The sequence below is a fragment of the Streptomyces sp. NPDC055025 genome (genome assembly GCF_053608565.1).
This window is the reverse complement of sequence record NZ_JBSGVS010000013.1, coordinates 57,672-147,148: the sequence shown is the minus strand read 5'-3', so window position 1 is coordinate 147,148 and position 89,477 is coordinate 57,672. Positions and strand designations below refer to the sequence as shown.

The window sequence follows — 89,477 nt, the reverse complement described above, 5'->3', positions numbered from 1 at the left end:
CCGGGCCCCGACGGCGCGGTGCGGGTCAGCAGCACACCACTGACGATCAGCAGCGCTCCCGCCACGGTGTTCCATCCCAGCGACTCGTCGAGGAAGAACACCCCGACGATCGCCGCCCACAGCGGGGTCAGATACGCGACCGTGGAGGCGACCGTCGAACCGACAGCACGGATGACCGACAGGTTCCACATGTACGCGAGCCCCGTGCCCACGGCGCCGAGCACCACCATGGCGGCCATCGGGCCCACTCCGCCCCAGTGCGGCGCACCGCCCAGCAGCGGTGCGAACAGGGCGAGTTCGACGGCACCCCAGCTGACCTGGATGGCGGTGAGGGTGATCGCGGGTATGTCTCCGCCGGACAGGAACCTGCGGGTGTAGGTGTAGCCGAGCCCGTACGAGGCGGTGGCGACCAGACAGATCAGACTCCCCTTCATCAGCGAGTCCTGGCCGCCGGACCACACGCCGAGCACCACCAGAGCGCCGCACAGGCCGGTGCCGATGCCGATCAGCCGGCGGAGGGTCGGCTTCTCGTCCGGGAGCATGACCAGCACCCAGACGAGTGTGAACAGGGGGATGGTGGAGTTCCACACTCCGGCCGTGACCGAGCTGATGTGCTGCTCGCCCCAGGCGAACAGGGTGAAGGGCAGGGCGTTGAGCACCGTACCCACCACCAGGGCGTGGCCCCAGACGCGCCGGTCGCGCGGCACCGCGAGGCGTCGTACCAGCACCAGGGCCCACAGCACCAGGGCCCCGAAGAAGCAGCGCCAGAAGGCGACCCAGCCGGGTTCGATCCCGGCTTCGACACCGATCTTGATGAGCGCGAAGCCGGACCCCCAGATCATGGAACAGATGAGGAACTGGGGTACCCACGCCTTGGCCGGCGTGGTGGTCAACGCGTCTACGGAGTTTGCCACTCTGGGTCCTTTCGGGTTTCCGGGTGTGCCGAGGGGCGGAACTGGGCCCCCGCTCAGGACACTTCGGCGCGGTGCCCCGCCGCGGCCGCGGCGAAGGCGCGCACCAGGGCATGGGGGCGGGAGGTGTCGTCGGCCAGTTCGGGCTGGAACAGTGTGGACAGAAAGAACCGGTGCCCCGGCAGTTCGGCCATCCGGGGGTGGCCGTCGTCGTCATGACCGGTGAAGCGCAGTCCGTGGGCGCTCAGGACGCCCGCGTACCGCGGGTCCGGGGCGTGGGTGCACTGGTAGCGCTCCACGGTGGTACGGGCGCCGAGCGCCGTCTCGGCCAGTGAGCCGGGCTCGACATGGACGATCGCCTCGTGGCCCGCGAGATCGTGCGGCAGCGGGACGATCAGCGGGAGCCCGCCGCCGGGGGAGTTCTCCTCGTGCGACGCGTCGTCCATCGCGCACACATGGCGGGCGAACTCCAGGAGGACATGCGGGAATCCGCCGCAGGTCGCCAGCAGCGGGATGTTCCGTTCACGCGCGGTGCGCACCGCGGTCAGCGCTCCCGCCTCGCTCCGGTACGGGCTGCCAGGCACCAGCCAGATTCCGTCGAACCCGGCCAGTTCCCGGGGGCCGCCGACCTGCGCGGTCGACACCCAGTAGGCATCCACCAGCAGCCGTTCACGGCGCCAGAGCGCTTCGAGCACGGGCGCGTAACGGGTGTGCGCGGGCACCCCCATGGACCGCTCGCCGACGAGCGCGATCCGGGCGGGCCGTACACCCGACGGGTGTGTGCCCGAGGGGTCGGGGACGGCGTGAGGAGGCGGGGCGATGGTGGTGGGCACGCCGAAATCGTCCAGTGGATGCGAGAAAAGCGCAAACGATCGCTTCTTATTCCCTGATAAGCGATGCTGATGTGGTGGATCCGCGACTGCTCCAGACGTTCTCGTCCGTCATCACGCACGGCTCCTTCTCCGGCGCCGCCCGGGAGCTGGGCTATACGCAGTCCGCGGTGTCCCAGCAGATAGCCGCGCTGGAAGGGGAGTTGGGCGTCGAGCTGGTCCGCCGGCGGCCGGTCGGCCCGACCGAGGCGGGTGCGCGGCTGCTGGAACACACCGCCCCGATCCTGCTGCGCATCAACGCGGCCCGCGCGGAGGTCCAGCGCATGAAGGGCGGCCCCACCGGTCGACTGACCGTCGGCGTATGCCCGTTGGCGGCCACGGCGGACGCGCTGCGGATCGTCGGCGAGGCGGCACGGCGGGCCGGGGTGTACGAGTTCACCGTGCGTACGCTGCACCGGCGGGCGGTCGCCGAGGGCGTCGCCACCGGCATGCTGGACCTGGGTCTGGCCGACGGCTTCGCCCTGCCCGACGACCCGCTGCGACTGCCCCGGGTGGCCGGGCTGCGCGCCGTACCGGTCCACCGCGAGGAGGTGGTCGTGGCCCTGCCGCCCTCCCACCCGCTGGCACACCGAACGGGTCTGCGGCTGGCGGATCTGGTGGAGGCCCGCTGGATCGACGCACCGGGTGTGAGCGCCCCCCTGCCGGACCTCCGCGCCGCGGTCGGCGACGGGCCGCTGCTGCGGGTGGCCCTGCGCTACGACGGCCTCGACGTACGCACGTACACCGAACTCCTCGCCGGCGGCCAGGGTCTGGGCCTGCTCCCCCGCTTCGCCCTCACCGGCCGCCAGGACCTGGTCGGAGTCCCCCTGACGGCCCCGGAACTCTCCCACCGCGTCGAAGCCCTACGCCTCGCGGGCGGCCCCCCGGTGGTGGACGACCTGGTGGCCTCGCTCACGGAGGGGTCGGGGGCGGCGGGGCGGTAGAGCCAGGCTGTTCCGGCGCAGACAACCCGCGGCGCGGCGGAAACCTGTTTCCGTGCCCATCAGTTCAGGTGCCGGGAACGCGGTCCGGCACCGGCTGCCCTGGAGCAGGGCACCGGCCCTCCCTCTCCACTGCCCGCCGTGCCTCGGCCACCACTTCGGGATCAGTGACGAAGTGGGTGTCCTGCTCGGCCGACGCGCCCCCCGTGCCGAGCGGTACCCAGCGGCCTCCCCGCGGGGTCAGCGCCCTGGTCTTGGCGGAGAGGTGGACGGCGCGGGCTCCGGCCGAGGCCAGGGCCGGGATGTCGGTGGGGCGGACCCCGCCGCCGGCCATCACCTGCACCCCGGGTGCGGCGGCGGCCATCGCGGCGATCGTCCCCCGCCCCTCGGCCGCGGTGGGGGCGCCGCCCGAGGTGAGGACCCGGGTAAGGCCGAGCGACGGCAGCAGTGCGGCGGTGGCCACCGGGTCGGCGGACTGGTCGATGGCGCGGTGCAGTGTGATGTCCACCGGGCGGCCCGAGGCGCGGGCCGCTTCGACGAGCCGGGCGACCGCCGCGGTGTCCAGGGCTCCGTCGGCGGTCAGGGCGCCGATCACCACGCCGCGGGCGCCGGAGGCGATGACGGACCGCACCTCGGCGGCCATCAGCGTGATTTCCTCCGCGGTGTGGACGAAGTCGCCGGGTCGGCACCTGACCAGCACGTGCACCGGCAGCCCCTCCCGGGCAACCGCCTCCACCAGGGCTGCCGACGGGGTCAGGCCGCCCAGCTCCAGGGCGGCACAGAGTTCGACCCGGTCGGCGCCGTTCTCCCGGGCGGTGCGGGCGCCGGCCGGTGAGGTGACGGCGATCTCCAGGGCGGGTCGCGCGGTCATTCGTCGTCCCCGCCGAGGGGCTGGTCCGAGGCGGGGATGAGGCGGGCCGACAGGTCCGGATCGGTCATCTCGCGGTCGAAGGGGAACATCGGGCGGCGGATGCGGTGGTGCCCCAGGCGCACCAGATCCTGGTCCACACCGCCGGGGGTGAGCGCCATTTTCCAGCCGACCGACATGTCGAAGAGCTCGGGCTCCAGGTAGCCGATCTTCACGATCACGATGTCGGCGCCGCGCGGGTCGAGGTCCAGATCGGTGAAGTCGTGCTCGTGGTGGTAGGGCTTGCGGAGCTTGGTGAGGATCACGTACACACTGCCGACACGGATGACGACCTCGGTCCCGGCGTCGCGGTCGCCGTGCCGGACGGCGTGCACCACACCGGTCAGGGTGACCGGGCCCGCGTGCCGGTCGTCCACCTCGGCACCGGCGGTGACCGTGACGGTGGCGCCGACACCGGCGGCGACGGCGGTCGCGACGGCGGCCGGTCCTGGCACCGAGGCGTAGATGACGGTCGGGCCGTCGTCCTTGCGGAACTCCGGGCGGGCCAGCAGCCGGGTCAGGCCCCAGGTCACGTCACCGGCGCCGCCGGCGGTCGGATTGTCCCCGGTGTCGCTGATGAAGTACGGGCGCGGGTCACCGGCCAGGGCCTCGTCCAGAATGCCGTCGAAGGTGCCGGTGGGGGCGACGAAGTCGAAGTCGTCGCGGGCCTTCCAGAAGCCCTGGGCCAGGCGTTCGGCACCGGCCGACACGGCGGCCCGGTCGGTGCCGGTCACCACCACCGCGGCGCGGTTGCGCGGTTCGTCGGCCCAGGCGTAGCCGACCCATATCGCGGCGTCGATCACGCCGTCCACGGCCTCGGTCCCGGCCACGGCCGCGTACACGCTCCTGGCCGGCTCGATCCGGGTGGAGGTCTGCTCGCCGGCCAGCAGCACCGGCACCGGCACCCAGGCCTTGACCGGGCGGGGCGCGCCGGAGACCAGCAGGTCCACCAGGTTGCGGGCGGCCCGCTCCTTGGTCTCCATGTGGTCCTCGTGCGGGGCCATCCGGTAGCAGGTGATCAGGTCGCTGCCGTGGACGAGTTCGCGGGAGACGTTGCCGTGCAGGTCCATCGAGGTGGAGATGATCACGTCGGGGCCCACGGTGGCGCGGATACGTGCCAGGAGCACCGCCTCGGCGTCGTCGATGCCCTCCACGGTCATGGCGCCGTGGATGTCGTACCAGAGGCCGTCCGGCTCGGGCAGCGCGGCGAGCCGCTCGATCAGCTCGTCGGTCAGCTCGGTCCAGGCGTCGGCGGTGACGGTGCCGCCCGGCAGCGACTTGCCGACCAGGGCGCCGTGCCAGTCGGCTGCCTCGCGCAGTTCCTCGCCGGGGGCCAGGAAGGGGTAGCGGTCCAGCACGTCGGCGCCGCGCGAGGGGTGGAAGGCGGGGGCCAGGGTGCGAGCGGGAGAGAAGGTGGACGACTCGATGCCGAGTCCGGCGATGGCGATGACCGGGCGGGCCGCGGCGGTGCGGGATTGCGGCATGGCTCCTCGTAGCTGGTAGGGGGTGGGGCTTCGGACGTCGGGCGTCAGGAGCGTCAGGTGTCAGGGGCGTCGGGCGTCAGGGCGTCAGCCGTGGCGGGGCGCGGGGGCGCGGAACCGGTCGGTGGCCGGTTCGGCGCCGCCGACCCCGCGCAGGGCATGGGCCATGGCGCGTTGCAGGGCGAACTGTCCGGCGCCGACCAGTCCCGCGTCGGCGCCCAGGCTGGCCCGCTCGATGGTCAGGTGTTCGGTGACCAGCGGGTGGCAGCTCTCGTAGAGCTGGCTGCGCACAGCGGCGACGAACGGCTCCAGGGTGGAGAGGATGCCGCCGAGGTAGACGGCGTCCGGGTTGAAGAAGTTGACGTTGGCCGCGAGCACCTGGCCGAGGTAGTCGCCGGCCCTGCGAACCGCGCGCGTGGCCTCCGGGTCGGCGTCGACGGCCAGCCGCACCACGTCCTCCGGGCGGCTGACGTCGACCCCGCGCTCGCGCAGGATGCGGACCAGTGCGGCGCCGGACGCCACGGTTTCCAGGCAGCCGGTGTTGCCGCAGGAGCAGGGGATGTCGCCGCCGCCGCCGATCCGGATGTGGGTGATGTCACCGGCCGCGCCGGTGGCGCCCCGGTAGAGATGTCCGTCGACCATGACACCGGCGCCGATGGCGGAGCCGATCTTCACCATGATCGTCTTGCGGTACTGGGCAGGCCGTACGGTGTGCTCGCCGACCGCCATGCAGTTGGCGTCGTTGTCCACGGCGGCCGGGACGCCGAAGCGTTCCTCCAGCCAGGCGGTGACGGGGAACCGGTTCCAGCCCGGCATCCGGGACGGCATGACGGCGGAGCCCGACACGATGTCCACCGGTCCGGGCAGCGAGAGCCCGACCCCGCGCAGCCGGTCCCGTCCGCGCTGCTCGGCCAGCGCCTCCAGGGTCTCGGCGAGCCGGGGCAGGGCCGCCTCGGGACCGTCGGCGATCAGGAAGGGGACGGTCGAGACATCGGTCAGACCGCCGCCGGGCAGCACGACACCGATCCTCGCGTGCCGGCCGCCGAGGTCGGCGGCGACGGCGAACTCGTCGTTGCTTCCCAGTCTCAGCGCTTTGCGAGGGCGCCCGCCGGTGGAGGACTGGGTGCCCTCCTCGGCGATCAGCCCGCGCTCCACCAACTGGGCCACGCTGAGGGAGATGGTGGAGGCGGAGACGCCGAGGAGTCCGGCGAGTTCGGCGCGCGACGAGGCCTGGCCCGACGCGACGAGTTCCAGGACTCGCGCGGCGAGAGCCGAGGTGCCTTTCGCGGCCTTGCCGTCCCAAGCACTTATTCCAGTCATGTAAGAAGTAACTTCCGCAACGGTGTGTATGGCGACGACAGTATGCCCGCGCTTCATGCAAGGGAAGAGTCCGGTGAAGAAAGTGAACCGTCCACGAAATCGCTCAAATCAATCCAAATACACCCACAAAAGAGGGCCGATCGAGGCGCGAAGACTTTCTTCGAACCCGCAGTAACTTACTTGTTACTAATTCTTGCTTTGTTTCTCAGGTGTGTCCGGCGTTAGCTGTCGTGAACGCAGTGCCGGTCCTGCGGCACCCGCCCCGGTCTCTGGAACGCATGCGGGCCCTTTCACTCTGAGGAGAATCATGTTCCCTGGTCACACGGCGAACAGCCGCCGCTGGGCCCTCGTCGCGGGCGCCGCTGCCACTGCGTGCGCTCTGCTGACCGGCTGTTCCGGCGGCGGTACCTCGTCGTCCGGCTCCGGCTCGTCGGACACCATCAACTACGCGCTGCCGGCGAACTTCACGCCGAATTGGATACTCCCGGTCGGCACTGCCGCGCACCTGAACACCAACAACTCCTCCATATCCCAGTCCCTTTGGGAGCCGCTGATCGCCTATGACGGCTCCACCGGCACGGTCGGCTGGAACAAGAAGAACTCGCTGGCCACCGCCGCCGAATTCGCCGAGGACAGCAAGAGCGTCAGCATCACGCTCGGCGACCGGCACTGGAGCGACGGCAAGCAGATCACTTCCCGGGACATGGAGTTCTGGTTCAACCTCGTCAAGGCCAACAAGGCCGAATGGGCCAGCTACAGCCCTGGCAAGGCGCCGGACAACTGGACCTCGCTGAAGGTCGTCGACCCGACGCACTTCACGATCACCTTCGACCAGGCGTACAACCAGCAGTGGATGCTCGCCAACCAGCTCAGCATGATCCGGGTGATGCCTCAGCACGTCTGGGACAAGACCAGCGACTCGGGCACCGTGTCGGACCTCGACCGCACCCCCGCGGGCGCCAAGAAGGTCTGGACGTATCTGAACGACTCCGCCAAGAAGATCTCCGGCTACGCGACCGACCCGCTCTGGAAGACGGTCAGCGGCCCGTACACCATCAAGTCGTTCTCCACGGCCGGCAAGGTCGTGCTGACCGCCAACGCCAAATACGACGGCGGCGGCAAGGCCGCCATCAAGAACGTGAACCTGCTGCCGTTCACCACCACGGACGCCGAGGAGAACGCGCTCCGGGCGGGCACGGTCGACTACGGCTACATCAACGCCACCAACCTCAGCCAGAAGTCGTCGTTCGCCGCCAGGGGCTACACGGTGAAGCCGTGGTCCGGCTGGGCCATCACGTACATGCCCTACAACTTCAACAACCCCACCATGGGCCCGGTCTTCAAGCAGCTCTACGCCCGCCAGGCGATCCAGATGTCGGTGGATCAGGCCACGCTCTCCAAGGTCGTCTTCAACGGCACCGCGGTCCCGACCTACGGTCCGATCCCGCAGGGCCAGAGCTCGTCCTTCGTCTCGCCGGAGCAGAAGAACAACCCGTACCCCTTCTCCACCGCCAAGGCGCAGCAGCTTCTGAGCGACCACGGCTGGACCGAGCAGGACGGCACCATGGTGTGCACCGCGCCGGGCACCGGCGACAACCAGTGCGGCGCCGGCGTGGACAAGGGCACGAAGTTCCAGATGCAGGTGCTCTCGCAGTCCGGTTCGACCGTGACCGACAACATGATGAGTGCCCTGCAGTCGTCGTTCGCCAAGAGCGGCATCGGCTTCACCATCAAGACCGCCCCGGTCAACTCGGTCCTCGCGCAGTCCGGCCAGTGCGAGCCCGACGACGCGGGCTGCAAGTGGCAGCTGTCGTTCTTCGGCACCGCCGGCAGCTGGTACTTCCCCGCCTACCCGAGCGGTGACGCGCTCTTCGCCACCGGCGGCGGCTCCAACTTCGGCAACTACTCCAACCCCGCGGTGGACAAGCTGATCACCGAGACCACCACCTCCGCCTCCGACGAGGCGGTGCAGAAGTACAGCGCGGCCCTGGCAGAGGACCTCCCGGTCATCTGGCTGCCGGAGCCGGACTACCAGGTCTCCGTGGTCAGGAACGGCCTGGACGGCTTCGCCCAGGACTCGCTCGCCAACTTCCACCCGGCCATGTGGAAGTGGACCACCAAGTGAGCCCGGCCTGTGACCACGCGCAGCACTGAGCCGAAGCGACCGGAAAGCACATGACCACTTCCACGTACCTGATTCGACGGGCCCTCCAGGCCGTCGCGGTGATCGTCATCGTGACGATCGTGGTCTTCTGTCTGCTGCACGCCCTGCCCGGGGGTCCCGCTCGCGGGATCCTCGGCCCGCAGGCCACAGCGCAGCAGATCGCGTCCTTCAACCACGAGCAGGGCCTCGACAAACCACTGCCCGTGCAGTACCTCTACTACCTCGGCCAACTGCTGCACGGCGACCTGGGAACCTCGTACACCCTCAATGAGCCGGTCTCCCAGCTCATCACCGAGCGGTTGCCCAAGACCCTGGTGCTCACCGCCCTGTCGGCGGTGGTCGGCCTCCTGCTGGCGATCCCGCTGGGCATGTGGCAGGCCGTCCGGCGCAACAGGCCGGTCGACTACGTCATCACCACGCTGAGCTTCATCGCCTACTCCACACCCGTGTACTTCCTCGGGCTGATCCTGGTGCTGGTGTTCAGCCAGGTGCTGCCGTGGTTCCCGTCGCAGGCCCCGCAGGGGGACACGCTCGCCCAGGTGTTCGCCGACCCGCAGGCGCTGGTGCTGCCGGTCGTCGCCGGTGCGGCCTCGATGATCGCGGTGTTCAGCCGCTACATGCGGGCGGCCACCCTGGAGAACCTGTCCGAGGACTACGTCAGGACGGCGCGGGCCGGCGGCTCCCGCTCCCGCGCCATCCTGTGGCGGCATGTGTTCCGCAACTCGCTGACGCCGGTGATCGCCATGCTCGGCTATTACGTGCCGGTGCTGTTCGGCGGCGCCCTGGTGGTCGAACAGCTCTTCAACTACCCCGGCATGGGCCTGCTCTTCTGGACCGCCGCGCAGTCCTCCGACTACCCGGTGCTGCTGGGCTGTGTGCTGGTCATCGCGATCGCCACCGTGGTCGGCACACTGCTCGCCGACATCGTCCAGCGGCTCATCGACCCCCGAGTGAAGGCAGGCCGGGCATGAGCGCCCTCATCCAGCCGGACCAGATGCCCGGCAGGGCCACCGCCGCCACCGCGGCGTCCGGCTCCCGGCTCGCCGTCCGGCGCTTCCTGCGCAACCGGCTCGCCGTGGTCGGGCTCGGCGTCGTGGTCTTCTTCTTCCTGTTCTGCTTCGCCGGTCCGCTGGTGTACTCCACCGACCAGACCCACACGGTGCTCGAACAGGTCAACCTCGCCCCCAGCGGCTCGCACTGGCTCGGCACCGACGCGGTCGGCCACGACGAGTTGGGCCGGCTGATGTACGGCGGCAAGGTGTCGCTGATCGTCGGCCTCGCCGCGGGCATCCTGGCCACCGTGATCGGCACCCTGTGGGGCGCCGCCGCCGGCTACGCGGGCGGCTGGATCGACGCGGTCATGATGCGGATCGTGGACGCGGGGATCGCCATCCCGGCGCTCTTCATCCTTCTGGTGGTCTCCGCCATCACCACCCCGGGTCCGACCGGACTGATTGTCATCCTGGGCGTTGTCTCCTGGCTGATGCCGTCCCGGCTGATCAGGGCCGAGACGCTCACCCTGAAGAACCGCGACTACGTCCTGACCCTGCGGGCCATCGGCGGAACGCACGCCCGAGCGATCACCCGGCACATCCTGCCGAACTCGGTCTCGACCATCATCGTCGCGGCCACCTTCCAGATCGCCGACGCCATCCTGCTCGTCGCGTACGTCTCCTACCTGGGCCTGGGCGTCCAGCCACCGGCCACCGACTGGGGCGGCATGCTCTCGGCCGGTCTCACCGCCGCCTACTCCGGCTACTGGTGGCTCATCCTGCCGCCGGGCCTGGCCATCATCCTGGTGGTGTGGGCGTTCAACGCGATCGGGGACGGACTCCGCGACGCATTCGACGTGAGGGGACGCGGATGACCGCCACCCAGGGTTCCGCCGCCCCGCAGGCCGGGCCCATTCTCGAACTCGACGACCTCGGGGTCGTCTTCACCACCGAGACCGGCGACGTACCGGCCGTCCGGGGCGTCTCCCTGCGTGTCCGCCCCGGCGAGACGCTCGCCCTGGTCGGCGAGTCGGGTTCCGGCAAGTCCACGATCGCGCTGGCCGCGATGGGCCTGCTGGACGGCAACGCCCGTGCCACCGGCAGTGCCACCATCGCCGGCCATCAGATGGTCGGTGCCCGTGAGGCCGACCTGGCCGCGCTGCGCGGCCGGACCGTCACCATGGTGTTCCAGGAGCCGGCCACCGCGCTGGACCCGCTGACCCGGATCGGCAAGCAGATCGCCGAGGTGATCCGCAACCACCGTGAGGTGTCCGGCAAGGACGCCGCCGCCGAGGCCGTCGGACTCCTCCGCAAGGTCGGCATCCCCGAGCCGGAGAAGCGGGCCGACGCCTACCCCTTCCAGCTCTCCGGCGGACAGCGCCAGCGCGTGGTCATCGCCATGGCCATCGCGAATGACCCCACCCTGCTGATCGCCGACGAGCCGACCACCGCGCTGGACGTCACGGTGCAGGCCGAGATCCTCGACCTGCTGCGCCGCCTCGCCGTCGAGACCGGCACCGGCGTCCTGCTGGTCACCCACAACATGGGTGTGGTCGCGGACTTCGCCGACCGGGTCGCCGTGATGTACGACGGCGAGATCGTGGAGACCGGTCCGGTCGAGGACGTGCTGCTCCGCCCGTCCCACGACTACACCAGGCGGCTGCTGGCCGCGGTGCCCCGGCTGTCGGTCGCCGAGGCGGGCCCGCCGGTACCGGCGCCCGCCGCCACCCGCCCGGACACCGAGCCGGTCGTCGAACTCCGCGACGTCTCGGTGGTGTTCGGCCGTGGCAAGGGCGCCGTACGGGCTCTGGACGAGGTGTCGCTCACCGTCCACGCCGGGGAGACCCTGGGCCTGGTGGGCGAGTCGGGCTCCGGCAAGTCCACCGCCTCCCGGGTCGCGCTCGGTCTGATCCGGCCGGACTCCGGCGCCGCCTCGCTGTTCGGCACCGACCTGGCGCGCACCCGGTCCCGGGCCCGACGGGCGCTGCGGGCCGGTATCGGCGTGGTACTCCAGGACCCGGTGGCCTCGCTGGATGCCCGTATGACGGTCGGCGAGTGCATCGCCGAGCCGCTCAGGGTGCACGACCGCGGGCTCTCCGCCAAGGACCGCCAGGCCAAGGTCGCCGCCGTCCTCGAACGGGTCCGGCTGTCGCGTGATCTCGCCCGGCGTGCCCCCCGGGAGCTGTCCGGCGGTCAGCGCCAACGGGTCAGCCTGGCCCGCGCCCTGGTCCTGGAGCCCCGGCTGCTGGTCGCCGACGAGCCCACCAGCGCGCTCGACGTGAGCGTGCAGGAGGCGGTGCTCGAAGTGATCTCCGAACTCCAGGACGAGCTGGGCTTCGCCTGTCTCTTCGTCTCCCACGACCTCGCCGTCGTACAGCACTTCGCCCAGCGCGTCGTGGTGATGCGGGCCGGCAGGATCGAGGAACAGGGCGCCACGGGCGCGACCCTGCTGCACCCGGAGACCGACTACACCCGCCGGTTGCTGGCCGCCGTGCCGGTACCCGACCCGGTGATCCAACGCGGCCGCAGAGCCGAACGCCTGGCCGCCTTCGCGGCCGACCGGACGGAGGCCCAGGGGTGAGTTCCCACGACCGTACGCTCTTCGCCGGAGTGGACATCGGCGGCACCACCACCCAAGTGGTGCTCTGCGGCGCCGACTTGACCGTGCTGGACCGCGCCGAGGTGGCGACCCCGGCGACCGACGGCGGCCAGGCCATGATCGGCGCGGCCATGGGCGCGCTGGCCCCGCTGCTGAAGCGCACCCCCGGCCGCCTCGCCGGCTGCGGGGTCGGCGCGGCCGGCGTGGTGGACTCCGCCACCGGCCGCATCCTGGTGGCCAGCGACTCCTTCACCGGCTGGGCCGACTTCGCGGTGACGGACGCCGTCGAGAAGGCCCTGGGCGTCCCGGCCTTCCTGGACAACGACGTCAACGCCTTCCTCTACGGGGAGGTGTCCGGCGGCGCCGTACGCGGCGAGTCGGACGTCCTCGGGATGACACTGGGCACCGGGGTCGGCGGCGCGCTGTGGACCGGCGGCGCCCTGTTCACCGGGCCGCACGGCGCGGCCGGCGAGATCGGGCACATCCCCGGCTTCGGCGATCTGCTCTGCTCGTGCGGCGGCCGGGGCCACCTGGAGACCCTGGCCTCCGGCCGCTCCATCACCGCTCGTTACGCGGACCGCACCGGCCGCCGGCTGACCGCCCGCGAGATCGCCGAGGCCGCCGGCCACGGTGACCAGGACGCCCTCGCGGTGTACCGGGCCGCCGGAGCCGGGATCGCTCGGGCGATAGTCATGACGGCGGGCATCGTGGACATCACCACGGTGGTGGTCGGCGGCGGGGTCAGCCGCGCCTGGCCCCTGCTGGAACCCCTCATCATGGCATCGCTGGCCGCCGACCCGCCGATCAGCGGCCACCCGGTCCGGCTGGTCAGGGCAACCCTGGCCACCGACGCGGTACCGGTCGGCGCCGCGGCCCGAGCCCGGCGGGAGCTGACGGCGAACGTCGGGATCTGAGGAAGCCGCCCCGCCTCCCGACGACATCGTCCCGTTCGCCTCCCCAGCTCGGCGCTCATGCGGCTTTGCTGTTCGTGATGGCTGCTGCGAGGTGTGGTTCGCCTTGTTCGCCCACGGGGCGCCGGCGTGCGCGGTGTTCGTTGTCGATGCCGGTTGGCCGGCCCCGGGGCCTGCGGTACCGGGTTTCGGTGCGCCGGCCGGCCGCGGGGTCTTTCCGTGGGGGCGGCGAAATCCTCGGCGGACACGTGCGGGTGCGAGGCGCCCTTGGCGTGCGGGCCGTTCCCAGGGTTCGCGGAGGTCTTCTGTGCGGGGCCGGGCAGGACGGGATCACCAACGCCGTCCGCGCGCCCCCATCGCCCTCGCAGTCCAGCCCGCGCCCCCGGGCTGGTCCCCAAGAAACACGGAAAGGCGGTACCGGATTTCTCCGATACCGCCTGTGACCTGCGTAAACAGTCGTAAACGCTGGTCGGGACGACAGGATTTGAACCTGCGACCCCTTGACCCCCAGTCAAGTGCGCTACCAAGCTGCGCCACGTCCCGGTGCGGGTCTGACCTGGGGTTTCCCCTGGCCGAACGCGCATGAGAACAATACCGCACTCGGCACGGTGGTCACGAACCGCTTTCCCCGGGGGCCGTCGGGATCTGGCGGCGGCCGAGGGCCTGGGCACGACCGCCCCGCACCGGGCGCGCTGACCCGGCGCGTACGGGGCACCCTGGACTGGACATACGCCCGTCCGCCGGGGTCCGCTCCCGGCCGTATCCTCCGGAGCCTGCCATGACCGCCAGCGGTGATCTGCTCGTCGACGCCTTCGGCCGTATCCGTGAGACCGTCCACGAGGTGGTCGACGGCCTCTCCCCCGACGAGCTGGCGCTCCGGCTGGACGACGGGGCCAATTCGATCGCCTGGCTCGTCTGGCATCTCACCCGGATCCAGGACGACCATGTCGCCGACGCCGCAGGCCTGGACGAGGTGTGGATCGCGCAAGACTGGTCGGCGCGGTTCGAGCTGCCGTTCTCGCGGGGAGCGACCGGTTACGGCCACTCCCCCAAGGACGTGGCCGCGCTCGGCGGGGTCTCGGCGGAGCTGCTCGCGGGGTACCACGACGCCGTCCACGATCAGACGGTGGCGTTCGTCCGTACGGTCAAGGACGCGGATCTCAGGCGGGTCGTCGACGACGCGTGGGTCCCGCCCGTCACGCTCGGTGTCCGGCTGGTCAGCGTGATCTCCGACGATCTCCAGCATGCCGGGCAGGCCGCCTTCATCAGGGGCTGGCTGGAGCGGCCGTAGCCGCCGTCGTGGCCGCCGGACCCGCCGTGGCCGCGGGGACGGGTACCGGGGCGGCGTCCGGCGCGCGGCAGGAGTCCGGCGCGGGACCGCTGTCCGGCGCCGGGCGTGACGCGGCGGGCGACAGATACGCCAGCAGCTGCCGGGCGGCCGGGCCGGTGCGCTGATCGTCGGGGAGCGCGGCCGAGACCTCCCAGAGGTGCTCCCCGGCGTCGGCCAGCGGCACCGTGCACAGAGCGGCGGCCTGTTCCTTACGGGCGATCGGGCGGGGCACCACCGCGATCCCCAGGCCATGGCCGACCAGCTCGATCAGGCTGTGCACATCGTTGACCTCCAGCGCCACACGCCGTTCGGTACGGGCGGCGGCGAAGGCCCGGTCGGTGAGACCGCGGGCGCCCCAGTCCTGGTGGAAGTCCACGAACACCTCGTCGCCCAGCTCCGCCCAGTCCGCCTCGGCCGCTCCCGCCAGCGGGTGGCCGGGGTGGCAGAGCAGCACCATGGGCTCGCTGGCCAGCGGTACCAGCCGGACGCCCTCGGGAACGGTCCCGGACAGCGCGACGAAAGCCAGATCGAGCCGCCCGGCCGCCACGTCCTCGACGAGCGAGGCGGATCCGGCCTGTCGCAGCCGTACCTCCACCTCGGGGTGCTCGGCTCTGAACCGTGCGAGCAGCCCGGGGACATGCACCCCGGTGACACACTGCTCGGTACCCACCGACAGTGTGCCGCGCAGCAGTCCCTGGACCGCCGCGACGGCCTCCTTGCCCGCCCGCACACTGGCCAGCGCGCGCGACGCCTCCACCAGCAGGGCCTGACCGGCTCCGGTCAGTTCGACCCTGCGGGTGGAGCGTACGAAGAGCCGGGCGCCCAGTTCGCGTTCCAGGGCCCGTACGGACGCGGAGAGGCCCGACTGCGAGACCATGAGGCGCTGGGCCGCTCTGGTGAAGTGGCGCTCCTCCGCGACGGCGACGAAATATTCGAGGTGGCGCAGTTCCATGAGGACCCAGCCTAATTGAGAACCCCGGTCGCTCAATGCGTTCGTTTTCTTCTATTGGACGGCCCGAGGGACAGCGGCAAAGCTGGAGGTACCCCCCGCCGGACCCGGCGGGTCCGCAGCAGGAAGGGTGCACTCCACCATGAAGACTCGCCGCATCGGAACCGTCGAGGTCAGCGCGATCGGTCTGGGCGGTATGCCGATGTCGATCGAGGGACGGCCCGACGAGGCCCGTTCCCTCGCCACCATCCACGCGGCACTGGACGCCGGCGTGACACTGATCGACACGGCGGACGCATATCACCTCCACGCCGACGAGGTAGGCCACAACGAGTCCCTGATCGCCAAGGCACTGGCGTCCCACGAGCGTGGCTCCGAGGTACTGGTGGCCACCAAGGGCGGCCATCTGCGTCCCGGTGACGGATCCTGGACGCTGGACGGCTCTCCCGAGCACCTGAGGGCGGCGTGCGAGGCGTCGCTCGGACGTCTCGGCGTGGAGGCGATCGGGCTGTACCAGTTCCACCGTCCCGACCCGAAGGTGCCGTACGAGGAGTCCGTCGGCGCCCTGCGCGACCTCCTCGACGAGGGCAAGATCCAGCAGGCCGGCATCTCCAACGCGAACCCCGGGCAGATCCGCTCGGCGCAGGAGATCCTCGGGGGCCGGCTGGTCTCCGTACAGAACCAGTTCTCGCCGGCCTTCCGTTCCAGCGAGCCGGAGCTGGAGGTGTGTACGGAGCTGGGTATCGCGTTCCTGCCGTGGAGCCCGTTCGGCGGGATCAAGCGCGCCGGTGAACTGGGCTCCTCGTACGACGCGTTCGCACGCGTCGCGCAGGCGCACGGGGTGAGCCCGCAGCAGGTGTGTCTGGCCTGGATGCTGGCCAAGTCCCCCGTGGTGGTGCCGATCCCCGGCTCCAGCCGTCCGGAGACCATCCGTGACTCGGTCGGCGCGGCCGGCCTCGTGCTGGACGCCGCCGAGGTGGCGGAGCTGGACGCGGCCTGACCGTCGCCCCGGGGCACCCACCCCGGGGCACTAGGGCCTCCCGTCCGCACCGTCCGACCCATCCGACCCATCCGACCCATCCGGGCCCATCGCCCGGACGGGTCGCTCGCGTTCCCGTCCGAAATCCCGCCCCCGGCGGTCATCCCCCCAGCCCCCTCCAGCCCCGCCGGCGGCGCCCCGGCCTCAGCCGCCGCCCACACCCGGCCCAGCCGACGGCCCCGCCCCGGCCCCGCCCTCCAAGTGGCGGGCCGCAGAGGGCTCTTCCGACCCATTGACCCCCTGTGACACCGGCCCCTACGCTGTGTGACGCAATCCAGAAAGCGCTTTCTAAACCCGCAGCCGGCCCTACCAGCACCGGGAGCGCCCATGAGAACGCCCACCAGAACGTCCTCACCCTTCCTTGTGATCACCGCGTTGCTGGCGCTCGTCCTCGGACTCGGGATGGCCTCGCCGCCCCGCGCCGACGCGGCGCCGTTCCGCGTTCTGGTCTTCTCCAAGGTCACCAACTTCGAGCACGACTCGATCCCGGCGGGGGTCGAGGCCGTCGAACAGCTCGGCAGCGAGAACGGATTCGACGTCGAGGCCACCAGTGATGCCACGGCCTTCACCGAGGACAATCTCGCCCGCTTCCAGGCGATCGTCTTCAACAACACCAACTCCACCCCGGAGAGCGGCGATCTGCTCGACGCCGCACAGCGCGCCGCGCTCCAGGCGTTCGTCCGCGGGGGCGGCGGCTGGGTCGGTCTGCACGCCGCCTCCGCCAGCGAGCGCGACTGGGGCTGGTACGAGGGGCTCGTCGGCGCCATCTTCGACAAGCACCCCGCCGTCCAGACGGGCCGGGTGAAGGTGCTGGATCAGGCGCACCCCTCCACCAAGGGCCTGCCACAGCTCTGGGAGCGTTCGGAGGAGTGGTACAACTGGCGCGTCAATCCGACCGGCAAGGTCCACACACTCGCCCAGATCAAGGTGAACGACGGAGTCGACGGCCTCGACGAAGGTGTCGACCATCCGTGGTCCTGGTGCCAGAACTACGACGGCGGACGGTCCTGGTTCACCGCCGGCGGGCACGCCGCGTCCGCCTTCCAGGAGGACGCCTTCCGCAAGCATCTGCTCGGCGGTATCCAGTGGGCCGCGGGCAACAAGCCCGGTGACTGCACCGCCACCAAGACGGGCTCCTTCCAGCGCACCGCGCTGGCCACCAGCGATCTCGCGGACCCCTTCGAGCTGGCCGTCGCCCCGGACCGCCGTGTCTTCTTCATCCAGCGCACCGGCAAGCTCAAGGTGATCGACCAGCAGACCCTCCAGGTCTCGACCGCGCTGGACTTCGCGTACACGCCGGAGATGACGAGCCAGTCCGACGGACTGCTCGGGCTCACCCTCGACCCGGACTTCGCGCGGAACAACTGGCTCTATCTGCTGCACTCCGACAAGACCGAGAAACGGCTCAACCTCTCGCGCTTCACGGTCACCGGGAACACCGTCGACCCGGCCTCGGAGAAGCGGCTGCTGACCGTGCCGACGCTGCGCGGCGAGGGCCGGGCCAACTCGCACATGGCGGGTTCGATCACCTTCGACAAGAACGGTGATCTCTATGTCGCGACCGGTGACAACACCGATCCCTTCGCCTCCGACGGCTTCACACCGATCGACGAGCGCGAGGGGCGCCGTGCCTGGGACGCCCAGACCACGGCGGGCAACACGAACGACCTGCGCGGCAAGGTACTGCGTATCACTCCCGAGGACGACGGCACCTACTCCGTTCCCGAGGGCAATCTCTTCGCGCCGGGCACGGAGAAGACCCGTCCCGAGATCTACGCGATGGGCATGCGCAACCCGTTCCGTATCACCACCGATCCGCTGAGCGGCGCGCTGCTGGTGGGCGACTACGGGCCCGACGCACGGGAGGCGGTCGCCAACCGCGGTCCCGAGGGCACGGTCGAGTACAACCGCATCACGGAGCCGGGCAACTACGGCTGGCCGTACTGCACGGGCGACAACACCCCGTTCAACGACTACGACTTCGCCACCGGGACCCCGGGCGCGAAGTTCGACTGCGCCGCGCTGGTCAACGACTCGCCGAACAACACCGGTCTGCGGGAGCTGCCCGCGGCCAAGCCCGCGACGGTCTGGTACGCCTACTCCGCCTCGCCCCAGTTCCCCGAGCTGGGCACGGGCGGCGGCGGGCCGATGGGCGGTCCCGTCTACGACTACGACCCCGCGAACACCTATGCGTCGAAGTTCCCCGAGTACTTCGACGGGAAGTGGTTCAACTACGAGCTGACGAGGACATGGTTCAAGACGTTCTCGTTCCACGACCAGGACCAGACCTTCACGGACCCGCGCTTCGAGCCGGTCCAGGCGGGCGATCTCCAGTCCATCAACGGTGTCTTCGGCGACATGAGCTGGAACCAGCCCTTCGACGCGGACTTCGGCCCTGACGGGGCCCTGTACGTCATCGACTTCGGGCTCGGCAGCGGTACGGGCCGCGGTGGCACCAACGAGGGCTCGGGCATCTACCGGATCGACTACGTCGGGGACGGCCGGCTGCCCGACGCCCGGACTGCGGCGAGCCCGGACAGCGGACCCGCACCGCTGACGGTGGCCTTCTCCAGCGAGGGTTCGGGGCTGCCCGACGGCAGGCCGGTCTCCTACGCCTGGGACTTCGACGGCGACGGGACCACCGACTCGACCGAGGCCAGTCCCTCCCATGTCTACCGCGACAAGGGCCGGTTCACGGCCCGGCTGACCGTCACGGGACCCGGCGGACTGACCGCGCTCTCCGTCCGCGAGATCACGGTCGGCAACTCCCGGCCGGTGGTGACCATCCAGCAGCCGCCGAACGGCGGGATCTTCAGCTTCGGCGACACCATCCCGTTCACCGTGAAGGTGAAGGACCGCGAGGACGGCAAGACGGGCGAGGGCGGGACGATCGACTGCTCACGGGTGGTCGTCCAGTCCCAGCTCGGCCATGACAGCCATCTCCATCCGCTGGACAACTACACGGGCTGCGCCGGGGAGATCGTCACCGACGCCGGGGACAGCCACGGTCCCGGGCAGAACCTGTACTACGGCATCACCGCGCAGTACGAGGACAAGGGCGCCACGGGCGTGCCCGCCCTGACGGGCTCGTCCTCGCTGACGCTGCGGAGCGCCTTCCGGGAGGCCGAGCACCGTACCACCACCGGTGGCGCGCACGACGGCGCCGTGACCGGCGACCGCGCCGACGCCTCCGGCGGCAAGCGGCTCACGGAGATCGAGGACGGCGACTGGATCTCGTTCGACCCGGTCAATCTCAAGGGGATCTCCTCCGTCACGGTCGGCGCGGCCTCGGGCGGTCTCGGCGGGGACGTCGAGTTCCGCAGCGGCTCTCCGACCGGACCGCTGCTGGGCAAGGCGACGATCCCGAACACCGGCGGCTGGGGCAATGTCGTCTCCCCCACCGTCACGCTGAAGAGTCCGGGCGCTTCGGTGAAGCTGTACGCGGTCTTCACCAACCCCGCCTGGTCGGCGGAGAAGCCGGATCTCTTCGCGCTCGACTGGCTGCACTTCAACGGCCGCGGCGTCGAGAAGAAACCGGTCACCAAGGTGAAGGTCGACGCGGAGCCCGCCTCGGGAGGCGTACCGCTGGCGGTGGAGCTGAGCAGCAGGGTGTCGCCCGTGTCCGGGCGCACGATCGCCTCGTACCACTGGGACTTCGGCGACAACGTCAGGGGCTCGGGTACGGAGGGGCCGACCGCGACGCATACGTACGCCAGGCCGGGCACGTACACGGCGCATCTGACCGTCACCGACGACAAGGGTGATACGACCACCGGCGCGGTCCAAATCGACGCGGGCCCCGCGGCCTGAGAGGAGAACGACCATGAGCAGTACCCGAAGAGCGTTCCTGGGCAAGGCCGTCGGACTGGCGGCGCTGGGCGTGGGTACGGCGGTGGCCTCGGCGACCTCCGCCAGTGCCGCCACCTCCGCCACCGCCATGGCCGCGGGCCGCTGCCGGAGGCGGCGCATACCGCCGTCCGGGATCGGTATGCACCTCTACACCATGCGCACCCCGCTCGCGACGGACTTCAGGGGGACGCTGGAGCGGCTGGCGGAGATCGGTTACGCGACGGTCGGTGTCAGCGGCAGACATGGCCACAGCGCGGCCGACATCCGGCGGATGCTGGACGAGACCCGGCTCAAGGCCGTGCTCGAACATGTCGCCTACACCACGGTCACGGGCAGCGGACTGCCCCAGGCGATCGAGGACGTCCGTACGCTGGGCGGCAAGTGGGTGGTGGTGCCGAGTCTGCCGGAGGGAATGCACTCACCGGCCGGATACCGGGAAGCGGCACGGCAGTTCAACGCGGCGGGGCGTATCGCCCGGGAGTCCGGGCTCAAGGTGCTCTTCCACAACCACGACGGCGACCACAGTGTGATCGACGGCGAGAGTCTGTACGGCATCCTGCTCAAGGAGACCGATCCCGAACTGGTGGGCTTCGAGCTGGATCTGTACTGGGCGGCGAAGGGCGGGGACGATCCGCGCCGGCTCTTCGTCGAACACCGCGACCGGTTCCCGGCGCTGCATGTGAAGGACATGGCGCCGAACGGTGGCTTCGAGGATGTCGGCTCGGGGGTGCTGGACTTCCCCGCGATGTTCGACACGGCGCGCAGCGGTGGTGTGCGGCAGTGGCTGGTGGAGCACGACGCGCCGGCCGATCCGTTCGCGTCCGCGCTGAACAGCTACCGGTATCTGTCGCGGCTGCGGTACTGAGCCGGATCTCCACGGGGGCTTACGGTGCCGGTCCCGGCCACTGTCACACGGCGGCCGGGACCGGTCCGGGGTGGCCGCTGTCACAGGGCGGCCGGGACCGGCCCGGGGTCCTTGGCCGGAACCGGTCCGAGGTCCTTGTAGAGGAAGGTGGTCGGACGGAGCGTCCCGCCCGGGTCGGCGGCATGGCCGGGGACCACCCCGATCTCGGTCCAGCCCGCGGACCGGTAGAGCGTCTCGGCCGGGCTGCCGGTCTCGGTGTCGAGCAGCAGCAGCGTCACACCCGCCCCGGCCGCCGCCTCCTCCGCCGCGGTGAGCAGCGTACGGCCGAGCCCCTTCCCCCGTGCGTCGCGGTGCACCATCAGCTTGACGATCTCGGCGCGATGGCGGGCGTTGGGCTTGTCGGCGAACGCCACACCGACCGTCCCGGTGATCCGTCCACCGTCCCGGACGACACGTACGGACAGCCGTCCCTCCCGTACCGCGGGGGCCTGCGCCCGCCACCAGCGCGCCGCCGTCGTCCGGTCCAGCGGATGAAGAAAGCCGATGGAGGCGCCGCCGGCCACCGTGTCGACCATCAGATCGGCCAACGCGTCGGCGGCGTCGAGCAGTTCACCGGCGGAGAGCCGTATCACCTCGGGAACGTACGCGAGCCCGGCGCTCATGGCCGGACCACCACCACGGCGTAGCGGACCGGATCCGGCCCCGGGCAGCGCAAGCGGGTGGGACCCCAGAGCCGTGTCCGCAGACAGTCGCCCGCGTTCAGGGTGTGCAGATCGCGCCCGGACGTGAACTCGACCGACCCTTCGAGCACCCAGATGTGCTGCTCCATACCCTGGACCGGGGGCCGTTCGTACGACACGTCCGCGCCCGGCCGCAGGGTCCCCTCGACGACTTCCGCGCGGAGCCCCGCCTGCGGCGGCGAGACGGAGCGGCGGACGAAGCCGGAGGCGGTGTCCTTCCATACGGTCTGGTCGGCGGCCCTGACGAGCCGCGCCGGTTCCGTCTCCACCTCGCTGAGCAGCTGCGACATCGTCCGCCCGTACACCGCGCACAGCCGGCCGAGCGTCGATGCCGTGGGGCTGATCTCACCGCGCTCGGCGCGTGACAGCGTCGAGCGGCTCACCCCGCTGCGCCGCGCCAGCTCGTCGAGCGACCAGCCGTGCTCGCCCCGCAGTTCGGCGAGGCGAGCGGCGAGCAGCTCGTCCACGGGGTCGGCGCCGGAGGCGGCATCGGGGCCGGCGCCGGAAGCACCACCAAGGACAGCGCCGGGGACAACGCCGGGGACAGCGCCGGGAGCGTTCCCTCCCGTCTCATTCTCTCTCACATACGAAACGATATCCCATATCCGGGATGCGCCCGGTGAGAGGCCCGCCCCGGCTCCGCGCCCCCGGACCAGTCGGACTCAGTCCTGGGCCGAGGCGGCGCCCAGCAGCCCCCGGATATGTCCGGCCGCCTCGCGGAACTCGGGCCGTCCCAGCGTCTCCGTGTAGTCGCGCTCGGGCGGCAGCCCGACATCGATGATCTCGGTGATCGTGCCGGGGCGCGGGCTCATCACCACCACCCGGTCGGCGAGATAGACGGCTTCCGAGATGGAGTGGGTGACCAGCAGCACGGTGGTGCCGGTCTCGCGCCAGATGCGGTTCAGCTCCATGTTCATCTGCTCGCGCGTCAGGGCGTCGAGCGCGCCGAACGGCTCGTCCATCAGCAGCACGGGCGGCTCGTGCAGCAGCGCGCGGCAGAGCGCGACCCGCTGCTGCATACCGCCGGACAGCTCGTGCGGATACGCGTCCTCGAAGCCGGAGAGCCCGGTCATCGCGATCAGTTCGTCCGCGCGCGCACGGGCCCGGTCGCCCGGCATCCGGCGCATCTCCCCCTGGAGCAGGATATTGCGCCTGGCGGTGCGCCACTCCAGCAGCGCGGCCCGCTGGAAGACATAGCCGATGTCGTGCCGTGGCCCGTCGACCCGGTCACCGTGCAGCCGTACGGCGCCCGCGGATGCCCGGAGCAGACCCGCGACCAGTTTGAGCAGGGTCGACTTGCCACAGCCCGAGGGGCCGACGATGGCGACGAACTCCCCGGCCGCCACATCGAGGGAGACCTCGTGCAGGGCGGTCACATCGCGCTTCTTCGTACGGAAGCGGACGGCCACGTCCTCAAGACCGACGGCCGCCACCGCTCCCCCTTCAGCCGCCGCACCCGACGTGCCCGCCGTGCCCGCCTGCGCCGTACGCGCCGTGCCCGCCGCGCCCGGTGTGCTGTCCTCGGGCGGTCCGGCCGCCTTCCGCAGCGTGATGTCCCTGGCCATCGTCATCCCTTCAGCGCCGTGCCGCTGTCCCAGTACTCCGCGACCGGCTTCGGGTTCTTCACCAGATCGGCCTCGGTGAAGACATCGATGGTCTGCTGCCAGTCGCTCTCGGTGTTGACGCCGGGTGCCTTGCCCCGTGTCGCGTCGGTGTGCAGCAGGGTGAGCGTCGTCCTGAACTGCTCCGAGAGCACACTCTCGGGCGGCAGTTGCTCCGACGCGCCCTCCATCGCCGCGACAGCCGGCCCCGGCGCCTTCTCCGCCGCGGCCCAGGACTCACTGACGGCTCGCACCATGCGCCCGGCCAGTTCGCTCCTGCCGGAGAGGATCTCCCGGCCCGCGATCAGACCGTTGGAGTAGAAGTTGAGACCGTGCTCCGAGAAACGCAGATACGAGACCTGCTTCTTGGCCTTGTCCTGCATGGTCGGGCCCTGGTCACTGGCGTAGCCGAGCAGCGCGTCCGTCTTTCCCGAGATCACCGCGGCGATCTTGCCCGCCGGGTCGGTGTTCTGGATCCTGACGTCCGACTCCTTGAGGTTGTTCTTCTCCAGGAAGATCGGGAAGGTCTTGCTCAGCGCGTCGCCGGCCGTGCCCGCGACCGTCTTGCCCTTGAGATCGGCGGGGGTCCGGACGTTCTGGCTCTCGAAGAACTGCACGGAGGACGGTGTGGTCTGGAGGAAGACACCGAGGCTCTTCACCGCGATGCCCTGGTCCACTCCGCTGAGCACGGCGGGCGTGTCGGCCCAGCCGAAGTCGGTCTGCCCCGCGCCGGTCGCCTGCACGGTCTTCTGCGAGCCCTGCCCCGCGCGGATCGTCAGATCGATTCCGTGCTTCTCGAAGATCTTCCGCTGCTGGCCGTAGTAGAACGGCGCGTGTTCGCCGTACGGATACCAGTTGAGTGTCAGCGTCACCTTGTCGAGCTTCTTGCCCGATTCGCTGGTGCTGGTGTCCGGGCCGTCCTCACCGCAGGCGGTGGCGACCAGGAGCAGCGGTACGAGGCCGATCAGGAGTCTGCGCGCATGCATGGCTGGCCCTTCCCGGAACGGGGTCGAGTCGAGACGAGACGAGTGGTTGACGCCGAGCCGGCCGGCGCCCCGGTCAGCGGACATCGGTAGGTGTCGTTGGGCGTCAGAAGGCAGTGGTGACGTTGCTGTCGCGACGGCTGGCGTGCCAGGGCAGCAGCAGCTTCTCGGCGATCTCCACCAGGACGAAGAGGACGACACCGATCAGCGACATGACGAGCAGCCCCGCGAAGAGCATCGGGGTGTCGAGATTGCCGTTCGCCTGGAGGATCACATAGCCGAGCCCCTCGTTCGCGCCCACGAACTCCCCGACGACCGCACCGGTCACCGCGAGCGTCACGGCGACCTTCAGCCCGGAGAAGAGATGCGGCAGCGAGGCGGGAAAGCGGATCCTGGCGAAGGTCTGCCAGGGCTTGGCGCCCATGGTCGCGGAGAGCTGGAGCATTTCCGGATCGACCGCCTTCAGCCCGGTGACCATCGAGATCACCACGGGGAAGAAGGCGATGAGCACCGCGATCAGGATCTTCGGGGTGATACCGAAGCCGAGCCACACCACGAACAGCGGGGCGATGGCGATCTTCGGCACGACCTGGGCGAAGAGCAGGATCGGATAGAGCGTCTTCTCGACGGTCGAGGAGTAGACCATCACCACGGCCGCGAGCACCCCGACCGCGACGGCGATCACGAAGCCGAGCAGCGTCTCGTAGGTGGTCACCCAGGTGTGCTGCCAGAGATACCCCGCCTTGCCCGTGAGCACATCGAGCGTCTCGCCGGGCGAGGGGACGAGATACGGCTCCACCAGCTCGGCCGCGGCGATGATCCACCACACGGCGAAACAGGCGCCCAGCAGCACGACGGGCCGCCAGCCCGCCTCCGCCGCGCGGGCGAGCCGCTCGCCCGTGCCCGGTCTGCCGCGTTCCGCGACCCCCGCCACGTCCTCGGCCGGTGCCGGTGCCGCGGCTGATGTCGGTGTCGGTGTCGGTACGACGCTCTGGCTCACAGTGAACTCCTCGGGAAATCCGGGTAGTTACAAGAGCGGTGCTCCCCGACAAGCGCTTTCAGAAAGCGCTTTCTGGTAGGGTGATCGCCACGCTAATGACTGCCCGTCCGTACGGTCAATAGGTCGTCCCGAAGTTTCGGGGGCCGCCCGGGGCCCCGCCGCCGCCACCGCCACCGCGACCTGGGGGTCGAGTTGAGTGAGTTGAGTGAACGGGAAGCACAGACCCATGTGACGCTGGACGCCGTGGCCCGCCGCGCGGGTGTCTCGCTGGCGACCGCGTCCCGAGCGCTGAACGGCACGGCGCGTGTCCGTGAGGAGCTGCGGCAGCGGGTGCGCGTCGCGGCCGATGTGCTCGGCTATATCCCCAACGCCCATGCCCAGGCCCTCGCCAGCTCCTCCAGCAACACCGTCGGTGTCATCTGCCACGATGTGGGCGACCCCTACTTCGCCGCGATCGCGGGCGGGGTGATGCGGGCCGCCGCCGAGCAGGACGTCCTGGTCATGCTCGCCAGCACCTTCCGTGAACCGGCCAAGGAGATCGCGTATGTCTCCATGCTCCGCGCCCAGCGCGCCCGCGCCATCCTGCTGATCGGCTCAGGCTTCCAGGACCCTTCCTGGGAGCGGAGACTGGGCACCGAACTGGCCCCCTACATCCGCGCGGGCGGCCGGGTCGCCGTCGTCAGCCGCCATCGCAGTCTGCGTACCGACGCCGTGCTGCCCGAGAACCGCGCCGGGGCGGCCGATCTCGCCCGCGCCCTGCTGGGTCTGGGGCACCGGGAGTTCGCCGTACTGAGCGGGCCGCGTGAACTCACCACGGTCGCCGACCGGTTGGCCGGATTCCGGGAAGGGCTCATGGAGGCCGGGATCACCCTCGGCGCGGGATCCGTGGTGCACGGCGCCTTCACCCGTGAGGGCGGCTACACGGCCGCGCGGGAACTGCTCGTACGGTCCGGCCCCGCCGCCCGCCCCACGTGTGTCTTCGCGGTGACCGATGTGATGGCGGTCGGCGCGCTGGCCGCGTTCCGGGAGGCGGGGATACGGGTCCCCGAGGACCTCTCCCTGGCCGGCTTCGACGACATCCCCCTCGTACGGGAGCTGACTCCCCCGCTCACGACCGTCGCCCTGCCGCTCACCGCGATGGGCGAGAGCGTGATCTCGCTCGCGCTGCGCGAACCACGCGGCACACGCTCACGGGTGCTGCGGGTCGGCGGCGAGGTGATCCTGCGCGCGAGTACGGCGCCCCCGCCGTCCCGTACCGTCTCCCCCTACTGGGAGAGCTGCTGACGACATCAGAGCAGCCCGTCCTCCCTGCGGTGGATCCGTATCATCAGTTCCGCGGCATAGGACTTGATGGTGTCCAGGCCCGAACGGCCCCAGCGCCGGGGCTCGGTGTCGGCCACACAGACGGTGCCCAGGGCCAGCCCCGTACGGTCGATGAGCGGCGCCCCCAGATAGGAGCGGACACCGATCTCGTCGACCAGCGCGTTCGCGGCGAACCGGGGGAAGTCCCGCACATCCTCCAGCACGAGCGCCTTGCGCCGCACCACCACATACGGGCAGTAGCCGAGGTCCCTGCCCATGAACCGGCCCTCACCCGCGCCGGGCGGCGCGTGCAGCCCGGCGAAGAACTGGCGTTCCTCGCCGACAAAGTTGACCATCGCGTACGGAGCGCCGGTCAGCTGCCCCAGTTCCCGGGCGAAGGCGTCGAAGACCGGCTCGGGACGCTCCCCGAGCCCGAGCTCGCGCAGCCGCGCCATACGTTCGGGCGCGTCCCCGTCGACGGGAGTGAGAAGCAGACGTCCGATCGGGTCGTACTTCATACCCGTACTCCTGGTGTCCGTGTCATTCGACCGGAGCCGGTGACAGAGCCGGGGCCAGAGCCGCTGACGGGACCGGAGCCGCTGCCGATGGCGACGACAGTGACGATGACGACAACAGTGACGGCGACGGCGACGCGGTGAGGAGATGCTGAACCAGTGTGACCAGGGTCTGGATACCGGAGCTGGCGATACGGGCGTCACAGAGCACGATCGGCACCTCCGGCCTGAGGTCCATGGCGGCCCGTACCTCCTCCGCCCCATAGCGGTAGGAGCCGTCGAACTCGTTGACGGCGACGACGAATCCGATCCCCCGCTGCTCGAAGAAGTCCACCGCGGAGAACGAGTAGTCCAGCCGCCGGGTGTCGGCCAGCACGATCGCGCCGAGCGCGCCCCGCGACAGTTCGTCCCACATGAACCAGAAGCGCTCCTGGCCGGGTGTGCCGAAGAGATAGAGCACATGGCGCTCGTCCAGCGTCATCCGGCCGAAGTCCATGGCGACCGTGGTGGCCGTCTTGGTCTCGACGCCCGTCAGATCGTCGGTCTCCGCGCCGACCTGGGTCAGGAGTTCCTCCGTACTCAGCGGCGCGATCTCGCTGACCGCCCCCACGAAGGTCGTCTTGCCGACCCCGAAACCGCCGGCGACAAGGATCTTCAGCGCGGTGGGAAAGGGCCGGGGAGAGGATTCGGGGAGGGCTTCAGAGCTGTCGTCGTAGACCATCGAGCACTGCCTCCAGCAGGAAACGGTCGGTGGGGTGGTCAAAACTGTCGGGGGGTCGTGCGGTGATCGCCCCGCAGTCCACCAGATCGGAGAGCAGGATTTTGGTGACCGTCGCGGGAAGCCCGAGATGGGCCGCGACCTCCGCCACCGAGGTCGGCCCCCCGCAGAGGCCGACAGCCTGGGCATGCTCGGGGCCCAGATCCGGCGGGGGCACCAGCCCCGTGGCCCTCACCAGTGTCAGCAGATCGAGTGATGTCGTGGGCCGGGTACGGCCCCCGCTGACGGCGTACGGGCGGATGAGCCGGCCGGCCGCGCCGTCGAGCAGGGGACCTTCCTTCGGGACCGGCACCGTCAGCGCCCCGGTGCGCCCGGGGTGGAGCCGGCCGTCTGTCTCAGCGGAGTGGCCAGATACGGCCGTACGCTCTTGACCAGCATGGCCATCTCGTAGCCCAGCACCGCGGCATCCGCCTCACGTCCGGCCAGTACGGCGAGGCAGGTGCCCGAACCCGCCGTGGAGACGAAGAGCAGGGTGGAGTCGAGTTCCACCACGACCTGACGGACCTCGCCGCCATCCCCGAAGCGCACGCCCGCGCTACGGCCCAGGGAGTACAGACCGGAGGCGAGGGCGGCCATGTGGTCGGCACTGTCACAGTCCATGCCGTGCATGGATCTCACCAGACCGTCGGAGGAGAGCAGCACCGCGCTGCGGGTGTACGGGACACGCTGGACCAGACCGCTCAACAGCCAGTCGAGGTCCGAGACATGGCCGGTCGGCACTTCGCTCGCCATGGTGCATCTACTCCTTGGGGGTGGTGTCGTGGCACGGCGGTTCCGGCTGTTCCGCGGAGCGCGCCACGGGCTGGGACTCGGCGAGGCCGATGCCCCGCCGGAAGGCGGCCATCAGCCCGGGGTCATGGAGCGTGGGCTCCGCCGCGGGCGGGGGCGGGGGCCCGTCCCGCAGCTGTGGGACGAGATGCTCCTGGCCCCGGCGCTTGGGCAGTTGGGGCCTGCTCCTGGTGGCGCGGATCGTGCCGTCGCCGGCGGGTTCGGCCGAAGGGACGGCGAGGTCGGGCGACGACGGGACGGCGGACGAGGCCGGGACTGCGGGCGGGGTGGCGGGCGGGGTGGCGGGCGCCACCGGGGCGACGGGACGTCCGCGGTGGCCGTGGCGGGCGCCGGGGCGCGCGGCGGCGGGCGTGGGGCGGTCGGTCTGCGCGCCGCGTACGGGCAGAGGGACCGGTCCGACGGGCGCGGAGGGCACGGTGGGCGCGGTCTCAACGCCCGGCACGTCCGGTGCGACGGCGGGCCCCGGCGGTGCCTCGTACACCGGCTGCGGCGGCTGGGGCTGATGGTGCTGCGGCTGCGGTGGCTGGGGTGGTAGAGGCTGCGGTGGCAGGGGCTGCGGTGGCGCCGACGCGTACTGCCGCGGTACGGGCACGACCGTGGTCCCGGGCGTGGGCGCGGCCCCGGATGTGGGCGCGGGCATCGGCGCGGGCGCGGGCGGCTGACCGTCCGGTACCGGCGCGTAACCGTCCGGTTCCGTCCGCTCCGAGCCGAGGAGCGCCCGCGGCAGCACCAGCACCGCCTGGACACCACCGTAGATATTGGACTGGAGCCGTACCGCGATCCCGTGTCTGCGCGCCAGCGCCGAGACCACGAAGAGCCCGATCCGCCCGTCCTGGAGGAGATGCGCCACATTCACCTGATCGGGACGGGCGAGCAGGGCGTTCATCCTCTGCTGCTCGCCGGGCGGCATGCCGAGACCCCGGTCCTCCACCTCGATGGCCAGCCCGGCCGTCACATACTGGGCCCGCAGCAGCACTTGGGTGTGCGGGGACGAGAACAGCGTGGCGTTCTCGACCAGTTCGGCCAGGAGATGGATGACATCGGCGACGGCATGGCCGCGCAGGGTGCCGTCGATCGGCGGTACCAGCTTGATCCGTGGATACTGCTCCACCTCGGCGACGGCCGAGCGCAGCACCTCGGTCATGATGACCGGCTTGCTCCACTGGCGCCGGGAGACGGCCCCGCCGAGGACGGCGAGATTCTCGGCGTGCCGGCGGATCCGGGTGGCGAGATGGTCGACGTGGAAGATGCCTTTCAGCAGTTCGGGGTCCTCGACCTGGTTCTCCAGTTCATCGATGAGCTGGATCTCACGGTGGACCAGCGACTGGAGCCGGCGGGCAAGATTGACGAAGACCTCGACCTTCTGTTCATTGCCGACGCTGCTGGAGAGTCTGGACGCCTGTACGACGGCGGTGACGGCCGCTTCGTGCGAGCGGCCCAACTCCTCCGCCAGCAGGTCGAGTTCATCCCCGGTGGGGGTCTCGGCCGGGGGCGGTGGCGGCGTACGGCGCTCGGGAAGGCGCTCGCCGCGTCTGAGCTGCTCGACGACCGTACGGAGATCCGCCTGCCCGCGCGCGCTGGACCGGCGCAGCGCCTCGCAGCGGTCGACGATGGACTTGGCGGTGCGCTCCGCCCCCAGCGCCGCCGCGCCGATGGCGGCGAAGGCGACCAGCGCCGTGCCGACCAGGGCCGTCCAGATCTCGGCGGTCGGCTCGGCCGCGGCGGAGCGGAGCACGACCACCACGGCGGCGGCACCGCTCAGCGCGGCGACTATCGCGGGAAGGACGGCGGTACGCAGCAGCTGAGGGCGCATACGGACATCGGGGGGCGGCGGCGGGGTCCGCCTGGCCGCCGCGGACAGCGAGCGGGCGCCCGGCCTGCCGTGCCGCCCGCCCTCGCGGCGCTCCGGCCGCGCGGCGGGTGCGCGAAGTTGAGACATCAGTGTCCTCGGTACGTGGGGCCCCGGGAATCGGCGTCGTGCTGATTGCTGGTGGTCGTGCTGACGGGCGTCCTGCTGGGCGTGCTGGTGAGCGTGCTGGTGTTCCGGACGGTGGGCGAAGGCGGGACCCGCGCGTACCGCGGGAGCCCTCCGTTGATCACCGAGCACACACGGTAGTCGCCGAACGTTCATCCACGGTGGACAGTTGACGAACTTGCCCACAGAGCATCCCGCTCCGGTATGAGTCCTCGCACATCAGCGCGAAATACAGCAATCGGCCCGGCGTGGAACGCCGGGCCGAACTCCCCACGGGGACAGATACGGATATGTGGATATGCAGATGTGCGGATACTTGGATGTATCGGATGTACCAGATAAGTAGATACATCGAGATGACGGGCGGTGGATGACGGGCGGTCAGCGACTCATGAGGAAGGAAGAATCACGGAACGGGTGAGATGGCGCGGGCTGTCCGGGTCGAGGCCGCGTCTGTCCGCGAGGGCGAGCGCGAGCCGCTGGATCCGTACCAGTTCGGCCAGCGGGTCGAGCCGGCCCGCCACCCACAGCCCACCGGTCGCCCGTACCTGTTCCGCCAGTCCTTCGGGGACGGGACCGAGCGACCAGGTCGCCGTTCCGGTGGTCGTGACGCTGATCGGACCGTGGCGGTACTCCATCGCCGGATACGCCTCGGTCCAGGCGAGGGACGCCTCCCGCATCTTCAGCGCGCCCTCCTCCGCGAGCCCGACCGACCAGCCCCGGCCGAGGAACGTGAACTGCGCACAGTCGGTGACACCCTCGGGGAGCGGGTCCTTGAGAGCCGTCTCCGCGTCCGCGACCACGGCGTCGGAGTGCAGACCGAGATGGGCCCGGAGGAGGGTGAGGGCCGTGGTGGCGAAGCGCGTCTGGACGACGGACCGTTCGTCGGCGAAGTCGAGGACGACCAGTTCGTCGGCCGCCGAGCGCACCGGGGTGGCGGGATCCGCCGTGACCGCGGTCGTACGGGCCGTACCGCGCACCTCGGCGAGCAGCCGCAGCACCTCGGTCGTGGTGCCGGAACGGGTCAGCGCCACGATCCGGTCGTAACGACGGCGGGCGGGGAACTCGGAGGCGGCGAAGGCGTCGGTCTCGCCCAGTCCCGCCTCCTCGCGGAGCGAGGCGTAGGCACGGGCCATGAACAGCGAGGTGCCGCAGCCGACCACGGCCGTACGCTCACCGGGCGCGGGCAGCCGCTCGCGCACCTCGTCCACGAGCGCCGCGGCCCGGCGCCAGCATTCGGGCTGGGTGGCCAGTTCCGTCTGCACATGCGTCATGCGCGTCTCCACTCCCCTGCGTCGGACACCTGATTGATTCCGCATGCTAGGAGATACTTACGAGCAGCAACAAGCAAGGATCGCGCACGTTACGATCAGCACGGTCACGGCGCCCAGGGGCCGGGGTCCGGCCCGGCGGCCGCGTCCGGGGACCGGTGACGAAGGGAGCGCGGTGCATCGCCACGAGCGGCACATGGCCTTGCTGGAGCTGCTGACCGAACGGCGTCAGCTGGAGGTCGACGCCGTCGCCGCCGAGCTGGGGGTGTCCGTGGCGACCGTCCGCCGTGATCTCGACCATCTCGCCGAGCAGCGGCTGCTGACGCGGACCCGGGGCGGTGCGGTCGCGCACTCCGTCTCGTACGGCCTGCCCCTGCGGTACAAGGCGGTACGGCACGCCGCGGAGAAGGAGCGCATCGCGCGGGCGGCCGCGGCGATGGCCCGGCGCGGCATGGTGATCGGGCTGAACGGCGGCACGACGACCTCGGAGGTGGCCAGGGCCATCGCCACACGCGCGGATCTCACGGGCACCCCCGACGACCCCGCGATCACCATCGTCACCAATGCCCTGAACATCGCCCATGAGCTGGCGGTACGCCCTCATATCAAGATCGTCACCACGGGCGGGGTCGCGATGCCCCAGTCGTATGAACTGGTCGGCCCACTGGCGCGGCACATCCTGGGCGAGATCAGTCTGGACATCGCCTTCATCGGGGTGGACGCCGTCGACGCGGAATCGGGCGCCGGTGCGCGCGACGAGCACGAAGCGAGCATCAACGCGCTGCTCGCCGAGCGGGCGGCGCGACTGGTCGTCGTGGCGGACAGCTCGAAGCTGGGCGCGCGGGCCTTCGCCCGGATCTGTCCGGTGGAGGACATCGGGACGCTGATCACGGACGCGGGCGCACCGGAGCGGATCGCGCGGTTCGAGGAGCGCGGGGTGCCTGTGGTCCAGGTCTGACGACCCGGACCACAGGACCGGACTACAGCGCCGTTACGCGGAGGGCGCCTTCTCGGCCGTCCCCCCGCTCTTTCCCGTACCCGCCGCGGTGACGGTGTCCTCTCCCGCGACCTCCGTGGAGATCACCGGCCAGCCGTCCTCGGGGACGACCGCCACGGACCGCCACCAGGGCGCGGTGGGAATGTCCTGGCCGGTGGGCTCGAAGGGCTCACCGGGGCGCGGCAGCGCGATTCCCGCGCCCGCCTCGGCCGCTGCCGAGATCGTGCCCTCACCGGGCTCGGCCCACGGGTGCGGGGCGAGATTGAAAGTCCCCCAGTGGATCGGGAGCATGACGCCGGTGGGACGGCCGCCCTGGAGATCGAGATGGGCGCGCATGCCCTCGGCCGGGGTCATATGGATGTCCGGCCAGTAGTCGCTGTAGGCACCGATCTGGATCATGGTGGCGTCGAACGGGCCGTGCTCGGCGCCGATGTCCTGGAAACCGGCGAAGTAGCCGGTGTCCCCACTGTGGTAGACGCGGTGCTCTGGCCCGGTCACGGCCCAGGACGCCCAGAGTGTGTGCTGCTGGTTACGCAGACCACGACCGCAGAAGTGCCGCGCCGGAGTGGCGGTGAGCCGGATGCCCGCGACCTCCGTGGACTCGTTCCAGTCGAGTTCGCGCAGCCGGGACGCGGGCACCCCCCAGCGTTCCAGATGGGCGCCGACACCGAGCGGTACGGCGAAGACCGCGTCCGTGGCCGCCAGGGCCCGGATCGTGGGCAGATCAAGATGGTCGTAGTGGTCGTGGGAGATCACGACCACATCGAGGGGACCGAGCGAGGAGAGCGGTACGGGCACCGGGTGCAGCCGCTTGGGGCCCACGAAGGCGAAGGGCGAACACCGGTCGCCCCACACGGGATCGAAGAGCACGCGCCGGCCGTCGATTTCGGCGAACACGCTCGAATGGCCCATCCAGGTGAGCCGCAGCCCGGAGGCCGGGGGCACGGCCAGGTCCGCGAGAGTCGTGGCGTGCACCGGAATGGTGCCGCTCGGAGCCCGCCGGGCCCGCGCTTCCTTCTGGAAGTAGACCTTCGCGAACTCCAGACCCGAGCCCGAGGGTCTGGTCCTGGCACCCACCGGGTTCTGGAACACCCCGTCGGCGAAGTTGGGCGAGCGGTGGATCCGCTCGAGCCTCGCTCCTGCCGAGTCGGCCCCGAAGGCCGCGGGTCGCAGCGAGCGCAGCCGGGAGCGCAATGAAGGGGTGGAACCAGCGGCTGTCACAGCACCTCCTGGAGGTTCGGTGTTGTCCCATTATGTCTGGGCGGGTATCTCTGTGCGGGGCGAACGGACCGGACCGTCCTCCGCCCCGGCGCACGGCCCTACAACGACGCCGGTGCCCCCAGGATTCCCGTACACGCTTACGAAGTCGGCCCGATCCGGGGCGATCCCGGGCCATACCACGGGACGGGCACTTTGACAGGGGCGATCACCGTCTCGATACTGACTGGCGATTCAGTTGCGCGTTCGATCACCGCGCGCCGTCCGGGGGCGGCTCCGAGCCCACGCCGTTCGCCGCCGCCACCGTGGTCGCTCCTGTCACCGTGATCGCCGTCCCCGAGGAGACCGTCCGATGAATCCGTCCGCCTCCGCGACTCTATCCGCCTCCCCGGCGGTCCCGGCCCCTCCGGCATCCCCGGCGGCCCCGCTGATCTCCCTCACCTGGACGGACCAGGTGACCGGCCGACAGGGGTATCTGGTCGTGGACCGGCTGGTACGCGGGGTCGCCAGTGGCGGGCTGCGGATGCGCGCGGGGTGCTCACTGGAGGAAGTGACCGGACTGGCCCGGGGGATGACCATGAAGGAGGCCCTGCACTTCGACGCGGACGACCCGACGGCGCGTTATGTGCCTCTGGGCGGCGCCAAGGGCGGTATCGACTGCGATCCGCGCGACCCCGAGGCGTACGGTCTGCTGGTCCGCTATCTGCGCGCCACCCGGCCGTACATAGAGAGCTTCTGGACCACCGGCGAGGATCTGGGCCTGACCCAGGAGACCGTGGACCGGGCCGCCGCCGAGGCCGGTCTCGTCTCCACCGTCCAGGCGGTCCACCCGCTGCTCGACGACGAGCGGGCGGCGCGGCGGCGGCTTGCCGACGCCTTCGCGACAGAGGTCGACGGCATCGGTCTGGACGCCCTTGTCGGCGGCTGCGGGGTCGCCGAGTCGGTGCTCACCGCCCTCGACCGGGCGGGCGTCGCCCCTGAGGGGACGCGCGTCGCTGTCCAGGGGCTCGGCACCATGGGCGGGGCGACGGCACGCTTTCTGTCCCGGGCGGGGCTGCGGATCGTGGCCGTGGCCGACGTCAAGGGGACCATCGCCCACCCGGACGGCCTGGACGTCGAGGCGCTCCTCGCCGCCAGGGACGCGTACGGCACGGTCGACCGCGCCGCGCTGCGCCCCGGGGACCAGGAGCTGCCGGGCGACGCCTGGCTCCGCGCCGACGCGGAGGTGCTGGTGCCCGCGGCTGTCTCGTACGCCGTCGACACCGGCAACCAGGCCGCGGTCAAGGCCCGTTGGATCGTGGAGGCGGCCAATATGCCCGTAACTCCCGAGGCGGAGGAACTGCTGGCCCGGCGCGGTGTCATGGTGCTGCCCGATGTCGTGGTCAACTCCGCCACGAACGCCTGGTGGTGGTGGACCCTCTTCGGTGACATCGGTCCCGGCGCGGACGAGTCGTTCGCCCATACCCGGCGGGCGATGCGCGCTCTGGCCGGCCGAACGCTGGCGCGCGCCGAGACCGACGGCACCACCCCGCGTGCCGCGGCGCACGCCATGGCCGCCGAACGGCTGCCGGTCATCGCGGAGCGGTACGGGTGGTACCGGTGAGCCGCATGACGGCCTCTCGGCTCGATAGGGTGACGGCGTGGCGAGAGTACGGCTGAGTGTGCCGGAGCGGCGCGAGGAACTGCTCCGTGCCGCCGTCGGGCAGATCGAGGCCCGGGGCGTGGCGGCGTTGCGGATCTCCGATGTCGCCGCCGTGCTCGGTGTCAGCAGCGCGCTGGTGCTCTACCACTTCTCGACGAAGGAGAAGCTGGTCGCGGCGGCCTTCGCCCATGCCGCACAGGACGATCTGGCGCGGCTGCGCGCGCTGCTCGGCCGTCGCGCCACCGCCCTGGAGCGACTGCACGACGCGGTCCGCTGGTACGCGCCGACGGGCGAGGCCAAGGGCTGGCGGCTGTGGATCGAGGGATGGGCGGCGGCGCTGCGCGAGCCCGCGCTGCGTGAGCCGGCCCGCGCTCTCGACCAGCAGTGGAAGGCGGCTCTCGCCGAGGTCGTCGCCGAGGGAACGGCTGCGGGCGAATTCGTCTGCGCGGACCCGGTGTCGGCGGCCGGGCGGCTGACCGCCATGCTGGACGGACTGGCGGTTCAGATGACGTCGTACGCGGGTTCACTGCCGCGCGCCACCATGCTGGAGTGGGCGGACGAGGCACTCGCCCGCGAACTGGGCGTCGACCGCGCGGCACTCGGCGGGCGTGGAAAGTAGCACGGCGGCCACACCGGGGCCGCCGGACATCCGGAACCGGACAGGAAGACGGAAGACTGTGGCAGAGCAGCAGACCGATCCGACCGATCAGCTCGGTCACGATGTGCTGGTCGTCGGGGGCAGTGGGGTGGACACCGTCGTCCGGGTCGACTCGCTGCCGGTTCCGCTGGCCGATTCGGTCGGGGTCGGACCGATCCTCGAATGGCCGGGGCACACCGGCGGCAATGTGGCCCTCGGCTGCCGGGCGCTCGGTCTGGACGTCAAATTCCTCGACTTCATCGGGGACGACTGGACAGGCGGTCAGGTCCGTGCGCGGCTCGCGGAGGGCGGAGTCGATTTCGAGGCGCTGATCTCCCCGGCCGGCACCCGGCGCGCGGTCAATCTCGTGGAGCGTACGGGCCGCCGGATGTCGTTCTACGACGGCCGGGATCCCGCCGGTCTCCGTATGCCGCGTGACTTCTATCTGCCTCACCTCCGGCGCGCCCGTCATGTCCATCTCGCGATCACCGACTTCGCCCGCTTCCTCTACGACGACATCGAGGCGCTCGGTGTCCCCGTCTCGACCGATCTGCACGACTGGGACGGACTCGCCGACCACCACAGGGAGTTCGCCCTCCGCTCCGATCTGGTCTTCCTGAGCGCGGCCGGAGCCGGGGAGCGGATCGCCTCGCTGATGCGGGAGATCCTCCGCGAGGGCCGGGCCGAGGCCGTGATCGCGACGGCGGGCGCGGGCGGTTCGTATCTGATGACCCGTGAGGGAAGCCGCACCCCCCGGCCCGTCCCGGCGACCCTGCCGCCCGCGCCGGTGGTGGACTCCAACGGTGCGGGTGACGCGTACGTCTGCGGTTTCCTCTACGGCCGGCTGGCCGGGCTGGACCTCGAAGCCTGCGCCCGGCTCGGCGCGGTGGCGGGTGCTTACGCCTGTACGGGCGGGGGCAACGCGGCGCTGATCGGCCCCGACGCGCTCGTCGCCGACCGGCTCCGCCCCGCCACGAACTGAGCGACACCACTCGGGGACGCGGCTGAAGGACACCGCTGAGAGACACCGTTCAGGGGTACTCAGGGGGACTTCGGAGCTGAGCGGTCCAGGGGCCCGTCCCCGCCCCCGCCGTTCAGGTCTGGCGTATCGGTTCGTACTCCGCCGCTTCGAGCCCGAAGGTCCAGGCGACCCCTTGCTTCGCGGTCCTGGTGGTGGGCGGTACCCGCAGCCAGTACGTCCGGCGTGTGCCGTCCGGCTCCGGCGTGGAGTTGACCACCTCGACCATCGCGACGTCCTCGTCCTGCCGCAGCGAGATCCGCCAGAGCACACCGCTCTCGTCGCGGTGGACGGGCTCCGCCCCCGACTCGTTCAGATAGCGGTCGTAGCCGTAGTGCTCCAGCATCACCCGGCGCAGCTCGGCGTTGGCCTCGTCGCGTATCCGGTCGGGAGTCAGGGACGCCAGCTCGCCGAGGAACGCGGCGGGGACCGGCATTCCGCGCCACGCGTACAGCGCGAAGCCGTCGGGGTAGGCGAGCGCGGGGCCGTCGCCGCGGTCGAGCCGGCCCGCCTCGTCCCGGTGGAGTTCGCAGGGGCGCTCGCAGATCACCACGGCGCGTTCGTACGGCCACCACCAGCCCGCGTGCAGCGCCACCTCGGCCAGTCCCGCGAGGCGTTCGCTGCGGCCGTCGAAGGCCGCGAGCCAGGCCGCGTCATGCTGCCCGAGCACCGCGTCGAGCAGCACCGCGCGGATCCGGGCCGCCTCGGCGGGCTTCCCCGCGAGCGCCTCCACCACCCCGGTCCTGATCCGGTCGGCGAGCGCCCGGCCGGTGTCCCAGAGCCGGGCGCCGGTGGCGCTCCAGTGCTCGGCCCAGCCGGCCGGTCCCAACGCGTCATGCACCCTGCGCCGTTCCTCGGCCCAGGGGTAGGTGCGCACCTCGTCCCGCACGGACCGGCCCGCGTCCAGCGCCCGCGCCAGCTCCACCCCCGCCAGCGGCGATCCGGCCCAGATGATCCGCTCCGGCTCCGCCAGCCCCGCCCCGCGGTAGGCGAGCCGCACTCCGCTCTCGGCGGCCGACCGGTCCGACTCGCCCGTCGCCGCCGCGACGGCCCGCCACTTGTCCATGTCGCTCATGTCTGAAGCCCCGTCCCCTGTCATACCTGTCCAGTGTTCTTCCGTGCCCATGCCCGTGCCCGTGCCCGTGCCGTGTCGGTGCCCGAGCCCGCGCAGGTGCTCGTGCCCGTTGCCATGGCCCGAGCTCGCGTCCGTCGCGGCCCCGGCGCCCGTACGCCCATCCGCTCGTCCGGCGCGTCCGGCGCGTCCGCTCAGTCCGCGACGATCCGCACCGCGCCCGGCAGGTACTCGCGCTGACGCACCACGCGGAACCACCCCTTGGGCAGCGGTATCGCCGCGTGTTCCTCGTGCACCACCCGCCCGCCGTCCGGGAGATGGAGATACATCGGCCCGGCCGTGTCGGCCGCTTCACGGATCAGCCGGCCCGGTCCGGTGACCGCGTGGGCATGGCCGGTGACCTCGCCGAGCGCCAGGACCAGCCGGCCCCGCGCGTCCCTCGGCTCACCGGACACGCCTGCCGCGTCCACGAGATACGACGGCACCGTCTCCTCTTCGACGGGCACGATGAGCACGTCTCCCTGCCGGTACATGGCTCTCCCCTCCACCGGCGGCGCCGAGTGCGCCGAACCTGTGAAAGACGCTAGACGGGGGGTCTGACAATCCGCCCCGGCGACCGGCCGACCGGCCCCGGGAGGGGTGTTGTCAGTGGTGCTTGGTAGAACTGCTCCACATCAGCCGATCCGCGCCACCGCTGTCTGGAGCATCCCCATGACCATTTCGGGCCACTTGCAGGAGCTGCACGGCCTGCCCGCGTTCGACTTCCCCGCCGCCGACGCGAAGGCGGAGCTCCCGGCTCCCGGCTCCGTGGCCTGGCGGATCTCGGTCGACGCGTACGAGGCCGAGGAGCAGTGGGAGGCGGCGTTCGCCCGCTTCACCGAGGCCGTGGACACCACGCGGGTAGGGGCGTTGATCGTCGGCTCCTGGAGCGATGCCTACGAGTCGGGTCCGGAGCCGGTGATCGAGGCCCTGGTGGCGGCGCGGGACCGGCTGCCCGCGCTGCGCGCGCTGTTCCTCGCCGACATCGTGGGCGAGGAGTGCGAGATCTCCTGGATCAATCAAGGTCTGGTGACCCCGCTGCTCGACGCCTTCCCCGAGTTGGTCGAATTCGGCGTCCGCGGCGGCCAGGAGCTGCGCTTCCCCGCCGTCCGGCACGAGCGGCTGCGTTCGCTGACCATCGAGACCGGCGGTCTGAAGGCCGATGTGGTGCGGGGAGTCGGCGCGAGCGAGCTGCCCGCGCTGGAGCATCTCGATCTCTGGCTCGGCGTCAGTGAGTACGGCGCGACGACCGAGGTGGCCGATCTGGCGCCGATCCTGGCCGGTTCGCGCTTCCCCCGGCTGCGCCATCTCGCCGTGCGCAACAGCGAGATCCAGGACGAGATAGCGATCGCGCTGGCCGGCGCCCCGGTCGTCGCCGCTCTGGAGATCCTCGATCTCTCGATGGGCACCCTCGGGGACGTGGGGGCGGAGGCCCTGCTCTCCGGCCAGCCGCTCACCCATCTCAAGAAGCTCGATCTGCACCACAACTACATGAGCGGAGCGTTGCGCGAGCGCGTTCTCGCCACGCTCGGCGCGGCCGGGGTGGAGGTCGATCTCGAAGAGAGCGAGGACATGGACGACGACGAGGGCTTCCGCTACACCGCCGTCTCGGAGTGATCCGATGCCGCCGTCACCACGTCTCGCGGTCGTCGGGAATCCCGGCAACCGCCGTATAAGCCTGTTCCAGGACGCCGTCCGGGCCGCCGGGCTGCCCGCGGCCCGGGTGGTGCCCTGGCTCGACGTGCTGCGCGGCGACGCCCGGTTCGAGGCCGGGGAGACCGTACGGATCGACTCCCCCGGCGAGGATCCCGAGGTGGAGCGGCTGCTGCGCGGCACGGACGATCCCACCAGGGTCGAGGGGACCGCCCGCTGGTACGCCGGGTTCACGGCCGCGGCCGCCGAGCTGGGCCGGACCGCCTCCGCCGCCGGGGCCGGTCTGCTCGACGCCCCGGACGAGCTGGCGGTCCTCTTCGACAAGCGCCTCTGCCATGAGGTGCTGGACAAGGCGGGCGTACGGGTTCCGGCGTCGCCGACCTCGGGCCCCGGCGTCCCGGCCGTCTCCGGCTGGGACGACGTCCGGTCCCTGATGGCGGCGGCGGGGCTGCGCCGGGCGTTCGTCAAGCTCGCCCACGGATCGTCGGCGTCCGGGGTGCTGGCCGTCGAGACGGCGGGCCCGGGGCGGGTGCGCGCCACCACCTCCGTCGAGCGGGACAGCGCGGGCCGGCTGTTCAACTCGCTGCGGGTGCGGCGCTATACGACCGAGCGCGAGGTCGCCGCGATCGTGGACACCCTCGCGCCCGACGGGCTGCATATCGAGCAGTGGGTGCCCAAGGCGGTGCAGGACGGCCGGTCGGCCGATCTGCGCGTGGTGGTCGTCGCCGGCCGCGCCACCCACGCGGTCCTGCGGACGAGCACCTCCCCCATGACCAATCTCCATCTCGGCGGGCTCAGAGGGGATCTCGACGCGGCGCGTGCCGCGATCGAGGCGGCGGGCGGAAGCTGGTCCGCGGCACTCACGGTCTGTGAACGGGCCGCCGACTGTTTCCCGGACACCCACTGTGTGGGCGTCGATCTGCTGCCCACCCGGAGCTGGCGCGGATTCGCCGTCTGCGAGGTCAACGCCTTCGGCGATCTGCTGCCCGGTCTCACGGGCCTGCCCGGCCGGGGCGCCGAGGGTCTGGACACCTACGCGGCCCAGCTCGCCGCCCTGCCGGGGCGTGCGACCCGCCGGACGGACGACCGAGGAGACACCGTGCCGACACCGGAGACGCGCCTGAGATGCCCGCGATGACCATGACGGCACCCGATATGAACGAGGTGGTCGGGCGGGACGATCTGCTGCTCGTCACCCTCGACACCCTGCGCTTCGACGTCGCCGAGGAGCTCGCCGCCGCGGGCCGTATCCCCCATCTCGCCCGCCATCTCCCCGGCGGGCGCTGGGAGAAGCGGCACGCACCCGGCAGCTTCACCTATGCCTCGCACCAGGCGATCTTCGCCGGTTTTCTGCCCACTCCCGCCGTGCCCGGCTCCCATCCACGGCTGTTCGCCGCCCGCTTCGGGGGCAGTGAGACCACCGCCGGCCGGACATTCGTCTTCGACACCCCCGATCTGGTCTCGGGACTCGCGGCGGCGGGATATCACACGGTGTGCGTCGGCGGGGTCGGCTTCTTCAACCGGCGGGGCGCGCTCGGCTCCGTGCTGCCAGGGCTCTTCCAGGAGAGCCACTGGGAGCCCGAGTTCGGTGTGGCGTCCCCGGCCTCCTTCGAGGCCCAGATCGCCCGCGCGGAGAAGTCCGTCGCCGGTCTCGACCGCGACCGGCGGCTCTTCCTCTTCGTCAATGTGGCCGCGCTGCACCAGCCCAACTGGTTCCATCTGCCCGGTGCCACCCGGGAGGCGGGCGACTCACGGGCCACGCACGCCGCCGCTCTCGAATATGTCGACCGGCACATCGGCCGGCTCTTCGCCGCCGCGAGCAGCCGCCGTCGCTGCTTCACGATCGTCTGTTCCGACCATGGCACCACCTATGGCGACGACGGCTGGACCGGACACCGGCTGGGCCATGAGGCCGTCTGGACCGTGCCGTACGCCCATTTCTTCCTGGACCACGGGGGCCCGCGATGAGCACCACCAGCGCCACCACCACGGCCGGCACCACCACGGCCGCCACAGCCGCCTCGGCGGACACGGCCCTCGCCGTCACCACCGGCGCCGCCGCACCGCGCCCGTACGAGAGTTACGTCTACGCCTATCCGCACAAGACGGCCTACCGCCCCCTGCCCGGCCGCCCGGCGCTGCGCGAGCTGTGGGCCGGTGAACGCAAGGACGCCCTCTCCCTCTATCTGCACATCCCGTTCTGCGAGGTCCGCTGCGGCTTCTGCAATCTCTTCACCCGTATCGGCGCCCCCGACGAGCTCACGACGCGCTATCTCGACGCGCTCGACCGGCAGGCGACCGCCGTACGCGACGCCCTCACCGGGCCGGGTCAGGAGGGCACCGACGCGATACGGTTCGCCGCCGCGGCCTTCGGCGGCGGTACGCCCACCTTCCTCGACGCCGGTGAGCTGGAGCGGTTGTGCGACATCGCCGAGCGGCGGATGGGTGCCGATCTGCGGGCCGTCCCGCTCTCCGTGGAGACCTCCCCGGCGACGGCGACCGCCGACCGGCTGGCCGTGCTCGCCGACCGCGGCGCCACGCGGCTGAGCATCGGTGTCCAGAGCTTCGTCGACGCGGAGGTGAGGGCCGCCGTACGCCCGCAGCGCCGCGCCGATGTCGAGGCCGCGCTCGGCCGTATCCGTGACGCCCGGATCCCGGTCCTCAATATCGATCTGATCTACGGAATCGACGGCCAGACGGAGCGCACATGGGGCCACTCCCTGGACGCCGCGCTCGCCTGGCGGCCCGAGGAGCTCTATCTCTATCCCCTCTACATACGGCCGCTCACCGGTCTCGGCAGGCTGGGCGCGGGCAGCGACGCCGTCTGGGACGCCCAGCGGCTGCGGCTCTACCGGCAGGGCCGGGACCGGCTTCTCGCCGAGGGGTACGAGCAGGTGTCCATGCGGATGTTCCGCCTCCCCGGCAGCGGCACCGGCGCCCCGTCACAGGGCGCGGACGACTACGCGTGCCAGACCGACGGCATGATCGGGCTCGGCTGCGGAGCCCGCTCGTACACCTCGCGGCTCCACTACTCCTTCGACTACGCGGTCGACATGCGCGAGATACGGACCATCATCGACACCTATACGGCCACGGAGGACTTCTCCCGCGCGGAGGTCGGCCGCCGGGTGGACGAGGACGAGGCGCGCCGCCGCCATCTCCTCCAGTCGCTCCTCCAGGCCCAGGGCATGGAGGTGGCGGGCTACCGCGAGCGGTTCGGCTCGGTACCGGCCGAGGACTTCCCGGCCGAGCTGGACCGGTTCGCGGAGCTCGGCTGGCTGGACACGGGCACGGACCCCGGGCTGCTGCGTCTCTCGCCCGAGGGGCTCGCGTACTCGGACGCGCTGGGTCCGGCGCTCTTCTCCCCCGCCGTACGGGCCGCGATGGCCGCCTACGAGGTGAAGTGAGTCCCGTGGACCTGACGATCCTCTACCGCGGTCCGCTCGCCTCCTGCGACTACGACTGTCCGTACTGCCCCTTCGCCAAGCGGCGCGACAGCCGTGAGCAGCTCCGCGCCGACAGGGACGCGCTGGAGCGGTTCGCGGCCTGGGTGTCGGCGCGGCGCGACGACCGGCTGTCGGTGCTGTTCACGCCCTGGGGCGAAGGGCTGGTCCGCTCCTGGTACCGGCGGACCCTCAGCGAGCTCTCGCACCTGCCGCATGTCCGGCGGGTGGCCATCCAGACGAATCTGAGCTGCCGTACCGACTGGCTGGCCGGCGCCGACCCGGAGAAGCTGGCGCTGTGGTGCACCTACCACCCGGGGCAGACGCCGTACGACCGGTTCCTCGCCAAGTGCCATGACCTCGCGGACCGCTCCGTCCGCTTCAGTGTGGGCGTCGTCGGTCTCGACGAACACCTTGAGCACGCGCGCAGGCTGCGCGCCGAACTGCCCGCGCACATCTATCTCTGGATCAACGCGGCCGAGGGGCGCGGCTATACGGACGAGGAGGCCGCCCGCTGGACGGAGCTCGATCCCCTCTTCCCGTACAGCCGCAGGCCCCACAGCTCGGCGGGGCTGCCCTGCCGGACCGGTGAGTCGGTGATCTCGGTGGACGGCGAGGGGACCGTACGGCGCTGCCACTTCGTCCGCGCCGAGCTGGGCAATCTCTACGACGGTTCGTACCGGAAGGCACTCGCTCCCCGGGCGTGCCCACTGGCGGTGTGCGACTGCCATATCGGCTATGTGCATCTGGAGACGCTGCCGCTGTACGACGTGTTCGCGGGCGGGGTGCTGGAGCGGATCCCGCGGGTCCGGGATCCGCTCCCGGACGGATCAGTTCGGCGGGCTGCCCAGGGGAACCTGGGTGGTGTTCCGGTCGTCGTTCAGCTCGATGTTCTCGGCGCTGACCGACAGGTGCGTCGTGTCGGAGAACCGCAGCCGGAGCCGTAGGTCGAACCGCCAGGTGTCGTCCCCGTTCGGATGGATGGTGACCGTCGCGGTCCCGTTGGACAGCCCCTCCTTCGTGGTCTCCGTCAGCACATCGAGCGGGTAGGGACCGGCCGTCGTCCCGTCCTTGAACTCGCCGAAGGGCACGGAGATGGAGGCGGCCTCCACACCGTCCGGTGTCCTGACCGAGATATTGATCCCGGTGTCGTAGTCGCGATCCTCATTGGCGGTGACAAAGGTGACCGCCCCCGCCGCGAGAGTCGCACTGCCGTTTTCCGCCATCGGAGCCCCCTGAACCCACAGCGCCGTGATACGGGCCCTCCCCCGGCCGGCGCCGCACCGGAGGACCCCTTCGGCCCGGTTATCGCCCCGGCCGGGACAGGCCATGCGTGGGCGTTCCGTGGTCCATTCGGATGAGTGAAATTCCCGTCGGGAGCGCCGAGCGCCGGAGGGGCGGCCGGCCTCGGCGGCGGCCGGGCGTCCCGACCGGCACCCGGGCCGGCCCCGCCGTCAGCGGTTCAGGGGCAGAAGGTCGGGACGCTTCGCCTCGACATGGTCCCCGGAGGATTCCCCGCGCAGCCGGCGCCCGATCCATGGCACCAGATACTCGCGCGCCCAGTTGATGTCGTCGCGCCGTACCTCGAAGGTGCCGCGCGGCGGCTGCGGCGGCCATGTCTGGTCCGGGTCGGCGGGCACGGCGAAACCGAGCACCTGCGCCGCACGCAGCGCGACACGGGTGTGGCCCTCGGGGGAGAGATGCAGCCGGTCGCCGTCCCAGGCCCGCCTGTCCTGCACTGACTTGAGGGACCAGAGATCCAGCACCGGGCAGTCGTAGCGGTCGGCGATGGCCCGTACATGGGCGGTGTAGGTCGCGATCTTGCCGCGAAGATGACGGAGCACGGGCACGCCCCGGGTGTCGAAGCCCGTGGTCACCATGACCGTGCCGACCGCCCCGGTCAGATCGGCGACGGCCCGCTCGAAGCGCTCGGCGACATCGTCGGGGTCGGTGCCGGGCCGGATGATGTCATTGCCGCCCGCGCAGAAGGTGACCAGATCGGGGGCGAGTTCCTTGGCCCGGGGTATCTGCTCGCTGACGATCTGGTCGAGGAGCCGGCCGCGTACGGCGAGATTCGCGTAGCGGAAATCTCCGTGCACGGTGTCCGCGGGGCCGGCCGGGAGGGCCACCTCGCCGGTCACCGGATCGGTGAGCCGGTCAGCCAGTTGATCGGCGAGCAGCACCGCGAGCCGGTCCGCCCAGCCGACATAGCGTCCATCGGGTCCGGGATCGCCCACGCCCTCCGTGAAGCTGTCACCGATCGCCGTGTACGACCCGAATACGCCTCTTCTTCTTGATCTCGAATCGTCTGCCACAACACCACATCTTTCACCCGCAGATGTGACCTACGCGACCGTAGGAAACGGTTGACGAGGGGTGAGATACACCATTGGTCAATTTTCGGCCAAGCGGGAATATGCCCAACGCTCTCCGTCCGGCACGGAAGTGCCCGACGGAGAGCGGAGAAAGGACGTTTGCCATGCCTCGGACGGGCCGGGTCTCAGATGTTGACACCCTGATCGCGCAGATACGCCAGCGGGTCGATGTCCGAGCCGTAGTCCGGTCCGGTACGGATCTCGAAGTGCAGGTGCGGACCCGTGACATTGCCGGTGGCGCCGGAGAGACCGATCTGCTGGCCCTCGCTGACGGTGTCGCCCTCGGAGACGGATATGGAGGAGAGATGGGCGTACTGCGAGTAGTGGCCGTCACTGTGCTCGATGACGATCTGGTTGCCGTACGAGCCGCCCCAGCCCGCCGCCACGACCGTGCCCGCGCCGACCGCCTTCACCTCGGTGCCCGTGTCGACCAGGAAGTCCACACCGGTGTGGTAGCCGCTGGCCCAACTGCTGCCCGAGGCATGGTACGGAGTGCCGATCTGAGGATCGTCGACCGGCGTGGTGAAGGCGGAGTCGCTGCTCTGCTCCGGCGTGTCGCCGGGCGCGGACGTCGACCCGCCGTTGTCCTCGGCCGGTGTGGCGGTCGACGGGTCCGAGGAACCGCCGTCGGAGGAGTGGGACGGCTCGGCCGGCTTCGCGGGACGGGTGTGCTCCCCGCCTCTCGCCTTGATGGTCAGCTTCAGCCCGGGGTGGATCAGCGACGGGTCGGATCCGACGGCCTTGCGGTTGTCCGCGTACAGCTTGTGCCAGCCGCCCCGGACATGCTGTTCCTTGGCGATCTTCGACAGGGAGTCGCCCGGGACCACGGAGTAGATCCGGGTCCTGGCGGCGCTCTTCTTGGCGGTGGCCTTCTTCGCGCCGGTCTGCTCCCCGCCGAACTGCTGCTGGGAGACGGCCTCGGGCGCGCTGGCGGGTGCGGCCTTCTGCGCGGCGTGCGCGCCGGTGGCACCGATGAGCGGAAGTGCGATGGCGGCTCCACCGGTACCGGCGGCTATGAATCCGCGCGATACCGGGTTGTTGGCCTTGTGACGGCGGTGCTTACCCTTCGCGGGCATGGCGAATTCCTCTCCGGCGCCTGCGAGGTGAGCTGTCGGGTTCGGACTGGAGATGCCCGGTCGCACTTACCGCACGACTTCACCCCAAGCCGTTCCGGAGTTCCGGATCGGCGTACTACCTGGGTCCCCCGCTCCTGCCACGCATTGCTTGACGATAAGAATTCCGGGCGGCGGCAGGATTCGGCGGTCCGACCGGATTGAGGGTGAACGTAGGCGAGTGGGGCGAGTGGAACAAGGGATCCTTTTCCATCGACAAGTCGCACTCGCATTTAACCCGGTTTTACCGGTCACCCTGTGTCGACAACGGTCTCCGAACTCCGTGTCAGGCGGGGAATTCGAATACATGGCACCGCCACGGAACGTCACGGATATGATCCTGGTCACGGACCGGAACCCATCTCCACCGCGACCGGGGCAGGGTGTAAGGAATCACCCAATACGGACAGATGGGCATTTGAGCGATATCTATCCGCGAATAATGTCCGAATGCTCCCATTGGATTCCTGACAGTCGAACTGATTGCCACACGAACAGATGTCGTACTGTCAGAGGTCGACAGCGTCGGCGAGCCGCGCCGACGGCAGACACGGAGGAGCAGGCCGTGACGCAGCAGGTCCCGTCGACAGAGCCCGAGCTGGCCGGCGTGCGCAACTTCCGCGATGTCGGAGGACTGCCCACCACCGACGGCAGGCAGGTCCGTCCGGGCCGGCTCTTCCGCAGCGGCCATCTCGCCAACGCCACCGCGGCCGACGCGGCCTTCCTCTCGTCCCTCGGACTTCACACGATCTTCGACTTCCGCAACGCGGCCGATCTGAAGCTCGACGGCGCGGACGTGGAACTGCCCGGCGTGCGCAATGTGAACATTCCGCTCACCGACCCCGCCGACGGTGCCGAGTTCTGGCGGATGGTCAGGGACGGCGATCTGGACCAGCTCCGCTCGCTCCTCGCGGACGGCAGGGCCGCGGCCCGGATGACCGGCTCGTACCGCTCGATCATCAAGGAGCGCACCGCCGAGCACAGCCGTGTCCTGCACGCCCTCGCCGGGGACAGCGTGCCGGCGCTCATGCACTGCGCCGCGGGCAAGGACCGGGCCGGTCTCTCGATCGCGGTGGCCCTGCTCGCGGTCGGGGTGGAGCCCGAGGCGATCGAAGCGGACTATCTGAAGTCGAACGACCCGCACCGCCGTTATCCGGTCCAGCGCAGCGACAATTCGCCCACCGGGACGTCCACCGAGGTGATGGACCTGCTCAGTCCGCTCTTCGACGCGCGCGCCGAGTATCTCGCGACGGCCTTCGAGACCATCGAGAAGACCTGGGGCAGCACCGACACCTATCTGACCGAGGGGCTGGGACTGGCCCCCGAAACCCGTGAACGGCTGCGCGCCCGCCTCCTCGACTAAGTCCTGTCCGAACAGGACTAGGTCCCGTCCGAACAGGACCTGGACGATCATGCCGGTGTCGGGGGGGGGGGGGGGGGGCACCCCCCGGCCCCGGGCCCCGTGCCGCGGGCCCCGGGGCCCCGGCCGGGCCGTCGGGTACGTGTGGCTTCCGGCCGGATCCGTGGCCGGATCCGTGGACGGGTCCACGCTGCCGGGAGAGGCGCTAGTACCGCAATTGCGGTACTAGCTCGGGGGCATCAGCACGGTGTCGATCACGTACACGTTGGCGTTCTTGGTCCGGACGTCACCGCAGACGATGTTCGTCGTCCCGTTGACCTTGAACGACTCACCCGAGCCCGATGTGGTGAGCGTGCCGCCCTCCAGGGTCTTGAAGACACCGTTCGGGAGCTGGTCGGGGGCGACCTTCTTCTCCGTCACGTGGTAGTTCAGGACCTTCCTGAGCTGGGCCTCGTTGTCGCGGATCGCGTCGAGCTGCGCCTTGGAGAGCTTGGCGAAGGCGTCGTTGGTCGGGGCGAAGACGGTGATGTCCTTCGTGGTGTTCAGCTTGTCGGCCAGTCCGGCCTTCTTCACCAGGGCGACGAAGGTGGAGAGATGCGTGTTCTCCGCCAGCGCGGTGGCGACAGGCTGGGTCGCCATTCTGGAGAAGCTGCCGCCGATGCCCTTGCGCAGCAGTGACGAGCACCCCGGACCGAAGGGGACGGCCGCACCGGCGGACGCGGACGTGCTGGGCGAGGCCGAGGGCGAGGTGCTCGGTGAGGCGGACGGGCTCGGTGAGGCGGGTGTGCTGGGTGACGCCGACGTGCTGGTCGATGTGGGTGTGCTCGGCGTCGGGGCGGCGAAGGCCTGAGGAGCCATGACTCCCAGCGAGAGCGGGAGGGTGACCGCGGCGGCGGTGGACATGGCTGTGGTGCGGAGACGGGTGCGGTTCATGGTTCGATTCCTCTTCCTGTGGGAGGAGGGGCCCCGGCTCGGGCCCGGAGGCGTCGACGCGGCCGGATCGGCGGGTCCTGGGATGAGACGGCCCGGGGAGTGCCGGGCGGGGTGCTCTCACCCGTCCGGCCTGCGGTTCCTGCCGTTCGACGATTCCTGTCGGTCGACCTTGCTCGGTTCGCTCGACTCGGTTCGCTCGACGCTCGGTTCGTTCGACCCTGCGCGGTCCTGGATTGCTTCGGCCCTGGATCGCTTCGGCCCTGGATCGTTCTCGTTCGGTCCTGGCCCGGCTCTGGCCGGCCGGTCCGTTCCTCCATTCGGTCCTGGTGATCGATCGAGCCGCCCGTAAAGCGTAGTCATACCTCCAGGAGCTCAGCATCTCGGGCGGAACGCGCTGTTCACTGCTATGGGACGCTCGGTCACCACCGTTGCGCCGCAGGTCCGCGGCGGTCCGGCCGCGGCCGACAGCCGCCGCGCCCGCCACTCGATCGGCTCCGGCGTGTCAGGAGCCCGCCAGTCGGGTGGCCGATAGCGTCAAAAGATGTCCGACCTCATCTATGTCGTGGTCACCCTCGCGGTCTTCGCGTTGATCGGTCTGGTCGGGAAGGGGGTGGGCCGGCTGTGACCGTCGAGAACATCGTCGGACTGGTCGTCGCCGTGCTTCTCGTCGTCTACCTCGTGTTCTGTCTGCTCTTTCCCGAGCGTTTCTAGCCTCTCCCACCAGAGGAAGGCCCAGGAAAGGTCCTCCATGAACGACACGCTCGCGGGGTGGCTTCAGATTCTCGCCCTCGTGGTGGCGCTCGCCCTCTCCTTCCGGCCGCTGGGCGACTACATGGCGTACGTTCTGACCTCGCCCCGGCACTGGCGGCTGGAGCGGCTGATCTACCGTCTCGGCGGAGTCTCCGGGGACGCCGACCAGACCTGGACCGCTTTCCTTCGCAGTGTGCTCGCCTTCTCGCTTGTCTCCGTACTGTTCCTGTACGGATTTCTTCGCCTCCAGAACCACTTCGTGCTCGCTCTCGATACCCCGGCCATGGACGCCGACCAGTCGTTCAACACGGCCGTCTCCTTCGTGACGAATACGAACTGGCAGTCGTACTCGGGTGAGTCCGCACTGGGCCATTTTGTCCAGATGGCGGGGCTCGCGGTCCAGAACTTCGTCTCCGCCGCCGTCGGTATCGCCGTGGTGGCCGCCCTGATCCGGGGATTCACCCGTCAGAAGACCGACCGGGTCGGCAATTTCTGGGTGGACCTCACCAGGATCGTGCTGCGCGTACTGCTGCCCGTCTGCGTGGTCTTCGCGATCGTGCTGGTGGCGTCGGGGGTGGTGCAGAACTTCCACGGGCCCCACGCGGTCCATACGCTCGCGGGCTCCACCCAGAGCATCCCCGGTGGTCCGGTCGCCTCGCAGGAAGTCATCAAGGAGCTGGGCACCAACGGCGGCGGTTTCTACAACGCCAACTCCGCCCATCCCTTCGAGAATCCGACCGGTTTCACCAACTGGCTGGAGATCTATCTGCTGCTGGTGATCGCCGTCGCGCTGCCGCGCACCTTCGGCACGATGGTCGGCGACCGGCGCCAGGGATACGCGATCGTCGGTGTGATGGCCCTGATCTGGGCCGCCTCCGTCGCCATCGTCACGGCCAACGAGCTGCACAGCGTGAGCAGTACGGCGGGCCACACGGCGGGCGGAATGCTGGAGGGCAAGGAGCAGCGCTTCGGTATCTGGTCCTCGGCACTCTTCGCGGTGTCCACCACGCTGACGTCCTGCGGGGCCGTCAACTCCTTCCACGACTCGTACACACCGGGCGGCGGCGGGATGACGATCTTCAATATGATGCTCGGCGAAATCGCGCCGGGCGGTGCGGGATCCGGGCTCTACGGCATTCTCGTCCTGGCGGTCGTGGCCGTCTTCGTGGCGGGGCTGATGGTCGGCCGCACCCCCGAGTATCTGGGCAAGAAGCTGCGCGGCCGGCAGATGAAGTTCGCCTCGCTCTATATCCTCACCACCCCCGCCGTGGTGCTGACCGGGGCGGGGATCGCCATGGCGCTGCCGGGGGAGCGGGCGGCGATGCTCAATCCGGGTCCGCACGGCTTCTCCGAAGTGCTCTACGCGTTCACCTCGGCCGCCAACAACAACGGCTCGGCCTTCGCGGGACTCTCCGCCAACACCGTCTGGTACAACTCCGCCTTAGGTCTGGCGATGCTCATCGGCCGCTACCTGCCCATGGTGTTCATCCTGGCGCTCGCCGGATCCCTGGCCGCCGAGCAGCCGGTGCCCGTCAACGCGGGGACGCTGCCCACGCATCGGCCGCTCTTCGTCGGCCTGCTCACCGGGGTGATCCTCATCGTCGTCGGCCTCACCTACTTCCCCGCGCTCGCGCTGGGCCCGCTCGCGGAAGGGCTGCGCTGATGCCCAGGAACCCGGACCCGCTCGCGCCGAACAAGCGCCGTATCTCCGGCGGGCTGCTGGACCCCGGACAACTGGTCACCTCGTTCCCCGACGCGCTGCGCAAGCTCGATCCCCGGGTCATGTTCCACAACCCCGTGATGTTCGTCGTGGAGGTGGGCGCGGTACTGACCACCCTCTCGGCGATCAGGAATCCCAGCGTGTTCGCCTGGGTGATCACCGTCTGGCTGTGGCTGACGACGGTCTTCGCCAATCTCTCCGAGGCCGTCGCCGAAGGCCGGGGCAAGGCACAGGCCGAGACGCTGCGCCGGACGAAGACGGACACCGTGGCGCGCCGGCTCCCCGGTGGCCGGCGGCCCGGCACACAGGCACCTGAGGAGGAGCGGGTGTCGGCCACCCAATTGCGGCTCGGCGATCATGTGGTCGTGGAGGCCGGCCAGATCATCCCGGGCGACGGCGATGTGGTCGAGGGCGTCGCGAGCGTGGACGAGTCGGCGATCACGGGGGAGTCGGCACCGGTCATCCGGGAATCGGGCGGGGACCGCTCGGCCGTGACCGGCGGTACGAAGGTGCTGTCCGACCGTATCGTCGTACGGATCACCTCCAAGCCCGGCGAGACCTTTATCGACCGGATGATCGCACTGGTCGAGGGCGCGGCCCGGCAGAAGACCCCCAACGAGATCGCGCTGAACATCCTGCTCGCCTCGCTGACGATCGTCTTCCTGATCGCGGTGGTGACCCTCCAACCGTTCGCGTTGTTCGCGCACGCCGAACAGTCGATCGTCATTCTGATCGCCCTGGTGGTGGCGCTGATCCCCACCACCATCGGGGCTCTGCTCTCGGCGATCGGGATCGCGGGGATGGACCGGCTCGTGCAGCGCAATGTACTGGCCATGTCGGGCCGTGCGGTCGAGGCGGCCGGTGATGTCAACACCCTGCTGCTCGACAAGACGGGCACGATCACCCTGGGCAACCGCCAGGCCGCCGAGTTCCTGCCGGTGGAGGGTGTCGGCGTCGAGGAACTGGCCGACGCCGCCCAGCTCTCGTCGATCGTGGACGAGACACCGGAGGGCCGTTCCATCGTCGTGCTCGCCAAGGAGCGGTACGCGCTGCGCGGCCGGGAGGAAGGCGAGCTGGCGGGCGCCGAGTTCGTACCGTTCACCGCGCAGAGCCGGATGAGCGGGGTCGATCTGACCCTCCCGGACGGCAGCCGCTCACTGCGCAAGGGGGCGGCCGCGGCGGTGATGCGGTGGGTGCGTGAGAACGGCGGGCAGGCCGTCTCCGGAGGCGGCGGGGCGACCGGTACCGCGATGAGCGCGGCCGGCGGGATCGTGGACGCCATCTCGGCGAGCGGCGGTACCCCGCTGGTCGTCGCCGAGACGACGGTGCGGGGTGGCATCCGCGGCGCGCGGGTGCTGGGGGTCGTCCATCTCAAGGACGTGGTCAAGGCGGGGATGCGGGAGCGCTTCGACGAACTGCGCCGTATGGGGATCAAGACCGTCATGATCACCGGCGACAACCCGCTGACCGCGCGGGCGATCGCGGAGGAGGCCGGGGTGGACGACTTTCTGGCCGAGGCCACTCCCGAGGACAAGATGGCGCTCATCAGAAGGGAGCAGGGCGGCGGAAAGCTGGTCGCGATGACGGGGGACGGTACGAACGACGCCCCGGCACTCGCCCAGGCGGATGTGGGTGTGGCCATGAACACCGGTACGTCGGCGGCCAAGGAGGCCGGGAACATGGTGGACCTGGACTCCAACCCGACGAAGCTGATCGAGATCGTCGCGATCGGCAAGCAGTTGCTGATCACGCGCGGTGCGCTGACGACATTCTCGATCGCCAATGACGTGGCGAAGTACTTCGCGATCATCCCCGCGATGTTCGCGGTCGTCCACCCGGGGCTCGACGACCTCAACATCATGCGGCTGCACAGCCCGGAGTCCGCGATCTCCTCCGCGATCATCTTCAACGCGCTGATCATCGTGGCGCTGATCCCGCTGGCCCTGCGGGGGGTCCGATACCGCCCGTCGTCGGCGTCCGCGCTGCTGAGGCGCAATATCTGGCTGTACGGACTGGGCGGGCTGATCCTGCCGTTCGTGGGGATCAAGGTGATCGATCTGATCATCCAGTTCATTCCCGGCCTGGGCTGACCGGCGAGAAGCGAGCGGTGAGGAACCACCGGCCATCGGCGCGAGGCCGACCGACGAGAAGGTGACTGCCATGCCCCTGTCTCTCCGTACCCGTACTCTCCTGCGGCACCATCTGTCGGCGCTGCGGATACTGCTCGTCCTCAGCGTGATCACCGGGCTCTGCTATCCGCTGGTGATCACGGGTATCGCCCAGGCGGCCTTCCCCTCCCAGGCCAACGGCTCGCTGCTCGGCGGGAACGGCGGGGCGACAGGGTCCCGGCTGATCGGTCAGAACTTCGATCTGCCGAAGCGGGCCGGGGGGCCGGGCGGGCCGGACCCCAAGTGGTTCCAGCCCCGCCCCTCGGCGGCGGGCCCCTCGGGATACGACCCGACCAGCTCGGGCGCCTCCAATCTGGGGCCCGACAATCCGGTCCTGATCAGGATGATCAGGGAGCGCAGGGCCGCGGTGGCCGCGTTCGACGGTGTACGGCCGAGCAGCGTGCCCGTCGACGCGCTCACCGCCTCGGGCTCGGGACTCGATCCCCATATCTCGCGCGCGTACGCGAACCAGCAGATCGACCGGGTGGCCGGGGTGCGCGGACTGAACCCGGCGATGGTACGGAAGCTGGTCGCCGCTCACACCGAGGGCCGCGGCGGCGGCTTTCTCGGGCACGGGGACGCCGTGAACGTGGTGGAGCTGAACCGGGATCTCGCCGGAGTGGAGTGACGAACCGGGTCGGGGCGGAGGCGGTGTCCGGAGGCGATCGGTGGATGTCCGGCGATCGATGGATGTCCCGGGACGGATCTACTGGTCGTGGGGCTCCTGGCCCGGTTCGTGTTCCTGCCTCTGCCTCTGTCCCTGTCCCTGCCTCTGTCCCTGCTCCTGCTGTGGCTGTTGTTGTGGCCGTTGCTTCGGCTTCCGTGCCGCGCCGTCGCGTTTCAGGGTCAGTACGAGCCCGCTCGCCCAGCCGATCGGCTGAAGGGCCCAGAAACTCACCACCCGGTAGAGAAGCGTCACCGCGATCGCCTGTTCGGCGCTCATCCCGTAGAGAACGAGCAGCGCCGTAAGGCTCGTCTCGACCACGCCGAGACCTCCCGGCGTAAGGCGCAGGCTGCCCGCGAACTGTGTCAGCCCGTACGCCACGATGATTCCCGGCCATGGAACCTGGATTCCGAGACTCCATGTGGCGGCGATCAGACAGCCCAGATCGAATCCCCAATTGAGAAGTGCCAGGGCGAACGGCCAAACCCAGGGGCGTACCCCCGGCCGCGTACTGTGGATCTGCCGGCCCAAGCGGGTCAGTGACTCCTCGATGTCGAAGAGCCGTCGGGACCGCAGACCGACGCGCCGCCAGATACGCCACACGCGCCGTCGCACCCGGGGAAACCGGGACAGGCCGATCGCCGCGCCCACCACCACGACCGCGAGGACGAGCAGACCGACGACCAGCGGCAGCGCCCCGGAGACAGGCCCCGCCGAACCGCTCGCCAGCACGCCGGCCAACAGCAGTACGAGCAGACTCAGCGCGGACAGCAGGCCCGAGAGCGCCAGTACGGTCCCCGCCAGTACCTGCCCCACCCCCCAGCGGCGCAGCTTCCTGAACACCCACGCCACGGCGAACGCCGCTCCGCCCGGCAGCGCCCCGGCGATGGCGTTGGCCGTCAGCACGATGGCGGAGACCCCCCACAACCGCAGCCGCGCCCCGCCCGCGCGCAACAGCCACTGCTGAAGCATGGCCACACAGAGCAGGGAAGCCGCCTCGAACGCGGCGGCAAGGATGAGTCGTGACGGCCGCACGTGTCTGATGAGGCCGACCGCGGTGACCAGTTCGTGCCGTTTTGTAATAGTGACGACCGCGGCCGCAGCGACGAGAACGGCGGCCACCACCCACCAGATGGGCCGCACCCTGGGGGGCGCCGCAGGCTCCGGCCCCTCGTTCTCCCCCTGCTGATCCTGCCCCCGCTGGTGGGCCTCCACGGTGTTCACGATACGACGCCGACCCGAGGCGTACCCGTGTCTGGCGCGCGCCTTCTATCATCAAGATCGTCAATCCGCAAACCGGCCCCGAGCAGCGATAAACCGCCGATAGGGTTGCGTTCGCGGGGGCCGACAGCGGGTTCTCCGGGACCCCTTGAGCTCAAGAGGAGTAGCGTGATCCGTCGTTGTACGACCACCACCGCCAAAGTCTTCTGTGTCATGTCTGCCGTCGCTGTGATCGGGATCGCCGGGGCGTCGAGCACCGCCGCCGACTCGTCCGGGGAATCGAGGGCCGCCGAGATGACTCCGTCGCGATGGATGTGGCTGGAACCGGCGGACTCGGACAGCCGCGTGAACGCCTGACACCCCTGTTCCCTGCCTGGCCGCGCCGCTCCCGCTCAGCGGAATTCCGCGAGAGGAGCGGTGACGGCCTCCCGCCGGCACTCCCGGTGGCCGCTCGCGTGGAGCCGGTAGTACACCGTCTCGCGCCGCTCCTCATCGGCGGTGCCGTCGTGGCCACCGATGGTGTGGGCGAAGCAGGTAGTACGCGAACAGCAGGCCACGGTGGGCCGCGCCCTCACTGTCACTTCGGGTGGGGGCGCAACCCGTAAGCGCGCGCGTCGCCTCGCTCAACCCCACGGCGGCGGCTTCATGGTCAACAGACTTCTCGCAGCGGACGGCCGCATGAGGGGCGCGGGGCCTGAAACCGTGACTCCACGGTGCACCGGCCCTGCCCGAGGCCGAGCTGCGGATGACGGGCGACGGGTGAGTGGCGCGGTCCTGTTCGGGGCGGGCGTCGTACTCGTCGTACTCGCCGCGGCCTCCGGCGCTGCGCGCGGCGCCCGGCGGTGGTGTGCTGGAAGGGGCTGGAAGTCGGGCGGGGCCGATGGTCCGGTGGGCCGCGGCCTCTCCCTTTCCCCCTTCCTCCACCACACAGATCTCCACAGCACGGGATCGACACCGTCTCGGAAGGTGTGCTCATCATGTCCACTCAAAACCCCGCCAAGCCCCTGCACGGCCGCGTGGCGGTCATCTGCGGCGCTTCCAGCGGCATCGGCGAAGCCTCGGCCGAGCATCTGGCGGCGCTGGGCGCGAAGATCGCGGTGCTGGCGCGGCGCGCGGAGCGGCTGGACGATCTGGTCGCCCGCATCGAGAAGAACGGTGGCACCGCGCTGGCGCTCGCCGCCGACGTGACCGAAGCCGAGGAGGTGCAGAGCGCCGCCGACCAGGTGGAAGCCGAGCTGGGCAGCGCCGACCTGCTGTTCAACAACGCGGGGGTCATGCTGCCCGCCCCGGTCGAGGAACTGCGCACGGACCAGTGGCGGCAACAGATCGACGTCAATATCACCGGGCTGATGAACGCCATCGGCGCGTTCACCCCGCAACTGGTCAAAGCCGCCGGTCAGCGCGGCGTGGCGGATCTGATCAACACCTCGTCGGTCGCGGCGCAGAACATCTTCCCGAACTTCGCCGTCTACTCCGGCACCAAGGCCTATGTCACGCATCTCTCCCGGCATCTGCGGGTCGAGCTGGGCCCGAAGAACGTCCGGGTGGCCGCGATCGAGCCGGGCATAGTCGGCACCGAGTTGCAGGACCATGTCACCGACCAGGGCGCACAGGACTGGCTGGCCGGTTCCAGGAAGACGATGGAGTGGCTCACCCCGGAGGACATCGCGGAGACCATCGGCTTCATCGCCACACTGCCGCCTCGGGTCAACCTCCAGCAGGTCACGATCATGCCGACCGGGCAGCCGAGCTGACGCGAAAGGGCATGCGCGGTGAAGGCCAGGGGTCCTGGCCTCGCAGCCCAGTCCGCCACGTACGCAGCCAGGTCCGTCACGCGCGATCAGCCCGGTCCGTCGCGATCAGCCCAGTCCGTCACGCGTCAGATCGCTCCTCAGCCGGTGCCAGACCGGGCTGCGCAGACGGCCCCCCGCCGTCCAGCCGGCCATGGTGATCTCGGCGACCAGTCGGGGCTCGACCCAGTGCGCGGGAAGCTCCACCGGGTTCATGAAGGGTGACGTTTCACGCGGGATGACCGCCAGGAGCCGGGCGAGATCATGCCGTTCGAGCGCGGAGAAGCCCGAGCCGACGGACCCGACGTAACGGAGCCCCTCCGGCGCCTCCACACCGGCCAGGACGGCGCCGGGAAGACCGGTGATCCCCCCTCGGCCCTCCGTCCAGCCTCCGATGAGGACGTCCTGCGCGGGCGTGTGCTTGATCTTGCGCCACTGGTCGGAGCGTATGCCGGGGGTGTACGGGGACAACAGCCGCTTCGCGACCAGGCCCTCGAACCCCGCCCGCAGGGTGATGTCCCAGGCCCGCTGTCCGTGGCCCACCGCATAGCCGGGCACCGAGGAGTGCGGGCCCGCGAGTCCCAGTCCGGACAGGACGGACCTGCGGTCCCGGTACGGGAGCGCCAGCAGCGGCCGGCCGTCGAGGTGCATGACATCGAACAACACCAGATGGACGGGGTACTTCACGGCCAGTTGAGCCGCCCGGCGCGGGTTGACCACGCCCATCCGCCGTTGCAGAAGGCCGAAATCGGGACGGCCGTCGGACAGGGCCACGACCTCGCCGTCGAGCACGGCCGGCCGGCCGCCGAGCAGTCGGCCGAGTTCGGCGAGTTCCGGGTACCGCGCGGTCACGTCGTCCCCCGCCCGGGTACTCAGCCGCGGTGACCCGTCATGTGCCACGGCGACAACGCACCGTGCGCCGTCCCACTTGGTCTCGAACGCCCACTCCGCTTCCTCCCCGACGCCGGGCAGCGGGCCGGGCGTGGCCAGCATCGGTCTGATGACGGGAAGCGGTTCGAGCGGCTCCATACCTTCGATGGTCACGCCGTTCGCGGACGCCCGCATCGGAGACGCCCGCAGGGGAGACGCCCACATGGGGCGCCTTCTCGGCCGGGGCCTCTCGTGCGGGCGCACTCGTGGCCGACGCCTTCGTATCAAAGGACTCGTAGCCGACGCCCCCGTATCGAAAGGTCCGTAACGGAGCGGGTCAGGAGGCCGCGGGCCTGATGCCGATCCTGGCCGATATCCGTGCCAGCTCGGCGTCGTCGGAGACGCCCTGAAAATCGGTGCGCGGTGTGTACGGGGCCTCCAGCGCGGCCCTCTCGTCCTCGGTCAGCTCGATCTCCAGCGAGGCCACGGCGTCCTCCAGGTGGGACGGCTTGCTCGCGCCCACGAGCGGGGCGACGACGACGGGGTTGTGGCGCAGCCACGCCAGCGCGATCTGTGCTCGGCTGACCCCCCGGTCCTTGGCGATGGCCTCGACCGCGTCGATGATGGCGCGGTCGCTCGACTCCTGGGTGTAGAGCATGTCGGCGAACGGATCGCTCGCCGACCTGCCCGTCGCGGCGTCGCTCGCGCGGGCCAGACGTCCACGGGCGAGCGGGCTCCACACGATCGTGCCGACCCCCTCGTCCGCGCAGAGCGGCAGCATCTCCCGCTCCTCCTCACGGGCGAGGAGGTTGTAGTGGTCCTGCATCGAGACGAACCGCGCCCAGCCGTGCTGCCGCTGGAGGTGCAGCAGCTTGCTGAATTCCCACGCGTGCATCGAGGAGGCCCCGATGTAACGGGCCTTGCCGGCCTTCACCACATCGTGCAGGGCCTCCAGCGTCTCCTCGATCGGGGTCGCGTTGTCCAGACGGTGGATCTGGTAGAGGTCGACATAGTCGGTGCCGAGCCGACGCAGACTGTGGTCGATCTCGGCGAAGATCGCCTTGCGCGACAGACCGGCGCCGTTGGGCCCCGGTCGCATCGGGTGCCGGACCTTGGTGGCGATGACGACCGCGTCACGGTCCGCGAAGTCCTTCAGGGCGCGGCCGACGATCTCCTCGCTGGAACCCTGTGAGTACATGTTCGCGGTGTCGAAGAAGTTGATGCCCGCCTCGATCGCCTGCTTGATGAGCGGACGGCTCCGCTCCTCGGTCAGCGACCAGGTGGGGTGGCCCCGGTCGGGCTCGCCGTAGGTCATGCACCCGAGGGCGATGGGTGATACGTCGAGCCCGGTGGAGCCGAGTTTGATGTAGCGCATGGTGCTCTCCTGGTGCGGTGGTCGAGGCGCGTCGAGGATGCGGGAGGTCCGCGGCGAGCAGGCATCCTTCGACAGCCCGGCCAGCCCGGCCTACGCCGCTCCGCGTTCCGTGTTCGCTGAAACGGAGACCTCTCCGAACACCGGTGACGCTACCGGAGAGGTCTCCGGTAGGCAACACCCCGACATCCACCTGGCCCCGGCAATCACATACGCGCCGCCCCTTGCCCGTATGGCCGGCCTCGGCAGGTCATCCCTTCGACGGACCCGACGGACCCGACGGACCCGACGCACCCGACGCGCCGGACGGAACGGACAGGTTCCAGACGCGCGCGGGCGGGACATTGGCCCACACCGTGCGGTAACCGGTGGCGTGGGTCCGCTGGAACGAGTCGAGTACATGCGCCACCCCGCCGTGCCGCGCCAGGCTCCGCGAGGACCCCGTCAGCGCGCGCAGCCGCGCGGTGCCGCGGTAGCCGAAATACGTCAGATGCCCGCCAGGTCTGAGCGCCGAGAGGTACTGGGTCAACAGGTCGGCGACCTCCTCCGGGCGGAAATTGGCGAACGGCAGCCCGGAGACGATCACGTCGTACCGCGCCTCGGGATCGATCTCCGCCACCGGCTTGGCGATCAGACCTATACGCCCCCCGTGGACCGCCAGCCGGGGGTCCGTACGCAGATCCGCCTCCAGCACCCGCGCGAAACGGGGGTTGGACTCGACCAGATCCAGCGTGTCGTCGGGGCCCAGCAGATCGGCCAGCACCCGCGAGACCGCGCCGGTCCCCGCCCCGACCTCAAGCACGGCGCGTGGCCGCCCGGCGGGGTGCGCCAGCGGCGCGGCGAGTGCCTCGGCGAGGCGCCGGCCGCTCGGGGTCACGGCTCCGGTGGTGTGGAAGGTCCGGAACATCTCGGCGAAGAACACCCGCCGGTCGGCGAACCGGCGGGCCGGGCTCCGTACAAAAGCGGGCGTACGCGCGCGCCGCGCCGGGACCGCCGGGGTGTGGGGCCCCGGCGCGCGGCCTTCCGGGGTGCGGGGTTCTGGAACACGGGGACCTGTGGTGCGGGGCGGAGAAAGAGCCATGCCAAGAACGCTAGGGAGCTCCGGACAGCGGGAAATCGGCTGTTGTGCGACGGCGGTGTACGACGAAAGTCGGGGGTGCCGGTACCCGTTCGTCGGGGTACGGCACTTTCGCGCGTCCCTAGGATGACAAGGTGAGATCCGAGCCTGGACGCAGTGTTCCGATGTGGGTGGAGGCACCTTCCGCGGTGGCGCTCGCCCTGATGTCCCTGCTGGAAGGCTTCCGGTCGGCCGGTGGCACACTGGCCGATCCCGCGCCCTGGGTGGGCGTGGTCGCCTCGTTCTACGCGCTCGGCCGCTATCGGCTTCCCCGCACCGTGGCGGCCCTCGCGCTGGTGTCGGTCGCCCTGGGCTGTGTGCTGCCCCTCCTGGTGACGCTGTACCACTTCGCCTCGCGCAACCGGTTGCGCGAGGTGTGGGTGTGTCTGGGAGTCGCTGTCATCGCCGGGCTGCCGTGGCTCGCCCTCGCGCTGGTGCGGGAGCAGTCGCTCCTCGAAGGGCGCATCGGCACCTGGACCGGCTTCGGCAATCCCGTACTCGCGGGCCTGGCGCTGGCCCTCGGAATGTGGGCGGGCAGCCGGCGCCGGCTGATGGAGGCGTTGAAGGACCAGGTCGAACAGTTGCGGGTGGAGCGCGAACTCCGCGCGGAACAGGCGCGATCCGCGGAGCGGGCCCGGATCGCCCGTGAGATGCACGACGTACTCGCCCACCGGCTGAGTCTGCTGATGCTGCACACCGGGGTGCTCCAGGTGCAGGCGGAGACGCTGCCACCGGCCGTCGTGGCACGGATCGCCCTGCTGCGGGGGACGGCCGGACAGGCGCTGGCCGATCTGCGCGAGGTGCTGGGGGCGCTGCGCTCGGACGAGCCCGGGGAGAGCGGCATCGGGGAGAGCCACGCTGCGGAAAGCGATGCTGTGAAGTCCGGTGAGCTGGGGGAGACCAGGGAGACCAGCGAGACGCGGGTGCCCGGGAAGATCGGGGAGACCGCCGCGCGGACACCCGAGGTCATGGACGCGGCCACGAACGCGGCTTCCGACGGGGTTACTGCTGACGGGACGCCTGGGGGCACGCTCCAGGGTGCGCCTGGATTCGCGCCGGGGTTCGCGCCGGCGGTCACCCCCGGAGACACACTTCGGGGCGCGCCCGGGGGAACACCCCGGGCGACAGGGCGTAAGGCCGCCATACCCGCCCCCGCGCTCCAGGATCTCGCCGAACTGCTCGCCGAGGCACGCGCCGCGGGTCAGCGGATCGAGTCGGAGATCTCCGGTGACGCCGGGAACACCTCCACCAGTCACCGGCTGGCGGTGCACCGGCTCGTACGGGAAGCACTGACCAACGCCCGTAAACACGCGCACGCGACGGCGGTCGGAGTGCGTGTGCACTACGGGTGGCCGGCGACAACGGTCGAAGTGGTCAACGGACCGGCCGTGAAGGTGGAGGACGACTCCGTGGGCACCGTCAACAGCGCGCCCGGTTCGACCCGTGGCTACGGCCTGATCGGTCTGGCCGAGCGGGTCTCGGCGCTCGGTGGTCATCTGCACGCCGGTGCCACCGGCGGCGGCTGGCGGCTCTCCGCACGGCTGCCGGTCTCCTCGGCCGATCCCTCCCGGACCGCCCTCTCACGGGCGGCCCTCTCCCGGGCCGTCCTCCCGCGACCGACGTCCTGCTCCCGACTGGTGCCCCGCTCATGACCAACGCGCCGCTCGCGGCCGACATCCCGCTCGCGGCCGACGCCCTGGTGGCCGATTCGTGATCAACGTACTCGTGGTCGACGACGACGCCCTGGTGCGGCTCGGCCTGGTCGATCTGCTGGCCACCGACCCGGAGCTCACCGTCGTCGCCGAGGCGGCGGACGGACTGGCCGCCATCGAAGAGGCGGGCAGGCACCGGGTCGATGTCGCCCTCGTGGACGTACGGATGCCACGCATGGACGGCATCACCGCGACCCGCCACCTCCGCGCGCTCCCGGCTCCGCCCCGGGTGATCACCCTCACCACCTTCGATCTGGACGAGTACGTGTACGACGCGCTCACCGCCGGCGCGGACGGCTTCCTGCTCAAGGACACGGATCCGCGCGAGATCATCCGGGCGGTCCATGTGGTGGCCGCCGGCCAGGGCATGCTGCACCCGGCCGCCGCCCGCCGTCTGATCGACCGCTACCACCACGCCGCGCGCCCCGCCGCGCTGGCGGCGCGCGGCAGGATCTCCCGGCTCACGCCCCGTGAGGCCGACGTACTGGCCAGGCTGGCCCTCGGTGACTCCAACGCGGAGATCGCGACAGCCCTCGGGATGCGTGAGAGCACCGTAAAGGCACATGTCAGCCGAATTCTGACCGCGCTCGGCACGGGCAACCGCGTCCAGGCGGCACTGCTGGCCCGCGACGCGGGGCTCGGCGACCACGGCTGACGGCGCGCTGGCCGACGGCGAGGGCACGTCGACACGTCAACGACACGGCGCAGTCAAAAGCGCCAACAAAAGCGCACGTTCCCGATCGGTTGTGATTCCGAAGGGCCGTACGGAAAGGATGATTGGCAGGGACAGACAGTCGGACAGATAGTCACAGGTGCGGAGGGGGACAGGTGCGGGGGCCTGAAGAGGGGCAGGAGAGACGCGACCACAACGAGCTGAGCGGCACGGTGTACGGCCCCGCCATCCAGGCCGGCACGGTGTACGGCGGGATCCACATCCGTACCGAAGCCGCGGCCGGAGCCGGGGCGGGGGCCGGGCCCATGGCCGGGGCGGGTACGCCACACGTGCCGTGGCAGCTCCCGCCGTCGGTGGCCATCACCGACCGCACGGCCGAACTGGACGCGCTGGAGCGCCACCGCGCCCGCGCCGCGCAGGAGGGCCATCCCACACTCGCGGCGATCAGCGGTCTGGGCGGGGTCGGCAAGACGGCGGTCGCGCTCGCCTGGCTGCACACGCTGCGCTCGCACTTCCCCGGCGGCCAGCTCTACGCGGATCTGGGCGCCCAGTCACCGGCCGGCCCCGCGACCCCGGCCGAGGTGGTCAGCGGATTCCTGCGCGCGCTGGGCGTACCGACCCAGCAGGTGCCCGTGGCGTTCCCCGAACAGGCCGCGCTGTACCGGTCGTTGACGGCGGGCAGACGGCTTGTCGTCCTGCTCGACGACGCCGCCACCGCGGCGCAGGTCAGACCGCTGCTGCTGGGCGGCCAGAATGTGACGGCCGTGACCAGCCGCTGGCGGATGCCGGGACTGACCGTCGACGGCTGCTACCCCGTCCATCTGGGCCCTCTCGCCCCGGAAGCGGCGGTCGAGCTGCTGGAGGTCACCCTCGCGGACGGCCGGGTGGCGGCGCAGCCCGACGAGGCGCGCGCCCTGGTCGAGCTGTGTGCCGGACTGCCGCTCGCGGTCCGCGTCGCCGGGGCCCGGCTCGCGGCGCGCCCACGGCGCGGAATCGCCACGATGGTGCGCGCGCTGACCGAGGAGCACGACCGGCTGGAGGCGCTGGCCATCGAGGGCGACCACAATGTGCGGGCGGCGCTTGACCTGTCGTACCAGGGACTGCCGCCTGCGGCGGCCCGGCTCTACCGGCTGCTGGGGCTGCACCCGGGGCCCGAGTTCGGCGGCGCCGCGGCGAACGCGGTGCTGGCGGGGGACGCGACGGAACTGCTCGACGTACTGCACGACGCGAATCTGCTCGTCGACACGGGTGGCGGGGGCGAATCCCCTGCCGGAGGCCCCGCCGCTACCGCCACAGCCACGGCCACCGGCGCCGACGCGAGCACGAGCACCAGCCGCGGAATCCGCGTCGAGGAGGATCGTTACCGCTTCCACGCGCTCGTACGGCTGCACGCCGCCGCGAAAGCACGCGAGGACGAGCCCCCGTCGGAGCGCGAGGCCGCCCTGCGGCGTATCGCGGACCACTACCTCGCGAGCGCCACACGCGCGGAGGAGATCATCGACCCCCAGCACCTCACCATGGACCGCGACTACGACAACGAGCCGGTCGGCGTCGCGGACTTCGGCGACGACCCCGAATCCGCGCTGGACTGGCTGGAGCGCGAACTGCCCAATCTGATGGCGGTGATCCGTCTCGCGCGCCCGGCCGGTTTCCCCTCGGTCGGCTGGCAGCTCACCGACGCGCTGTGGCCGCTCTTCCTGCGGCGCAAGTTCTACGAGCAGTGGCGCGCCGCCCACGAGGAAGGGCTGCTCGCGGCACGGCAGTTGGAGAACCGGGCGGCGGAGTGCCGGATGCTCACCTCCGGCGGGGTGGGCGAGCTGGGGATGGGCGGCCATGAACGGGCCTTGGAGATGTTCGAGCAGGCGGCCGAGGTGTTCCGCGCCGACGGGGACGCGCTGGGCCACGCCCGTACGCTCAATTACCGGGGGCTCGCGCACCAGCGACTCGGGCACCTGGACCGGGCCGCCGAGTTCTTCCGGCTCGCCGCCCGGGAGTTACCCGGGTGCGGTGACCCACGGGCCGGTGGTCTGGCCCGGCTGAACCTCGCCGATGTCGCCCTCGCGCGAGGGCTCCACGAGGAGGCGGCCACCGACGCCGACGCCGCGTACAGCACGCTGCGGGACGAGGGCGACCCGTACAACGCGGCACGCGCGGCCACCCTGCTCGGCCGCGCGTATCTGGGCCTGGACCGGCTCGACCGGGCGGAGGACCGGCTCACCACGGCGCTGAGCGCGCTGCGCGCCGTGGGAGCCGACTACGAGACCGCCCGCGCGCTGGAGAGCCTGGGTGGGCTCGCCGAACGACGCGGGCAGCCGGGCCTCGCGAGAGACCGCTACCGGGAGTCGCTGGATCTCTACTCCGCGGCGGGACGGTCGGAATCGGGCAGTGCGCGGACGGTACGGGCGGCGCTCGGGCGGCTGGAGGAACAGCCGCCGCCCGAGGCACGGTCGGACGAGCAACCGTAGGCGCACTCGGAGGTGCGCTTGGAGATGCGATCGGACGAGCGATCGGACGAACGGTCGGGGGTGCAGTCGGAGGCGCGGTCGAACGTGCAGTCGGATAAACGGTTGGACGAGCGGTCGGACGAACCTCCGGGTGGCTGACAGGAGCGTGGCGGCAGGAGTCGTACAGTCGCCGACGCCAGCTCCGCCCAGGGCAGCCCCGCCACCAGCCAGGTGTGGGCCAGCGAGGCCCAGACCCCCCAGGGCGGTGCCGGCACCGACCGTGGTGCTCGCAGCGTCAGTTCGGTGCCGCCGGGCCCGACCCGCAGCCGGCACACGGATCCCAGGCGCACCCCCACCACCAGCGCGCCCGGATGGCATTCGGCCGACTCCGCCAGGTGGGACCGCGCCGTACACGGCTCCGTGGCACTCCGGGCCCCTTCGCAGTCACTCAGCAGTACGTCGGCGAGCAGGGGCCACGGTCCGCGCGCCGGAAGTCCGACGCGCAGATGTTCGTCCACGACCGGTGCACCCGTGTCGGGGTGCACCAGCGCCACACGGATATGACGTACGGCCTCGAACACCACCGTTCCGGACACGACCGTCGCCGGGACGACCACGGTCTCCGAGACAACCACCGTCAGCCCCGTCAGCCCCGTCGACCCCATCGCCCCTGTCCACCCCGTCGGCCCTATCGCCCCCGCCAGCCCCATCGGCCCCATCGGCCCCGTCATGACGCCACGCTGCCCGGCTCGTCGTACCGCAACGTGACCGGCAGTCGCGCGGGTTCGGTGGTCGGCCGTACGGCGGGCGCGCGCAGCCGCAGTTTCCGGTAGATCAGCGCGCGCATCTTCTGGGCGAACCGGCCGGGTTCCGAAGTGATCCGCGCCGCGACCTGTTCGTACTGCCCCGCGCGGTACGTGGCCGAGCTGCGGTCGAGCTGTCTGCGCAGCGGACGGTCACGGAGCCGGGGCGCGAAGGACCGCAGCTCGGCCATCGGTGATCCGGGATCCAGATCCGGGTCGGAGAAGCCGGCCATCAGTACGGGAGCGCCGGTCATCGTGCCGTACAGGCAGATGGAACCGTGGTCGCCCACGATGTAGTCGGCGGCGGCGACCGCCCCCACCCAGTCGCCGTACTGGCTCATCACGATGAGCCCCGCGCGGGCGAGTCCGGCCAGCCAGCTGCGGATCGACCACTCGCTGTGGGCGTTCCACACATTCGGATGCAGCAGGGCGGCGACCCGGAACTCATCCCTGGGCAGCTCCGTGACCAGCCGCTCCAGCAGTTCCGTCCCCTGTCCCAGCAGTGAATGCGGGCCCCAGGTGGAGCAGGCGAGCACCAGTCGCTGCCGGCCCCTGACGCCCAGGGACTCACGGTAGAGCGCCCGCGAGGGCAGGCTCGCGATCATGCGGTCGAAGCACGGATCACCGACCACCTCCGCGGCGGGCAGCGCCTCGGGGCACTCACGGCCGAGGCGGGTCAGCTCCTCCTCGTGCGCCAGAACGATCGACTCGGCCACCACCGTGCCGTCCTTGATCAGCCGCTGCCTGCTCAGTCCGTACACCCCGCGCTCCGCCACCTGGCGCCCGCGCCGTCCACCGGGAGTGATCTTGTTGTGTCCGGCGCCGTGCGGCAGCACGATCACCGGGGCGTGCAGTTCGTGCAGGCTGCCATGGGCAGCGGCCAGCGCGAGATCGAACGAGAGCTGTACGGCCTGGCTCCACGGCAGTACCAGCCCCTTCAGCTCCTCCAGGAAGGAGGCCACACCGTTGCTGAAGACATCGGGCGCGGCGGTGAAGAACACCTGCACCCGCGCGTCACCCTCGAGCAGCCGGATCACGTCGAGCAGCCGCTGCCCGGCGATCACCGTATGGACCACGGCCAGAATCTTCCTGCGGATCCGGCGTGTGGCCCAGCGTTCGACGTCCAGACGCACCGGCACAGGAGGCCAGTGCGCTTCCAGACTTGTCACACTCATCGTTTCCGTCCCCCGTAACTCTGCTCCGGCCGATGCGTCGGCCGGTTGGGCCGCGAGGATTCACGGCCCAGAGACAGAGGTCCCCCGGCGGGTGGACGGCGGGCTTGCGGGAATCCTGCACTCCACGTGCGGCGGGCGCGGGGCCGGGCGCAGGACGGGTCTCGGGGCCGGGGCGGGGCCGGGCGCAGGGTGGGGTTCGGGGTCGGAGCGGGGCCTGGCTCGGGGCGGGAGCGGGGCCGGGCTCGGGATCGGAGCGGCACTCCGCGCCCTCGGCCGACGCGTGCGACCACTGTCCAGGGGCCGTGCGCCCGCCGCGCTTCCATGCGCGGCTGTCCGCTCCCCCTGGCGCTACGGCGAAAGTGGGTGGAGTTACGCGCAGATGTGCGGGCTCTGCCGGATACGGCAGGAAGAAGCGCACCCATCGGGGGCGATGTTGGACCTTCTTGCTCTGGGACCCCTTGAACTGTGGCACGGAGGAAGGCAGTTCAAGATCGGTACGGTGAAAGAGCGCTGTGTGCTGGCCGTGCTGGTCCACGCCCGGGGCGAATCGGTCCCGGTCGACACGCTGATCGAGCGTGTCTGGGACGGTGATCCGCCTCCCAGCGTCCTGGACACACTCCAAACCTATCTTTCGCGATTACGGGGACGGCTGCGCGAGGCCGTCGGTGATCTGGCCCGGGTGGACACGCCTTCGCCACGGCGGTACCAGCTCCTCGCCGATCCCGAGGACATCGATCTGCTGCGCTTCCAGCGGCTGCGCAAGGAGGCGGGGGCGGCGGCCGAGCGGGGCGAGCGGGATCTGGCCCTCGGTCTGCTGCACACCGCCGAAGCCACCTGGCGGGGCGAGCCACTGGCCGAGTTCACCAGCGACTGGGCGACCTCGGCACGCGCCCGGCTGATCGAGGACCACCGCCGGATACGGGAGGAACGGATCCGGCTGGAGCTGGAGCTGGGGCGGCACGCGGATCTCATCGGCGAGCTGCACGAGCTGGTCGCGGAGAATCCGCTCGCCCAGCGGGTGATCGCCTCGCTGATGCTGGCGCTGTACCGCTCGGGCCGGCCGGCCGAGGCGCTCTCCCTCTACCGCTCCACGCGCCAACAACTGCACGAGGACCAGGGAATCGAGCCTGAGGCGGAGCTTCAGGAGCTTCATCTGCGGATCCTTGACCAGGACCGTACGCTGGAGACCGGCTCCGACGCCGAAGGAGCGCGGGGCGAACCGGGCGGATCCGTGGTGGTGGCGGCCGCGCCGGAGGAACCGGAACCACGGGACAACCTGCCGCGCGACACACGGGACTTCACCGGCCGCGCGAGCGAACTGCGGAGCCTGCTCAAGGGCTCCGTAGCGGATCCGCTGTCCGGCGCGGACCCCCGCTCCGTAGCGGACCCCCGCTCCGGCGCGGACCCCCTGGCGGACTCCCTGTCCGGCGCGCCCGACGCCGCCCCCGGCCCGACGGCGGGGGCGGGCCCCGCGTCCGAGGACGAGGACCGCGCGGCGACCGCTCTGCCCTTGACCGTCGTGCACGGAATGCCGGGAATCGGCAAGACGGCACTGGCCATCCACGCCGCGCACCGGCTGCGTTCGTCGTATCCCGACGGACTGTTCTACGTCGACCTGCGCGCCTACAGCGGCCAGCAGCCCTATGACCCGGCCGAGGCACTCGGTGTGCTGCTCCATGCCTCCGGTTCGCACGAGGAACTGCCCGACTCGCTCGACGAGCGCGCGGCACGATGGCGGGAGTGGACCGCGCGCCGCCGTGCGCTCGTGGTCCTCGACAACGCCCGGGACGTCGCCCAGGTCAGCCCGCTGCTCCCCGGCGCTCCCACCTGCCGCGCGATCGTGACCAGCAGGAACCGGCTGACGGGCCTCGCGGGAGCCGCCACCGTCTTCGTGGACGTGCTGTCCGAGGCCGAGGCCACCGCGCTCTTCACCCGGATCGCGGGCCCCGCCCGGGTGTCGGCCGACCTGGCGGCCCTGCGACAAGTCGTCGCGGCATGCGACCGGCACCCGCTGGCGCTGCAACTGCTGGCGAGCCGCTTCCGGCACCGGGACTCCTGGGATCTGCGGCATCTGCTCGACCGCCTCGCCCAGGCGACCGACCGGCTGGACGAGTTCGACGACGCCGTGGCCTCGGTGTTCCGGTTCACCTACGAGGAACTGAGCGCTCCGGCACAGGAGTTGTTCCACCGGCTGGCACTGCACCCGGGCCCCGACCTGACGGTGGACGCGGCGGCGGCGCTCGTGGACTCGGACGTCACACGAATCCGCAAGGCGGTCGATGAACTCCACGACGTCCATCTGCTCGAAGAGCCGATCCAAGACCGCTACCGGCTCCATGATCTGGCCCGCGCCTTCGGTCTCCAGGCCGGTGCCCGGACGGAGGCGGAGTCCACGCGGCACGAGGCGGCCGGCCGGCTCTTCGCGTACTACCTCACCTCCGCCCACCGCGCGGACGGTCTCGTCCATCCCCACCGGCGCAGGCTCGCACTGCGACCGGACCAGGAATCGCCGTACGCGCGTCGCTTCACCGACACGGACGAGGCGTCGGTATGGCTCACCGTGGAACGCGCAAACCTCCTGGCGACCGCCCGCCACGCCGCCGCCGAGGCCCCGGCGTACGCGGCCCTGTTCCCGCATGTCCTGGCGACCTCACTCAAACGCTGGGGTACGTGGGACATCGCGGCGGAACTGTACGGCGCGGCGGTATCGGCCCTCCGCGAGAGCGACGACCGGAGCGGCCTGGCCAGAGCACTGACCGAGCACGCGGACGTACTCGCCCAGAAGGAGCACGCCGAGGCCCAGCGCCGCGCCACCGAAGCCCTGGCCCTGTTCCGGGACCTCCACGATCCGCACGGCTGCGCCGACGCTCTGCTCCAGTCGGGCCGCGCCCACCTGGCGGCGGGCCAGGGCGAGGACTCACTCCAGGTGCTGGACCGGGCGGCCGGGCTCTACCGGGCGGTCCAGGACCGATACGGCGAGGCAGAGGTCCTCAATGTGCAGGGCATCGCCCTGTATTACGCGGGACGGTACGAGGAGGCCTTCCAGCGCGTACAGACCATGCTGACCATGCACGAAGAACTCGGTGATCTGCTGGGGCAAGCGCGCGCGCTGAACAATCTCGGGGAACTGGCCTACATCCAGGGACGCTTCGAAGAGGCCCACCACTACTACGAGCGGTCACTCGTACTCGCGCAAGACTGCGGAGGCCGCCAGGAGTTGTCCATCCTGGACACCAATCTCGGCGATGTCCACCACGCGATGGGGCGGACGGATCTGGCGCTCGTCTTCTACCAGCGCGCTCTCCGCAGCGACCAGATCAGCGGGGATGTCATGGGCCAGGCCAACACCCTGATCAGTATGGGCACGGCGTACGCGGGGACCGGCCGCAGACGCGAAGCCCTGCTGCACTTCACCAAGGCGGAAGAACTGGCCCGTGGCATCCGCAGCGTCCATGCCATGCAAGCCGCCCTGCTCGGGATGGCGGACATGCAACGCGAGTCGGGACGGCTGGGCACCGCACGCGCGACCTATGAACAAGCGCTCGCCATCTCGCGGGAGATCGGCTATCCGCTCGGTACCGCACACGCGCTCGCGGGGCTCGCGAGGACCGCGCTGTCCTCCCACAGCATCGGACTCGCACGCCGTCATGGCGACGAGGCCGTCGCTCTCTACGAACGTCTCGATGCCGAGAACGACGCCCGGGGACTGCGAAGCCTTCTCGCGGAACGCGGCGTGACCGGCTCCTGAGCCGGAGCCGGTACGGGCCGCCACGGCCCGTGCCCGCCCCCCGGCCACCCTTGGTGCCTACCCCCTCCACCGGGACCGGCTCCACCGGGACCGTCCCCCCCCGCCCCAGGCCGTCGCCGAGGTTCGGCATGTCCGGAGCGGAGGTGACGAAAGTCATGACGGCAAAGATGATCCGGGAATCGCCCCTCTTCGGCCTGAATGCCGATATGTCCCGTACGAGTCCTACGGGCCCGTACGGGATCCCGTACGGGCCCGGAAGGGAATCGCGCCGGTACTCGGCTTCGGGAAGTCCTCGGGAAAACAGCCGCCACGGGGCTTCCGGAAGGCGGCTCGATCCGGACCGCCGACCCCGTCGTCGGTGTCCCACCGGTGCCGGTACGGTGTTGACGCCGACCCTACGCCGAGCCCGCTAGGATGCGTCTGACCTGCGCAAAGACCCTCCCTTGGGGAGGGTCGCGCACCGCGCGTAGAAGCGCCCCCGGCAGGACTCGAACCTGCGGCCAAGTGCTTAGAAGGCACCTGCTCTATCCACTGAGCTACGGGGGCCGGGTGGTGGCCTCGGTGACCTGGAGCCCCGGGTGGGTGGTTCCGTGACCTTGCCGGGACAAGGATAGGGCTCCGATCACCTTGACCCGGTTGCTTCACGTGCGTGGCACGTTGTGGAGGTTCAGTGAAGCGAACCGATAATCGCAGGCAGGTGCGATTCCCGCATCGCTTTTGGCCTCCCGCGCCCCGGGTGTTGTGCACTCGTTATGCCTGCGCCCCACTCGTCCCGTCTGTCCTCAATGCGTGATCGGCGCGCAGAGATGTCTATACGCTTCAAAAAGGCTCCAAAGTTGGGCATTCTTCGCATGTGGTGACCTTGGATGTACGGCCCGAGCTGATCGACGCACTTTCCGCACTGCGCGACTGTGTCGCTGCCGTGCGTCTTCCACTCCCCCTCCCCGGTGCGCCGCGTGCCCGGCAGACCCGGGCCGAGCTGCTCGCTCAGCTCGACGACTATCTGCTGCCGAGGCTCCGGGACCCCGAAGCGCCCCTGCTCGCGGTCGTCGGCGGATCCACCGGCGCCGGAAAGTCCACACTCGTCAACTCCCTTGTGGGACGGCGGGTCAGCGAAGCAGGGGTCTTGCGGCCCACCACACGTACCCCCGTACTCGTCTGTCACCCCGAGGACCACCACTGGTTCGCCGGTATGCGGGTGCTGCCCCATCTCACCCGGGTCTGGCTGCCGCAGCAGGAGGAGGACGGGGGAGCGGGCGGGGAGGCCCTGGGGAAGAACACGCTGCGCGTCGAGACCGCCGCGTCCCTGCCCCGGGGGCTCGCGCTGCTCGACGCCCCCGACATCGACTCGCTCGTGGTGGACAACCGGCTGCTGGCCGCCGAGTTGATCTGCGCCGCCGACGTCTGGGTCATGGTCACCACCGCCTCCCGGTACGCGGACGCCGTGCCCTGGCATCTCCTCCGTACCGCCAAGGAGTACGACGCGTCGCTGGTCACCGTCCTCGATCGGGTGCCGCATCAGATGATCAACGAAGTGGCGCGGCAGTACGGGGCGCTGATGAAGCGCGCGGGACTCGGCGACGTACCCCGGTTCACCATCCCCGAGCTGCCCGAGTCGGCCGGTGCCGGGCGCGGGCTGCTGCCCACCACCGCCGTCGCGCCGCTGCTCGGCTGGCTCGCGCACCGGGTGCAGGATCCGGCGGCCCGCCAGCAGGCGCTGGAGCGTACGGCGGCCGGGGTGATCAATTCGCTGAACGTACGGATGCCGGAGCTGGCCGGGGCGGTGGCCGCCCAGTACGCCGCCTCCGTACGGCTCACGAGTGCCGTGGAGGAGGCGTACGCGGCCGAAGGCGAGCGGGTGCGCCGGCAGCTCCAGCGCGGTGCCGTGCTGGCCGGAGACGCGCGTACGCGCTGGCGCGGCTACCCCCGGGACAGCTCGGCCCGTGAACTGCTCGACTCGCTGGCGGAGAGCCTGGGCGCGCTGTTGCAGTGCGCCGTCGCCTCCGCCGAGGAGCGGGTCACGGAGGCATGGGAGCGCGAACCCGCCGCCGGGGTCCTGCCCGCACCGACCGCCGACAGGGAGGGGGCGGAACGGGTCGGGATCGCCGTACGCCGCTGGCGCCGTGTGCTGGAGGAACTGGCCGAGGAGGAGGTACGGCACCTCGACCGCGCCTCCGCTCCCGACCCCGAGACCGTGGCGGCCCTGCTCGCGGCGGCCCTGCTGGGCGGCCGTCGGGCGCGCGCGGCGGGGGAGCGGCTCGCCGAGCGGATCGGGGCGCGGGGGGCGCTGCGGCTGCGCGACCGGGGCGGTGCGCTGGTGACGACGTACATCGACCGCGTGCTGCACGCGGAGCGCGACCGGCGGCTGGCGCCCCTCGACGCCCTAGAGGTGACCCCGGAGCCACAGGCCGAGCTGATCGCCGCGCTGTCACTGCTCCAGAAGGAGAGATGACCGAAGTGGACTCCAGAAGGAGAGACGACGGAAGTGGCCGAAGTGACCGCTGTTACGGATAAGACGGATAACGCGGATAACGTGAATAGCGCAAATAATGCAAATAATGTGAATGGTGCGGACCATGTGAAGGGGACGAAGGGGGCTGACAAGGGCGACGACGCCGTCGAATCCAGGGGCGGCGAATCCCGGGGTGGTCCCGAGGACAGAAACGCCGAGGGCGCCGTGAGCACCGAGAGCGCCGGACGCAGCGAGGGTGCTGGACGTACCGAGGGCGCCGGACGCGACGAGGGCACCGGGAACGCGGGGGCGGCGGAGGTGTCCGGCGCCGCCACCGAGGCAAGCGCCGCCAAGGGGCCGTCCGGTGGCTGGGACGACGGATTCATCGCCCGCCGCGCCGCCGAGAAGGGTGACCTCGACGCCGAACTGGAAGGCCTGGACGGGGTGGGCGACCTCAGTGGCGCCCACGGCGTACAGAGCGCGCACAGCGGTGTCCACGGCGTACAGGGCCTGACCGGCGCCCAGGACGGCGGCGGAGGCGCCCCCGGCGAGACCGAGGAGCACACGCCCATCGGCGGTGCGTACGGCGGCCCCCTGCGCAGACGTCTGGACGCGCTCGGTGAGCTGGTGGGCCTCTCCAGGGCCCGGCTGGACAGCACCCTCCTCGCCGAGGCCGGACACGTCCTGGAGGAGGCCTCCGCCCGCCAGCGGCTCTCCGCGTACCACACGGTCGTCGCCATCGCGGGAGCGACGGGCAGCGGCAAGTCGACTCTGTTCAACGCCCTGGCCGGAGTGCCGATCTCGGAGACCGGCCTGCGCAGGCCCACCACCTCAGCCCCCATCGCCTGCATGTGGTCGGACGGCGCGGCCGGACTGCTCGACCGGCTCGCCGTCCCCGGACGGCTGCGGCGCAGACCGCTGGCGGGCGGTGACGGCGACGAGGAACTGAGCGGGCTCGTCCTCGTCGATCTCCCCGACCACGACTCGGCCCTCGTGCACCACCGTGAACAGGTGGACCGGGTGCTGGCGCTCGTGGACGCGGTCATCTGGGTCGTTGATCCGGAGAAGTACGCGGACGCCGCCCTGCACGAGCGCTATCTGCGTCCGCTGGCCGGGCACGCCGAGATCACCTTCGTCGTGCTCAACCAGATCGACCGGCTCCCCGGCGAGGCCGCCGACCTGGTGCTCGACGATCTGCGCCGGCTGCTGGACGAGGACGGCATGGCGCTCGGCGAGCACGGGGAACCCGGCGCCACCGTGCTCGCGCTCTCCGCCCTCGGCGGGCAGGGAGTGGGGGAGTTGCGGGAGATGCTCGGACGGTTCGTACAGGAGCGGAGCGCGCCGGCCCGGCGGCTCTCGGCCGATGTGGACGCGGCGGCCCGGCGGCTGCGCCCCGCGTATGTCGCGGACGGGCGCCCCGGACTCGGTGAACGCTCGCGCGAGCAGTTCGCGGACCGGCTGGCCTGGGCGGTCGGCGCGGTGGCGGCGGGCGAGGCGGCGGAGCGCGAGTGGCTCAGAAACGCCGGGCGCGCGTGCGGGACGCCCTGGCTGAGGCTGTGGCGCTGGTACGAGAGCCGGCGGATGCCCGGGTACGCGCGGCCCCGGCCCCCGGCCGTCGTGGAGGAGGAGATGACGGCACGGCAGCGGGTCGAACAGGCCGTACGCACGGTCGCGGAGGAGGCGTCCGCGGGGCTGCCCGCGCCATGGGCGCACTCCGTGCGCGAGGCGGCGGCACGCGGCGCCCGGGGGCTCTCGGAGGCGCTGGACGAAATGGCGGTGAAGGCCGGGACACCGAGCGGCCGGCCGCCCCGGCCGGCCTGGTGGCCCGCCGCCGTACTGGTCCAGGCGACCATGACGCTGCTTCAGATCTTCGGCGCGCTCTGGCTGGTGGGGCAGATCATCGGCGTACTGGAACCGGGGCTGATCCCGCCCGTACTGGTGATGATGGCCGGGATCATCGGCGGACCTCTCGTGGAGTGGGCCTGCGGCGCGGCGGCACGGGGTCCGGCGCGGCGGTACGGGCAGGACGCCGAGCGGAAACTGCGCGAGGCGGCGGCGGGGTGCGGCCGGGCGCGGGTGCTCGACCCGATCGCGGCGGAGCTGATGCGCTACCGGGAGGTGCGGGACCAGTACGTGGCGGTCTCCCGGGCGGGCCGCTGAGCGGGGGCGGGTGACGGGGTTTTCCACAACTGATCGGTAATCCACAGGCGTCGGCACATTCTTTCCGTCCGGTCCAGCATGGAATCAGTCAATGCAGCCGGACGGGAGGACCGTTATGAACGACACCGTGGTGACGGTGGTGGGGAATGTCGCTACAGGCGTGGAATTCCGGGAGTCGTCCACGGGCGGGGTGGCGCGCTTCCGATTCGCGGTGAGCGCGCGCCGCTGGGACCGGCGGAAGAACGGCTGGGAGGACGGGCCGACGAGCTTCTACACGGTGTGGGCGTGGCGGGCTCTGGGAGCGAATCTGGCGGCCTCGGTGTCCGTCGGTGAGCCGCTCGTGGTGCACGGCCGGCTGCGGGTGCGGGAGGACGACCGGGACGGACAGCGCAGAGTCTCCGCGGACATCGACGCGGTGGCGGTCGGACACGATCTGACGCGCGGGACCTCCGCGTTCAGACGTGCGGGGCGGGCGGCTCCCTCCCTGACGGAGCGTCATGATGAGATGGCGCAGAGGCAGGGCGAAGACCGAGGCCAGGGGCGGGTTCAGGACCAGGACCGGATTGCGGACCGGATTGCGGACCGGGATCCGGACGGGGGCCAGGTGCGGGACCGGGGACGGGATCAGGGACCGGATCAGGGGTCGCCCATATCGGAGCGGCGGGTCCCGGAAGGGCATGAGCGGGAGCGGGGCGGGCAGGAGCGGAAGGGGCGGGAGCGGCTTCCCGGGCCGGGGGCGGCGGTGCGTGATCTGGCCGCTCCGCCGGGTCCTGAGGCCCTCGCGACGGCGCCGGTTTCGGAGCGTGATGCCATTGCCGTCGCGATCCCTGTTGCCTGAGAGGCAGTTGTGGAGATTTGTCGATATACCCAGTCGTATTCCGTGGTTGCTTCGGAGTGTCGATAACGATTCCGATTCGGAACGGTTGTCTGGGTGCATGGGTGGGCATTCGCGGTTCTCTCCGTCCATAGGATTCGCGAGTACTCACGGGGCACTTGAGTCTGCCGGCGAGGCGTCCCCCCACGCGTTCACACGCGACAGGACCTCGCCCGAAGGGGAATTCTGTGTTTTCTGCGATATCTGCGTCATCCGTACGGAGGCGAGGCGCCGCGCGTCTCGCCGCCGCGGTTCTCGTATCGGGTCTGGTCGCGGCGGGCTCGCTGGCCGGTGCCGGCGCGGCCGTCGCCGATGACACCTCCCAGCACCCGGGTGGCGCCGCCGCCACTCTCGACGGCCTGAAGACCTATGACGGCGCCGTCCTTCATGTGAACGGCAAGGACCAGCAGCTTCCCGCCGGACTGTTCGAAATGACCGTCGACGGCGGCGGCAAGCTCAAGACGTACTGCATCGACATCCACAACCCGACTCAGGAGCAGGCGAAGTATCTGGAGACCCCTTGGGACCAGACCTCGCTCGGCGCCAACAAGAACGCCGGCAAGATCCGCTGGATACTGGACCACTCCTACCCGCAGATCGACGACCTCTCGGCCCTGGCGGAGGCCGCGGGCACCGGACCGCTCACCGAGAAGACCGCCGCGGCCGGCACCCAGGTCGCGATCTGGCGCTACTCGGACGGCGCCGATGTCGACGCCAGTGACACCGAGGCCGAGAAGCTCGCCGACTGGCTGGAGAAGAGCGCCCAGGACAGCGCGGAGCCCAAGGCCTCGCTCACCCTGGAGCCCGGCGCGGTCTCCGGCAGGGCCGGCGAGAAGATCGGGCCCGTCACCGTCCGGACCGACGCCGACAGTGTCACGGTGGCGCCGCCCGCCGACGCCGCCGCCACCGGCGTCAAGATCACCGACAAGGAGGGCACACCGGTCACCACCGCCGCCAACGGCACGGAGCTGTATTTCGACGTGCCCTCCGGCGCCGTCGACGGCACGGCCTCGCTCGGGGTGCAGGCCACCACCTCGGTGCCGGTCGGCCGCGCCTTCGCGGGTGTGACCAAGAGCCAGACCCAGATCCTGGCCGGGTCCAGCGAGTCCACCGTCTCCGCGGCGGCGACGGCGACCTGGGCCGAGCGGGGCGCGATCCCGGCCGTCACGGCGGAGAAGAACTGCGCGGAGGACGGTGTCGATGTCACCGCCGCCAACACGGGTGACGCGCCCTTCACCTTCGAGCTGAACGGCTCCGAGCACACCGTCGCCCCGGGTGCCACCGAGACGGTCACCGTGCCGGTCGGCGAGGACCAGGCGTACGACTTCACCATCACCGGGCCCGCCGGATTCACCCAGAACTTCACGGGCGTCCTGGACTGCGAGACCACCGGCACCCCCGTCCCGGTGACCGACCAGCCCTCCTCGCAGCCGAGCGCGGCCTCGGCCGGCGGGGTCGCCACCAGCGGCCTGGGCGCCATGAGCGGTACGGGCGATCTGGCGGAGACCGGCTCCTCCAGCGCCACCCCTATCATCGCGGGCATCGCGATCGCGCTGGTCGTCCTCGGCGGCGCGGCCGTCTTCTTCCTCCGCAAGAAGAATGCCTCGACCCCCGGGGAGTGACCCGCTTCTCCACGGAGTGACCCGAGCGTGAGTACACCCTGGCGCTGAGTGATACAGCGCGCACAGTGGCCCCCGGTACGCGACAGCGTGCCGGGGGCCACGCCCGTACCCGTGCCGGTATGGCGCGCGGAGGGTCCGGGGAGCGGTACTGGTTTCCATCGGGGGGTGGACGTCAGGCAAGATGGGGTGTATCTGCCCTCACGCGGCGGAGCCGCACATTGGCCCTTCTCGATTGCCGGACGGTTTCTCTTGGCTGAGTACATCTACACGATGCGCAAGACGCGTAAGGCGCACGGCGACAAGGTCATCCTCGATGACGTGACGCTGAGCTTCCTGCCCGGCGCGAAGATCGGTGTGGTGGGTCCGAACGGCGCCGGTAAGTCCACCGTGCTGAAGATCATGGCCGGTCTTGAGCAGCCGTCCAACGGCGACGCGTTCCTCTCGCCCGGCTACACCGTCGGCATGCTCCTCCAGGAACCGCCGCTGGACGAGTCCAAGACCGTCCTCCAGAACGTCCAGGACGGCGCCGCCGAGATCATGGGCAAGCTCAACCGCTTCAACGAAGTGGCCGAGGCGATGGCGACGGACTACTCCGACGCGCTCATGGAGGAGATGGGCAAGCTCCAGGAGGACCTCGACCACGCCAACGCGTGGGACCTGGACACCCAGCTCGAACAGGCCATGGACGCGCTCGGCTGCCCGCCCGGCGACTGGGCCGTCACCAATCTCTCCGGTGGTGAGCGCCGCCGTGTCGCGCTCTGCAAGCTGCTGCTCGAAGCCCCCGACCTGCTGTTGCTCGACGAGCCCACCAACCATCTGGACGCCGAGTCGGTCCAGTGGCTTGAGCAGCACCTCGCCAAGTACCCCGGCACCGTCGTAGCCGTCACCCACGACCGGTACTTCCTCGACAATGTCGCCGGCTGGATCCTGGAGCTCGACCGCGGCCGTGCCATCGGCTACGAGGGCAACTACTCCACCTACCTGGAGACCAAGCAGACGCGTCTGAAGGTCGAGGGCCAGAAGGACGCCAAGCGCGCCAAGCGGCTCAAGGAAGAGCTGGAGTGGGTCCGCTCCAACGCGAAGGGGCGCCAGGCCAAGTCCAAGGCCAGGCTGGCCCGTTACGAGGAGATGGCCGCCGAGGCCGACAAGATGCGGAAGCTGGACTTCGAGGAGATCCAGATCCCGCCGGGCCCGCGGCTCGGCGGCGTCGTCGTCGAGGTGGAGCATCTCTCCAAGTCGTTCGGCGAGAAGGTCCTGATCGACGATCTGTCGTTCTCGCTCCCGCGCAACGGCATCGTCGGTGTCATCGGACCGAACGGCGCGGGCAAGACCACGCTGTTCAAGATGATCCAGGGCATCGAGGAGCCGGACTCCGGTGTCATCAAGGTCGGCGACACCGTCAAGATCAGCTATGTCGACCAGGGCCGCTCGAACATCGACCCGAAGAAGTCGCTGTGGGCGGTCGTCTCCGACGAGCTCGACTACATCAACGTCGGCCAGGTCGAGATGCCCTCGCGCGCCTATGTCTCCGCCTTCGGTTTCAAGGGCCCGGACCAGCAGAAGCCGGCCGGGGTCCTCTCCGGCGGTGAGCGCAACCGGCTCAATCTGGCGCTGACCCTCAAGCAGGGCGGCAATCTGCTGCTCCTCGACGAGCCGACCAACGACCTCGACGTCGAGACCCTGTCCTCCCTGGAGAACGCGCTGCTGGAGTTCCCCGGCGCGGCCGTGGTCGTCTCCCACGACCGGTGGTTCCTCGACCGCGTCGCCACGCACATCCTGGCGTACGAGGGCGAATCCAGGTGGTTCTGGTTCGAGGGCAACTTCGAGTCGTACGAGAAGAACAAGGTCGAGCGGCTCGGCGCCGACGCCGCGCGCCCGCACCGTGCCACCTACAAGAAGCTCACCCGGGGCTGAGATGGCCCGGCACTTCTACACCTGTCCTCTGCGCTGGTCGGACATGGACGCCTTCGGGCATGTCAACAATGTGGTCTTCCTCCGCTATCTGGAGGAGGCCCGTATCGACTTCATGTTCCGGCTGGCGCCGGGGGACGGCTCCCCGTCCTTCTCCGGCGGCTCCGTCGTGGCCCGGCACGAGATCGACTACAAACGGCCGCTGGTCCACCGGCACGCGCCGGTGACCGTCGAATCGTGGGTGACGAAGATAAGCGCCGCGTCGCTGACGATCGCGTACGAGATCAAGGACGACGAGGACGCCGAGGAGGTCTATGTGCGGGCCTCGACGGTCGTCGTGCCGTACGACCTGACCGCCGGGCGCCCACGGCGGATCACCCAGGAGGAGAAGTCCTTCCTGCTGAAATATCTGGATGACGACAAGGATCCCGTCGCGGCATGACCGCGTCCGTGCCTATGCCTGAGCCCATGTCCGATCAGCCCGAGTCCGTGCGGGGACTGGAATTCGCCGACGCGCGGGAGGCGGCCGACCTCGGCGCCTTCCTCGGCCGGCTGATCCACTACGACCGCGCCGCCGCCGTCCGGCTCCAGGCCGGGGGCGGCGCGCTCGCGGTGTTCGGCCGGCCGGCGTCCTTCGAGGTGCTGGCGATCCGTACGGCCAGACTCGCCGCCCCGTACGAGCTGGATGTCACCGTCTCCGCCGGGGAACTGCTCGAAGCGATCGACGAACAGACCGGCCACGCGGTCGTGCCCGCATCGGTCACCGGGCCGCCGTGGGCCGGAGTGCTGCCACCGCGCGGTGGCTGGCGGCAGGTGGCCGGTCTGCCGGGCGAGGAGGCGATGCGGGGCGCGCTGTCGGCCGCGGTCGCCGAATTCCGTTCCCGCGACGCGCAGTTGCCGTCCGGCAGCAGGACCCGGGCCGAGCGTGACCGGATCGGCCGGGAGATCTGGTCCCGGACCCTCGGCGACACCCGGCTTCCGCTGCGGGCCGTGCACGCCGCGCAGTCGCTGGGCTTTCTGCGGCCGGTCCGCGCGATGGTGCCCGCCCCCGCCCCCGCGCACGCCGTGTCCGGGACGGCGTCTGCTTCGGCTTCGGCGCCTCCTTCGGCGTCACCGGAACCGGTGGCGCTGCTGGAGTCGGGAAGCTGGCTCCGGCTCCGTACGCCCTACGGCTCGATAGCGCTACGGCGCGCGGGACTCGGCGCGCTGTCCGTCACCCCGGCCTGACGACCGGGGCGGTCTGACGACCGGGGCGGCCGGGCGTGAGGGGCGGCCCGGTGCGAGGGGGGTCCGGCGGTCAGCCCGCGGAGTTGATCATCGAGGCGGCGGCATAGGTGAGGTACTTCCAGAGCTCCTGCTCGTGCTTCTCGGACAGGCCCAGCTCGTCGACCGCCACCCGCATGTGCTTCAGCCAGGCGTCGTGCGCGGCCCTGTCGACCGTGAACGGGGCGTGGCGCATCCGCAGCCGGGGGTGGCCGCGGTTGTCGCTGTAGGTGCGGGGGCCGCCCCAGTACTGCATGAGGAAGAGCGCGAAGCGCTCCTCGGCGGGGCCGAGGTCCTCCTCCGGGTACATCGGCCGCAGCAGCGGGTCCTCCGCCACCCCCTGGTAGAAACGGCGGACCAGGCGCCGGAAGGTCTCCTCGCCGCCGACCTGCTCGTAGAAGGTCTGCTCCTGAAGCGTGCCGTGCGGAATCTCGTTCACCCGTCCATCGTCTCAGACGCGCCGACCGAGGACCTCGGTCCTAGGTCCCCGCTTCTCCCTGGGTCCCCGCCCCTGGGGGCGGGTTGTCCGGGTGCCTGGGGGAGTGTTGCCGGGGTGCCTTCGTCCGGGCGGTACTTGCGTCCGCCTGGCGGGCCCACTCGCTTCCTGGGCGCTCACCCAGGACAGTGGAGGGATGGGCGCACACCGTGACGACGCGTACGGTCCCGACGATCCCGAGGCGGCCGAGGCGCGCGCCGGTCTCGTCGCGGAGATCGCGCGGACCGGGGCGCTGGACGACCCCGTCTGGCGGACCGCGTTCGAGGAGGTGCCGCGTCATGTCTTCGTGCCGTACTACTTCGTGGGGCGGCCCGGGGGCTACGACCGGCTGTGGAGCGGGGACCGCGATCCGGAGCGGCGGCGGCGCTGGCTGCACGGCGCGTACCTGGACGGGCCGCTGGCGACCCGGGTGCGTGACGGCGAGCAGCTCTCGTCCAGCAGCCAGCCCTCCCTGATGGCCCGCATGCTGGCGGAGCTGGACGTCAGGGACGGGGACCGCGTCCTGGAGATCGGCGCGGGCACCGGTTACAACGCGGCGCTGCTCTGCCACCGGCTCGGCGACAAGCTGGTCACCACCATGGATCTGGACCCGGAGATCACCGAGTCCGCCCGTACCCATCTGGCGACGGCCGGCTACCGGCCCGCCGTCGTCACCGGCGACGGGGCGCGGGGCTGCCCCGAGCGCGCTCCGTTCGACCGGATCATCGCGACCTGCACCCTGCCGTCGGTGCCGGTGGCCTGGCTGGAGCAGTGCCGCCCCGGCGCGCGGATCCTGGCCCCGCTCGCCACGGGGGTGATCGCGCTACGGGTCGGTGGCGGCGGAGGGGGCGGTGGTGACCGGGGCGGCGGTGACGGCGCGCGCGGGATCTATGCCGAGGGGCACTTCCTGCACACCGCCGCGTTCTTCGTTCCGCTGCGCGGTATGCCGGGCACCGCCCTTATGCACCGTCCCCTCGGCGGACTGCCCCGGCGCGCGATCGAGAACGATCTCTTCCGCTTCCTGCTCGCGCTCACCGCGGGCAGCCTCGATCCGCACGAGGCGCTCTCCCTGTGGGAGCGCGAGCACCGCCCCGGCCGTGAGCGGTTCGGCGTCACCATCGCCGAAGGCCGCCAGTGGGCATGGCTGGACGACCCGGCGGGGCCGTACGTCTGGCCCCTCAGCGTCGGCGGGATCAGCCGCGGCGGATAGTGATCGTCGTCCAGGCGCCGACATGGACCCGGTCGCCGTCCTTGAGGGGGACGGGGACATAGGGCTGTATCGGGTCCTCGGCGCCGTTGAGCGTGGTGCCGTTGGTGGAGTTCTGGTCGACCACGGACCAGCTTCCGTCCGGCTGGTGGACCAGGACGGCGTGCTGGTGCGAGACGCCCGGATCCTCCGGCGGGACCGACAGATCGATGTCGGGGGACTCACCGGTGGAGTGCCGGCGGCGGCCGATGGTGATCTGGTTCCCGTCGAGCTGGAGCCGCTGCTCCGGTGAGTACGCCGGCAGATTCAGCCCGGTGGCCTCGGGGCCGCTGCGCTGCATCATCGCCATGAAGTACTCACGGTCGGGGCCGATGACCGCCGTCCAGCCCGCCGGGGGCTGGTACTGCCCGGCGGGCTCGGAGCGCTGGCTCCCCGGCTGCTGCGCCTGGCCGAGCGGGCTCTGGCTGTGCGGGTTCTGGCTGTGCGGCACCTGGCCCGGGGCGCCCTGGCCCTGGGGACCCTGCGCGTGCGAGGGCGGCGGCAGCATCCAGTCGTCGTCGCCGGTCCGCTGGGGCCTGGGCGGTGCGGGCGGCGCGGAGGACTGCTGCTGGAAGACCGGCGGAGGCGGCGGCCCCTGCTGGTACGGCGGGGGCGGCGGCGGGCCCTGCGGTGCCGGCTGCGCGGACGGGGAGGGCACCGGCGGCGGCGAGAGATGCGGCGGCGGCGAGAGATGCGGGGGCGACGAGAGATGCTGCGGTGGCGAGAGATGCGAGGGCGGCTCCGGCACCAGCGGCTCCGCGGGCCGGTTGAGCTGCGAGGGGCGCGAACTCTGGTACTCGTACGGGTCGGTCGGCCTGGGCGGCCCCTGCTGGGCCTGGAAGCCGGGCGGCAGATTCAGACCGGGCACCGGTCCGCCGGGACCGCCCGGTCCGCCGGGAGCGCCACGTCCGCCGGGAGCGCCACGTCCGCCGACGCCGCCAGGACCACCGGGAGCCGAGTGCTGCGGCGCCAGCGGGGTGTACGACGTCGCCGTGTTCGTCAGGAAGTTCCAGCGGCACTCCTCGCAGTACGGAGCCATCGGCTCGCGCGGGGTGCGGCACTGCGGGCACAGCTCGGCCTGGGCGGTGGCCCCGGCGCCGGGCGGCGGAAAGCCGTAACCGGGCGCGGGCGGCGGCGGGGGAGGAGGCGGCGGTACGGCGCCGGCCGCAGCGCCCGGCCCGGCCATGCGATGGCCGCAGACCTCGCACCAGTCCTCGGAACCCGACTGGTGTCCGTTCGGGCAGGTCGGCATGTCGGCGCTTCCCCCTCTCCTCTTCCGGCCCGGAGGCCGCGTGCTCACCGTGACGGCTCTTGTGCCGTTCCGCTGTTGACTCCGCTGACGGCTCTTATGGCGTGTGCTGTACGTCGTGTGCGGTGCTTCTGCTCTTGCTGTCCGTCGGCCCGCCGGACTGTTCCCCGGCCGGCCGCTCGGCCTACTTCTTCACGCGAACGGTCTTGGTGGAGCGCGTTTCGAGTGTCATCTCGTCGGCGTCCGCGACCCTCGCCTTCAGTCGCACAGTACCTGTCGCCGCGTCTACCACGTCCACCACCTTCGAAAGCAGTTTCGCCGTATCGGCGTTTCCGGACGACGCGGCGAGCTGTACCGCACGCCCCAGCTTCGCGGTCGCGCCGTCGAAATCACCCGACTTGCGGGCGTCGAGGCCCTGTTGGATGACCTGCGCCAGTTCCGCCTGGCCCGTGTAGTGCGCGACCTGCGGATTGATGGAGGTGGAGGCGGCCATGTCATCCGTCCACACCGCCCGTACCAGCCCCTGCGACAGCACCTCGGGTGCGCCGCCGCCGGTGCCGGGAAGGATCAGCGAGATCCGCGCGGCCAGCATCTCCTGGCCGATACCCGCCTCGGGAACCCGTACACACACGTGGTAATCGCGCGATTCGTCCCCCCATGAACCGGTCGGATAGTCACCCGCTCTCGGTCCCGCCTCCGTGCGCCGGCCGGTCAGATCCTCGACGGTGGGCGCCACCTGCTTGACGAAGCCGATCTCCACCCCGACCGGCGTCCACATCCGCAGCGCCACATCCGCGACCTCCTTGCCCATCGCGTTCTCCATCATCCGGGTGAAGTCCGCGGCCAGACCCGCCGGATCGGCGACGATATCGGCGGTCCCGAGCAGCGCGGAGGCGATACCGGTGACCTCCTTCACCTCCCAGTCCGTACCGACACCCCGGGCGTCACAGGTGAAGCGGCCCGCACAGGCGTCCAGCGTGGCCTTCAGATCGGCCGCGGACTCGTGTTCGTTGCGGCCGTCGGTGAGCAGGATGCCGTGCCGGATCGGCACATCGGCCGTGGCCAGCAGCCGGTCGGCGAGCCGCAGCCAGGTGCCGATCGCCGTACCGCCTCCCGCGCTGATCCGGCGCAGCGCCTCCTTGGCCTGCGCCCTGGTCCGCGCGTCCGCCGTCGCCAGTGCGCCGTCGCCGGGGAAGATCTCCTTCGCGACATGCGTACCGCCGATGATCGCGAACGCGACCCCGTCGCGCAGGGTGTCGACCGCGGCGGCCGTGGCATCGCGCGCGTTGCGCATCTTCGTCGCCGGATAGTCCATGGATCCCGAGGAGTCGACCATGATCACCACGGCGGCGTTCGGGCCCTGACCCGGACGGGCCGCGGGGGTGAGCGAGGTCCCGGCCAGCGGCACTCCGCCGGTGGTGCCGCCTCCCGTGGACGTGACCGTGACGATCGCGTTGACCTCGCGCCCGCCCTCGGGCAGGTATGCGTTCTGGTACACGTCGACGGAGAACTGCGGCACGGTCGACTTGGAGAAGTTCGCCATCTGTATCGGCTCCTTGACGCTCCACACAGCAGAGACAAGAGATAAGCAGAGACAAGAGATAAAGAGACAAGTGAAAACGTGGGAAACGGTTCAGGCCCGGGTCGGGGCGGGGCGGGTGGACGGAGCCGGTGGGGCGGCCCTGGGCGGTGCGCGTGTGGGCAGGGCGGGGGTCACGCCGGGTCGTAGGCGGATCCTGCCCCTTGCGGTGGGACGGCGAACGGCAGCACAGCCACTGTTACGTTGTCGTGGCCCCCACCGTCGAGCGCGTGTCCGACCAGCACCTGAGCGGCGTGCAGCGGCCGGCGCGCCGCGTCGGCCGGCAGTGCCCTGGCCATCTCGTCGGCGCCCTCCGCGTAGTTCCACAGCCCGTCCGTGCAGACCACCACCACACCGGGGCGGTCCGGTTTGAAGGACGCGGTGTGCGGCTCCAGTTCGTACGCGTCGGCGCCGAGCCAGCCCGTGATGGCGTGCGCGCGCTCGTCCGCGTACGCCTCCGCCTCGTTCATCAGCCCCGCCGCGACCATCTGGGCGGCCCAGGAGTCGTCCTCGGTGAGCCGGGCGGGCGGGGCCTGGCGGTCGTCCGGTACCCAGTACACCCTGCTGTCACCGATCCAGCCGATGACCAGCAGTCCGCTCGCGACCACGGCGCCGACGATCGTGCACGCCGGGGCGTTGCGATGGCGGTGCGGATCGCCGTCCAGCGCGCCGGCCGCCACCGGGGCGAGGGAGTTGACCGCCTCGGCGGCGACGACGATCGCGTCGTGCATCGCCTGCTGCGGATGCGTACCGCGGGCCAGCGACTCCAGCAGGGATTCGTTCGCCGAGGCGGCGGCGGCGGCCGAGGCCTCGTCGGGACGGGTCGCCGAGGAGACGCCGTCGCAGACGACCGCGACCACGGCGGGCGTGCCGTCGGGCAGGGCGGCGGACGAGACGGCGAACGCGTCCTCGTTACGGTGATGGCGCAGGCCGCGGTCGCTGACGGCGGCCACCGCGCCCAGCTCCCGCTCCACATGGTCCCGTTCACGTGGCTGGGCGTGCCCGCAGTTCTCGCAGTAGCCGTCCGTGTCGACACGCCCGGCGCGGCAGGCGACGCAGAGCTTGGCACCGGCCGGGGGCGCCGGGGCCGCCGGGACGGGACCGGAGGTGCGCGGATCGGCCGAGAACGGAGCCGGGACCGCGGCGGGGAGCGGAGCGGCGGGCCGGGGCGCGGGAAGCTCGAAGTCGCCGGGATGCTCGGGCAGTCGGCCGCCCGCCGAGTCCGGACCCGGCAGCTCGTCCGGCAGCAGGGCGGACGCGGGGGCCGCCGCGCTGTCCGCCCCGGCGGCGGCGGGCCAGTCGACGTCCGGCGCTGGGGCGGCGGGCCGCGCGGGCCCCAGGCCGTTCATCACCAGGGTGGGCTGGTCGTCCGGGCGTGGCGGCACGACGGACAGGTCGTACCCGCAAGCACCGCAGAACCGGTCGCCGGGCTCCAGCGGCTCCTCGCAGCCTGGGCAGGTCGGCAGATCGGCCGACTCGGGCATCTTGGACATCACTCACACCCACGTCCGGGGGCGGAAACGGTTGGCCCGCTCCACCAGTTCGATCCTCTCCTCGCCGCGCTGAGCGAGCCGGGCGAGCACCCGGTACGAGCGTTCCAGTCCGAAACGCAGGCCGCGCTCGTCCAGTTCGCTGCCCAGCAGCTCGGCGCGCACGGGACGGGACCCGGGACTACCGGAGAGTACCCAGTCCAGCGCCGTGCCCAGTACCTCCGTCGAAAGCTGTTCGCGCCGTACCGCGTCCAGACCGAACCGCTGGAGCGCGGACACCTGCTGGGCCGCCGCCGTCAGATCGTCGATCAGCGGCGGCTCCGTGCCGTACCCGGGAGCGGGCACGGCCAGGGCGCGCTGCCGCAGTCTGGCCCGTACGGCGGCGACCCGCGCCGCCGTGTAGTGGATCGACGCCTCGGGGACGGACTCCAGGGTCCGTACGGCGCCGGTCCGGTCACCGGCGGCGAGCTGGACCCGGGCCAGGCCGAACGCGGAGCTGACATAGCTCGGGTCGGTCGTCCAGACGAGACGGTAGTACTCGGCGGCGTTGTCGAGTTGACCGAGCACCTCGGCGCAGACGCCCAGCGCCAGCTTCGGGGCGGGCTCCCCGGGGAACGCGTCGTAGACCGCGTCGAAGGAGAGCGCCGCGATCTCGTGGTCGCCGGTCGCGAGCGAGGCGATGCCGCGGTACCAGACGACCCGCCAGTCGTCGGGCCGGCGCGTCTCCAGTGTGCTCAGCGCCTCGGCGGCGGTGGCCAGATCGCCCATCTCCAGCCGGGCGCGCAGCTCGCGCAGTCCGCGCTCGACGGACTCGGCGGGGGCGGCGGCCAGCGCGGAGATCACCTCGGCGGGTGCCGAGGCCAGCAGACCGGCGAGGAATCCGGCGTTCGGATCGTTCGGATCGACTCTCGGTACGGGCAGGGCCAGCGCGGTCGCCGCCGTGTCGAGCGGCGCGAGCCGGGGCCCGCCGGTGCCGTTCCCGGCCGTCGCCGTCGTTGTGGCCGTCGCTGTCGGCGCCGTGAGCGTGGCCGTACCGAAGACGCCCTCGGCGCGCGGCGCGGGCACCGGCGCGTACGCGCCGCCCGGCGCGGGGAGCGCGGGGTCGAGCCCCGGCGCGCCCGGGACCCCGGGCCCTGCGCCCGGCGCCGGCAGCGCGCCCCCGGGGATCGCCCCCGGACCGGGGCCGGCGGGGCCCTGGCCGGGGAAGGTCCCCGCGTGCGGACCCAGGGGTGCGCCGAAGGCGCCCTGGCCGGGGCCCGGCCCGCCAGGAAGCGCCGAGGCGGCCGGAAGCGCCGCCAGAGGCGAGCCCGGCGGCGCAACGGGCGCCGTCACGCCGCCGGTACCGCGCG

Annotated in this window: 74 protein-coding genes, 2 tRNA genes, 1 pseudogene and 1 riboswitch (1 of these 78 only partly in view); of the genes and pseudogenes, 39 read left to right on the top strand and 38 right to left on the bottom strand. The window is 71.0% G+C overall.

Features of this window, described 5'->3' with window-relative positions:
• On the bottom strand, positions 1-914 hold a 914-nt coding region (locus ACWGDX_RS11175), incomplete at its 3' end, for a DMT family transporter (RefSeq protein WP_453624376.1).
• A 53-nt stretch (positions 915-967) separates the two neighbouring features.
• A complete protein-coding gene (locus ACWGDX_RS11170; RefSeq protein ID WP_453624375.1) occupies positions 968-1,744 on the bottom strand; it encodes a CTP synthase C-terminal region-related (seleno)protein in 777 nt (258 codons plus the stop codon).
• 74 nt (positions 1,745-1,818) lie between these two features.
• Between ACWGDX_RS11170 and ACWGDX_RS11165 the strand changes: the two genes are divergently transcribed.
• The gene (locus ACWGDX_RS11165) at positions 1,819-2,724 is read left to right on the top strand and encodes a LysR family transcriptional regulator (protein ID WP_453624373.1); all 906 of its coding nucleotides are present in this window, start codon (positions 1,819-1,821) and stop codon (positions 2,722-2,724) included.
• 64 nt (positions 2,725-2,788) lie between these two features.
• Here the strand turns inward: ACWGDX_RS11165 and ACWGDX_RS11160 are convergent, their stop codons facing one another.
• The 3 genes from ACWGDX_RS11160 to ACWGDX_RS11150 form a co-directional block, all read right to left on the bottom strand.
• Positions 2,789-3,592 carry a copper homeostasis protein CutC gene (locus ACWGDX_RS11160; RefSeq protein ID WP_453624371.1) on the bottom strand — a complete coding sequence of 268 codons (804 nt, stop codon included), beginning with the start codon at positions 3,590-3,592 and terminating at the stop codon, positions 2,789-2,791.
• A complete protein-coding gene (locus tag ACWGDX_RS11155; RefSeq protein ID WP_453624369.1) occupies positions 3,589-5,112 on the bottom strand; it encodes a M81 family metallopeptidase in 1,524 nt (507 codons plus the stop codon). Before ACWGDX_RS11155 ends, ACWGDX_RS11160 begins: the two co-directional genes overlap by 4 nt.
• Positions 5,113-5,196: 84 nt before the next feature.
• Positions 5,197-6,429 carry an ROK family protein gene (locus ACWGDX_RS11150; RefSeq protein WP_453624367.1) on the bottom strand — a complete coding sequence of 411 codons (1,233 nt, stop codon included), beginning with the start codon at positions 6,427-6,429 and terminating at the stop codon, positions 5,197-5,199.
• Between the two features lie 307 nt (positions 6,430-6,736).
• On the opposite strand from ACWGDX_RS11150, the gene ACWGDX_RS11145 reads away from it, so the two are divergent.
• Genes ACWGDX_RS11145 through ACWGDX_RS11125 form a run of 5 tightly spaced genes read left to right on the top strand, consistent with a single transcriptional unit; the run spans position 6,737 to position 13,098 of the window.
• On the top strand, positions 6,737-8,554 hold the full coding sequence (locus ACWGDX_RS11145; RefSeq protein WP_453624366.1) for a peptide ABC transporter substrate-binding protein: 1,818 nt from the start codon (positions 6,737-6,739) through the stop codon (positions 8,552-8,554).
• Positions 8,555-8,604: 50 nt separating this feature from the next.
• Positions 8,605-9,564: an ABC transporter permease gene (locus tag ACWGDX_RS11140; RefSeq protein ID WP_453624364.1), complete on the top strand. Its 960-nt coding sequence runs from the start codon at positions 8,605-8,607 to the stop codon at positions 9,562-9,564.
• Positions 9,561-10,460 carry an ABC transporter permease gene (locus tag ACWGDX_RS11135; protein WP_453624363.1) on the top strand — a complete coding sequence of 300 codons (900 nt, stop codon included), beginning with the start codon at positions 9,561-9,563 and terminating at the stop codon, positions 10,458-10,460. Before ACWGDX_RS11140 ends, ACWGDX_RS11135 begins: the two co-directional genes overlap by 4 nt.
• Complete coding sequence (locus ACWGDX_RS11130; RefSeq protein WP_453624361.1) at positions 10,457-12,166, top strand: dipeptide ABC transporter ATP-binding protein; 1,710 nt, start codon at positions 10,457-10,459, stop codon at positions 12,164-12,166. Before ACWGDX_RS11135 ends, ACWGDX_RS11130 begins: the two co-directional genes overlap by 4 nt.
• A complete protein-coding gene (locus ACWGDX_RS11125) occupies positions 12,163-13,098 on the top strand; it encodes an ROK family protein (RefSeq protein WP_453624360.1) in 936 nt (311 codons plus the stop codon). Before ACWGDX_RS11130 ends, ACWGDX_RS11125 begins: the two co-directional genes overlap by 4 nt.
• Positions 13,099-13,561: 463 nt before the next feature.
• Here ACWGDX_RS11125 and ACWGDX_RS11120 read toward each other — a convergent pair.
• A tRNA-Pro gene (locus ACWGDX_RS11120) sits at positions 13,562-13,638 on the bottom strand.
• A gap of 235 nt (positions 13,639-13,873) precedes the next feature.
• Between ACWGDX_RS11120 and ACWGDX_RS11115 the strand changes: the two genes are divergently transcribed.
• Positions 13,874-14,386 carry a mycothiol transferase gene (locus ACWGDX_RS11115; RefSeq protein ID WP_453624358.1) on the top strand — a complete coding sequence of 171 codons (513 nt, stop codon included), beginning with the start codon at positions 13,874-13,876 and terminating at the stop codon, positions 14,384-14,386.
• Here the strand turns inward: ACWGDX_RS11115 and ACWGDX_RS11110 are convergent.
• Entirely contained in the window at positions 14,361-15,377 is a 1,017-nt protein-coding gene (locus ACWGDX_RS11110) for a LysR family transcriptional regulator (RefSeq protein ID WP_453624356.1), read from the bottom strand. The genes ACWGDX_RS11115 and ACWGDX_RS11110 overlap by 26 nt on opposite strands.
• 139 nt (positions 15,378-15,516) lie before the next feature.
• Here ACWGDX_RS11110 and ACWGDX_RS11105 point away from each other — a divergent pair, with 139 nt between their 5' ends.
• The 3 genes from ACWGDX_RS11105 (at position 15,517) to ACWGDX_RS11095 (ending at position 21,127) form a co-directional block, all read left to right on the top strand.
• Entirely contained in the window at positions 15,517-16,374 is an 858-nt protein-coding gene (locus tag ACWGDX_RS11105) for an aldo/keto reductase (protein ID WP_453624354.1), read from the top strand.
• A gap of 366 nt (positions 16,375-16,740) precedes the next feature.
• Positions 16,741-20,223 (top strand): ThuA domain-containing protein, encoded by a 3,483-nt coding sequence (locus ACWGDX_RS11100; RefSeq protein ID WP_453624352.1) that lies wholly within the window; start codon positions 16,741-16,743, stop codon positions 20,221-20,223.
• 178 nt (positions 20,224-20,401) lie between these two features.
• On the top strand, positions 20,402-21,127 hold the full coding sequence (locus ACWGDX_RS11095) for a sugar phosphate isomerase/epimerase family protein (RefSeq protein ID WP_453624396.1): 726 nt from the start codon (positions 20,402-20,404) through the stop codon (positions 21,125-21,127).
• Positions 21,128-21,207: 80 nt separating this feature from the next.
• Here the strand turns inward: ACWGDX_RS11095 and ACWGDX_RS11090 are convergent, their stop codons facing one another.
• From ACWGDX_RS11090 to ACWGDX_RS11070, 5 genes are all read right to left on the bottom strand, one after another.
• On the bottom strand, positions 21,208-21,789 hold the full coding sequence (locus ACWGDX_RS11090; protein WP_453624350.1) for an N-acetyltransferase family protein: 582 nt from the start codon (positions 21,787-21,789) through the stop codon (positions 21,208-21,210).
• Complete coding sequence (locus tag ACWGDX_RS11085) at positions 21,786-22,334, bottom strand: helix-turn-helix domain-containing protein (protein ID WP_453624394.1); 549 nt, start codon at positions 22,332-22,334, stop codon at positions 21,786-21,788. The genes ACWGDX_RS11090 and ACWGDX_RS11085 overlap by 4 nt, the downstream gene beginning before the upstream one ends.
• Before the next feature lie 195 nt (positions 22,335-22,529).
• Positions 22,530-23,438 carry an ABC transporter ATP-binding protein gene (locus tag ACWGDX_RS11080; protein ID WP_453624348.1) on the bottom strand — a complete coding sequence of 303 codons (909 nt, stop codon included), beginning with the start codon at positions 23,436-23,438 and terminating at the stop codon, positions 22,530-22,532.
• Positions 23,435-24,454 (bottom strand): ABC transporter substrate-binding protein, encoded by a 1,020-nt coding sequence (locus ACWGDX_RS11075; RefSeq protein ID WP_453624346.1) that lies wholly within the window; start codon positions 24,452-24,454, stop codon positions 23,435-23,437. The genes ACWGDX_RS11080 and ACWGDX_RS11075 overlap by 4 nt, the downstream gene beginning before the upstream one ends.
• 103 nt (positions 24,455-24,557) lie before the next feature.
• Positions 24,558-25,451, bottom strand: coding sequence for an ABC transporter permease (locus ACWGDX_RS11070; protein WP_453624344.1), 894 nt, complete (start codon positions 25,449-25,451; stop codon positions 24,558-24,560).
• Positions 25,452-25,679: 228 nt separating this feature from the next.
• Here ACWGDX_RS11070 and ACWGDX_RS11065 point away from each other — a divergent pair, with 228 nt between their 5' ends.
• Positions 25,680-26,735 carry a LacI family DNA-binding transcriptional regulator gene (locus ACWGDX_RS11065; RefSeq protein WP_453624392.1) on the top strand — a complete coding sequence of 352 codons (1,056 nt, stop codon included), beginning with the start codon at positions 25,680-25,682 and terminating at the stop codon, positions 26,733-26,735.
• 5 nt (positions 26,736-26,740) lie between these two features.
• On the opposite strand, the gene ACWGDX_RS11060 is transcribed toward ACWGDX_RS11065, so the two are convergent.
• From ACWGDX_RS11060 to ACWGDX_RS11035, 6 genes are all read right to left on the bottom strand, one after another.
• Positions 26,741-27,271 (bottom strand): GAF domain-containing protein, encoded by a 531-nt coding sequence (locus ACWGDX_RS11060; RefSeq protein ID WP_453624342.1) that lies wholly within the window; start codon positions 27,269-27,271, stop codon positions 26,741-26,743.
• 22 nt (positions 27,272-27,293) lie between these two features.
• On the bottom strand, positions 27,294-27,989 hold the full coding sequence (locus tag ACWGDX_RS11055) for a GTP-binding protein (RefSeq protein WP_453624340.1): 696 nt from the start codon (positions 27,987-27,989) through the stop codon (positions 27,294-27,296).
• Entirely contained in the window at positions 27,967-28,338 is a 372-nt protein-coding gene (locus tag ACWGDX_RS11050) for a DUF742 domain-containing protein (RefSeq protein WP_453624339.1), read from the bottom strand. Before ACWGDX_RS11050 ends, ACWGDX_RS11055 begins: the two co-directional genes overlap by 23 nt.
• 2 nt (positions 28,339-28,340) lie before the next feature.
• Positions 28,341-28,778: a roadblock/LC7 domain-containing protein gene (locus ACWGDX_RS11045; protein WP_453624337.1), complete on the bottom strand. Its 438-nt coding sequence runs from the start codon at positions 28,776-28,778 to the stop codon at positions 28,341-28,343.
• Between the two features lie 7 nt (positions 28,779-28,785).
• Positions 28,786-30,774 (bottom strand): ATP-binding protein, encoded by a 1,989-nt coding sequence (locus tag ACWGDX_RS11040; RefSeq protein ID WP_453624335.1) that lies wholly within the window; start codon positions 30,772-30,774, stop codon positions 28,786-28,788.
• A gap of 425 nt (positions 30,775-31,199) precedes the next feature.
• Positions 31,200-32,084 (bottom strand): SIS domain-containing protein, encoded by an 885-nt coding sequence (locus tag ACWGDX_RS11035; protein ID WP_453624333.1) that lies wholly within the window; start codon positions 32,082-32,084, stop codon positions 31,200-31,202.
• A 172-nt stretch (positions 32,085-32,256) separates the two neighbouring features.
• Between ACWGDX_RS11035 and ACWGDX_RS11030 the strand changes: the two genes are divergently transcribed.
• Positions 32,257-33,039, top strand: coding sequence for a DeoR/GlpR family DNA-binding transcription regulator (locus tag ACWGDX_RS11030; RefSeq protein WP_453624331.1), 783 nt, complete (start codon positions 32,257-32,259; stop codon positions 33,037-33,039).
• Between the two features lie 33 nt (positions 33,040-33,072).
• Here the strand turns inward: ACWGDX_RS11030 and ACWGDX_RS11025 are convergent, their stop codons facing one another.
• Entirely contained in the window at positions 33,073-34,299 is a 1,227-nt protein-coding gene (locus tag ACWGDX_RS11025) for an MBL fold metallo-hydrolase (protein ID WP_453624329.1), read from the bottom strand.
• 349 nt (positions 34,300-34,648) lie between these two features.
• On the opposite strand from ACWGDX_RS11025, the gene ACWGDX_RS11020 reads away from it, so the two are divergent.
• From ACWGDX_RS11020 to ACWGDX_RS11010, 3 genes are all read left to right on the top strand, one after another.
• Positions 34,649-35,899, top strand: a complete 1,251-nt coding sequence (locus ACWGDX_RS11020) for a Glu/Leu/Phe/Val dehydrogenase dimerization domain-containing protein (RefSeq protein WP_453624327.1) — start codon at positions 34,649-34,651, stop codon at positions 35,897-35,899.
• A 37-nt stretch (positions 35,900-35,936) separates the two neighbouring features.
• Positions 35,937-36,557 (top strand): TetR/AcrR family transcriptional regulator, encoded by a 621-nt coding sequence (locus tag ACWGDX_RS11015; protein WP_453624325.1) that lies wholly within the window; start codon positions 35,937-35,939, stop codon positions 36,555-36,557.
• 106 nt (positions 36,558-36,663) lie between these two features.
• On the top strand, positions 36,664-37,557 hold the full coding sequence (locus tag ACWGDX_RS11010; RefSeq protein WP_453624390.1) for a carbohydrate kinase family protein: 894 nt from the start codon (positions 36,664-36,666) through the stop codon (positions 37,555-37,557).
• A gap of 112 nt (positions 37,558-37,669) precedes the next feature.
• On the opposite strand, the gene ACWGDX_RS11005 is transcribed toward ACWGDX_RS11010, so the two are convergent.
• Both ACWGDX_RS11005 and ACWGDX_RS11000 read right to left on the bottom strand, forming a co-directional pair.
• Positions 37,670-38,668: a DUF6745 domain-containing protein gene (locus ACWGDX_RS11005; protein WP_453624323.1), complete on the bottom strand. Its 999-nt coding sequence runs from the start codon at positions 38,666-38,668 to the stop codon at positions 37,670-37,672.
• Between the two features lie 191 nt (positions 38,669-38,859).
• Entirely contained in the window at positions 38,860-39,198 is a 339-nt protein-coding gene (locus ACWGDX_RS11000) for a hypothetical protein (protein ID WP_453624321.1), read from the bottom strand.
• Positions 39,199-39,376: 178 nt separating this feature from the next.
• Here ACWGDX_RS11000 and ACWGDX_RS10995 point away from each other — a divergent pair, with 178 nt between their 5' ends.
• Genes ACWGDX_RS10995 through ACWGDX_RS10975 form a run of 5 tightly spaced genes read left to right on the top strand, consistent with a single transcriptional unit; the run spans position 39,377 to position 44,747 of the window.
• Positions 39,377-40,321, top strand: a complete 945-nt coding sequence (locus ACWGDX_RS10995; RefSeq protein ID WP_453624319.1) for an STM4015 family protein — start codon at positions 39,377-39,379, stop codon at positions 40,319-40,321.
• Between the two features lie 4 nt (positions 40,322-40,325).
• A complete protein-coding gene (locus ACWGDX_RS10990; protein WP_453624318.1) occupies positions 40,326-41,495 on the top strand; it encodes an STM4014 family protein in 1,170 nt (389 codons plus the stop codon).
• 17 nt (positions 41,496-41,512) lie between these two features.
• Positions 41,513-42,325, top strand: a complete 813-nt coding sequence (locus tag ACWGDX_RS10985) for an STM4013/SEN3800 family hydrolase (protein ID WP_453624388.1) — start codon at positions 41,513-41,515, stop codon at positions 42,323-42,325.
• A complete protein-coding gene (locus ACWGDX_RS10980) occupies positions 42,322-43,764 on the top strand; it encodes an STM4012 family radical SAM protein (RefSeq protein ID WP_453624316.1) in 1,443 nt (480 codons plus the stop codon). The genes ACWGDX_RS10985 and ACWGDX_RS10980 overlap by 4 nt, the downstream gene beginning before the upstream one ends.
• A 5-nt stretch (positions 43,765-43,769) precedes the next feature.
• A complete protein-coding gene (locus ACWGDX_RS10975; RefSeq protein WP_453624314.1) occupies positions 43,770-44,747 on the top strand; it encodes an STM4011 family radical SAM protein in 978 nt (325 codons plus the stop codon).
• Here ACWGDX_RS10975 and ACWGDX_RS10970 read toward each other — a convergent pair.
• The 3 genes from ACWGDX_RS10970 to ACWGDX_RS10960 form a co-directional block, all read right to left on the bottom strand.
• The gene (locus tag ACWGDX_RS10970) at positions 44,631-45,026 is read right to left on the bottom strand and encodes a hypothetical protein (protein WP_363085350.1); all 396 of its coding nucleotides are present in this window, start codon (positions 45,024-45,026) and stop codon (positions 44,631-44,633) included. The two genes, ACWGDX_RS10975 and ACWGDX_RS10970, sit on opposite strands and share 117 nt — an antisense overlap.
• Before the next feature lie 228 nt (positions 45,027-45,254).
• Entirely contained in the window at positions 45,255-46,115 is an 861-nt protein-coding gene (locus tag ACWGDX_RS10965) for an SGNH/GDSL hydrolase family protein (protein ID WP_453624312.1), read from the bottom strand.
• 185 nt (positions 46,116-46,300) lie between these two features.
• Positions 46,301-47,251, bottom strand: coding sequence for a M23 family metallopeptidase (locus ACWGDX_RS10960; protein ID WP_453624310.1), 951 nt, complete (start codon positions 47,249-47,251; stop codon positions 46,301-46,303).
• Between the two features lie 2 nt (positions 47,252-47,253).
• A riboswitch (cyclic di-AMP (ydaO/yuaA leader) is annotated at positions 47,254-47,415 on the bottom strand.
• A gap of 437 nt (positions 47,416-47,852) precedes the next feature.
• On the opposite strand from ACWGDX_RS10960, the gene ACWGDX_RS10955 reads away from it, so the two are divergent.
• A complete protein-coding gene (locus ACWGDX_RS10955; RefSeq protein ID WP_453624308.1) occupies positions 47,853-48,650 on the top strand; it encodes a tyrosine-protein phosphatase in 798 nt (265 codons plus the stop codon).
• A 222-nt stretch (positions 48,651-48,872) separates the two neighbouring features.
• Here the strand turns inward: ACWGDX_RS10955 and ACWGDX_RS10950 are convergent, their stop codons facing one another.
• A complete protein-coding gene (locus ACWGDX_RS10950) occupies positions 48,873-49,580 on the bottom strand; it encodes a fasciclin domain-containing protein (RefSeq protein WP_453624306.1) in 708 nt (235 codons plus the stop codon).
• Positions 49,581-50,201: 621 nt separating this feature from the next.
• On the opposite strand from ACWGDX_RS10950, the gene kdpF reads away from it, so the two are divergent.
• The 4 genes from kdpF (at position 50,202) to kdpC (ending at position 54,846) form a co-directional block, all read left to right on the top strand.
• Positions 50,202-50,291: a K(+)-transporting ATPase subunit F gene (gene kdpF, locus ACWGDX_RS10945; protein WP_365900827.1), complete on the top strand. Its 90-nt coding sequence runs from the start codon at positions 50,202-50,204 to the stop codon at positions 50,289-50,291.
• A 37-nt stretch (positions 50,292-50,328) separates the two neighbouring features.
• On the top strand, positions 50,329-51,993 hold the full coding sequence (gene kdpA, locus ACWGDX_RS10940; RefSeq protein ID WP_453624304.1) for a potassium-transporting ATPase subunit KdpA: 1,665 nt from the start codon (positions 50,329-50,331) through the stop codon (positions 51,991-51,993).
• On the top strand, positions 51,993-54,140 hold the full coding sequence (gene kdpB, locus ACWGDX_RS10935; RefSeq protein ID WP_453624302.1) for a potassium-transporting ATPase subunit KdpB: 2,148 nt from the start codon (positions 51,993-51,995) through the stop codon (positions 54,138-54,140). Before kdpA ends, kdpB begins: the two co-directional genes overlap by 1 nt.
• A 70-nt stretch (positions 54,141-54,210) precedes the next feature.
• Positions 54,211-54,846 (top strand): potassium-transporting ATPase subunit KdpC, encoded by a 636-nt coding sequence (gene kdpC / locus ACWGDX_RS10930; protein ID WP_453624300.1) that lies wholly within the window; start codon positions 54,211-54,213, stop codon positions 54,844-54,846.
• A 78-nt stretch (positions 54,847-54,924) separates the two neighbouring features.
• Here kdpC and ACWGDX_RS10925 read toward each other — a convergent pair whose 3' ends face one another.
• Complete coding sequence (locus tag ACWGDX_RS10925; protein WP_453624298.1) at positions 54,925-56,097, bottom strand: lysylphosphatidylglycerol synthase transmembrane domain-containing protein; 1,173 nt, start codon at positions 56,095-56,097, stop codon at positions 54,925-54,927.
• A gap of 219 nt (positions 56,098-56,316) precedes the next feature.
• Here ACWGDX_RS10925 and ACWGDX_RS10920 point away from each other — a divergent pair, with 219 nt between their 5' ends.
• Entirely contained in the window at positions 56,317-56,460 is a 144-nt protein-coding gene (locus ACWGDX_RS10920; RefSeq protein WP_453624296.1) for a hypothetical protein, read from the top strand.
• 35 nt (positions 56,461-56,495) lie between these two features.
• Here ACWGDX_RS10920 and ACWGDX_RS10915 read toward each other — a convergent pair whose 3' ends face one another.
• Complete coding sequence (locus tag ACWGDX_RS10915; RefSeq protein WP_453624294.1) at positions 56,496-56,660, bottom strand: hypothetical protein; 165 nt, start codon at positions 56,658-56,660, stop codon at positions 56,496-56,498.
• A 420-nt stretch (positions 56,661-57,080) separates the two neighbouring features.
• On the opposite strand from ACWGDX_RS10915, the gene ACWGDX_RS10910 reads away from it, so the two are divergent.
• Positions 57,081-57,857 carry an SDR family oxidoreductase gene (locus ACWGDX_RS10910; RefSeq protein WP_453624292.1) on the top strand — a complete coding sequence of 259 codons (777 nt, stop codon included), beginning with the start codon at positions 57,081-57,083 and terminating at the stop codon, positions 57,855-57,857.
• Between the two features lie 105 nt (positions 57,858-57,962).
• Here the strand turns inward: ACWGDX_RS10910 and ligD are convergent, their stop codons facing one another.
• The 3 genes from ligD to ACWGDX_RS10895 form a co-directional block, all read right to left on the bottom strand.
• A complete protein-coding gene (gene ligD, locus ACWGDX_RS10905) occupies positions 57,963-58,922 on the bottom strand; it encodes a non-homologous end-joining DNA ligase (protein ID WP_453624290.1) in 960 nt (319 codons plus the stop codon).
• A gap of 178 nt (positions 58,923-59,100) precedes the next feature.
• Complete coding sequence (locus ACWGDX_RS10900; protein ID WP_453624288.1) at positions 59,101-60,138, bottom strand: aldo/keto reductase; 1,038 nt, start codon at positions 60,136-60,138, stop codon at positions 59,101-59,103.
• Between the two features lie 247 nt (positions 60,139-60,385).
• Complete coding sequence (locus ACWGDX_RS10895; protein ID WP_453624286.1) at positions 60,386-61,216, bottom strand: class I SAM-dependent methyltransferase; 831 nt, start codon at positions 61,214-61,216, stop codon at positions 60,386-60,388.
• 131 nt (positions 61,217-61,347) lie between these two features.
• Between ACWGDX_RS10895 and ACWGDX_RS10890 the strand changes: the two genes are divergently transcribed.
• The 3 genes from ACWGDX_RS10890 to ACWGDX_RS10880 all read left to right on the top strand — a co-directional run bounded on the left by ACWGDX_RS10890 (position 61,348) and on the right by ACWGDX_RS10880 (position 66,102).
• Complete coding sequence (locus ACWGDX_RS10890; RefSeq protein WP_453624284.1) at positions 61,348-62,904, top strand: histidine kinase; 1,557 nt, start codon at positions 61,348-61,350, stop codon at positions 62,902-62,904.
• A gap of 58 nt (positions 62,905-62,962) precedes the next feature.
• Complete coding sequence (locus tag ACWGDX_RS10885) at positions 62,963-63,619, top strand: response regulator (protein ID WP_453624282.1); 657 nt, start codon at positions 62,963-62,965, stop codon at positions 63,617-63,619.
• A gap of 173 nt (positions 63,620-63,792) precedes the next feature.
• Positions 63,793-66,102: an ATP-binding protein gene (locus ACWGDX_RS10880; protein WP_453624280.1), complete on the top strand. Its 2,310-nt coding sequence runs from the start codon at positions 63,793-63,795 to the stop codon at positions 66,100-66,102.
• On the opposite strand, the gene ACWGDX_RS10875 is transcribed toward ACWGDX_RS10880, so the two are convergent.
• Together ACWGDX_RS10875 and ACWGDX_RS10870 are read right to left on the bottom strand one after the other, a co-directional pair.
• The gene (locus ACWGDX_RS10875) at positions 65,991-66,812 is read right to left on the bottom strand and encodes a hypothetical protein (RefSeq protein ID WP_453624278.1); all 822 of its coding nucleotides are present in this window, start codon (positions 66,810-66,812) and stop codon (positions 65,991-65,993) included. The genes ACWGDX_RS10880 and ACWGDX_RS10875 overlap by 112 nt on opposite strands.
• Positions 66,809-68,059 carry a hypothetical protein gene (locus ACWGDX_RS10870; RefSeq protein WP_453624276.1) on the bottom strand — a complete coding sequence of 417 codons (1,251 nt, stop codon included), beginning with the start codon at positions 68,057-68,059 and terminating at the stop codon, positions 66,809-66,811. Before ACWGDX_RS10870 ends, ACWGDX_RS10875 begins: the two co-directional genes overlap by 4 nt.
• Positions 68,060-68,489: 430 nt before the next feature.
• Between ACWGDX_RS10870 and ACWGDX_RS10865 the strand changes: the two genes are divergently transcribed.
• Entirely contained in the window at positions 68,490-71,807 is a 3,318-nt protein-coding gene (locus ACWGDX_RS10865) for an AfsR/SARP family transcriptional regulator (protein WP_453624274.1), read from the top strand.
• A gap of 473 nt (positions 71,808-72,280) precedes the next feature.
• On the opposite strand, the gene ACWGDX_RS10860 is transcribed toward ACWGDX_RS10865, so the two are convergent.
• Positions 72,281-72,353 (bottom strand) — tRNA-Arg (locus ACWGDX_RS10860).
• Between the two features lie 316 nt (positions 72,354-72,669).
• On the opposite strand from ACWGDX_RS10860, the gene ACWGDX_RS10855 reads away from it, so the two are divergent.
• The 7 genes and pseudogenes from ACWGDX_RS10855 to ACWGDX_RS10825 all read left to right on the top strand — a co-directional run bounded on the left by ACWGDX_RS10855 (position 72,670) and on the right by ACWGDX_RS10825 (position 82,053).
• Entirely contained in the window at positions 72,670-74,259 is a 1,590-nt protein-coding gene (locus tag ACWGDX_RS10855) for a dynamin family protein (protein ID WP_453624386.1), read from the top strand.
• Positions 74,260-74,385: 126 nt separating this feature from the next.
• Positions 74,386-76,419 (top strand): GTPase, encoded by a 2,034-nt coding sequence (locus tag ACWGDX_RS10850; RefSeq protein ID WP_453624272.1) that lies wholly within the window; start codon positions 74,386-74,388, stop codon positions 76,417-76,419.
• 115 nt (positions 76,420-76,534) lie between these two features.
• A pseudogene (locus tag ACWGDX_RS10845) lies at positions 76,535-76,927 on the top strand (single-stranded DNA-binding protein); the annotation flags it as partial.
• Positions 76,928-77,481: 554 nt separating this feature from the next.
• Positions 77,482-78,915: an LAETG motif-containing sortase-dependent surface protein gene (locus ACWGDX_RS10840; RefSeq protein WP_453624270.1), complete on the top strand. Its 1,434-nt coding sequence runs from the start codon at positions 77,482-77,484 to the stop codon at positions 78,913-78,915.
• Positions 78,916-79,164: 249 nt separating this feature from the next.
• On the top strand, positions 79,165-80,829 hold the full coding sequence (gene ettA, locus ACWGDX_RS10835; RefSeq protein ID WP_453624268.1) for an energy-dependent translational throttle protein EttA: 1,665 nt from the start codon (positions 79,165-79,167) through the stop codon (positions 80,827-80,829).
• A gap of 1 nt (position 80,830) precedes the next feature.
• Positions 80,831-81,268 (top strand): acyl-CoA thioesterase, encoded by a 438-nt coding sequence (locus ACWGDX_RS10830; protein WP_453624267.1) that lies wholly within the window; start codon positions 80,831-80,833, stop codon positions 81,266-81,268.
• A gap of 26 nt (positions 81,269-81,294) precedes the next feature.
• Positions 81,295-82,053, top strand: coding sequence for a hypothetical protein (locus tag ACWGDX_RS10825; RefSeq protein WP_453624265.1), 759 nt, complete (start codon positions 81,295-81,297; stop codon positions 82,051-82,053).
• A 70-nt stretch (positions 82,054-82,123) separates the two neighbouring features.
• On the opposite strand, the gene ACWGDX_RS10820 is transcribed toward ACWGDX_RS10825, so the two are convergent.
• The gene (locus ACWGDX_RS10820; RefSeq protein ID WP_365900846.1) at positions 82,124-82,528 is read right to left on the bottom strand and encodes a globin; all 405 of its coding nucleotides are present in this window, start codon (positions 82,526-82,528) and stop codon (positions 82,124-82,126) included.
• A gap of 193 nt (positions 82,529-82,721) precedes the next feature.
• Here ACWGDX_RS10820 and ACWGDX_RS10815 point away from each other — a divergent pair, with 193 nt between their 5' ends.
• The gene (locus ACWGDX_RS10815) at positions 82,722-83,774 is read left to right on the top strand and encodes a methyltransferase domain-containing protein (RefSeq protein ID WP_453624263.1); all 1,053 of its coding nucleotides are present in this window, start codon (positions 82,722-82,724) and stop codon (positions 83,772-83,774) included.
• Here the strand turns inward: ACWGDX_RS10815 and ACWGDX_RS10810 are convergent.
• From ACWGDX_RS10810 to ACWGDX_RS10795, 4 genes are all read right to left on the bottom strand, one after another.
• The gene (locus ACWGDX_RS10810) at positions 83,758-85,062 is read right to left on the bottom strand and encodes an FHA domain-containing protein (RefSeq protein ID WP_453624262.1); all 1,305 of its coding nucleotides are present in this window, start codon (positions 85,060-85,062) and stop codon (positions 83,758-83,760) included. The two genes, ACWGDX_RS10815 and ACWGDX_RS10810, sit on opposite strands and share 17 nt — an antisense overlap.
• A gap of 181 nt (positions 85,063-85,243) precedes the next feature.
• Positions 85,244-86,602 (bottom strand): vWA domain-containing protein, encoded by a 1,359-nt coding sequence (locus ACWGDX_RS10805; protein WP_453624260.1) that lies wholly within the window; start codon positions 86,600-86,602, stop codon positions 85,244-85,246.
• 170 nt (positions 86,603-86,772) lie between these two features.
• On the bottom strand, positions 86,773-88,131 hold the full coding sequence (locus ACWGDX_RS10800; RefSeq protein WP_453624258.1) for a PP2C family serine/threonine-protein phosphatase: 1,359 nt from the start codon (positions 88,129-88,131) through the stop codon (positions 86,773-86,775).
• 3 nt (positions 88,132-88,134) lie between these two features.
• Positions 88,135-89,477: the 3' portion of a tetratricopeptide repeat protein gene (locus tag ACWGDX_RS10795; protein WP_453624256.1), read on the bottom strand. Its footprint extends 1,615 nt past the window's final position; 1,343 of the gene's 2,958 nt are visible here — the last part of the coding sequence; its start codon lies off the right edge, out of view — the gene reads right to left on this strand; it ends in the stop codon at positions 88,135-88,137.

What these genes read in the sequence shown, in the direction of transcription:
- ligD (WP_453624290.1), bottom strand. Translation starts at nt 58,922, where the DNA reads ATGGAGCCGCTCGAACCGCTTCCCGTCATCAGACCGATGCTGGCCACG.
- ACWGDX_RS11060 (WP_453624342.1), bottom strand. Translation starts at nt 27,271, where the DNA reads ATGAAGTACGACCCGATCGGACGTCTGCTTCTCACTCCCGTCGACGGG.
- ACWGDX_RS10980 (WP_453624316.1), top strand. Translation starts at nt 42,322, where the DNA reads ATGAGCACCACCAGCGCCACCACCACGGCCGGCACCACCACGGCCGCC.
- ACWGDX_RS10870 (WP_453624276.1), bottom strand. Translation starts at nt 68,059, where the DNA reads ATGAGTGTGACAAGTCTGGAAGCGCACTGGCCTCCTGTGCCGGTGCGT.
- ACWGDX_RS10990 (WP_453624318.1), top strand. Translation starts at nt 40,326, where the DNA reads ATGCCGCCGTCACCACGTCTCGCGGTCGTCGGGAATCCCGGCAACCGC.
- ACWGDX_RS11000 (WP_453624321.1), bottom strand. Translation starts at nt 39,198, where the DNA reads ATGTACCGGCAGGGAGACGTGCTCATCGTGCCCGTCGAAGAGGAGACG.
- ACWGDX_RS11110 (WP_453624356.1), bottom strand. Translation starts at nt 15,377, where the DNA reads ATGGAACTGCGCCACCTCGAATATTTCGTCGCCGTCGCGGAGGAGCGC.
- ACWGDX_RS10920 (WP_453624296.1), top strand. Translation starts at nt 56,317, where the DNA reads ATGTCTGCCGTCGCTGTGATCGGGATCGCCGGGGCGTCGAGCACCGCC.
- ACWGDX_RS11005 (WP_453624323.1), bottom strand. Translation starts at nt 38,668, where the DNA reads ATGAGCGACATGGACAAGTGGCGGGCCGTCGCGGCGGCGACGGGCGAG.
- ACWGDX_RS11035 (WP_453624333.1), bottom strand. Translation starts at nt 32,084, where the DNA reads ATGACGCATGTGCAGACGGAACTGGCCACCCAGCCCGAATGCTGGCGC.
- ACWGDX_RS11095 (WP_453624396.1), top strand. Translation starts at nt 20,402, where the DNA reads ATGCACCTCTACACCATGCGCACCCCGCTCGCGACGGACTTCAGGGGG.
- ACWGDX_RS11100 (WP_453624352.1), top strand. Translation starts at nt 16,741, where the DNA reads ATGAGAACGCCCACCAGAACGTCCTCACCCTTCCTTGTGATCACCGCG.
- ACWGDX_RS11045 (WP_453624337.1), bottom strand. Translation starts at nt 28,778, where the DNA reads ATGGCGAGCGAAGTGCCGACCGGCCATGTCTCGGACCTCGACTGGCTG.
- ACWGDX_RS10875 (WP_453624278.1), bottom strand. Translation starts at nt 66,812, where the DNA reads ATGACGGGGCCGATGGGGCCGATGGGGCTGGCGGGGGCGATAGGGCCG.
- ACWGDX_RS11105 (WP_453624354.1), top strand. Translation starts at nt 15,517, where the DNA reads ATGAAGACTCGCCGCATCGGAACCGTCGAGGTCAGCGCGATCGGTCTG.
- ACWGDX_RS11160 (WP_453624371.1), bottom strand. Translation starts at nt 3,592, where the DNA reads ATGACCGCGCGACCCGCCCTGGAGATCGCCGTCACCTCACCGGCCGGC.
- ACWGDX_RS10900 (WP_453624288.1), bottom strand. Translation starts at nt 60,138, where the DNA reads ATGCGCTACATCAAACTCGGCTCCACCGGGCTCGACGTATCACCCATC.
- ACWGDX_RS11080 (WP_453624348.1), bottom strand. Translation starts at nt 23,438, where the DNA reads ATGACGATGGCCAGGGACATCACGCTGCGGAAGGCGGCCGGACCGCCC.
- ACWGDX_RS11155 (WP_453624369.1), bottom strand. Translation starts at nt 5,112, where the DNA reads ATGCCGCAATCCCGCACCGCCGCGGCCCGCCCGGTCATCGCCATCGCC.
- ACWGDX_RS10825 (WP_453624265.1), top strand. Translation starts at nt 81,295, where the DNA reads ATGTCCGATCAGCCCGAGTCCGTGCGGGGACTGGAATTCGCCGACGCG.
- ACWGDX_RS10895 (WP_453624286.1), bottom strand. Translation starts at nt 61,216, where the DNA reads ATGGCTCTTTCTCCGCCCCGCACCACAGGTCCCCGTGTTCCAGAACCC.
- ACWGDX_RS11090 (WP_453624350.1), bottom strand. Translation starts at nt 21,789, where the DNA reads ATGAGCGCCGGGCTCGCGTACGTTCCCGAGGTGATACGGCTCTCCGCC.
- ACWGDX_RS11140 (WP_453624364.1), top strand. Translation starts at nt 8,605, where the DNA reads ATGACCACTTCCACGTACCTGATTCGACGGGCCCTCCAGGCCGTCGCG.
- ACWGDX_RS11135 (WP_453624363.1), top strand. Translation starts at nt 9,561, where the DNA reads ATGAGCGCCCTCATCCAGCCGGACCAGATGCCCGGCAGGGCCACCGCC.
- ACWGDX_RS11040 (WP_453624335.1), bottom strand. Translation starts at nt 30,774, where the DNA reads ATGTCTCAACTTCGCGCACCCGCCGCGCGGCCGGAGCGCCGCGAGGGC.
- ACWGDX_RS10830 (WP_453624267.1), top strand. Translation starts at nt 80,831, where the DNA reads ATGGCCCGGCACTTCTACACCTGTCCTCTGCGCTGGTCGGACATGGAC.
- ACWGDX_RS11150 (WP_453624367.1), bottom strand. Translation starts at nt 6,429, where the DNA reads ATGACTGGAATAAGTGCTTGGGACGGCAAGGCCGCGAAAGGCACCTCG.
- ACWGDX_RS11115 (WP_453624358.1), top strand. Translation starts at nt 13,874, where the DNA reads ATGACCGCCAGCGGTGATCTGCTCGTCGACGCCTTCGGCCGTATCCGT.
- ACWGDX_RS11020 (WP_453624327.1), top strand. Translation starts at nt 34,649, where the DNA reads ATGAATCCGTCCGCCTCCGCGACTCTATCCGCCTCCCCGGCGGTCCCG.
- ACWGDX_RS11145 (WP_453624366.1), top strand. Translation starts at nt 6,737, where the DNA reads ATGTTCCCTGGTCACACGGCGAACAGCCGCCGCTGGGCCCTCGTCGCG.
- ACWGDX_RS10960 (WP_453624310.1), bottom strand. Translation starts at nt 47,251, where the DNA reads ATGCCCGCGAAGGGTAAGCACCGCCGTCACAAGGCCAACAACCCGGTA.
- kdpA (WP_453624304.1), top strand. Translation starts at nt 50,329, where the DNA reads ATGAACGACACGCTCGCGGGGTGGCTTCAGATTCTCGCCCTCGTGGTG.
- kdpC (WP_453624300.1), top strand. Translation starts at nt 54,211, where the DNA reads ATGCCCCTGTCTCTCCGTACCCGTACTCTCCTGCGGCACCATCTGTCG.
- ACWGDX_RS10815 (WP_453624263.1), top strand. Translation starts at nt 82,722, where the DNA reads ATGGGCGCACACCGTGACGACGCGTACGGTCCCGACGATCCCGAGGCG.
- ACWGDX_RS11075 (WP_453624346.1), bottom strand. Translation starts at nt 24,454, where the DNA reads ATGCATGCGCGCAGACTCCTGATCGGCCTCGTACCGCTGCTCCTGGTC.
- ACWGDX_RS10865 (WP_453624274.1), top strand. Translation starts at nt 68,490, where the DNA reads ATGTTGGACCTTCTTGCTCTGGGACCCCTTGAACTGTGGCACGGAGGA.
- ACWGDX_RS10805 (WP_453624260.1), bottom strand. Translation starts at nt 86,602, where the DNA reads ATGGCGAACTTCTCCAAGTCGACCGTGCCGCAGTTCTCCGTCGACGTG.
- ACWGDX_RS10810 (WP_453624262.1), bottom strand. Translation starts at nt 85,062, where the DNA reads ATGCCGACCTGCCCGAACGGACACCAGTCGGGTTCCGAGGACTGGTGC.
- ACWGDX_RS11055 (WP_453624340.1), bottom strand. Translation starts at nt 27,989, where the DNA reads ATGGTCTACGACGACAGCTCTGAAGCCCTCCCCGAATCCTCTCCCCGG.
- ACWGDX_RS10985 (WP_453624388.1), top strand. Translation starts at nt 41,513, where the DNA reads ATGAACGAGGTGGTCGGGCGGGACGATCTGCTGCTCGTCACCCTCGAC.
- ACWGDX_RS10970 (WP_363085350.1), bottom strand. Translation starts at nt 45,026, where the DNA reads ATGGCGGAAAACGGCAGTGCGACTCTCGCGGCGGGGGCGGTCACCTTT.
- kdpB (WP_453624302.1), top strand. Translation starts at nt 51,993, where the DNA reads ATGCCCAGGAACCCGGACCCGCTCGCGCCGAACAAGCGCCGTATCTCC.
- ACWGDX_RS10950 (WP_453624306.1), bottom strand. Translation starts at nt 49,580, where the DNA reads ATGAACCGCACCCGTCTCCGCACCACAGCCATGTCCACCGCCGCCGCG.
- ACWGDX_RS10995 (WP_453624319.1), top strand. Translation starts at nt 39,377, where the DNA reads ATGACCATTTCGGGCCACTTGCAGGAGCTGCACGGCCTGCCCGCGTTC.
- ACWGDX_RS10800 (WP_453624258.1), bottom strand. Translation starts at nt 88,131, where the DNA reads ATGTCCAAGATGCCCGAGTCGGCCGATCTGCCGACCTGCCCAGGCTGC.
- ACWGDX_RS10910 (WP_453624292.1), top strand. Translation starts at nt 57,081, where the DNA reads ATGTCCACTCAAAACCCCGCCAAGCCCCTGCACGGCCGCGTGGCGGTC.
- ACWGDX_RS11130 (WP_453624361.1), top strand. Translation starts at nt 10,457, where the DNA reads ATGACCGCCACCCAGGGTTCCGCCGCCCCGCAGGCCGGGCCCATTCTC.